Source organism: Nocardiopsis quinghaiensis (assembly GCF_008638365.1).
Lineage (GTDB): Bacteria > Actinomycetota > Actinomycetes > Streptosporangiales > Streptosporangiaceae > Nocardiopsis > Nocardiopsis quinghaiensis.
This window is the reverse complement of sequence record NZ_VWVU01000029.1, coordinates 1-91,359: the sequence shown is the minus strand read 5'-3', so window position 1 is coordinate 91,359 and position 91,359 is coordinate 1. Positions and strand designations below refer to the sequence as shown.

The 91,359-nt window shown below is 71.3% G+C and carries 83 protein-coding genes, 1 tRNA gene, 1 rRNA gene, 2 pseudogenes, 1 CRISPR repeat array and 1 riboswitch; of the genes and pseudogenes, 47 read left to right on the top strand and 40 right to left on the bottom strand.

Annotated features, from left to right (window positions below; genetic code table 11):
* The first annotated feature begins 143 nt into the window (after positions 1-143).
* The 3 genes from rrf (at position 144) to FYX01_RS22620 (ending at position 4,546) form a co-directional block, all read left to right on the top strand.
* A 5S ribosomal RNA gene (gene rrf / locus FYX01_RS22630) occupies positions 144-259 on the top strand.
* Between the two features lie 154 nt (positions 260-413).
* Positions 414-1,046, top strand: coding sequence for a class I SAM-dependent methyltransferase (locus tag FYX01_RS22625; RefSeq protein ID WP_150244634.1), 633 nt, complete (start codon positions 414-416; stop codon positions 1,044-1,046).
* 245 nt (positions 1,047-1,291) lie between these two features.
* On the top strand, positions 1,292-4,546 hold the full coding sequence (locus FYX01_RS22620) for a transglycosylase domain-containing protein (RefSeq protein WP_150244630.1): 3,255 nt from the start codon (positions 1,292-1,294) through the stop codon (positions 4,544-4,546).
* Positions 4,547-4,649: 103 nt separating this feature from the next.
* Here the strand turns inward: FYX01_RS22620 and FYX01_RS22615 are convergent, their stop codons facing one another.
* The 4 genes from FYX01_RS22615 to FYX01_RS22600 form a co-directional block, all read right to left on the bottom strand.
* Positions 4,650-5,738: a glucosidase family protein gene (locus FYX01_RS22615; RefSeq protein ID WP_150244627.1), complete on the bottom strand. Its 1,089-nt coding sequence runs from the start codon at positions 5,736-5,738 to the stop codon at positions 4,650-4,652.
* Complete coding sequence (locus FYX01_RS22610; RefSeq protein ID WP_150244624.1) at positions 5,738-6,457, bottom strand: class I SAM-dependent methyltransferase; 720 nt, start codon at positions 6,455-6,457, stop codon at positions 5,738-5,740. Before FYX01_RS22610 ends, FYX01_RS22615 begins: the two co-directional genes overlap by 1 nt.
* 60 nt (positions 6,458-6,517) lie before the next feature.
* Positions 6,518-7,864, bottom strand: coding sequence for a glycosyltransferase family 4 protein (locus FYX01_RS22605; protein WP_150244622.1), 1,347 nt, complete (start codon positions 7,862-7,864; stop codon positions 6,518-6,520).
* A gap of 87 nt (positions 7,865-7,951) precedes the next feature.
* A complete protein-coding gene (locus FYX01_RS22600; RefSeq protein ID WP_150244619.1) occupies positions 7,952-9,037 on the bottom strand; it encodes an MBL fold metallo-hydrolase in 1,086 nt (361 codons plus the stop codon).
* A gap of 355 nt (positions 9,038-9,392) precedes the next feature.
* Between FYX01_RS22600 and FYX01_RS22595 the strand changes: the two genes are divergently transcribed.
* Positions 9,393-10,004: a TetR family transcriptional regulator gene (locus tag FYX01_RS22595; protein ID WP_150244616.1), complete on the top strand. Its 612-nt coding sequence runs from the start codon at positions 9,393-9,395 to the stop codon at positions 10,002-10,004.
* 17 nt (positions 10,005-10,021) lie between these two features.
* On the opposite strand, the gene FYX01_RS22590 is transcribed toward FYX01_RS22595, so the two are convergent.
* Both FYX01_RS22590 and nadA read right to left on the bottom strand, forming a co-directional pair.
* On the bottom strand, positions 10,022-11,440 hold the full coding sequence (locus FYX01_RS22590) for a sigma-70 family RNA polymerase sigma factor (protein ID WP_150244612.1): 1,419 nt from the start codon (positions 11,438-11,440) through the stop codon (positions 10,022-10,024).
* 136 nt (positions 11,441-11,576) lie between these two features.
* On the bottom strand, positions 11,577-12,575 hold the full coding sequence (nadA, locus tag FYX01_RS22585) for a quinolinate synthase NadA (RefSeq protein ID WP_150244609.1): 999 nt from the start codon (positions 12,573-12,575) through the stop codon (positions 11,577-11,579).
* 136 nt (positions 12,576-12,711) lie between these two features.
* Between nadA and FYX01_RS22580 the strand changes: the two genes are divergently transcribed.
* The 6 genes from FYX01_RS22580 (at position 12,712) to FYX01_RS22555 (ending at position 17,952) form a co-directional block, all read left to right on the top strand.
* Positions 12,712-13,446 (top strand): NUDIX hydrolase, encoded by a 735-nt coding sequence (locus FYX01_RS22580; protein ID WP_150244675.1) that lies wholly within the window; start codon positions 12,712-12,714, stop codon positions 13,444-13,446.
* 97 nt (positions 13,447-13,543) lie between these two features.
* A complete protein-coding gene (locus FYX01_RS22575) occupies positions 13,544-14,215 on the top strand; it encodes an HAD family hydrolase (protein ID WP_223830599.1) in 672 nt (223 codons plus the stop codon).
* Positions 14,216-14,351: 136 nt separating this feature from the next.
* On the top strand, positions 14,352-15,461 hold the full coding sequence (locus FYX01_RS22570; protein WP_150244606.1) for an ABC transporter ATP-binding protein: 1,110 nt from the start codon (positions 14,352-14,354) through the stop codon (positions 15,459-15,461).
* Positions 15,443-16,327 carry an ABC transporter permease gene (locus FYX01_RS22565; protein WP_394350500.1) on the top strand — a complete coding sequence of 295 codons (885 nt, stop codon included), beginning with the start codon at positions 15,443-15,445 and terminating at the stop codon, positions 16,325-16,327. Before FYX01_RS22570 ends, FYX01_RS22565 begins: the two co-directional genes overlap by 19 nt.
* Positions 16,315-16,995 (top strand): ABC transporter permease, encoded by a 681-nt coding sequence (locus tag FYX01_RS22560; protein WP_150244601.1) that lies wholly within the window; start codon positions 16,315-16,317, stop codon positions 16,993-16,995. The genes FYX01_RS22565 and FYX01_RS22560 overlap by 13 nt, the downstream gene beginning before the upstream one ends.
* A 51-nt stretch (positions 16,996-17,046) precedes the next feature.
* Positions 17,047-17,952, top strand: coding sequence for an ABC transporter substrate-binding protein (locus FYX01_RS22555; RefSeq protein ID WP_150244598.1), 906 nt, complete (start codon positions 17,047-17,049; stop codon positions 17,950-17,952).
* A gap of 112 nt (positions 17,953-18,064) precedes the next feature.
* Here FYX01_RS22555 and FYX01_RS22550 read toward each other — a convergent pair whose 3' ends face one another.
* Positions 18,065-18,523, bottom strand: a complete 459-nt coding sequence (locus FYX01_RS22550) for a flavin reductase family protein (RefSeq protein WP_150244668.1) — start codon at positions 18,521-18,523, stop codon at positions 18,065-18,067.
* 20 nt (positions 18,524-18,543) lie between these two features.
* Positions 18,544-20,289, bottom strand: a complete 1,746-nt coding sequence (sppA, locus tag FYX01_RS22545) for a signal peptide peptidase SppA (protein WP_150244594.1) — start codon at positions 20,287-20,289, stop codon at positions 18,544-18,546.
* 212 nt (positions 20,290-20,501) lie between these two features.
* On the opposite strand from sppA, the gene FYX01_RS22540 reads away from it, so the two are divergent.
* From FYX01_RS22540 to FYX01_RS22525, 4 genes are all read left to right on the top strand, one after another.
* The gene (locus FYX01_RS22540; RefSeq protein ID WP_150244591.1) at positions 20,502-21,179 is read left to right on the top strand and encodes a hypothetical protein; all 678 of its coding nucleotides are present in this window, start codon (positions 20,502-20,504) and stop codon (positions 21,177-21,179) included.
* A gap of 170 nt (positions 21,180-21,349) precedes the next feature.
* Positions 21,350-22,690, top strand: a complete 1,341-nt coding sequence (locus FYX01_RS22535) for a M16 family metallopeptidase (RefSeq protein ID WP_150244588.1) — start codon at positions 21,350-21,352, stop codon at positions 22,688-22,690.
* A gap of 56 nt (positions 22,691-22,746) precedes the next feature.
* Positions 22,747-24,093 (top strand): M16 family metallopeptidase, encoded by a 1,347-nt coding sequence (locus tag FYX01_RS22530; protein ID WP_150244585.1) that lies wholly within the window; start codon positions 22,747-22,749, stop codon positions 24,091-24,093.
* Between the two features lie 251 nt (positions 24,094-24,344).
* Positions 24,345-25,604, top strand: a complete 1,260-nt coding sequence (locus FYX01_RS22525) for a serine/threonine-protein kinase (RefSeq protein WP_394350499.1) — start codon at positions 24,345-24,347, stop codon at positions 25,602-25,604.
* Positions 25,605-25,661: 57 nt separating this feature from the next.
* On the opposite strand, the gene FYX01_RS22520 is transcribed toward FYX01_RS22525, so the two are convergent.
* Both FYX01_RS22520 and bcp read right to left on the bottom strand, forming a co-directional pair.
* Positions 25,662-25,736: transfer RNA gene (locus FYX01_RS22520), tRNA-Leu, on the bottom strand.
* Between the two features lie 78 nt (positions 25,737-25,814).
* Entirely contained in the window at positions 25,815-26,297 is a 483-nt protein-coding gene (gene bcp, locus FYX01_RS22515) for a thioredoxin-dependent thiol peroxidase (protein ID WP_150244578.1), read from the bottom strand.
* A gap of 311 nt (positions 26,298-26,608) precedes the next feature.
* On the opposite strand from bcp, the gene FYX01_RS22510 reads away from it, so the two are divergent.
* Complete coding sequence (locus FYX01_RS22510; RefSeq protein WP_150244573.1) at positions 26,609-27,730, top strand: CDP-alcohol phosphatidyltransferase family protein; 1,122 nt, start codon at positions 26,609-26,611, stop codon at positions 27,728-27,730.
* A 16-nt stretch (positions 27,731-27,746) separates the two neighbouring features.
* Positions 27,747-28,142, top strand: a complete 396-nt coding sequence (locus FYX01_RS22505; protein WP_150244571.1) for a DUF3618 domain-containing protein — start codon at positions 27,747-27,749, stop codon at positions 28,140-28,142.
* Positions 28,143-28,226: 84 nt separating this feature from the next.
* Here the strand turns inward: FYX01_RS22505 and FYX01_RS22500 are convergent, their stop codons facing one another.
* On the bottom strand, positions 28,227-29,453 hold the full coding sequence (locus tag FYX01_RS22500) for an alanine racemase (RefSeq protein WP_150244568.1): 1,227 nt from the start codon (positions 29,451-29,453) through the stop codon (positions 28,227-28,229).
* A gap of 168 nt (positions 29,454-29,621) precedes the next feature.
* Here FYX01_RS22500 and purU point away from each other — a divergent pair, with 168 nt between their 5' ends.
* The 7 genes from purU to amaP all read left to right on the top strand — a co-directional run bounded on the left by purU (position 29,622) and on the right by amaP (position 33,473).
* The gene (gene purU / locus FYX01_RS22495; protein WP_150244565.1) at positions 29,622-30,503 is read left to right on the top strand and encodes a formyltetrahydrofolate deformylase; all 882 of its coding nucleotides are present in this window, start codon (positions 29,622-29,624) and stop codon (positions 30,501-30,503) included.
* Between the two features lie 383 nt (positions 30,504-30,886).
* On the top strand, positions 30,887-31,357 hold the full coding sequence (locus FYX01_RS22490; protein WP_150244663.1) for an Asp23/Gls24 family envelope stress response protein: 471 nt from the start codon (positions 30,887-30,889) through the stop codon (positions 31,355-31,357).
* A gap of 2 nt (positions 31,358-31,359) precedes the next feature.
* Positions 31,360-31,677 carry a hypothetical protein gene (locus tag FYX01_RS22485; RefSeq protein WP_150244562.1) on the top strand — a complete coding sequence of 106 codons (318 nt, stop codon included), beginning with the start codon at positions 31,360-31,362 and terminating at the stop codon, positions 31,675-31,677.
* 37 nt (positions 31,678-31,714) lie between these two features.
* Positions 31,715-31,888, top strand: a complete 174-nt coding sequence (locus FYX01_RS26335; protein ID WP_190394443.1) for a hypothetical protein — start codon at positions 31,715-31,717, stop codon at positions 31,886-31,888.
* Positions 31,889-31,904: 16 nt separating this feature from the next.
* Complete coding sequence (locus FYX01_RS22480; protein ID WP_150244559.1) at positions 31,905-32,273, top strand: Asp23/Gls24 family envelope stress response protein; 369 nt, start codon at positions 31,905-31,907, stop codon at positions 32,271-32,273.
* Between the two features lies 1 nt (position 32,274).
* Positions 32,275-32,880: a DUF6286 domain-containing protein gene (locus FYX01_RS22475; protein ID WP_150244556.1), complete on the top strand. Its 606-nt coding sequence runs from the start codon at positions 32,275-32,277 to the stop codon at positions 32,878-32,880.
* 2 nt (positions 32,881-32,882) lie between these two features.
* Positions 32,883-33,473 (top strand): alkaline shock response membrane anchor protein AmaP, encoded by a 591-nt coding sequence (gene amaP, locus FYX01_RS22470; protein WP_150244553.1) that lies wholly within the window; start codon positions 32,883-32,885, stop codon positions 33,471-33,473.
* A 609-nt stretch (positions 33,474-34,082) separates the two neighbouring features.
* Here the strand turns inward: amaP and FYX01_RS27315 are convergent.
* Positions 34,083-34,193: pseudogene (locus FYX01_RS27315) on the bottom strand (L-serine ammonia-lyase, iron-sulfur-dependent, subunit alpha); the annotation flags it as partial.
* A 76-nt stretch (positions 34,194-34,269) separates the two neighbouring features.
* Between FYX01_RS27315 and FYX01_RS22460 the strand changes: the two are divergent.
* Together FYX01_RS22460 and FYX01_RS22455 are read left to right on the top strand one after the other, a co-directional pair.
* Positions 34,270-34,473, top strand: coding sequence for a hypothetical protein (locus tag FYX01_RS22460; protein ID WP_150244550.1), 204 nt, complete (start codon positions 34,270-34,272; stop codon positions 34,471-34,473).
* Positions 34,474-34,878, top strand: coding sequence for a type II toxin-antitoxin system death-on-curing family toxin (locus FYX01_RS22455; protein WP_394350498.1), 405 nt, complete (start codon positions 34,474-34,476; stop codon positions 34,876-34,878).
* A gap of 6 nt (positions 34,879-34,884) precedes the next feature.
* Here the strand turns inward: FYX01_RS22455 and FYX01_RS22450 are convergent, their stop codons facing one another.
* The 4 genes from FYX01_RS22450 to gcvT all read right to left on the bottom strand — a co-directional run bounded on the left by FYX01_RS22450 (position 34,885) and on the right by gcvT (position 39,290).
* On the bottom strand, positions 34,885-36,297 hold the full coding sequence (locus tag FYX01_RS22450; RefSeq protein WP_150244544.1) for an L-serine ammonia-lyase: 1,413 nt from the start codon (positions 36,295-36,297) through the stop codon (positions 34,885-34,887).
* 70 nt (positions 36,298-36,367) lie between these two features.
* Positions 36,368-37,636 (bottom strand): serine hydroxymethyltransferase, encoded by a 1,269-nt coding sequence (locus tag FYX01_RS22445; protein ID WP_150244541.1) that lies wholly within the window; start codon positions 37,634-37,636, stop codon positions 36,368-36,370.
* A gap of 7 nt (positions 37,637-37,643) precedes the next feature.
* Positions 37,644-38,024: a glycine cleavage system protein GcvH gene (gene gcvH, locus FYX01_RS22440; protein WP_150244538.1), complete on the bottom strand. Its 381-nt coding sequence runs from the start codon at positions 38,022-38,024 to the stop codon at positions 37,644-37,646.
* Positions 38,025-38,177: 153 nt separating this feature from the next.
* Positions 38,178-39,290, bottom strand: coding sequence for a glycine cleavage system aminomethyltransferase GcvT (gene gcvT, locus FYX01_RS22435; protein WP_150244535.1), 1,113 nt, complete (start codon positions 39,288-39,290; stop codon positions 38,178-38,180).
* Between the two features lie 145 nt (positions 39,291-39,435).
* Positions 39,436-39,538, bottom strand: a riboswitch (glycine riboswitch).
* A gap of 428 nt (positions 39,539-39,966) precedes the next feature.
* Here gcvT and blaOXA point away from each other — a divergent pair.
* A complete protein-coding gene (blaOXA, locus tag FYX01_RS22430) occupies positions 39,967-40,734 on the top strand; it encodes a class D beta-lactamase (RefSeq protein WP_394350501.1) in 768 nt (255 codons plus the stop codon).
* Between the two features lie 63 nt (positions 40,735-40,797).
* On the opposite strand, the gene FYX01_RS22425 is transcribed toward blaOXA, so the two are convergent.
* Complete coding sequence (locus FYX01_RS22425) at positions 40,798-41,859, bottom strand: 3-deoxy-7-phosphoheptulonate synthase (RefSeq protein WP_150244529.1); 1,062 nt, start codon at positions 41,857-41,859, stop codon at positions 40,798-40,800.
* 255 nt (positions 41,860-42,114) lie between these two features.
* A complete protein-coding gene (locus FYX01_RS22420; protein ID WP_150244526.1) occupies positions 42,115-43,833 on the bottom strand; it encodes an AMP-binding protein in 1,719 nt (572 codons plus the stop codon).
* A 217-nt stretch (positions 43,834-44,050) separates the two neighbouring features.
* Between FYX01_RS22420 and FYX01_RS22415 the strand changes: the two genes are divergently transcribed.
* Both FYX01_RS22415 and pip read left to right on the top strand, forming a co-directional pair.
* A complete protein-coding gene (locus tag FYX01_RS22415) occupies positions 44,051-44,938 on the top strand; it encodes a DUF4429 domain-containing protein (protein ID WP_150244523.1) in 888 nt (295 codons plus the stop codon).
* Positions 44,939-45,192: 254 nt separating this feature from the next.
* Positions 45,193-46,149, top strand: a complete 957-nt coding sequence (pip, locus tag FYX01_RS22410; protein ID WP_150244520.1) for a prolyl aminopeptidase — start codon at positions 45,193-45,195, stop codon at positions 46,147-46,149.
* Positions 46,150-46,252: 103 nt separating this feature from the next.
* On the opposite strand, the gene FYX01_RS22405 is transcribed toward pip, so the two are convergent.
* The 3 genes from FYX01_RS22405 to FYX01_RS22395 all read right to left on the bottom strand — a co-directional run bounded on the left by FYX01_RS22405 (position 46,253) and on the right by FYX01_RS22395 (position 50,600).
* The gene (locus FYX01_RS22405) at positions 46,253-48,178 is read right to left on the bottom strand and encodes a DUF4153 domain-containing protein (protein WP_223830596.1); all 1,926 of its coding nucleotides are present in this window, start codon (positions 48,176-48,178) and stop codon (positions 46,253-46,255) included.
* Positions 48,179-48,324: 146 nt separating this feature from the next.
* On the bottom strand, positions 48,325-49,593 hold the full coding sequence (locus FYX01_RS22400) for an NAD(P)/FAD-dependent oxidoreductase (protein WP_150244517.1): 1,269 nt from the start codon (positions 49,591-49,593) through the stop codon (positions 48,325-48,327).
* Positions 49,594-49,637: 44 nt separating this feature from the next.
* On the bottom strand, positions 49,638-50,600 hold the full coding sequence (locus FYX01_RS22395) for an asparaginase (RefSeq protein WP_150244514.1): 963 nt from the start codon (positions 50,598-50,600) through the stop codon (positions 49,638-49,640).
* Positions 50,601-50,869: 269 nt separating this feature from the next.
* On the opposite strand from FYX01_RS22395, the gene FYX01_RS22390 reads away from it, so the two are divergent.
* Positions 50,870-51,778, top strand: a complete 909-nt coding sequence (locus tag FYX01_RS22390) for a 3'-5' exonuclease (protein WP_150244511.1) — start codon at positions 50,870-50,872, stop codon at positions 51,776-51,778.
* Between the two features lie 15 nt (positions 51,779-51,793).
* On the opposite strand, the gene FYX01_RS22385 is transcribed toward FYX01_RS22390, so the two are convergent.
* The 3 genes from FYX01_RS22385 to FYX01_RS22375 form a co-directional block, all read right to left on the bottom strand.
* Complete coding sequence (locus FYX01_RS22385) at positions 51,794-52,054, bottom strand: hypothetical protein (protein ID WP_150244508.1); 261 nt, start codon at positions 52,052-52,054, stop codon at positions 51,794-51,796.
* A 150-nt stretch (positions 52,055-52,204) separates the two neighbouring features.
* A complete protein-coding gene (locus tag FYX01_RS22380; RefSeq protein ID WP_150244505.1) occupies positions 52,205-52,864 on the bottom strand; it encodes a TetR/AcrR family transcriptional regulator in 660 nt (219 codons plus the stop codon).
* A gap of 71 nt (positions 52,865-52,935) precedes the next feature.
* Positions 52,936-53,625, bottom strand: a complete 690-nt coding sequence (locus tag FYX01_RS22375) for a biliverdin-producing heme oxygenase (protein ID WP_150244502.1) — start codon at positions 53,623-53,625, stop codon at positions 52,936-52,938.
* Positions 53,626-54,147: 522 nt separating this feature from the next.
* Between FYX01_RS22375 and FYX01_RS22370 the strand changes: the two genes are divergently transcribed.
* From FYX01_RS22370 to FYX01_RS22350, 5 genes are all read left to right on the top strand, one after another.
* Positions 54,148-55,413: a PP2C family protein-serine/threonine phosphatase gene (locus tag FYX01_RS22370; protein ID WP_150244657.1), complete on the top strand. Its 1,266-nt coding sequence runs from the start codon at positions 54,148-54,150 to the stop codon at positions 55,411-55,413.
* A 23-nt stretch (positions 55,414-55,436) separates the two neighbouring features.
* Entirely contained in the window at positions 55,437-57,368 is a 1,932-nt protein-coding gene (locus FYX01_RS22365; protein WP_150244654.1) for an ATP-binding protein, read from the top strand.
* A gap of 29 nt (positions 57,369-57,397) precedes the next feature.
* On the top strand, positions 57,398-57,832 hold the full coding sequence (locus FYX01_RS22360; RefSeq protein WP_150244652.1) for a response regulator: 435 nt from the start codon (positions 57,398-57,400) through the stop codon (positions 57,830-57,832).
* A gap of 100 nt (positions 57,833-57,932) precedes the next feature.
* Positions 57,933-58,460, top strand: a complete 528-nt coding sequence (locus tag FYX01_RS22355; protein ID WP_150244499.1) for a low molecular weight protein-tyrosine-phosphatase — start codon at positions 57,933-57,935, stop codon at positions 58,458-58,460.
* A gap of 23 nt (positions 58,461-58,483) precedes the next feature.
* Complete coding sequence (locus FYX01_RS22350) at positions 58,484-59,413, top strand: fructosamine kinase family protein (RefSeq protein ID WP_150244495.1); 930 nt, start codon at positions 58,484-58,486, stop codon at positions 59,411-59,413.
* 13 nt (positions 59,414-59,426) lie between these two features.
* Here the strand turns inward: FYX01_RS22350 and FYX01_RS22345 are convergent, their stop codons facing one another.
* The 3 genes from FYX01_RS22345 to FYX01_RS22335 form a co-directional block, all read right to left on the bottom strand.
* Positions 59,427-60,401, bottom strand: a complete 975-nt coding sequence (locus FYX01_RS22345) for a carbohydrate ABC transporter permease (protein WP_150244492.1) — start codon at positions 60,399-60,401, stop codon at positions 59,427-59,429.
* Positions 60,398-61,375: a carbohydrate ABC transporter permease gene (locus FYX01_RS22340; protein WP_150244489.1), complete on the bottom strand. Its 978-nt coding sequence runs from the start codon at positions 61,373-61,375 to the stop codon at positions 60,398-60,400. The genes FYX01_RS22345 and FYX01_RS22340 overlap by 4 nt, the downstream gene beginning before the upstream one ends.
* Positions 61,376-61,492: 117 nt before the next feature.
* Positions 61,493-62,854, bottom strand: coding sequence for an ABC transporter substrate-binding protein (locus FYX01_RS22335; RefSeq protein ID WP_150244486.1), 1,362 nt, complete (start codon positions 62,852-62,854; stop codon positions 61,493-61,495).
* A 457-nt stretch (positions 62,855-63,311) separates the two neighbouring features.
* On the opposite strand from FYX01_RS22335, the gene FYX01_RS22330 reads away from it, so the two are divergent.
* Complete coding sequence (locus FYX01_RS22330; protein ID WP_150244482.1) at positions 63,312-64,403, top strand: Gfo/Idh/MocA family oxidoreductase; 1,092 nt, start codon at positions 63,312-63,314, stop codon at positions 64,401-64,403.
* Positions 64,404-64,544: 141 nt separating this feature from the next.
* On the top strand, positions 64,545-65,906 hold the full coding sequence (locus tag FYX01_RS22325; RefSeq protein ID WP_150244479.1) for a four-carbon acid sugar kinase family protein: 1,362 nt from the start codon (positions 64,545-64,547) through the stop codon (positions 65,904-65,906).
* Positions 65,907-66,039: 133 nt separating this feature from the next.
* Here FYX01_RS22325 and FYX01_RS22320 read toward each other — a convergent pair whose 3' ends face one another.
* From FYX01_RS22320 to FYX01_RS22305, 4 genes are all read right to left on the bottom strand, one after another.
* Positions 66,040-66,258, bottom strand: coding sequence for a hypothetical protein (locus tag FYX01_RS22320; RefSeq protein WP_150244474.1), 219 nt, complete (start codon positions 66,256-66,258; stop codon positions 66,040-66,042).
* An 86-nt stretch (positions 66,259-66,344) separates the two neighbouring features.
* Positions 66,345-66,614, bottom strand: coding sequence for an AbrB/MazE/SpoVT family DNA-binding domain-containing protein (locus FYX01_RS22315; protein WP_073702825.1), 270 nt, complete (start codon positions 66,612-66,614; stop codon positions 66,345-66,347).
* 423 nt (positions 66,615-67,037) lie between these two features.
* The gene (locus FYX01_RS22310) at positions 67,038-67,280 is read right to left on the bottom strand and encodes a DUF397 domain-containing protein (RefSeq protein WP_150244648.1); all 243 of its coding nucleotides are present in this window, start codon (positions 67,278-67,280) and stop codon (positions 67,038-67,040) included.
* Between the two features lie 5 nt (positions 67,281-67,285).
* Complete coding sequence (locus FYX01_RS22305; RefSeq protein WP_150244471.1) at positions 67,286-68,137, bottom strand: helix-turn-helix domain-containing protein; 852 nt, start codon at positions 68,135-68,137, stop codon at positions 67,286-67,288.
* 226 nt (positions 68,138-68,363) lie between these two features.
* Between FYX01_RS22305 and FYX01_RS22300 the strand changes: the two genes are divergently transcribed.
* Both FYX01_RS22300 and FYX01_RS22295 read left to right on the top strand, forming a co-directional pair.
* Complete coding sequence (locus tag FYX01_RS22300; protein WP_150244468.1) at positions 68,364-68,936, top strand: ATP-binding protein; 573 nt, start codon at positions 68,364-68,366, stop codon at positions 68,934-68,936.
* Positions 68,937-69,041: 105 nt separating this feature from the next.
* On the top strand, positions 69,042-69,389 hold the full coding sequence (locus FYX01_RS22295; protein ID WP_150244465.1) for a hypothetical protein: 348 nt from the start codon (positions 69,042-69,044) through the stop codon (positions 69,387-69,389).
* A gap of 147 nt (positions 69,390-69,536) precedes the next feature.
* Positions 69,537-70,907: a CRISPR direct-repeat array (repeat unit 29 nt; unit sequence GTGCTCCCCGCGCACGCGGGGATGGTCCC).
* A 20-nt stretch (positions 70,908-70,927) separates the two neighbouring features.
* Here FYX01_RS22295 and FYX01_RS22290 read toward each other — a convergent pair.
* Positions 70,928-71,770: a helix-turn-helix transcriptional regulator gene (locus FYX01_RS22290; protein ID WP_150244463.1), complete on the bottom strand. Its 843-nt coding sequence runs from the start codon at positions 71,768-71,770 to the stop codon at positions 70,928-70,930.
* A 136-nt stretch (positions 71,771-71,906) separates the two neighbouring features.
* Between FYX01_RS22290 and FYX01_RS22285 the strand changes: the two genes are divergently transcribed.
* On the top strand, positions 71,907-72,626 hold the full coding sequence (locus FYX01_RS22285; RefSeq protein WP_150244461.1) for an Atu4866 domain-containing protein: 720 nt from the start codon (positions 71,907-71,909) through the stop codon (positions 72,624-72,626).
* Between the two features lie 48 nt (positions 72,627-72,674).
* Positions 72,675-74,021 (top strand): amidohydrolase family protein, encoded by a 1,347-nt coding sequence (locus FYX01_RS22280; protein ID WP_150244459.1) that lies wholly within the window; start codon positions 72,675-72,677, stop codon positions 74,019-74,021.
* Positions 74,022-74,126: 105 nt separating this feature from the next.
* On the opposite strand, the gene FYX01_RS22275 is transcribed toward FYX01_RS22280, so the two are convergent.
* The 5 genes from FYX01_RS22275 to FYX01_RS22255 all read right to left on the bottom strand — a co-directional run bounded on the left by FYX01_RS22275 (position 74,127) and on the right by FYX01_RS22255 (position 79,056).
* On the bottom strand, positions 74,127-75,026 hold the full coding sequence (locus FYX01_RS22275; RefSeq protein ID WP_190394442.1) for an alpha/beta fold hydrolase: 900 nt from the start codon (positions 75,024-75,026) through the stop codon (positions 74,127-74,129).
* Between the two features lie 88 nt (positions 75,027-75,114).
* Positions 75,115-75,453 carry a DUF4873 domain-containing protein gene (locus tag FYX01_RS22270; protein WP_150244457.1) on the bottom strand — a complete coding sequence of 113 codons (339 nt, stop codon included), beginning with the start codon at positions 75,451-75,453 and terminating at the stop codon, positions 75,115-75,117.
* Positions 75,450-76,991 carry a flavin-containing monooxygenase gene (locus FYX01_RS22265; protein WP_190394441.1) on the bottom strand — a complete coding sequence of 514 codons (1,542 nt, stop codon included), beginning with the start codon at positions 76,989-76,991 and terminating at the stop codon, positions 75,450-75,452. The genes FYX01_RS22270 and FYX01_RS22265 overlap by 4 nt, the downstream gene beginning before the upstream one ends.
* A gap of 282 nt (positions 76,992-77,273) precedes the next feature.
* Positions 77,274-78,185, bottom strand: a complete 912-nt coding sequence (locus tag FYX01_RS22260; RefSeq protein ID WP_150244454.1) for an AurF N-oxygenase family protein — start codon at positions 78,183-78,185, stop codon at positions 77,274-77,276.
* A 16-nt stretch (positions 78,186-78,201) separates the two neighbouring features.
* Positions 78,202-79,056, bottom strand: coding sequence for an SDR family NAD(P)-dependent oxidoreductase (locus tag FYX01_RS22255; RefSeq protein ID WP_150244451.1), 855 nt, complete (start codon positions 79,054-79,056; stop codon positions 78,202-78,204).
* Between the two features lie 116 nt (positions 79,057-79,172).
* Between FYX01_RS22255 and FYX01_RS22250 the strand changes: the two genes are divergently transcribed.
* A complete protein-coding gene (locus FYX01_RS22250) occupies positions 79,173-79,973 on the top strand; it encodes a MerR family transcriptional regulator (protein WP_150244447.1) in 801 nt (266 codons plus the stop codon).
* Positions 79,974-80,019: 46 nt separating this feature from the next.
* Here FYX01_RS22250 and FYX01_RS22245 read toward each other — a convergent pair whose 3' ends face one another.
* Complete coding sequence (locus FYX01_RS22245) at positions 80,020-81,939, bottom strand: GMC oxidoreductase (protein WP_150244444.1); 1,920 nt, start codon at positions 81,937-81,939, stop codon at positions 80,020-80,022.
* Positions 81,940-82,151: 212 nt separating this feature from the next.
* Between FYX01_RS22245 and FYX01_RS22240 the strand changes: the two genes are divergently transcribed.
* Both FYX01_RS22240 and FYX01_RS22235 read left to right on the top strand, forming a co-directional pair.
* The gene (locus tag FYX01_RS22240; protein WP_150244441.1) at positions 82,152-82,799 is read left to right on the top strand and encodes a DUF6230 family protein; all 648 of its coding nucleotides are present in this window, start codon (positions 82,152-82,154) and stop codon (positions 82,797-82,799) included.
* Between the two features lie 4 nt (positions 82,800-82,803).
* Positions 82,804-84,354, top strand: coding sequence for a DUF6114 domain-containing protein (locus FYX01_RS22235; RefSeq protein WP_150244438.1), 1,551 nt, complete (start codon positions 82,804-82,806; stop codon positions 84,352-84,354).
* Positions 84,355-84,433: 79 nt separating this feature from the next.
* Here FYX01_RS22235 and FYX01_RS22230 read toward each other — a convergent pair whose 3' ends face one another.
* Positions 84,434-86,260, bottom strand: coding sequence for a UvrD-helicase domain-containing protein (locus FYX01_RS22230; RefSeq protein ID WP_150244435.1), 1,827 nt, complete (start codon positions 86,258-86,260; stop codon positions 84,434-84,436).
* Between the two features lie 824 nt (positions 86,261-87,084).
* Here FYX01_RS22230 and FYX01_RS22225 point away from each other — a divergent pair.
* From FYX01_RS22225 to FYX01_RS22210, 4 genes are all read left to right on the top strand, one after another.
* The gene (locus FYX01_RS22225; RefSeq protein WP_190394444.1) at positions 87,085-87,693 is read left to right on the top strand and encodes a DUF1707 SHOCT-like domain-containing protein; all 609 of its coding nucleotides are present in this window, start codon (positions 87,085-87,087) and stop codon (positions 87,691-87,693) included.
* 185 nt (positions 87,694-87,878) lie between these two features.
* Positions 87,879-88,484 carry a SanA/YdcF family protein gene (locus FYX01_RS22220; RefSeq protein WP_150244433.1) on the top strand — a complete coding sequence of 202 codons (606 nt, stop codon included), beginning with the start codon at positions 87,879-87,881 and terminating at the stop codon, positions 88,482-88,484.
* Between the two features lie 136 nt (positions 88,485-88,620).
* Positions 88,621-90,051, top strand: coding sequence for a hypothetical protein (locus FYX01_RS22215; protein ID WP_150244428.1), 1,431 nt, complete (start codon positions 88,621-88,623; stop codon positions 90,049-90,051).
* Between the two features lie 169 nt (positions 90,052-90,220).
* A complete protein-coding gene (locus FYX01_RS22210; RefSeq protein WP_150244425.1) occupies positions 90,221-91,183 on the top strand; it encodes a hypothetical protein in 963 nt (320 codons plus the stop codon).
* Between the two features lie 57 nt (positions 91,184-91,240).
* Here the strand turns inward: FYX01_RS22210 and FYX01_RS27370 are convergent.
* Positions 91,241-91,359: pseudogene (locus FYX01_RS27370) on the bottom strand (IS30 family transposase); the annotation flags it as partial.

Sequence of the window (91,359 nt, the reverse complement as noted above, 5' to 3'; positions counted from 1 at the left end):
TGACTGGTACTAATAGGCCGAGGGCTTGTCCGCTGCAGATAACTGGATGTTCGCGCACATGTGTTCACGGAGCTTGGCTCGCTGTGATTCGCCCCTCCGCCTTGTGGTGGTGTGGGGTTGGAGTCTGGTGGGTTGTGGGTTTCCGTGGTGGTTATTGCTGGAGGGTCACACCCGGTCTCTTTCCGAACCCGGTCGTTAAGTCTCTTTGCGCTGATGGTACTGCCCTGTGGTGGGGTGGGAGAGTAGGTTGCTGCCACGGTTTTTTTTGGGGGGGTTGCCTTGCGGGGTGGCCCCCCTTTTGTGTGTGTGGTGGGTGGTGTGGGTGTGTGGGGTGTTTGTTCGCCCGGGTTTGTGAACGTGTGAACAAAGGGTGGGGTGCTCCGCCGTATTCTTCCTGGTGGGACAATTTCCGCATGACGAAGACAATCCCCGCCGAACTCCTTGCCGCGGCCGAGACGGCCAAGGGCTTCATGCCCACGGACGAGGGCACCGCCCTCTTCGAGGCCGCGATCGCCTACGCGCACATCGGCCCGATCGTGGAGATCGGTACCTACTGCGGCAAGTCCACCATCTTTCTCGGAGCGGCCGCCCGCGTGGCCGGTGCCAAGGTCCTCACCGTGGACCACCACCGGGGCTCGGAGGAGCACCAGGAGGGCTGGGAGTACCACGACAGGGCCCTTGTCGACGAGGCCACCGGCAGGTTCGACACCCTCCCGCACTTTCGCCGCACGATCACCGAGGCGGGCCTGGACGGTGAGGTCATCGCGATCGTCGGTGCCTCCGCCGGGGTCGCCGGTGTCTGGGGAACCCCGCTCGGCATGGTCTTCATCGACGGCGGCCACAGCGAGGAGGCCGCCCAGAACGACTACGCGGGCTGGAGCCCCCATGTGGCCCCGGGTGGGGCCCTCGTGATCCACGACGTGTTCCCCGACCCCGAGGACGGCGGCCGTCCGCCCTACGACATCTACCGCAGGGCCCTCGACTCCGGGCGGTTCGCAGAGGTGCGCGCTCTCGGTTCGCTGCGCGTCCTCGAACGCGTCTCCTGACCACCAGGGCCTCGCTCCGGGAAAGTGACCGGGTCAACATATACGGCCCGATACACACCCGACGCGGGTAAGTCCTGGACAAGAAGTGACAGCGCGGTTATCGGTCTGCCCTTGACATGGTTACGTGCGGGTATCGTGATGTCGAGGGCGGAGCGATGGTGGCGTTATTCCCTGAGATACCGCTTCGATCCTGACTCGAGATGAACGATCAGGGGCACTCGCGCGTCAAACATCAGGACGGCACGGTGCCGGACGTGATTTGCCATGGGGGCGGGGAGCTGAGCGAGAGCACACACGGCGAGAGCGGGGCGGACGGACAGCGTCCCGCGACTGACGAGCCGGAGACCAGGAAAACCTCTGCCGAAGAGCTGTCCGACAGGCCCACTTCTGAGGGTGGTGTACCCACCACCGACGGAGATCATTCCACTCATGACGCTTCTGGAGGGGAACAGGAAGTAGGAGACCAGCCGGAGCCGGAGTTCATCGGTCCGGTCAGCTTCAAGACCAGCGGGACCTTCTTCCGTGACAGGGTGGCCCGGAACCTCGCGGAACAGGGGTTCGGCCCCGACGGGGTGGGCGCCGGGGGCCAGGAGTCCTCCTCCGACGACGTTCACGCTGACACCCCGCCCTCGTCCCCGTCCTCCGCGTCCGATGCCTCCGAGGAGGACGCCGACGCCCCCTCGGCCGACGACTCCACCCACTCCCCGAGCACGGCGGAGAGGGAGAGGAGCGAGGCGCGCCCGGGGGACGCCCGTGAGGACGGGCGCTCCAGCGGCACCGAGGAGATGCCGGTGAACGAGACGGCCGGTACCGGCGAGCCCTCATCACCGGCGCCCGCCTCGACCGAGCCCATCTCGCTCGACGCCGTCCGGGCCGAGGCCGACACGGCCGGGTCCGACCGTTCGCCGGCACCGGACTCCGTCGCTCCGGCCGGGGCCGGCACCGAAACGCTCGACGAGTCCACGACGGCTGAGACCGCCTCCCTGTGGCCCGCTCCGCGCCGCTTCTCGGACCACGTGTCCGAGCAGTCCCACGCCGATGGGCCCTCCAGCGCCGACACGCCGCCCAAGGCGGGCCAGCGTTCCGAGGGCACCGGTTCCGACGGCCCCCGTGCCGCCGGTGCGGCGGCAGGCGCGGCCGGGGGAGCCGCCGCTGCCGCGTACTCCGGAGCCTCCGGCGGTCCGGGGGAGACCGGGCCCGCCTTCGGCGGCCCCGGTGCGCCCGGGGCGCACCACGGTTTCCCGGACGCCTCCCAGCGCGGACCCACGGGCCCCAGTGGCCCGGGCGGGCCCCAGGGGCCGGCCGGACCGGGGGGCACCGGCCCGGGCGGGCCGAAGGGCCCGGGCGACCCCACCGCTAAGAAGGGGAAGAAGAGGAAGAAGCCCCTGTGGTGGAGGATGCTCCGGGTCTTTCTCATCATCGCCGGTGTGTTCGTCATCATCGGCTGCGCCACGTTCGCCTTCTTCTACAACACCGTCGAGGTCCCGGACGCGGCGAAGGCCGACGCGCTCGAACAGGGCTCGACCTTCTACTACGCCGACGGCGAGGCCGAGTTCGCCTACCGGGGCACCGATCGCGAGGTCGTCTCCTACGACGAGATGACCGAGGGCGGCGACCACGTCGTCGAGGCGGTCATCTCCGCGGAGGACCGCGGGTTCTGGACCGAGCCCGGCGTGTCCGTGAGCGGCACCGCGCGCGCGGTGTGGTCCACCGTCAGCGGCGAGCAGGTGCAGGGCGGTTCCACCGTCACCCAGCAGATGGTCCGCAACTACTACAAGGGCATCTCCAACGACGTGACGATCACCCGCAAGGTCAGGGAGATCATCATCGCCATCAAGGTCGACCAGACCGAGAGCAAAGAATGGGTGATGGAGCAGTACCTCAACACCATCTACTTCGGCCGCAACGCCTACGGAGTCCAGGCCGCGTCGCAGGCGTACTACCACAAGGACGTCTCCGAGCTCACTCCCGAGGAGGCCGCCTTCCTGGCCGCCGCGATCCAGCAGCCGACCAAGTTCGGCTTCGCGGACGCGGAGACCACGCCGGAGATGGAGCAGCGCTGGAAGTACGTGGTCAACGGCATGGTCACCACCGGTGCCATCAACCAGGCCGAGGCCGACAAGATGGAGTTCCCCACGCCCGAGCCGGAGCGGCCCTCCGGCAGCAGCCTCAGCGGCTACGAGGGCTACATGTACGAGGCCGCGATGCGGGAGCTGGAGGACCTCGGCTACACCGAGGACGACATCAACCGCCGGGGCTTCAAGATCGTCACCACGTTCGACCATGCCCTGATGGAGAAGATGTACGAGGCGGTCGAGGGAACGATCGACCCGGAGGTGGTGCCCGAGGGGGTCAGCGTCGGGGCGAGCACCGTCGACCCGGCCACCGGTGAGGTCGTGGCCTTCTACGGCGGCCACGATTACCAGGAGAACCAGTTCGACACCTCCTTCCTGGGGGGAGGCCAGGCCGGATCGGCGTTCAAGCCCTACGTGCTGGCCACCGCCCTGAAGCAGGGGTACAGCCTGAACAGCGTGGTGGACGGCAGCGGCCCCCAGACCATCAACGGAAACTCCATCCAGAACTCCGGGAACGCCCCCGGAGGCCCGATGAGCCTGATCGAGGCCACCCGGGTCTCCAACAACCTCGGCTACATCCAACTGGGCATGGAGGTCGGGCACGAGAACGTCCGCCAGACCGCCTACGACCTGGGCCTGCCCGAGGGCAGCATCCCCGACAACCAGTTGGTCCCGGTCATGCCGCTGGGCGCGACGAGCGTCAGCCCGGTGGACCAGGCCAGCGGCTACGCCAGCTTCGCCAACGGCGGTGTGCACGTCGAGACGCACGTGGTCAAGGAGATCGTCAACACCGAGGGTGATGACGAGCGCCCGGAGGTGGGGAGCGACCGTGCGGTCAGCGAGGACGTCGCCGCCGACGTCACCCACGCGCTCACGGTGGTGGCCAACTCCGGGACGGGGCGCAACGCCAACATCTGGACGCATCCGGTGGCGGGCAAGACCGGTACCGCCAACGACAGCGTGGCGGCCTGGTTCGTCGGCTACACCCCGCAGCTGTCCACGGCCGTGGGCGTCTACAGCGATGACAACAAGCCCTTCACGCTCCCGGGCTACGGCGAGCTGTCGAGTACAGGGCTGCCCTCCACCATCTGGAACAAGTACATGACCCAGGCGATGGAGGGGTACGAGCGGGAGGAGTTCCCGCCCCGTGCCAACGTCGGTTCCACCGAGTACTGGGCGCCGGACCCGTCCACCCAGGAGCCCGTGGAGCCGCCGCAGGGCGACCAGACGCCGGAAGACCCGTCCACCCAGGAGCCCGTGGAGCCGCCGCAGGACGACCAGACGCCGGAGCCGGAGACCCCGGTCGAGCCCGAGACCCCGGTCGATCCGGGGACCGGGGACCCGGGAACGGACCCCACATCGGGGGAGGGGGACGGTGACGGAGGGTTCAGCTCGCCCCCGGCGCGAAGCGAGGAGACCTGGTGACCACCGGTCCGGTGGCAGGTGAACGGGGAGAGGGCCCTGGCGGACGAGCGTCCGCCGGGGCCCTCTCCCCGTCGGCGGTCGGCCCGGTCGGCCCGGTCCCCGTCTAGCCGACGGGGAGATCGTCCCAGGTGTGCAGGAACACCCGGGAGCCCGGAGTGGTCCCGGTGAGCGCGTCCACGGCCAGGATCACGGCGGCCGAGGTCCACGTGCTGCGCTCCACCGGCCAGCGCAGCTGTTCGGCGAACTGGTAGCCCGTCCAGTACACGCCGTCGTCGGCGTCGCGCAGGTGCTGTACGTCCCGCAGGACGCGTACGCCCGTCTCGACGTCGCCCATGGCGGCCAGGGCCAGCACCAGTTCCGCGGACTCCGCCGCGGTCACCCACGGCTGGTCGCTCACACAGCGCACACCCAGCCCCCGGACCACGAACCGGTCCCAGCGCGCCTCGATCCGCTCCTTGGCGGCGGCGCCGCTCACGGCACCGCCCAGGACGGGATAGAACCAGTCCATCGAGAAGCGGCCGCGGTCGGAGAACAGGTCCTCGCGCTCGTTGATGAGTACCGCGAGCCGGTCGGCGGCGGCCGTCCACTCCGGACGCTCACGACCCAGGCGGGCGGCCAGGGCCGCGCCGCAGCGCAGGGCGTGGTGCACGCTCGCGCACACCGTCAGCAGCGCGTGGTCGCCCGGGGAGCCGTCCTCCGAGCGCGCCCACAGGATCTCGCCGTGTTCACCGCGCAGGGCCAGGGCGAACCCCAGGCCCTCCTCGATCACCGGCCACATGTGCTCGGCGAAGGCCGCGTCGCCCGTGACGAGCAGGTGGTGGAGCACCCCCACCGCCGGGTAGGCGGCGTGGTTGGCCTCGCGCAGCCGTGTGACGGGGGCGCCCTGACGGAACTTGGCGGGCCACCCGCCGTCGGGCGCGCGGCTCTCGGCCAGCCACAGGTAGGCGCGCCGGGCCGCCTCCGCGTGCTCGGGCACGCTCCGACCGGTCAGGGTCAGGGCCATGGCGCACTCGACGTGGTCCCACACGTCGGTGTGCCCGCCGGGAAACCACGGGATCGCTCCGCCGGCCTCCTGGCTGTGCACCAGGTAGGAGGCGGAGCGGTGCAGCTGTTCGGCGCTGAGCAGCCCGGGCAGGTGCAGTGCCCTGGCGCCGTGTGAAACGACCGGTGCGGGGGCGGGAGCGACGGCCATCAGGCGGAGTGCGGTTTGCGCACGTACACGACCACGCTCTTGCCGATGACCGGGTTGAGCAGGCGCTCGGCGACCCGGGTCAGCCTGGGGGCCTTGAGCATGTCCCACACCAGCATCTCGTGGTAGGCCCTGGCGAGCGGGTGGTCGTCGTTGCCGGTACCCACCGCGCACTTGATCCACCAGTACGGCGCGTGCAGGGCGTGCGCGTGGTGGTGCGGGCCGACCTCGAAGCCGGTGGCCTTGAGCTTGGCCTCCAGTTCGGCGCGCGTGTAGATGCGGATGTGCCCGCCCTCGTTGGTGTGGTACTCCTCGGACAGGGCCCAGCACAGGCGTTCGGGCAGGAAGCTCGGCACGGTGATCGCGGCGACGCCGCCCGGCCGCAGCACCCGGAACAGCTCCGCCATCGCGGCGATGTCGTGCGGGACGTGCTCGAAGATCTCGGCCGCGACCACCCGGTCGAAGCTGCCGTCGTCGAAGGGCATGTCCAGGGCGTCGCCCTTGACGGTCTCGGCCCGGGCCTCCTCGGGGGCCTCGCCCTCCTGGCGCATCGCGGCGAACATGGTCTCGACCTCGGCGAGGTCGGCGACGTTCTGGTCGAAGGCGGTGATGTCGGCGCCGCGGCGGTAGACCTCGAAGGCATGGCGGCCGCCACCGCAGCCCAGGTCGAGGACGCGGTCGCCGGGGCCGACGGGGAACAGGTTGAAGTCGACGGTGATCAGTGGAGGCTCCCTAGGGATCTGCGGGACGCGGAGTGGTCGGTCAGCGCTCGGACCGCCGGGTCAGGCGCCGTTCGCGCGGGCCCGCACGGGCGCGGGGCGCGTGTCACCGTCGGCGGGGCGTGCTCCCCTGACGGCGTCGATGGTGGTGGCGTAGCGCTGCGCGGTCAGATCGGCGACGGCCCTCCAGGTGAAGCGCTCCTGGACCCTTCGCCAGGCGGCGGCGCCCATGCGCTCGCGCTCGGCGTCGTCGTCGAGCAGGGCGGCGAGCGCACTGGCCAGGGCCTCGGAGTCGCCCGGGGGGACCAGGCGTCCGGCGTCGCCGTCGGTGCCCACGACCTCGGGCAGCGCTCCGGCGCGGCTGGCCACCAGGGGGGTTCCGCAGGCCATGGCCTCCACGGCGGGCAGGGAGAACCCCTCGTAGAAGGACGGGACGACCGCGACCTGGGCGCCGGCGACGAGTTCGGCCAGGGCGGTGTCGTCGATACCGCTGACGAACTCCACGCGGTCGCGCAGGTTCAGCTCGTCCACCAGTTGGTCGGTGGGGCCGCCGGGCTTGGGGCGGCTGACGACGGTCAGGGTGATGTCGCGTTCGGTGGCGAGCTTGGCGGTGGCGCGCAGCAGGACGGCCACGCCCTTGAGGGGGCTGTCGGCGCTGGCGGTGCACACGATGCGGCCGGGGACACGCTCCAGTCCGGGGCGCGGGTGGAAGTAGCGGGTGTCCACGCCCAGCGGGGTGACCTCCATGGCGGCGGGGTCGACGCCGAACTCGCGGGCGATGTCGTCGGCGGAGGACCGGGAGGGGACCAGGATCGGGCCGAGTCTGCGCGCGACCCTGGCCTGCATGCCCACGAACCCGTACCAGCGGCGCTTGGTGAGCTTCTGCAGACCGCGTGCCTCGGCCAGCTCGATCCTGCGGTCCACGCTGATGGGGTGGTGGATGGTGGTGACCAGCGGCAGCCCCGCGGCGCGGACGCCGAGCAGGCCCCAGCCCAGGGTCTGGTTGTCGTGGACGACGTCGAAGTCGGCCAGGCGCCTGCGCAGTTCGCGGTTGGCGCGCAGGGAGAAGGTGAGGGGTTCGGGGAACCCGGCGGTCCACATGGTGGCGACCTCCAGCACGTCGATCCAGTCGCGCCACTCGCGCAGGGGAGGGGTGACGAAGGGGGCGGCGTCGTTGTAGAGGTCCAGGGAGGGGAGCTTCTCCAGGGTCACGCCCTCGTCCAGGACGGGGTAGGGCTGGCCGGACAGGACCGTGACCTCGTGCCCCAGGGCCGCCAGCTCTCGCGACAGGTGGCGGACGTACACGCCCTGTCCGCCGACGTGCTGTTTGCTGCGGTAGGACAGCAGGGCGACGCGCAGGGGGCGCTCGGCGGGGGGCCGTGGGCTCGATGTGGTGCCCGACTGGGTCAAGAGTCCACCTCTTCGTTGGATCGCGGGCCCGGTCGCCGTCGGTGTGGACGCGGGTGTTCGCCGGTGACAGGCGTGCGCGTCCATATGTTACTCGGCAGTTGGGTTCAGGTCGGCGTCGGGCTGGTTGGTAAGGGATCCTACGTCGGGCGGTGCGTTCCGCTGATGAGGGATGAGGGACCAGCGGGGTATGTCGCCGCGCACGGTGCGGCGGACGAGGCCCCGTTCCTCCAGGAGGCGCAGGTGGGCGGCGATCTCGGAGGCCGCCATGTGGCGGGCCTGGATGCGCATGTGCGCCCAGGGGCGCTTCCAGCCCAGGCCGGAGGTGACCTCCCACAGGGTGGCGGGTCCGTCGGCGAGCAGGGCGGTCATCTCGGTGAGCCGCTCCTCGTGGTGGGCCGTGATCTCCCGCGCGCGGGCGGCGAGTCCGGTGAAGCGCGCCTCGTGTGAGGGAAGGCACGCCAGGCGGTCGGCGTCGGGCAGGCGGCTGATGCCGGCCTGGGAGGCGAGGAAGGAGCCCAGGGGGTCGCCGTCGGTGGACAGCAGCGGGAACTGGCCCACGTGCGGGGTGATGCGGGGCAGGACGTGGTCGCCGGTGAAGACCCTTCCACCGTCGGCCAGGTGCAGGCACATGTGGCCGGGGGTGTGGCCGGGTGTCCACACGGCGCGCAGATCGCGGCCGGGCAGGTCGACGGCCCCGCCGTCGGACAGGGGCAGGTCGGGGACGGCGGGCGGACTGATCAGGTTCGGGGCGTCCAGCAGGGCCCGGACGTCCTCCTCGGGGAAGCCGGAGCGGCGCAGCTGGCCGGCGATCTCGTCGAGGCGGTCCCGCGGGGGTGTGGCGTTCAGGCGTTCGGTGATCGCGATGTCGGCCGGATGCATGGCTATCCAGGCGTCGGAGGACCCGCGCAGGCGTCCGGCCAGGCCGGAGTGGTCGGGGTGGAAGTGGGTGAGGACGGCGCCGCGGACCTCCTCGACGGTGTGCCCTGTCCGCTTGAGGCCGCGGGTGAGCGCCTCCCAGGACTCGTCGTGGTCCCAGCCGGTGTCGATGAGGACGGGGCCCTCGGAGCTGGAGAGGACGTAGACGTAGGTGAAGCCGAGGGGGTTGCCGGGGATGGGTACCGGCAGGCTCCAGACTCCGTCGCCGAGGTCCTCGACGGGGGGTGCGTCGGGCATGCGGGGGGCGACCTCTCACTAGAAACCGAATCCGGTTCGATTCTAGGAGGTGGCCGGTTCCCGGGAGGCGGGCGGGGAGGTGTTCGAAGCGGACGAGTCGCCCTGATTGCGCGAATAGAACATATTCTACAAAGTTGTTCGGGTTATCCGAAAACAGGGGTTCTCTTTTCGTATTGCTACTGCCACGTCGGGCGATGAGGCGATAGTCATGTGTGGGGAGAGCCGTGTTGAGGGGAAAACCTTGGATAACGTGTTCTCATAGCGGTCGTTGCCCCGGTGGGTGTCGGCCACCACAACGGGCTCCGGCGCCGCGGCGGGTGAACGGCGCGCGGGCTGACGACGAAGGGGAGATCCCGTGGCGGTGCAGGCGTCGAGCGGAACGATGTCGCGAAGTCAGACCCAGCGCCGCAAGCGCATCGTGCAGACGGCGGCCGCGCTGGCCGTGCGCGGCGGCGTCGAGGCCATGCAGATGCGTTCGGTCGCCGAGCGAGCCGGGGTGGCCCTCGGCACGCTCTACCGCTACTTCCCCTCCAAGATGGACCTGGTCGTGGCCGTGGTCACCGAGGAGTTGGACCTGCTGGAGGGCGGTATCGTCCGGCGTCCGCCCACCGCCGACACCGCCGCCGGACGCGCCGTCGACGTCCTGCTGCGCGCCACGCGCGGCCTCATGCGCGAGCCCGAGCTGGCCGACGCGCTGGTGCGCTCGCTGATCATGGCCGAGGTCAAGATCGAGCTCGACGTGCGCATCTCCGACCTGGTGTGGCGGGTGGCCACCGGAAACCTGGAGGGTGCGGCCGGGGAGGACGGCGCCGACGTGGACCGCGGCAGCACCGGCTACGTCCTGGCGGGTTCGCTCACCAGCGTGTGGATCTTCGAGCTGGTGGAGGTCCTCAAGGGCCGCCGCGACGTGGACGAGGTGGAGTGGCGGCTGCACGCCACCGCCGAACGGCTGCTCGCCTCCTTCTGAAGGCTGTTCCCCGGGCGTCAGCCATCACCGAAGAGCAGTCCCAACAGCCCTTCGAGCAGGTCCGGGTCGTCCCCGTCGTCGGAGTCGCCCTCCTCGGGTGTCTCGCTGGGGGCGCCCCCGTCCGCGGAGTCCCCGCCTCCGGCGCCCTCGGCGCCGGGGGCCTCGGAAGCGTCGCCGGACCCGCCGGTGCCGGCGGGCGGGGTGGGCTCGGCCCCGTCCGGCGCCGGGGCCTCCCGCCCCGTGGACTCCTCCGGTTCCGGCTCGGCGGAGGCCTCCACGCCCGGCTGCTCCGATGCCACGGCGGTGGGAACGGTGGTCGGCCCGGCCTCCGGCTTGGCGTCGGAGGAGGTCGCGACCGCCTCCATCTCCGAGACCAGCGGATTGCGCTCGGTCTCCTCGGGGCCGATGCCGATGACGATGGAGGGCCCGCCCATCGCACTCGCCCACGACCACAGCCCGACCGCCACCACGACCGTGGCCAGGCCGGAGACGGCGGGCAGCGGCCAGCGGCGCCGGGAGGTCCGGTCGTCGTCTCCGGGCCCGGTGCCGGGCCCGGCCAGTCTGGCGACCGCCTCCTCGCGCACGGGGTGGTCGCGGGTGGTCAGCCGGTCGCCGGGCAGAGCGCGGGGTGGCGGTTCGGGTTCGGAGACGGCGGTCTCGGCCGCCTCCTCGGGCTCCCCGGAGACACGGGCGCGATGCAGCGGGTACCCCTCGCTGGTGAGCGGGTGCATCTGCGCGGCGACGCGCTCACGGGTCGCGGCCAGTTCGGGGTCCAGGCAGGTCCGCACGACCCTCTCACGCAGGCCCGGCGGCGGTCCGGGCGGGCGAAGCAGGGACAGGGCGTGTGAGACGCGGTCGAGTTCGCGGGCCCTCCGGCGCGTCGGGCCGAGGGGCCCGGCGCCCTCCGGGGGCCCGGCGCCCGGACCGTCGGTGCTCCCCGGCGCGTGGAAACGGCCCTCCGCTTCGTCGGCGGCCTCCTCCAGGTTCTCCGCGGCGCGGCGGAGCGCCGAGCGCGACAGCTCGACACAGAGCTGGGGGTCCAGGCCCAGTACGCGTGCGGCGGCCGACGGGGGCAGCGCGTGCCGCAGGTTCAGCTCGACCAGCTCGCGGTGGCTGGCGGGAAGCCGGGAGAACATGCGGGCCACCGGTTCCTCGGCGGGCACCGTGGCCAGTCCGGTGTAGGGGCTCACGTGCGCCAGGCCGCGCCGCTGGCAGGCCGAGCGGACCAGGGCGTACAGCCAGGGGCCGCGGTCGGCCGGGTCGGCGCGCCGGGCGTCGAGGGCCACCCCGGCGACCAGACCGTCGTGCACGGCCTCGGCCACCTGTTCGTCCCCGTCGCCCAGCAGCGACCAGGCATACCGGTACAGGGGCGGCGCGAAGGCGTCGTAGAGCGCCTCGATCGCTGCCGCTTCGTCTCCTTCGGTCCTTATGGTCACGGTTCTCCCCCCGCCTTTCCCGTGACGGTAGCGAGGGGAGTCCTGTCGCGTGGGCGAAACGGAGACCTGTGTCCTGAAGGTAAGACTTCTGTAACCCTTAGTTCGGCGGGTGCGAGTTCTCGCCGTCCGGGTAGGGCTACTCTCCGCCCCGTGAGGGCGAGCCGATGGCGACCATGCGCTCGACGGAGCGGCGGGCGCGCTCGGCGGTGTCGGCGCCGACCGTGATCTCGGTCGTGCCGAACCGCAGCGAGTTCAGCAGCTTGTCGGCGTTGATCATCTTCATGTAGTGGCACTCGGCACGCGAGTTGACCGCCTCGAAGGTGGTGGTGGAGTTGGCGTTGCGCAGCTGGTGCAGCATGCCGGTCTCGGTCGCGATGAGCACCTTGTCGGCGGTGGTGTTCTCCGCGGCGGTGAGCATGCCGCCGGTGGAGAGGACCTTCACGCGCTCCTGCGGGACGGCGCCACTGCCCACGAGGTAGAGGGCGGAGGTGGCGCAGCCGCACTCGGGGTGGACGTAGACCTCGGCGTCGGGCTCGGAGGCCACCCGCTCGCGCAGGGTGTGGCCGTCGATCCCGGCGTGCACGTGGCACTCGCCCATCCACACGTGGATGTTCTCGCGTCCGGTGACCCGCTTGACGTGGGCGCCGAGGAACTGGTCGGGGAGGAAGAGGATCTCCCGGTCCTCGGGGATGGAGCGGATGACGTCCGCGGCGTTGGAGGAGGTGCAGCAGATGTCGGTCTCGGCCTTGACCGCGGCCGAGGTGTTGACGTAGGCGACCACGACCGCGCCGGGGTGTTCCGCCTTCCAGGCGCGCACGTCCTCGGCGGTGATGGTGTCGGCCAGCGAGCACCCGGCGTTGGGGTCGGGCAGCAGGATGGTCTTCTCCGGGGCGAGGATCTTGGCGGTCTCGGCCATGAAGTGCACGCCGCAGAAGACGATGGTGCTCGCGTCGACGCTGGCGGCCAGGCGGGACAGCGCCAGGGAGTCGCCGGTGTGGTGTGCGACGTCCTGGATTTCGGGGCGCTGGTAGTTGTGCGCGAGGATGACAGCATCGCGCTCCTTCGCCAGGCGGCGGACCTCGTCGGCCCATTCCTGCCTGGTCATGGTGTCCGCCGTCGCGGTGACCGGTGCCATGTCCAACTACTTCCTTGAGGCTGTGGGCACGTCGTACGGGCGCCGTGCCGGGGAGGGTTGGTGCGGGTGGACAAGTTTTTGTCTGTCAGGCACAAACCTCTTGCAGCTTAACATGACGGGGAAGGGAAGGGACGAGTTGGACACCCCTCAAGAAAACGGACAGGTTGCGGCGCCCGCCTGCACCGCGTCGGGCCACGCGGAGCTCTCGGCGCACGAGGCGCTCGCGGTCGTGCTCCAGATCCGTGGCGGAGAACTGTGCGTACTGCTGTGGCGCAGGGCCCTTCCGCCCTGCGAGGGGGCGTGGGCGCTGCCCGGCGGCAGGCTCGGCCGCGGCGAGAACCTGGGAGCCTCCATCCGGCGCCAGCTCGCCCAGAAGGTGGATGTGAGGGATCTGTCACACCTGGAGCAGCTGGAGACCCGCGGCGACCCGAACCGCGTCCCCGGGCGCCGCCGCACCCTGGCCACCGCCTACCTGGGCCTGGTCCCCGCGGACGTCGACCCGGTCGTGCCCGGCGACACAGGCTGGCACCCGGCCGCGCAGCTGCCGTCCATGGCCTTCGACCACGCCTCCATCGTCCGCTCCGGACGCCGGCGGCTGCGCGCCAAGCTCAGCTACACCAACGTGGGGTTCGCCCTCGCGCCGCCGGAGTTCACGATGTCGGAGCTGTCCGGCTACTACCGGGCGGCCCTGGGCCACGACGTGGCCGCCACCAACCTGCGCCGCGTCCTGCTGCGCCGGGGACAGATCGAGGAGACCGGCCGCTCGGTGCCCTCCGGCCGCTCCGGGGGCCGGCCCGCCGCCCTCTTCCGCTTCCGCGACCGCAGTCTGGAGATCACCGACGCCTTCGCCGTGCTGCGTCCGCCCAGCTGAGGCTCGCCCCGTGGGAGCCCGCCCGCCGCCCTCGACGGTCGGCCTCCGGACGCGGCCCCTTAGGGAACTGGTACGAACGGCTGTAAACTCCCTGATCGTGGCAATTCGTACTGTGGTGTTCGACGTGGGCGAGACCCTCGTCGACGAGACGCGGATCTTCGCGCGCTGGGCCGACCGCTTCGGCATCCCGCACATGGCGTTCTTCGGCACCATCGGCGCCGTGCTCGGCTCCGGCGGGACCCTCACCGACGGTTTCCGGCTGCTCGTGCCCGGGTTCGACCTCGCGGCCGAGAGCGCCCGCTGGAGCGCCGAGGACCCCGGCGGCGAGCGCGAGCACTTCGGTGAAGGCGACCTCTACCCCGACGTGCGTCCCGCCTTCGCGGCCATGCGCGGGTCCGGGCTGTCCCTGGTCATCGCGGGCAACCAGCCGCCCGAGGCCGGACCCACCCTGACCGCCATGGAACTGGGCGTCGACGGCATCGGCATCTCCGACGACTGGGGTGTCAAGAAACCCGAGCCCGAGTTCTTCGACCGCGTCCTGTCCCTGGCACGGGACACCCGCCCCGGCGTCACGCCCGGGGAGGTCCTCTACGTCGGCGACCGCGTCGACAACGACGTCCTGCCCGCCCTCCGCGCCGGGATGCGCGCCGTCCTGCTGCGCCGGGGCATCTACGGGTACCGCCACGCCGCCACCGAGGACGCGGCACGGGCCGACGCCGTCCTGGACGACCTGCACCAGCTCGCCGACTGGATCGCCCGCCAGAACTGAACGGAGGCCCGTCCCGGAGCCGACACGGTCACGGCGACACCACACGGTCCGACCGGCGGGCGCACGGGCGACGTGCGAACGGCCTGTCCCTCGCCACACCCCACTTCCCGGTCCCCGAACGGAGACGACCCGGCCGATGATCACATTCGAGGGCGCAGCCAAGCTCTACCCGGACGGCACGGTGGCCGTCGACGACCTGCACCTCACCGTCGAGACCGGCCAGACCACGGTCTTCGTGGGTCCCTCCGGCAGCGGCAAGACCACGTCGCTGCGGATGATCAACCGCATGGTCGAGCCCACCGGCGGCAGCGTCCTCATCGACGGCCAGGACGTGCGCCGGCGCGATCCGGCCGCGCTGCGCCGCTCCATCGGCTACGTCATCCAGCAGGCGGGGCTCTTTCCGCACCGCACCGTGCGCGACAACATCGCCACCGTGCCCCTGCTGCTGGGCTGGGGACGGGCCGGGGCCAGGGCGCGCGCCACCGAGCTCATGGAGCTGGTCGGTCTCGAACCCTCCCAGGCACGGCGCTACCCCCACCAGCTCTCCGGAGGCCAGCAGCAGCGGGTCGGAGTCGCCCGCGCCCTGGCCGCCGACCCGCCCATCCTGCTCATGGACGAGCCCTTCAGCGCCGTGGACCCCGTCGTACGCGCCAGCCTCCAGGACGAGCTCCTGCGCCTGCAGGAGGATCTGCACAAGACCATCGTCTTCGTCACCCACGACATCGACGAGGCCGTCCGCCTCGGCGACCGCATCGCCGTCTTCCGCCCCGGCGGTCGGCTCGCCCAGTACGACAGCCCCGAGCGCCTCCTGGCCGCGCCCCGCGACGCCTTCGTGGAGTCCTTCGTCGGCTACGACCGGGGCGTGCGGCGCCTGTCGTTCTTCCCCGCCCGGGAGCTGTCGCTGCGCGAGGACGTCGTCTTCGGCGACGGCACCGCCGCGGGCACCGCGGCCGCCTCCATGCGCGGCGAACCGTGGGCGCTGGTGGTCACCGACGACCGGGTGCCCCTGGGATGGGTCGGCGCCGGGCAGCTGGCCCGCGTGCCCGCGGACACCGCCCTGGGCTCACTCGGCCTCGCCCCCTACGGCCACACCTTCGCCGTCGGGACCGACTCCCTGCGCGCCGCCCTCGACGCGGCGGTGCTCTCGCCCGCCGGGCGCGCGGTCGGCGTCGACGCGGCCGGGCGTGTGGTCGGCGTGGTCTCCCAGGACGACCTGGGCACGGCACTGTGGTCGGTGACCGAGTGATCGCCGAGGCCTGGGACTGGGCCGCGCGCGTCACCGAGTGGGGCGTGGCGAACTGGAGCCACCCCGGCGAGTCCGACCGCGGCGTCCTGCCCCGTCTGACCGAGCACATGCGGCTGGCCTACCTGTCCATCCTCATCGGGCTGGTGCTGGCCCTGCCCCTGGGGCTGGCGTGCGCGCGCTGGAGGCCGCTGTACCCGCCGGTGCTGACGGGCGTGAACGTGCTCTACTCGGTGCCCTCGATCGCCTTGTTCTTCCTCATGCTGCCCTACACCGGGTTCAGCGACTGGACGGCCGTCGTGCCGCTGGCCCTGTACACCCTGGTGGTCCTGCTGCCCAACGTGGTGGACGGGCTGCGCCAGGTCCCCGACCACGTCCGCCAGGCCGCCGTCGCGATGGGCTTCGGCCCGCTGCGCCGCCTGGTGTACGTGGAGACGCCGGTGGCCGTGCCGGTGATCATCGCCGGGTTGCGCGTGGCCTCGGTCGCCACCATCAGCATGGTCAGCGTCGCCTCCCTGGTGGGTCTGGGCGGTCTGGGCCAGCTCATCCTCAGCGACGGGTTCCGCCGCCAGTTCGACGCGCCCATCGTCGTGGGCATCGTGCTCACCGTCCTGCTGGCGTTCGTCACCGACGCCGTGCTCGTGCTCGCCCAGCGCCTGCTCACCCCCTGGACGCGCGGGGACGGCGGTGGGGCCGCCCGCCCGCGCCGACGGCGCCGTGCGGCCGTGCCCACCGGGGCCGACGCCGCGTCGGCCTCTGCGGGCACGGTGGGCCCCGAGGCCGCGGACGCCGCACGGGCGCGGTACCCCGTCCGGACCGGACGAGGTCCCGGGTACACGGCGGAGGAGGGGCGGTCATGGACATCCTGACCGACCTGCTCGCGTGGTTCGCCGACCCGGCCCAGTGGACCGGTGGCACGGGCATCCCCGCGCGTACGGGCGAGCACGTCTACTACTCCCTGCTCGGACTGTCGCTGTCCGCCGCCGTCGCCGTCCCCCTGGGACTGGTCACCGGACACACCGGGGTGGGCGGCTTCCTCACCACCAGCCTCGCCAACTTCGCGCGCGCCCTGCCCACCATCGGAGTCCTGTTCCTCATCGTGCTGGCGGCCGGGATCGGGCTCGTCCCGGTCCTGTGCGCGCTGGTGGCGCTGGCCGTCCCGCCGATCCTCGTCAACACCCACGAGGGCGTGCGCGGGGTCGAACCCAGGCTCCGGGACGCCGCGTTCGGCATGGGCATGCGCGGCCACCAGGTGCTGCTGCGGCTCGAACTGCCCGTGGCCGTCCCGCTCATCCTCATCGGGATGCGCACCGCCGCCGTCCAGGTCGTCGCCACCGCGACGATCGCCGCCTACGTGGGAGTGGGCGGCCTCGGACGCTACATCGTCGACGGCCAGGCCCGCCAGGACCTGACGATGATGCTGGGCGGGTCGACGCTGGTGGTGCTGCTCGCGGTGCTCACCACACTCCTGTTCGCCGGGCTGCGGCGCCTCCTCGCCGCACCCGGACCGCGCACCGGCGCCGAGGCGGCACGTTAGGGCGCTCCCCCTCACCCGTCCACGAAGTACTCAGAGAGAAGGTTGGCGAACATGCACAAGAGACTCGCCCTCATCGGGCTCCCCCTGACGGCGGTGCTCCTGACCGCGTGCGGTGGCAGCGACCCCTACGAGGAGGAGGGAGGCGGCGACGCCTCCGGCTCCGGCGAGGTCGTCATCGGCTCCGCGGACTTCCCCGAGAGCACCCTGCTCGCCGAGATCTACGGCCGGGCGATGGAGGCCGAGGGGGTGGACGTCGCCTACCAGCTCAACATCGGCAGCCGCGAGGTCTACTACTCCCAGATCGAGTCCGGGAACCTGTCGGTCTTCCCCGAGTACAACGGCGCGATCCTGGCCCACCTCGACGAGGGGGCGCCCACCGGCGGCGGCGAGGAGACCAACCAGCGGGTGGCGGAGGCGCTGCCCGAGGGCCTGGAGATCCTGGACTCCTCCAGCGCCGAGAACAAGGACTCGGTCACCGTCACCAGCGAGGTCGCCGAGGAGCACGGCCTCGACAGCATCGACGACCTGGCCGACGTCGCGGACGAGATGACCCTGGGCGGCCCGCCTGAGTTCGAGACCCGCCAGCAGGGCGTGGTGGGCCTGGCGGAGGTCTACGGCGTCGAGTTCGGCGAGTTCCGCTCCCTGGACGTGGCGCTGCTGACCCAGGCGCTCCTGGACGGCGACATCCAGGCCGCGAACCTGTTCACCACCGACCCGCAGATCGCGGTGGAGGACTTCGTGGTCCTGGAGGACCCCGAGAACCTGTTCGGCGCCCAGAACATCACCCCGCTGGTCAACGCCGAGCAGGTGGACGACACCGCCCGCGCCGCACTGAACGCGGTGTCGGCCGCGCTCACCACCGACACCCTCACGCAGCTCAACGAGCGCGTGGTCGTCCAGAACGAGAACGCCGCCGACGTGGCCCAGGAATGGCTGGAGCAGGAGGGCCTGGCCTAGGAGGGGCCGGCCCAGGCACCTTCACCGGATGATCCTGCCCCTGGTGGCACTCTCGACCGCCGACGGTGTCACCGGGAGCAGGACCATCGCTGGCGGGCGCCCGGCCGGCGCGTCAGCCCAGCGAGTGGTAGCGGCCCGACCAGCGGACCAGCGCCGCGCCCGTGCCCGTGACCTTGGGCAGCTCCACCACGTCGGCGAAGAAGACCACGTGATCGCCCACCCGGACGCTCTGGCGCACGGAGCACTCCAGCGCCGACAGGGCGTCGTCCAGCACGATCGCGCGGGTCCGCTCGCCCCGGTGGTGGGGCTGGCCGGCCACCAGCAGGCGGGCGCTGGGACGCCCCTCGGCGGCGAAGCGGCCCGCCAGCGCGCGCTGTCCGACGCCCAGCACGTTCACGGCGAAGGCCCCGACCTCCTCGATCACCTCGGCCATGTAGCCCTCGGCGTTCACCCCCACCGACACCACGGGCGGGTCGGCCGACACCGATCCGAACGCGCTGACGGTCGCTCCCACGTCGTCGCGTTCGTCGGCGACGGTCACCACCGCGACCCCGGTGGGCAGCAGCGCCATCGCGTCCAGGTACGGGCCGGTCAACGGACCTCCCAGCTCTCCGGCATCATCAGCGGTCCCCCGGCAGGCAGCCCCATCGCCATGGCCGCGTGCCGCAGGGGACCCCACGCGCCGAGCACGGTCTGCGGTCCCGAGGCGCCCAGGTCCTCGCTCGACTCGTGCGGGCGGATCCGGTCCAGCGGGTGCGCGCGCGGGAAGGCGCGCACCGGCAGCGGTCCCGCGCCGGCCCTCTCCCGGGCCAGCCGCACGGCCGTCTCCAGGCCGCCCAGCTCGTCCACCAGGCCGCGCTCGTGCGCGTCCTGGCCGGTCCACACCCGGCCCCGGGCCACCTCGTCCACCTGCTCGCGGGTCATCCTCCGCGCCTGGGCGACCCGGTCGGTGAAGTCCGCGTAGATCTGGTCCAGCAGCGCGTTGACCCGCTCCCACTCGGACTCGGTGAACGGCCGCTCGGTGTCGAACATGCCCGCGTGCTCACCGGTGCTCACCGAGTCGCTGGTGACCCCGTACCGCTCCAGCAGCCGGCCCAGGACCGGTTTGCCGGTGAGCACCCCGATGGAGCCGGTGAGGGTGCCCGGCTGGGCGACCACCGCGTCGGAGCCCAGGGTCACGTAGTAGCCGCCCGATCCGGCGATGTCGCCCATCGCCGACACCACGGGGATGCCCGCCTGGCTGGTCAGCTCGGTCTCGCGGCGGATGGCGTCGGAGGCGGAGGGCGAACCGCCCCGACTGTCCACGCGGAACACGACCGCCTTGACCTGCGGGTCCTTGCGCGCTGCCCGGAAGGCCGCGGCCACGGTGTCCGAACCCATGACGGTGCCGCCGCCCAGCGGCGAGCGCCGGGTCCGGCCCAGGCTGATCGTCCCGGTCGCCGAGACCAGCGCGATGTATCCGGACCCGCCCCTGACCTGGGGCAGCGGGGGCGGGGTGTGCTTGCGGTGGTAGCGGGTGACGAACTGCAGCTCCGGCTCCACCGACCGGCCGCCGCCCGCGCCGTCCTCGCCGCGCTCCTTCTCCCGCACCTGCTCGAACAGCTCCGAGTAGACTTCGTCCCGGTAGGCCAGCCGGTCGACCAGCCCCTCCTCGACGGCCTCCCCGGCCAGGAACGGGCCGCGCGAGACCAGTGCGCGTACCTCGTCCGCCGTCAGCCCGCGGGCCTCGGCGACCGCCTCGGCCAGCTGGTCGCCCAGCGAGGTGACGATCCGGTCGCTGGCCTCGCGCTGGGCGTCGGTGTACCCGGTCTCGGTGACGCTGTTCAGCGCGTTCTTGTACTCGTGGCGCGCGCCCACCTCGTAGGTGACGTCCAGCCTGTCCAGGGCTCCCTTGACGAAGGTCGTGCGCATGAGCAGGCCGGTCAGGCCGAGCACGCCGGTGGGCGCCATGACCACACGCGAGAACGCGCAGGCCAGGTAGTAGGGCAGGTTCCCCGCGCCGGTCTCACCGAAGGAGTCGGCCCAGGCCACGGCGGGCTTTCCCGTCGCGCGGAAGTCGGCGACGGTGTGGCGCAGCTCCTGGACCTTGGCGAATCCCATCGACCGGGCGTCCACCCGGACCAGCAGTGCCGCCACCCGCGGGTCGCGCGCGCCCCGGCGGATGCCCTCCAGGACGTCGAGGTAGTGCTGTCTGCGCCGGTTCATGATCTGGCTGATCGGGTCTCCGGGGGCCTCGTCGGCGACCCCCTCCGTCAGGTCCAGCTCCAGGACCAGCGGCCCCTGGGGGCGCTGCCGGACGAGGGACAAGGGCTCCGTGATCTTCGCGAGGTCCACCATGGGCCCAGGGTAGTGGCCGCCGGGCCCCGCCGTCGGACACTTCCTCCTCCGTGGCGCCCGGATCCGTCCCGTGCCGTCCCCTTCCCCTCCCGCGAGGGCCGGGGAGTCCGGAACATGTGGGATCGGACGGTGCGCGCCTTGTGTCGGCAAGCGCTAAGGTCAACGGTGTTCTGACCACGGGACGCACGACGGGACGCACGAGAGGACGACGCATGGCGGGCATCCACGGGCGACGGCGACGGGCACGCGGAGCGCGCGCCGCCACGGGAACGGCCGCGGCGGCCGCGGCACTGCTGCTCCTGGCCGCCTGTTCCGGCGGCGGAGGCGGCGAGGTCGAGCTGGAACGCGGTGAGAGCGGTCTCCTTCCCGCGGCGGAGCCCCCGGCGCCGGAGGAGTTCGCCGCCGAGACCATCGAGGGCGTGTCCATCAAGGTCCCCGACGGGTGGCAGACCCGGAACGAGGACGGCGCGCTGTGCCTGAACCCGCCCGGGCAGGCGGCCTGCGGATACGGTTCGGTGCAGCTGACCCCGCACGCGGCCGAGCGGCACCCCCAGAACTGGCCGGCCAAGGACGAGGCCTTCAAGAAGGACGACGGCTGGGCGGCCGGCGACGGAAGCTGCCGCAGCCTCAACACCGCCGCCTCCGGGGGCATCGGGGTGAAGAGCGCGAAGCTGGCGGCCAATCCCGACTTCACCGAGCACGCCGACGGCCTCAAGTCGCACCACACGGTGTGGAAGGTGACGTGCGACAACGACGACACCTTCGAGGTGCGCATGTGGTTCCTGCCCATCAGCGACGTCCTGCTGTACGTGTGGTCCGCCGACTCCCAGTACTCCTCGGTCTACGACGAGATCGCCCTGTCCATGGACACCACCGACTACCAGAGCTGATTCCCCCTCGCACCGGCACCGGTACCGGTCCCTCCGATTGCCGGTTCGGGTGTCCTGGAGGTCCTGCGAGGCCGTAGGGTCGTAGTCGTCACAACAAGGGCCGTTCGCGCGGGAGCCGCCGTGCGGACGTCGGCAGTTCAGACGACGGCGTGAATCGGGGTGCAGCACTGGTGACCACCATCGGAGCGGCGGGACGGGTCGGTCAGTACACGCTCGACAACGGATTGCGTCTGGTGACCGCTTCGGCCTCCACCGGCCAGGTCGCCTCCGTGAACCTGTGGTACGGCGTGGGCTCACGGCACGAGGTCCCCGGGCGCACGGGGTTCGCACACCTCTTCGAGCACCTGATGTTCCAGGGCAGCGGCAACGTCACCAAGGGCGAGCACTTCGAGGAGATCGAGCGGCTCGGCGGCGACATCAACGCCTCCACCTCCAGCGACCGCACGAACTACTTCGAGACGGTCCCCGAGCACGCCCTGGACCGTGCCCTGTGGCTGGAGGCCGACCGCCTGGCGACCCTGCGCGAGGGCATGACCCAGGAGGTCCTGGACAACCAGCGCGACGTCGTCAAGAACGAGCGCCGCCAGCGCTACGACAACCAGCCCTACGGCACCGCGCTGGAGCGCATCCTGCGCCTGGCCTATCCCGAGGGCCACCCCTACCACCACCCGACCATCGGCTCCATGGCCGACCTGGACGCCGCCGACCTCGACTACGTCAAGTCCTTCCACAAGGCCCACTACGGCCCGGACAACTGCGTGCTCACCGTGGTCAGCAACCTCGACCCCGAGGACGTCCTGGCCCGCGTGGAGAAGTTCTTCGGCCCCGTCCCCGCCCGCGACACCGTCCCCGAGGTCCCCGATCCCTCGCTGGACGCCCCGCTGGGCGGCCCGGTCCGCGACTCGGTCACCGAGACCGTGCCCGCCGCCGGGGTGTTCGTCGGCTTCCGCGTCGCCCCCTACGGCGAGCGCGGGTTCGACGTCATGCACCTGGCCTCGGCCGTCCTGGGACAGGGGCAGGGCAGCCGCCTGTACCGGTCCCTGGTGGTGGACCGCCCCATCGCCGCCGACGACGGCGGGGCCGCCGCCGACATCCTGCCGTTCCGCTACACCGACAGCCTCATGCTGGTGAACATGCTCGCCCGCGAGGGTGTCAGCGGCGACGTGCTGGAGACGGCCATGCGCGAGGAGATCGGCAAGCTCGCCGCCGGCGTCACCGAGGAGGAGATGGACCGGGCGCGCGCCGTCCTGGAGCGCGACCACCTGCAGTCCATCGCCAGCCCCTCCGGGCTGGCCGACAGCATCAGCAGCTGCACCCAGCTGTTCGACGACCCCGAGCTGGCCTACACCTGGCCCCGGCGCTGGGACGACATCACAGCCGAGGAGGTGCGGGCCGCGGCCGAGCGCCTGCTGGTCGACGACAACATGCTCGTCGTCCGCTTCGACCCCGAGGAGCCCCAGGCCGCCGAGGCCGCCGGGGCCGACACCGTGGCGGACGCCTCCGACGCCTGACGCGCCCGTCCACCCCCTGGTCCTGTTCCCGCAAGCCTCAGAAAGAGCCGCAGAGCATGCCGCAGACCCGCCCGGACCTCGGTGCCGCAGCGTCCTACACCTTTCCCAAGCCCCGCCGCGTCACCGTCGGCGGCGGCACGGTCGTCGCCGTCGACGTGCCCGGCCAACAGCTCGTCTCCCTCCGACTGGTCCACCCCCACGGCGCCGCCGCCGAGCCGCTCGACGCCATGGGCGTCAGCATGCTCACCAGCGAGGTCCTGGAGGACGGCCCCGACGGCAACAGCTCCCTGGCGCCGGCCCTGGAGCGCTACGGCGCCGAGTGGGTCTCCCGCGTCAACTGGGACGGTTTCGTCACCGGCCTGGACGCTCCCGCCAGCCGCTTGGGTGAGGCGGTCCGCCTGTTCGCCGACGCGGTGCGCCGGCCCGCGCTCGCCCCCGACGACATCGTCCGCCGCCGTGACCAGCTGCTGGAGCGGTTCTGGCTGGAGGCCGCCTCGGCCAGCACCCTGGCGATGCGCAGCCTGGGCGGACAGCTGTTCACCGGCCGCTACGCCACGCCGCTCGCGGGCGGTCCGGTGAAGCTGGCCGACGTCACCCCCGAGACCGTGGCGGCCTTCCACGCCGGCTCCGTCGCCTCCGTCGCCGGGACCCTCGTGGTCGTCGGCGACCTCACCGGGGTCGACCTGGAGGAGCTGGGCAAGACCGTGTTCGGCGACGCCCCGGCCGTGTCGGCGGGGGAGCCCGCCACGCCCGCGCCGCCGCCCGGCGAACTGCCCCGCCTCCTGATCGTGGACCGTCCCGGTTCCGTCCAGTCGGCCCTGGTCATCGCGCACCGCGCCCCCTCCCGCTCGCAGGTGGACCTGCCGCGGGCCGAGGGCATCAGCGAGGTCCTGGGCGGAATGTTCACCTCCCGGCTCAACATGGAGCTGCGCGAGCGCCTCGGCTACACCTACGGCGCCGGAACCCGGTTCGACCTGCGCCGCGACAGCGGGGTGTTCTTCATGAGCACCCAGGTGGAGGCGGACACCACCGCCCACTCGGTCACCTCCTCGCTGGAGCAGATCAACAAGCTCCGCGAGTCCGGTGTCACCGAGGAGGAGCTGTCCGCCGTGCGCGACTCCAACACCGTGGGCCTTCCGGTCAGCTACGCGACGGCGCGCGCCATGGCGGGCGCCCTGGTCGACATGGTCGTGCACGACCTGCCCGAGGACCACGTGGACCGTGTCCGGGCCGGGTACGAGAGGCTCACCAAGGAGTCCCTGGACAGCGCCGCCACCGAGTACCTGCACCCCGAGGAGTCGGTCGTGGTGGTCGTCGGCGACGCGGAGCGCCTCCGCCAGCCGCTCACCGACACCGGGGTCGGCCCGGTCGAGGTGCGCACCCCCGAATCCCTCTGGTCCTGAAGCCCCGCGGGTGCGCGGGTACCGTTCCCGCGCACCCGTTCCCGCCTCCCACCAGGGACGGGAGCACTCGGATGAGAGCTACGTCACTGCATGCGCGGGTTTTCGCTGGACATAACGAAAGCGAACCTATGTGTCCGTGATATGGCAACCACCAGCATGCAACCGGCATCCTGCTGGTATAACGAGTGATCCGTGCACCTACATGGTGACAGCGACCGCAATGCTCCGCAGGAGGCCACCATGGCCCGTGAATGGACCCGTGGATAACCGTGTCCTCCCTAGACAACCCCCACGCACAGCGACCCGAGGCGTCGCGGTCCTCGGCGCGCCCGGAGACGACCGACGTGGCCGACTCCGGACCTGAGGGACGCCTGCTCAAGGGGCGCTACCAACTGGTGTCGGAGATCGCCCGGGGCGGTGTCGGCACCGTCTGGCGCGCCACCGACCTGGTCATCGACCGCGAGGTGGCCGTCAAGGAGTTGCGCCTGCCCGCGGACCTGAGCCGCTCCGAGCGCGAGTCGCTCCTGCAGCGCACCACCCGTGAGGCCCGCGTCGCCGGGCGCCTGACCCACCCCAGCCTCGTCACCGTCCTGGACGTCGTGGACGAGGACGACCGCCCCTGGATCATCATGGAGCTGGTGGAGGCCTCCACCCTGGAGGAGCTCATCCAGGTGGGCGGCCCGCTGCCCTACCAGCGCGTGGCCGAGATCGGCCTGCAGCTCATCGACGCCCTCAAGGTCGCGCACGCCGAGGGCATCGTGCACCGCGACGTCAAGCCCGACAACGTGATGATCAGCCATACCGGACGGGTGGTGCTGACCGACTTCGGGCTGGCCGCCTGGAACGGCGAGTCGGCGCTGAGCGCCTCGGGCCGCATCATCGGTTCCCCGGCCTACATCCCGCCGGAGCGGGCCAAGGCGGGCCCGGTCGGTCCGGAGTCGGACCTGTGGTCCCTGGGCGCCACCCTGTACGCGGCGGTGGAGGGGTACCCGCCCTACGACCGCAAGGGCTACATCAAGATCCTGCGCCAGGAGCAGCTGGACGAGCCCGCCGAGGCGGCCAACGCGGGCCCGCTGGCCCCGGTACTGGCCGGGTTGCTCAGGGTCGAGCCGTCGGAGCGCCTGACCGCCGAGAACGCCACCAAGATGCTGCGGATCGCGGCGCTGGCCCCGTGGGCGCCCGAGACGAGCCCGGAGACGGCCGCCAAGGGCACCGCCAAACCCGCCGAGCCCCGTCCCGAGGGCGAGGAGGAGGACCGGGAGTCGGCCCGCGAGCACTTCCGTGCGGGCGCGCACGTACTGGCCGAGTCCATCAACGAGCGGCTGCGCAACAGCCCCGAGGCGATGAACTCGATCATGACGTCCATCCGCGACTCCACGGACACGCTGGGGCTGACCAGCTCGGGCAGGCACGCCGAGAAGAGCCGGATGCCGGTGGTCGCCGTCGCCGCGGTCGCCCTCGGCGTGGTGCTGCTGCTGGCCGTCATGCTGTGGGCGCTGCTGGGCCGCTAGGGGAAGCACGAAGGCCCGTGGCCGGGGCGTGAATCCCCGGACAGCGGGCCTGCTCGGTAGGGCCGGCGGGATTCGAACCCGCACTGTACAGCACCTAAAGCTGCCGTCTCCTGCCGGTTGGACTACGGCCCCGTGGAGACAACTGTACCGGTGTCCGGACCGGACCCGGCCGCCAGGGCTCGTCCGGCCGGGTCGGGCCCGGTGCGTGTGTCAGACGCCCAGTTCCCTCTTGACACGGTCGACGTGGCCGGTGGCCTTCACGTTGTGGAAGGCCTTCTCCACCCTGCCGTCGGTGCCCACGACGACCGTGGAGCGGATGACGCCCTGGACGACGCGGCCGTAGTTCTTCTTCTCCCCGTACGCGCCGTAGGCACGCAGTGTGTCCTTGTCCGGGTCGCCGAGCAGGGTGAAGGTCAGCCCCTCCTTGTCCCGGAACGCGGCGAGCTTGTCGCTGCCGTCCGGGGAGACGCCCAGCACGGTGAACCCGGCGGAGTCGAACTCGCGCAGGTTGTCGCGGAAGTCGCAGGCCTCCGTGGTGCACCCGGGGGTCATGGCCGCGGGGTAGAAGTACAGGACGACGCGCTTGCCGGTGGAGGCCAGTACCTCGCTCAGGGTGACGGGCTTGCCGTCGGCGTCGTCGAGGGTGAAGTCGGGCGCCTGGTCGCCGGGCTCCAGACGGATCGGGTCGCTCACGTGGTGTTCCCCTCTGCTCACGGGCGGGGCGGATGCGGCCCCGCCGACTCTCGTCCCCAACCCTAGCGTCCCGTGGATTGACGCTTCGTGGGTTGTGCCAGGCTGGGGGGACGGTCTTCGGTTGCGATTCCGGTTCGGTTCGTCCGCATCGGGAGTGACCAGCGGTGTGATCACCTATTGTTGACGCACCTGGCCTTTCGGCCGGCCCCCGGCGGCGCCTGCCGCGCGCACCGGGACTCCGCGCCGTTGGCGGTGCCCGGAGCTCGCCGGACCGGAACATATCCGCTTCGCTGTGGGGAGTATTGGCGACGATGCCCGCATTCACACTCGACGAGGTCAGGGCACGGACCTTCAAGGAGCGCGACTCCTGGTGGACGGTCTACCTCGTGGACCCGGTCGCGGTCCGGCTCGTTCGCCTCCTGGCCAACCGGACCTCGGTCACACCCAACCAACTGACGGTGGTCGCGCTGTTCCTGGGACTCGGGGCGGCCGTCTGCTTCTCCCTGGGTTACCGCCAGTTCCTCGCCCTGGGCGCGCTGCTGTACTTCCTGTGCTTCCTCGTGGACTGCGTGGACGGCAAGCTGGCCCGGCTCACCGGCTCCGAGTCGCTGTTCGGGGCGTGGATGGACTACGTCTCCGACCGGTTCCGGGTGCTGGTGTGCGTGGTCGCCCTCATGGGCGGACAGTACGTGGTGGCCGCGGACGCCTCCGACGACGGCGGGCCGGTGTGGTTCGTGTGGCTGGCCCTGGCCGTGGTGTTCCTGGACATGCTGCGCTACCTCAACGCGCTCCAGGTCTACAAGGTGCGCCGGGAGATGCGCTCGCACCTGGCCGCCGCCCTGGAGCGCGCCCGCGCGACCCTGTCGATGCTGGAGCCGGAGGAGGACGACACCGGCTCCGCCACCGGGGCGGGCGGACGCACGATGAGCGACGGCGGCGAACAGGCGGTGCTGCGGCACGGCATCGGCGTGTTGGAGCAGATCCTGCACAGCCAGAACGAGCGTGAGGCGCGCAACCAGCGCACGGCGGGCAAGCAGCCCGACCTCACCCTGCCCAAGGTGGACCTGCACCAGGAGTTCCGGGACCGCTTCCCCTGGTACCAGCGGTTCTGGGCGGCGCTCAACATTCGGCGTGTGCGCACCCACCTGGTCGGCGGCATCGAGTTCCAGATGGCGGTGTTCGTCATCTCTCCGCTGGCGGTCGCGGTCTTCGCGGTGCCGTCCCTGATTGGATGGATTACCGCCGTGGCGGGCGTTTTGCTCCTCGCTTTCGAGATCGCCATCATCTATAAACTGTGGTTGTCCACGCGGGACTTCTTCCGTGTGGTCGACGGAATCGACAGCGCGCTGAGGTTCTCCGGCCCGTCCGACGGCGCGGAGGAGGAGAGTCGGGACACCGACTCGGGCACGGGATCTCAGACGAGCCTGCGCTAGTGGAGAGAGGCACCCTATGACGGGACGCGACACCGAACCGCGCCAGACCCCTGCGGACGTCGAGGCGGAGATCAACCGTGAGCAGCGGCGGCTCGCCGAGACCCTGGACCGGCTGAGCGTGCGGGCCCGGCCCGCCAACATCGCCCGGAGGCAGATGGGAAGGGCCCGCGAGCGCGGTGCCCGGATCGTCGACGAGGCGCGTGCCCTGGTGGTCGGCGGTGGAGCGGTGCGGGTGGAGAGCCGTCCCGTGGAGCCCGTGGAGGGGAGCATCGTCGTCAAGGGTGACAACGAGGTCCTCACCACCTACCAGTCGCGGGGGCAGCTCCCCCCGGAGGCCGTGATCCTCGCGGTCGGCGTCGGCGCGGTCCTCGCCGCCGGCGTGGTGGCCTGGGCGGTGCGCCGCGGGAGGTAAGGCCCACGGCGGACGGAGAGGAGGGGCCCGCGCGATGTGCGCGGTCCCCTCCTCCGGTGTGTGGGCCCCGGGCCACGCCACGCCCTAGAGGAAGGTCCGCCCCTCGCCCCGGTAGGTGGGAACGGCGCCCGCGTACTCGCCGGTGTCGGAGTCGACCAGGTGCAGGGTGTCGAAGCGCTCGCACAGCTCTCCCGCCTTGGCGTGGCGCATCCACACCCGGTCGCCGACCGACAGGCCGTCGGCCGCGGCTCCGAGCAGGGGCGTCTGCACCTCGCCCGCGCCCTCGGTGGAGCTGTAGGACAGCCCGGCGGGCAGGTGGGGGAGCGGGGCGCGGTGGGCGTTCACCGGTCCGGAGGCCGGGTAGCCGCCGCCGAGGGCGGTGGCCACACCCGGAGCCGGGCGTCGGACCACCGGCAGCGCGAACAGGGCGGCGGGGCGGCCGTCGAAGGACCGGTAGTGGTCGAACAGGTGCGGGTGGTAGAGCCCCGAACCCGCCGCCAGCTCGGTCACGGCCCTCTCCCTGCCGGTGGTGTGCAGGCTGCCGGTACCGCCGCCGTTGACGAAGCGCAGGTCGGCGACGGCGCGGACGGCGCGCACGATCGCGGCCCTGCGCCGGGCCAGTTCCAGGGCGGACCGGCGCTGGACGGCGCGCAGGAGGCGTCCGTAGAGGGGCCTGCCGGGCGGGGCGTCGCCCAACCCGGCGATCTGGCCCTCGTAGGCCATGATCCCGTCCAGCTCCAGCTCGGGCCGGGCCACGACGGCGCGGGCGAGTGCGGCGGCCTGTGCGGGGGTGCGCACGGGGGAGCGGTAGGCGCCCACGCGTGCGCGCGGTCCCAGCGGCTGCCAGCTGGTGTCGATGTCCAGGCACACCCGGATCGGCGGCGCGTCGGGGCCGCGGGAGCCGGAGGCTTCGGCGACGGCGGCGCTGACCAGGTCCAGGTGGGCGGTGTCGTCCACCATCAGGGTGATGGAGCGGGCGGCGCCGGGGTCGAGGACGAGCCGGGCCAGGGCCCGCCGGTCGACCGTGGGGTAGGCCACGAGGACGTCGTCGCCCACCGGGCGGTCCCCGGTGGCCAGCCACAGTGCCTCGGGCAGCGTGAAGGCCATGATCCCCGCGTAGCCGGGCAGGGAGAGGACGGTGCGCAGCAGTTCGCGGCTGCGCACGGACTTGCTGGCGACCCGGACGGGTTTGCCGTGGGCGCGGCGGGTCAGCGCGGTCGCGTTGGCGCGGAAGGCGGCCAGGTCGACCATGGCGAAGGGGGCGTCGAGCCCGTGGGTTGCGGCCTCGTACGTCTCGCGCAGGCTTGTCATGTCCTGAGAATGCCAGAACATGAATACTTTTCATATTCCCCGAGTGGATGACCGCCCTCCCGCGCGCCCGCCGGGCGGCACGGGGCGGGCTCCCCGCGGCTGCGCGGGGGCCGATATCCTGGGGCGTCACGGCTGATCAGCCGTCCGACCCCGGGAGTGGTTCTTTCCATGAGTGAGCGTGAGTACGTCCTGACCCTTTCGTGCCCCGACAGCCGGGGCATCGTCGCCGCTGTGGCCAACCTGCTGTCCGACCACGGTTGCAACATCACCGAGAGTCAGCAGTACGGCGACCACTACACGGCACGCTTCTTCCTGCGGATGCAGTTCGTGGCCGAGCGGGGACCCGGCGGCGTGGTGGGGGAGGACGTCCTGCGCGGAGCCTTCGCGGCGCTGGCGGGCGGTTTCGGCGGCGGCGACTCGTTCGTGGAGTGGACCCTCGCGCCCCGCGACGTGCGCCCGCGCGTGATCGTGATGGTGTCCAGGTTCGGCCACTGCCTCAACGACCTGCTCTACCGCCAGCGCAGCGGCCTGCTGGACGTGGACATCGCCGCCGTGATCTCCAACCATCCGGACCTGGAGTTCCTCGCCGACTCCTACGGCGTGGACTTCCACCACCTGCCGGTCAGCGCCGGGACCAAGCAAGAGCAGGAGGCGCGGCTGCTGGAGCTGGTCGACTCCTACGACGTGGACCTGGTCGTCCTGGCCCGCTACATGCAGGTGCTCTCCGAGCAGCTGTGCGCCAAGATGTCCGGCCGGATCATCAACATCCACCACTCCTTCCTGCCCAGCTTCAAGGGCGCCCGCCCCTACCACCAGGCCCACGCGCGCGGTGTGAAGCTGATCGGCGCGACCGCCCACTACGTCACGGCCGACCTCGACGAGGGCCCGATCATCGAGCAGGAGGTGTCCCGGGTGGACCACACGCACAGCCCGGAACAGCTCACGGCGATCGGCCGGGACCTGGAGTCGGTGGCGCTGGCGCGCGCGGTCAACTGGCACGCGCAGCGCCGTGTCCTGCTCAACGGGGACAAGACGGTCATCTTCGGCTGACCGCGGCTGCGGGGCCGCCCGCGGAAAGTGGGTTTCGGACAGAGAGGGGCGCCTTCGGGCGCCCCTTGCGTTTTCTTGCTCCGGAAGGTTCCCGGCACTTCTTTGGGGCAGGAATGAGGGTGCCGGTGCCTACTCTGACCAGCGAAACATTGCTTTAGGTTTCTTGTCGGCTACTCACTGTGCGTATATGGTGTGATCAGTGAGAAACCTTCCAGCTGTTCGGGCGGCTGAATGTGGGGGTTTCGGTCCGACACCTGGGGGCGTGCCTTCCAGGTGAGGGGCACGGACATGGGCGGAGAGCGCGCCGACGGGGGCGGTGACGCCTTCGAAAGCCGGGGCCGCGACCGCGGACCGCACACTGCGTAGGGGGACCAGTGACGGAGATGAAGGCCGAAACCAAGGTGCCGGGAGCCCGTGAGGCGGGCCGGACGGGTCGGGGCGACTCCTCGCGCGAGGAGGGCGGCCACACACAGATCGCGGACGGAGTGGTCGCCAAGATCGCCGGAATGGCCGCGCGCGAGATCGGCGGCGTCCACGCCATGGGCGGCGGGACCGCGCGTGCCGTCGGCGTCGTCAGGGACGCCGTGACCAGGGGAGGCGACAGCGGGTCGGTGGCACGGGGGGTCTCGGTCGAGGTGGGCGAGCGCCAGGCCGCCGTCGACATCGACCTGGTCGTCGAGTACGGCGCCGCCATCCAGGACCTGGCCACGGCCGTGCGGCGCAACGTCACCACGGCGGTGGAGCGCATGACCGGCCTGGAGGTCGCCGAGATCAACATCAGGGTGGACGACATCCACCTGCCCGACGAGGACGGCGAAGACGAGGGCGGCGGCTCCGCGCCCCGGGTCCAGTGACCGTGGGCACCGGCGAGGATCCGGGCGAGGTGGCCCGGCGACTGGTCCGGGAGGCCGAGGGCCTCCCGGACGTGGTGGGGCTGTCGTCCGGCGGGTTCGGGACGCTGACCACTCCCGTCCCCGGCGGGCGGGTCCGCGGGGTGGCGGTGCGCGCCGACAGTGTCGAGGTCGGCCTCGTGGTCCGCTTCGGGAGGCCCCTGCCGGAGGTCGCCGCCGAGGTACGCCGGGCCCTGGTCCCGTTCGCCGGAGGCCGCACCGTCCACATCTCCGTGGAGGACGTGGTCGCGGGCCTGGGAGAGGACATCCGCGCGGGCGGTTGAGGAAGAAGCACCAGAGGCTGGACAAGAGGGGGAAGCCATGTGGCCCATCGTTGGGCTGTCCTACGGGACGGTGCTGGGGCTCGCCGCCGCGTTCGGCGGGTTCACGGCCTTCGCGCTGGTCCTGATCCTGGGCCTGGCGGGGTACGTCGCCGGCCGGGCGGTGGCGGGCGAGATCGACCTCACCGCGGTATTCGCGCGGCGCTCCGCCTGAGATGCGCGGCGCGGACGTGGCCGGGACAGGGACCGACACGGTCCCCCGGCAGAGGAGGTATCCGGACGGCGCGCCGGGCGGCGCCCACGGCGTGGGCGGACGCGACCCGGGCGGCCGTACCGTCATCGAGCACGACGTGGTCGAGAAGGCCGCCGCGCAGGCGGTCCGGGAGGTCCCCGGAGCGCTGCTGGCCCGGTCGCGCGGGACACGCGCCAGAATCAGCGGCGAGATCATCCTGCTGCGGCTGAGGGTGGGCGTCCACTACCCGCACTCCGCCCGCGAGGTCGCCGCGCGGGTGCGCGGACACGTCAGGCAGAGGGTCGAGCGGATCACCGGTAAGCGGATCCGCCACATCGACATCGAGATCGCGGAGTTGGTGCGCTGACATGACCACTGTGGAAGAGGTGCTCGGACGCCCCGACCAGGGCGTCGACCGCCGGGCCAGGCGGGTGGCCGTCCACACGTTCCGTCCGCGGCGGTCCTGGCCGGCGGTGATCACGGGCGTCGTGATCCTCGTCGTGGCCGTCGTGGCCGCCGCCGAGGTGATCTCGGCGCTGGCGGGCAGCCCGCTGCGGCTGATCCCGGTCGACGCCGCCACCGGGTACGCCTCTACCGCGACCTGGTCGACGCCTTCGGTGCAGATCGCCTCGGCCGTCCTGGCGCTGATCGGACTGGCCCTGATCGTGGCCGCGCTGGCCCCCGGACGGGGCCGCTGGACGGCGCTGCGCACCGACGACCCCGCCCTGGTGGTGGGGTTGACCCGGCCCGCGCTGCGCCGCGCTGTGAGCGCCGCCGCCCGGGACGTCAGCGGGGTCGACGACGCGCACGTGACGGTGCGCGGCAACAGGATCCGGGTGCACGTGCGCACCGGGATGCGCGAGTCGGCGGAACTGCCCGCCGAGGTGACCGCGGCCGTGGAGCGGCGGTTGGAGGAGTTGGCGCCGCTGCGCAGCATGCGGATCGCCACCCACGTGCGGTACGCGGAAGGGTGACCATGACTGGGGACAGGGCGCGCAGGTCGGCACGGGGGAACCGGTGGGGGCTGGCGGTCGTGGGCACGGTGCTGCTCGCCGTCGGACTGGCGTCGCTGGCCGTCGGAGTCGGCCTGTTCGGCCCGGGCCTGGCCGATAGCGCGCTGCTCAGCCCCCCGGTCCGGGAGGCGCTCGGTCAGCAGTGGGTGCCCTACGTGGCGGTCGCGGCGGCCCTCGTCGCGGCTTTCCTGGCACTGCGCTGGCTGATGGCACAGGGGTTCAACGACACGGTGGGACGTCTGGTCCTGGAGCGCGGAGACGAGGGCCGGGTGGAGATGTCCGAGAGCGTGGCGCGCGGCGCCCTGGAGGAGGAGGTCGCCGACTACCCGGGGGTGCGCCGCGTCCGCGCGCGGCTGACCGAGTCCACCGACGCACCGCACCTGCGGTTGGCGCTGACCCTGGACGAGGACGCGGACGTGGCCGGCGTGTGGCGGCGGGTGCGCTCGGAGGCACTGGCGAACCTGCGGCGGGCGCTCGACCTGGAACAGGTGCCCGCGGTCGTGCGGATGTCGATGACGGCACCGGCCAAGAACCCCCGTCGCAGCCTGGCCTGACCGTTCGGGGAGCCGGACCGGTCAGCGGTTCAGCGGACCGGCCCGGGTTCCCCGGCGCGCGCACCGGCCTGGGACCGCGGGTCCGACTCCGACAGCACCAGCGGCTCGGTCTCCCGTCTTCGGAATACCTGTTCGCGGGACACACCGAAATCTCCATCGGCCGTAGTAGACATGTGTTTCCAGTGCTGCTAGATTTCTTCTCGTAGCCACAGAGATCCACGAGTGGACCACCGGATACGCCGGTGGGGAGCGGTACCGGTGTCCCGCCCGCACGGGGGACACGGCAGTACGAGGAAACGCACGCAGTGAGGTCGAGAGGAGCAGTCGCCATCAGGATCGCCCGGGTGTGGGGATGTTCCGCTCGGGTACCGCAGGCCCCGGTTCGGAAGTAGGTGGTCCACGGTCACACAACCGCGATCCCCGCGATCCCGTCCCAGCTTGACCTCGGGAAGCGGAAGACCGGCAGCGACCGGTAGGTGGTACTGAACTCTCGGGCCCCGGCGCCGCACGGCGCTGGGGCCCTCGACGTGCGCTCAGGCTCAGGAAAGAGAGGGAAGCGGCCGTCGGCGGTCGTCACCACCGCGGGGCCACCCGGCCTCGGCTCGTCCCTCAGCACTCGATGACGTTGACGGCCAGGCCGCCGCGCGAGGTCTCCTTGTACTTGTCCATCATGTCGCGGCCGGTGTCGCGCATGGTCCGGATGACCTTGTCCAGCGATACGGGTCTACGACGTCTCCCGGCGTTTCGGCGTCCTCGGGTATTCTGGTGGCAGATCGTGCCTTGAAAGGGGGCGAGCATGTCGGTACTCGGTATCGAGTTCACGGAGGTGGAGGCGGAGCAGATCCGTCAGACCGCCGCCGCTGAGAAGCGGCCACCGCAGGAACTGGTCCAGGAGATGCGGGAGAGTATGCTCGCCGAGGTCCGCCGCCGTCGTTTCCTGGCTGCGGCACGGCGCGTCACCACCCTCTCCGCCGAGCTCAACGAGAGGCTCGCCGAGTAAGTGGAGGATGTCTTCTACCTGGACTCGGCGATGGTCATCGACATCACCACCATGGCTCTGGCCCAGGAGGAGCAGGGTGCTGCCGTGGTTCGTGACCATGGGCTCCTCGAGAGCGCCGTCCATCGTCCGAAGGGGTCTTCGTTCGGGAGCGATCACTACCCGGACATTTTCGAGAAGGCCGCCGCATTGATGCACTCCTTGGCCAGGAACCATGTGTTCCTCGACGGCAACAAGCGAGCCGCGTGGAACTCCACGGCCGTTTTCCTCGAAGTGAACGGGAGGCCCCTGGCGGATCCCGTCGACGTGGACCGCGCCGAGCGCTTCGTTCTGGGCGTCGCCACGGGAAGGCTCGGTGGCATCGAGGACATCGCGGCGGCCCTGCGCACGTTCCACGTGGCGCGCTGATCTCCCTCAGCACTCGATGACGTTGACGGCCAGGCCGCCGCGCGAGGTCTCCTTGTACTTGTCCATCATGTCGCGGCCGGTGTCGCGCATGGTCCGGATGACCTTGTCCAGGGACACGAAGTGGCTGCCGTCGCCGCGCAGCGCGATGCGCGCGGCGCTGATCGCCTTGACCGAGGCCAGCGCGTTGCGCTCGATGCACGGCACCTGCACCAGACCGCCGATCGGGTCGCAGGTCAGCCCCAGGTTGTGCTCCATGGCGATCTCCGCGGCGTTCTCCACCTGGGCGGGGGTGCCGCCCAGCACCTCGGCCAGACCGGCGGCGGCCATCGAGGAGGCCGAGCCCACCTCGCCCTGGCAGCCCACCTCGGCACCCGAGATCGACGCGTTCTGCTTGAACAGGATGCCGACCGCACCGGCGGTCAGCAGGAAGCGGACCACGCCCTCGTCGTCCGCGCCCGGACTGAAGTGCATGTAGTAGTGCAGCACCGCGGGCACGATGCCCGCCGCCCCGTTGGTCGGCGCGGTCACCACCCGGCCGCCCGCGGCGTTCTCCTCGTTCACCGCCAGCGCGTACAGGGTGATCCAGTCACTGCCGCGCATGGGGTCGGAGTCCACGGTCGTCGGCGCCAGCAGGCCCGAATCGTCGCAGTTGCCGCCCAGCTGCCGGTACAGGCGGTGCGCCCTGCGGGGCACCTTCAGCCCACCGGGCAGACTGCCCTCGGTGCCCACGCCGCGGCGCACACACTGGCGCATCGCCTCCCAGACGGTGAGCAGTTCGGCGCGGATCTCCTCCGGGGCGCGCCCGAACGCCCGCTCGTTGGCGAGCATCACGGCGCTGATCGACATCCCCGTCTCGGCGCAGATCCCCAGCAGCTCCCCGGCGCTGTCGAAGGGGTGCGGCAGCACGGTGTCGTCCGGCTTGATCCGGTCCGCGCCCGCGGCCCGCTCGTCCACGACGAACCCGCCGCCCACCGAGTAGTACACCCTCGCGGCCAGTTCGCTCCCGTAGGGATCCACCGCCACGAACCGCATCCCGTTCGGGTGGTCGGGCAGGCTCTCCTTGCGCCGGAAGTCCACGTCCACGGCCGGATCGAAGGCCACGGGAGGCCCGTCGGGCCCGCCCAGGTACAGGGTCCGCTCCTCACGCACCCGCCCGACCAGGTCGGGCACCGAGTCCACGTCCACGTGCTCGGGGGTGTGTCCCATCAGCCCCAGGATCACGGCCTTGTCGCTTCCGTGCCCCTTGCCGGTGAGCGCCAGGGATCCGTACAGCTCGGCCCGCACCCGGGCCGCACCGTCGAGCAGGCCGTCCTCGCGCAGTCCGTCCACGAACGTGCGCGCGGCCTTCATCGGCCCGACCGTGTGCGAGCTGGAGGGGCCGATACCGATTTTGAACAGGTCGAACACGCTGATGGCCATGGCTGTCCTCCTCGTTGAGTACAGGGCCGGGCGACGCCGTGCGGGGCACCGGGCCCCGCACGGCGGGGCTCTACAGGTTCGGGTAGAGCGGGTACTTCGCGGTCAGCGCCTGCACGCGGCCGCGCAGCGCGGCGGCGTCGAACTCCGGCTTGAGCGCCTCGGCGATGACGTCCGCGACCTCGGCGAAGTCCTCGTCGCCGAAACCGCGGGTGGCCAGTGCCGGGGTGCCGATCCGCAGACCGGAGGTGACCATCGGCGGGCGCGGGTCGTTGGGCACCGCGTTGCGGTTGACCGTGATCCCGACCGAGTGCAGGCGATCCTCGGCCTCCTGGCCGTTGAGCTCGGAGTTCACCAGGTCCACCAGGACCAGGTGCACGTCCGTCCCCCCGGTGAGCACCTTCACGCCGACCTCGGCCGTGTCCGGACGGGTCAGGCGCTCGGCGAGCAGCCTGGCACCGGAGACGGTGCGACGCTGGCGGTCGGCGAACTCCTCGCCCGCCGCGACCTTGAGCGAGACCGCCTTGGCCGCGATCACGTGCTCCAGCGGTCCACCCTGCATACCGGGGAACACCGCGGAGTTGATTTTCTTCCCGTACTCCGCCTTGGCCAGGATCAGGCCGCCGCGCGGACCGCCCAGGGTCTTGTGCGTGGTGGTGGTGACCACGTCGGCGTGCGGTACCGGGTTGGGGTGCAGTCCCGCCGCGACCAGGCCGGCGAAGTGCGCCATGTCCACCATCAGCAGCGCGCCGACCGAGTCGGCGATCTTGCGGAAGCGGGCGAAGTCCAGCTGGCGCGGGTAGGCCGACCACCCGGCGACGATCATCTTCGGCCGGTGCTCCTCGGCGAGCGCCTCGACCTCGTCGTAGTCGACGGTGCCGTCCTCGTCCCGCACGTGGTAGGCCACCGCGTTGAGGATCTTGCCGGAGTAGTTGATCTTCATGCCGTGGGTCAGGTGGCCGCCGTGGGCCAGGTCCAGGCCCAGGATGGTGTCGCCCGGCTTGAGCAGCGCGAAGTACACGGCCGTGTTGGCCTGCGCGCCCGAGTGCGGCTGCACGTTCGCGTGCTCGGCGCCGAACAGCGCCTTGGCGCGGTCGATCGCGAGCTGTTCGACGACGTCGACGTGCTCGCACCCGCCGTAGTAGCGGCGGCCGGGGTAGCCCTCCGCGTACTTGTTGGTCAGGACGGTGCCCTGCGCCTCGATGACCGCCTGGGGAGCGAAGTTCTCCGAGGCGATCATCTCCAGGGTGTCGCGCTGGCGGGCCAGCTCCGCGTCGACCGCGGCCGACACCTCGGGGTCCAGTTCGCCCAGCGTCTTGTTGAGCGTGTTGTCAGTAGCCATCGGGGGCCTACTCCTCGCCTTCGGTCAGCTTGGTGTACTCCTCGGCGGAGAGCAGATCGGAGGGCTCCTCGGACACACGGACCCTGAACAGCCACCCGGCTCCGAAGGGCTCGGAGTTGACCGACTCGGGCTCGTCCTCGAGGGCCTCGTTGACCTCGACGACCTCGCCGTTCACCGGTGAGTAGATGTCGCTGACGGACTTGGTGGACTCCACCTCGCCGCACGGCTCGCCCGCGGACACCTCACTGCCGGCCTCGGGCGTCTCGACGTAGACGATGTCGCCCAGGGCCTCGGCGGCGAACGAGGTGATCCCGACGGTGGCGATCCCGTCCTCGATCACGACCCACTCGTGTTTGGCGGTGTAACCCAGCTCCGTGGGAACGCTCACTTCAACTCTCCTTGGAGGTGTTCCATTTTCCTGCCGCGCGCCCGTAGGGCTGCCCGGCCCGGCCTACGCCCGGTCACGTCCCGTGTGCGCGGGTCCCTGTGGGGATCCCGCCGCGCGGGGCGTACGGGCCTTCGAGGTGTGAAGGCCCCTGCTCTACGGCTGCCGCTTGTAGAACGGCAGTTCGACCACGTCGACGTCCTCGGCCCGTCCGCGCACGTCCACGGTGAACGTGCCGGTCGAGGTGTCGAGGTCGCCGTCCACGTAGGCCATGGCGATGGGGCGGCCCAGGGTGGGTGAGGGCGCGCCGCTGGTGGTGGTTCCGACGACCGCGTCGTCGCGCAGCACGTCCTGGCCCCCGCGCAGCGGGCGGCGCCCGCGCGCGAGGAGGCCGATGAGGCGGCGGGGACGGGAGGTGCGCGAGGCCTCCTCCAGGGCGGCCCGGCCCACGAAGTCACCCTTGTCGAACTTGACCACCCGGCCCAGGCCGGCGTCGAAGGGGGTGAGTTCGGCGGTGAGCTCCTGCCCGTACAGCGGCATCCCGGCCTCCATGCGCAGGGTGTCGCGGGCCGAGAGCCCGGCGGGCACGAGGCCGTGCCTCTCCCCCTCGGCCATGAGGGCTTCCCACACCTTCGGGGCCTTCGTCGCGGGGTTGAGGAAGATCTCGAAGCCGTCCTCGCCGGTGTAGCCGGTGCGGGCGAGCAGGACGGGCTCACCGGCGACGGTGTGCTCGTATCCGGCGTAGTAGCGGATGTCGTCCAGGTTCGCGTCGGTCAGCGGCGCCAGGACGTCCACGGCGCGCGGGCCCTGGAGGGCGATCAGGGCGTGGTCGGCGGACTCGTCGGCGACCTCGGTGTCGAAGCCGGAGGCCCGCTCGGCCAGGGCGGAGGCCACGACCGGCACGTTGGCGGCGTTGGCCACGACGAGGTACTCCTCCTCGCCCAGCCGGTAGACGATGAGGTCGTCCAGGACCCCGCCGTCCTCGTCGGTGATCATGGTGTACCGGGCCCGGCCGACCTTGACCCGGGACAGGTACCCCACCAGCGCGTGGTCCAGGGCGTCGGCGGCCTGTGGCCCGGTCAGCCGGATCTCGCCCATGTGGGAGAGGTCGAACAGGCCTGCGGCCTCGCGTACCGCCTTGTGCTCGGCGGTCTCACTTCCGTAGCGCAGCGGCATGAGCCATCCGGCGAAGTCGACGAGGGTGGCGCCGGCCTTCTCGTGGACCTCGCGCAGCGTTGTGGAGCGCGGCGCGGATGCGGGCTCTGACATGGGCACTCCCGAGAGGATGGGCGTCGTGACATGAGTGGCGTTGCCATCCTCCCCCTCTGTCATCGGTGCCTGAGAGCTTCGCCATGCGCTCGGCGTGGCTTGCACCTTCGGCGAGGGACGGCCCGTCCCTGCTTTCCAGAGTGGTCTCGCCCGTACGGTCCACTGTGCCTGAGAGGTTGTCTTCGGGGAGGAATTGCTCCTTCGGCGGCCGCGCGCTGGATACGCGGGCACTCTCCCGTACGGGGTCAGCAACACGTTCAGCCTAGCAGCGGCCGCACACGGCCCCAAGAGCGCCCGGGGAGCCCGGAGGCCCGGAGGCGCGCCGCGGCGGGTCCGCGGTGGGCCGTGCCTCGCACCCGTAGGCCGTGTCCGGCGCTCCGCGGAAGTCCGTGCGACACTCGCCCAACCCGTTCCTCGGAGAGGAGCGGGAGGTTAGCGTGTGCCGAGGACGGGCTTTCGGCGCGTGGAGGGATGGCGAGTGCGGACCGACATCGAGCACAGGGCCGGGAAGAGGCGCGCGGCGGCGTTCGGGGTGCCCGCGCTGGCTGCCGGATGCGTCCTCATCCTGGCCGTGGGGACCGGGTGCGCCGGGGACGGACGGGGCGGCGGGCCCCGGGACCCGGGGGAGGCCGCCGGGACCGCCGCGGACGGGGCGGGGAACGGGGACCGGCCCCGGATCCGGGGTGACGTGGCCACCGAGGAGCGCGAGGACCTGGAGGCGGTGTTCTCCGAGGAGGGGGTCGAGGGCACCTTCGTGCTCTACGACGTGCGGGAGCGGACGGCGGCCGTGGTCAGGCCGGAGGAGGCCCGCGAACGCGCGGTGCCCGCGTCCACCTTCAAGCTCGCCAACACCCTGATCGGACTCCAGACGGGTGCGGTCGGGGACGTGGACGAGGTGCTGCCCTACGGCGGCGGGTCGCAGCCGGTTCCCGCCTGGGAGCAGGACGTGTCCCTGCGCGAGGCCCTCCCCGCCTCGAACGTGCCCGTCTACCAGGAGCTGGCCCGCAGGGTGGGGCACGAGCGGATGGCGACGTGGGTGGACCGGCTCGACTACGGCAACCGGTCGGTGGGCGGCGCGGACGCGGTGGACCGGTTCTGGCTGGAGGGTCCGCTGGAGATCTCCGCCATGGAGCAGACCTCCTTCCTGGCCGGCCTGGCCCTCGCCGACCTGCCCGTGGACTCCGGGCACCAGCACGCGCTCCACGAGATCGCCACCGTGGAGGAGGGCGACGGCTACACCCTGTACGCCAAGAGCGGCTGGGCCCGGGACGTCGACCCCGCTCCCGGCTGGTGGGTGGGCTGGGTGGAGCGCGGCGAGGACGTGTACACGTTCGCGCTGCGCGTCGAGGTGGAGGAGGACGGGGACGCCGGACTGCGGGAGCCGCTGGCCCGGGAGATGCTCGTGGAGCTGGAGGCCCTGCCCCCGGAGGCCGCCGGGGAGTGAGCCCGCGGGAGTACGGGGCCGTCCGGACGGGCGGGGCTCCGCCGCGGACGGTCCCGACCCGTGTCAGCCCGCGTTCTTGCGGCGCTGGCGCACGGCCTCGGCCAGCTGGGAGAGCACCTCGCCGGTGGTCTCCCACCCCATGCACTTGTCGGTGATCGACTGGCCGTAGGTCAGGTCGGCCGGGTTGCCCAGCTTCTGGGCGCCCTCGACGATGAAGCTCTCCAGCATGACGCCGACGACGCCCTTCTGGCCCTCGGCGACCTGGGCGGCGACCGACGCCGCCACACCCGGCTGACGGGTGTGGTCCTTGCCGCTGTTGGCGTGGCTGGCGTCGATCATCAGGCGGCGGGGCAGCCCGGAGCCCTCGATGACGTCCAGGGCCGCGTTGACCGGCTCGGCGCCGAAGTTGGGGCCGCTGCGTCCGCCGCGCAGGATGACGTGGCAGTCGGGGTTGCCCTCGGTCTCGACCACGGAACCGGCCCCGGCGGGGTCGATTCCGAAGAAGGTGTGTGATGCGGCGGCGGCGCCGACGGCGTCCACGGCCACCTGCACGTCGCCGTCCGTACCGTTCTTGAAGCCCACGGGCGTGCTCAGGCCGCTGCTCAGCTGGCGGTGCACCTGGCTCTCCGTGGTGCGCGCCCCGATGGCGCCCCAGGAGACGACGTCGGCGATGTACTGGGGGGTGATGGGGTCGAGGAACTCGGTCCCGGCGGGCAGCCCCAGCGAGTTGATGTCCAGCAGGAGCTTGCGCGCGGTGCGCAGGCCGCGGTGCACGTCGTAGGTGTCGTCCAGGCCGGGATCGTTGATCAGGCCCTTCCACCCCACGGTGGTGCGCGGCTTCTCGAAGTACACGCGCATCACGACGCACAGCTCGTCGCGCAGGGAGGGCACCAGCTCGGCCAGGCGACGGGCGTAGTCCATGGCGGACTCGGGGTCGTGCACCGAGCAGGGGCCCACGACGACCAGGAGCCGGTCGTCGTCGCCGTCCAGTACCCGCTTGACCTCGGCGCGCGAGTCCTCCACGAGGGAGCTGCGCTCGGGCCCCAGCGGAAGCTCGGCCAGCAGGTCCCGGGGGGCGATGAGCGGCTTGTAACTGGCCACCCGCGTGTCGTTCGTGCTCGGCATGGTGTTCCCCTCGGGTCCCGTCTGTCCTTATTTCGCTGTCGTCACTAAAGCTGTCGCCGTGAAAACAGTAGCGCGGCCGGACACGGGCGGCGCGGCCGCACCGGGTATTTCGGCACGGACCGCGTGATGGGAAGGACCACACTGGTTCGGCGAGCGAAAAAGCGTCTCATTTCGTGAGACGTCATTTCTGTGAACCCCGGACAATTTCCGTCCGGGGCGGTCGCCGCGGTGGAGAGGGGTGCGTCTCCGACCCGGTCAGTCCTTCAGTCCCGGGAGGTCCTCCTCCCAGTACTCGTGCGGGTTGCGCGTGCCGTCGGTGACCGCGCCGCGCTCGGCCTCGGCCCGGCGCAGCTGTACCCGACGAATCTTACCGGAGACGGTCTTGGGCAGCTCGGCGAACTCCAGACGGCGCACCCTCTTGTACGGCGACAGGCGCTCGCGCGCATGCGCGAGGACCGCCCGCGCGGTCTCGGCGTCGGGCGCCACCCCCTGGGCCGGGGCCACGTACGCCTTGGCCACCGCGAGCCGCAGCGGGTCGGGCGAGGGGACGACGGCGGCCTCCGCCACGTATTCGTGCTCGACCAGAACGCTTTCGAGTTCAAATGGTGAGATTCGGTAATCTGAGGCCTTGAACACATCGTCGGACCGGCCGATATAGGTAATGTAGCCGTTCGAATCCCGACTGGCGATGTCACCGGTGCGGTAGAGGTCGCCGCGGGTTACCGACCGGGTGAGGTCGGAGTCGTCGACGTAGCCCTTCATCAGGCCCACGGGCACCTCGGTCAGATTCACGCAGATCTGTCCGGTGTCGGACGGCTCGTCGGTGGCCTGGTCCGTCAGGAGCACGTCGTACCCGGGCAGTTCCCTCCCCATCGATCCGGGCACCACCTCCTGGCCGGGGCCGTTGCCGAGCAGCATGGTCGTCTCGGTCTGCCCGAATCCGTCGCGTACGGTCAGACCCCACGCATCGCGTGCCCGCGCCACCACCTCGGCGTTGAGCGGCTCGCCGCTGGCGACCGCCTCACGCAGTCCCACGTCCCACGAGGCCGTGTCGGTCCGGAGGAGCATCCGCCACACCGTGGGCGGCGCGCACAGGACGTCCACTCCGCAGCGCACCACCTCGTCCAGCAGCCGTCCGGCGTCGAACCGCTCCTGGTTGACCACCAGTACCGTCGCCTCGGCGTTCCACGGCGCGAACACGCTGCTGTAGGCGTGCTTGGCCCAGCCGGGCGCGGACACGTTCAGGTGGACGTCGCCCGGCTGCACTCCCAGCCAGTACATGGTCGACAGGTGCCCCACCGGGTACGAGCACTGGGTGTGGGTGACCAGTTTCGGCCAGGAGGCGGTCCCGGAGGTGAAGTACTGCAGCAGGGAGTCGTCGGGGTGGGTGGGGTGCGGCGGGCGGAAGTCCAGGCCGGCGTGCTCGGAGTCGGCGTAGCTCAGCCACCCCTCCACGTAGCCCACGCAGATCCGCGTCCAGTGCCCCCGCAGCGACGCGAACTTCTCCGTCTCCGTCGCCGCGCAGACCACGTGCGCGATGTAGCCGCGCTCCAGCCGGTCCAGCAGGTCGTTCTCGGACAGGGCGGTGGCGGTCGGGGCGACCACGGCGCCGAGCTTGATCGCGGCGAGCAGGGTCTCCCACAGCTCCACCTGGTTGCCGAGCATCAGCATGATCCGGTCGCCCGCGCGCACACCCTGGTTGCTCAGCCAGTTCGCCACCTGGCTGGAGCGCTCCGACATCTGCTGGTAGGTGTACCTGGCCTGGCTGCCGTCGTCCTCCACGATCCACAGCGCGGTCCGGTCCGGGCGCCGCTCGGCCACCTCGTCGAAGTAGTCCAGCGCCCAGTTGAACTGGGCCGGTCGGGGCCAGGTGAACTCCCGGTGCGCCCTCTCCTGGTCCTCGCGGTGCGTCAGGAGCAGGTCCCGTGCGGCACGGAACTCCGCCGCACCCGCGGCGGCCTTCTCTCTCGACATCTCTGGCGACCTCCGGTTCAGGGACAGGGTGCCGACCGCACTGCCCGTCGGCTCCGCCCGGGAAGGGGCGGCGGGACGGGCGTGCCCCGCTGGTCCTACCCGGGATGCGTGGACGTGACGCCTCACGGGACGGCCTCCGGCCTCGCGGCCGGCGGTCCCCGGAGCGCCGTTCGACGGGTCTCCCGCACCGGCCCGCATCGCCCTAGGATTGGTGCACATGGAGGAACTACGCGGGCACCACGGAACCTGGCGGATCGACGGCGAGACGGTGCGTATCCGTTTCGACTCCGGCCGCAAGGTGCCCACCCTGCTCAAGTCCCTGGGCAGCTGCTCGGTTCCGATGGCCGCCGTCCGCGAGGTCGTCTTCGACCGCGGCGGCCGTAAGCACGGGTGGCGGCTGCGGCTGCGGCTGGCGGAGGGCACAGACCCCTACGCGGCCCTGGGCGTCCCCGGTCATGACGGGCTCACCCCGCTGCTGATCACCGGGCCGCACGAGGGCGAGCTCCTCGCCGAGTACTTCTCCGACCAGATCGCCGCCTCGGCCCGCCTCACCCGGGAGACCCTCACCGAGGAGCTCGACCCGCGCGAGGTGGCCAGAGGGCTGGTGGCCCGTCCTCCGCTCCAGGTGCGCACCGCCGAGGGGTCGGCGTCCTTCGACGGGACCCGGGTACGCCTGCAGTGGGACGGCTGGCTCGCCAGCACGGTCAAGGAGAAGGAGAAGTCCCGCGACTACCAGTTGTCCGAGATCGAGTCCGTCCAGTGGTACCCGCCGGTCGACATCACCGAGGGGTACCTGCGGATCGTGCTGCGCGGCGTGACCATCCCCGAGGCCACCGCGCTGGACAACGACCTCTTCACCCTGGCCTCGCACGGCTCCAAGGGCAGCGAGGAGACCCTGCTGATGGCGGCCACCGTCAACACCCACGTCGCTCCGGCGGAGGAGACGGGGGCGGGCACCGCCGCGCTCGGAACGGGAGCGGTGACAGACGACGGCGGCGAGGCGATCTTCTCCAAGATCCGCGAGCTGGGGCGCCTGCACGCCGAGGGACTGCTCACCGACGAGGAGTTCGGCGCCAAGAAGGCGCAGCTCCTCGACCGGCTCTGACGGTGTTCTCCGCGTGCTCGCGATCCCGCCCGTCGCCCTCCACCACCCTCACCGGCCGGCCTTCGGCCGTGGTCCCCCGCGAAGGGCCCAGGGCGCGGAGAACCGGGATCCCCCGTCTCGTCGCCTTCGCCCGTCGTTCGTTCCTCACCCGCGGCTCGGCTCCTCACGCGGAACCCGGTACGCCCCCCGCACCTGCTTCCTTCGCCTCCACCGGGGACCGCCCGGGGAGCACACGTTCACGAAAGGCCCACGTTTTGCGCACCCTGTACCCGCCCATCGAGCCGTACGACTCGGGGATGCTCGACGTCGGCGAAGGACACCGCGTCTACTGGGAGCTGTGCGGCAACCCCGCGGGCAAGCCGGTGGTGTTCCTGCACGGCGGACCCGGCGGCGGCTGCAACCCCGACCAGCGCAGGCTCTTCGACCCCGAGCGGTACCGGATCCTGCTGTTCGACCAGCGCAACTGCGGCCGGTCCACCCCGCACGCCAGCCGGATGGACACCGACCTGTCCACCAACACCACGTGGACACTGGTGGAGGACATGGAGCGGCTGCGCGAGATGGTCGGTGCCGAGACCTGGCAGGTCTTCGGCGGCTCCTGGGGCAGCTGCCTGGCGCTGGCCTACGCCCAGCTCCACCCCGACCGGGTCAGCGAACTCGTCCTGCGCGGTATCTTCACCCTGCGCGACGAGGAGATCGCCTGGTTCTACCAGCACGGCGCCTCCATGCTCTTCCCGGACCTGTGGGAGGAGTACCTGGCGCCGATCCCGGAGGAGGAGCGCGGCGATCTGGTCGACGCCTACGCCCGCCGCCTCGCCTCGCCCGACCGCGACGTGCGCCTGGAGGCGGCCCGCGCGTGGAGCGTGTGGGAGGGGTCCACGGTCACCCTGCTGCCCGATCTGGCGCTGCGCGAGCACCACGCGGGCGAGGACTACGCGCTGGCCTTCGCGCGCATCGAGAACCACTACTTCCACCACCGCGGTTTCCTCACCCCGGACCAGCTCATCGACGGGGCGGAGAGGATCCGGCACATCCCCGGCGTGATCGTGCAGGGCCGCTACGACGTGTGCACCCCGGCCCACACCGCCTACCAGCTGCACAAGGCGTGGCCGGAAGCGGAGTTCCACCTCGTGGACGACGCGGGGCACGCGTTCAGCGAGCCCGGCATCCTGCACCACCTGATCGAGGCGACCGACCGCTTCGCGCGGTAGGCGGTGGGTGGTCCGGTCCCCGAAGGCGCGCCGCGCTGCCTCCCGGGACCGGACCGCCCGCGCCGCGGGGGAGTCCCGTCTCCCGTGTCCGCCGACCGATGTCCTAGTCGTACTGATCCGGCAGGTCGGACACGCGGTCGAAGGAGCAGTCCAGGCCCGCCTGGCCGCCGATGTCGAACAGGCCCAGCTCGTCCAGCTGCTGGTGTCCCTGGTGGCGGGACAGGTTCCACGACGCGAAATCCATGTCGCCGAGATCCTCCATACGGTCCTGGAACCCCACCAGCGCGCAGTCGCGGTCCTCGCCCTCCAGTCCCATCAGCCCGGGGACCGCGTCGGTGGACAGGTCGCGCAGGTACCAGGTGTCGACCACGGCCAGGTCCAGGTCGTGGTGGCTCTCGGCGATGCGCAGGTCGGGGTTGCCGTAGGCGAACACGGCCAGGGCGACGCCGGAGAGGGCGACCGTGACCCTGGGCAGCCAGGCCGCCGGCCGGCCCAGGGTGTTGAGCACGCCCGCCGCGATCACCAGGCCGAACACCCCGGCGCTCCACAGGATCCACGTCTCGGCGCTGATCCGCAGCCGGGTCAGGCCGAAGGTGTCGATGTACAGCTGCAGGCGCATCATCGCCGAGGCGAGGATGACCAGGGTGAGCACGCACAGCAGCCCGAGCAGGACGTTGCGCAGGGTGCGGGTGGCGGCCGGACGGGACGGCAGGACGCGCACGGCCACCGCGGTGACGCACAGGACCAGCACGCTGACCACGACCAGCTGGAAGAAGCCCTGGCGGGCGTACTCGGCGTAGGTGACCCCGGCGACGCGCTGGACGTGGTCCTCGCCGCCGAACATGGCGACGGCCTGCACCGCGAGGAAGGCGGTGAACAGCAGGACCAGGGCGCCGAGCGGGATCGTCCACACCCACACCGGAAGGGGCGTCCGGTCGGAGCCGGCGGCCGCGGGGCCGGGGTGGGGGACGGGCTTGGGCGCGTGGCGGCGGCGGGCGGTCAGGACCGCGGCGCCGGTGAAGAGGACGGCCACCACCGCGGCGAACAGGTCGCCGAGCGGGTTGAACGCGTGGGGCCCCGAGAACAGCCCCGAGAAGATCCGGTACAGATAGCCGGCGAACACCGCGTCGGCGAACGCGAACAGCAGGCCGAAGACGAGCAGCAGGACGACCGTGGACAGCACGGTGAGCACGACCGGCCCGACCAGGTCGCGGGATCGCGCACCGCGCAGCGGCGCGGTCAGGAAACGGGGCGTGGAGGGCAGGTTGCGGAACAGGGCCAGGGATCCGGTGAGGACGCCGACCGCGCCCTGGCGCGAGGCCGGGTTGCGCGCGGCGAAGGCCATCGAGGCGAAGAGGAAGGACGCGGCCAGCGTCCAGAGGAGCACCCAGACCGCGTCGCGGAACACCGCCGTGAACAGCAGGGCGGCGGCGAGCACGCCGTAGACGGCCGACCAGGTGTGGGAGTAGCGGTCGGGCCCGGGGGCTGTGTCAGTGCTCCACAGGGGCGGCGCCCCTGTGGAGTCGCCGGCGTCGGACTCCACCGCCTCGGCGGTGTCGGCGGTGCCCTCAGGTGGCGGTGCCCCGTCTTCCGCCCTCTCGGCGGGGCCGCTCCCCGTGGTCGCGGAGAGGGGGCGACCGCCTCCGGTCCCGGAGTCCTCGGACCTTCCCTCCTCCCCTTCCTCCACGCCGCTCTCGGGGATGGAGGGGCGCACCATGAGGGCGGCGAGCGCGGTCAGACCGGCGACCACGCCGGTGATGACCAGGCCGATCCCCGGCCGGTCGAGTGTGGCCAGCAGAGCGGCCACCACGCCGACGCCGAGCACGGCGACCGGCAGCCACGCGGGCGCCCGGGGCAGCGGGACCCGGGGTCTGGGCGGCCGGTGGTACATCTGCTGGTACTGCTGCGCGTAGGAGGGGGGCCCGAACGGAGGGCCGTGCTGGCGCGTCCCCGGGGGAGGGCCCGGGGGGCCGGGCGGTCCCGCCGGCGACGAGTCCTCGGAACTCATGGCGGTCTCGTTCTCGCTCACTTCACGCACCTTTCTCAACGGCACCGTAGGGGCTCGGTGCCGTCGGGAGTGTGACAGTGCTCGATCGCCGACGGTTCACGTGATGTCTGGTTTCGTCACCGGCGAGCGCGTCCGCCGGGCCGGGCGCGTGTGCCCCGGGCGGGCCGTCACCGTACGGGAGTGAACCCGGCGGCCTCCAAGGCCTCGTCCCACGTCGTCGGCTTCTCCAACAGCCCCCGGTAGCGCATCGTCCGCGGTGTGGAGCGCAGCCCCAGCACACCGGTGAGCATCCCGTCCCGGCCGAGGAAGGCCACGAACTTTCGGTCCTCCGGGGAACCGTGCACGAAGGTGACCCGATCGGCCGGGGCGCCCTGCCCCAGCAGCTGGACCTTCATCTTGTATTGGTCCGACCAGAAGTAGGGGACCGGGGTGAAGGGCGTGCGCCCTTTCTCGCCCGCGAGCAGGTTGTGCGCGGCGGCCTCGCCCTGCTCTCCCGCGTTGGTCCAGTGCTCCAGCCGGATCCGCCCGCCGTAGCGCGGGTGCGGCCAGTTCGCCAGGTCGCCGACCGCGTACACGTTCGGCACCGACGTCGCGGAGTACTCGTCGCACGCCACCGAGCCGTCGGCCATCAGCTCCACCCCGGACCCGCGCAGCCACTCGGTGTTCAGGTGCACGCCGATCCCGGCGACCACCAGGGAGGTCTCCACGGCGGAGCCGTCGGCCAGGCGGACGCGTTCCACCCGGTCCCGGCCCTCGAAGCCGGCCACGCCCACGCCCAGGCGCACGTCCACGCCGTTCTCCCGGTGCAGCTCGGTCAGGACCTCGCCGATCCGCGGGTCCACCACCCGGGTCAGCGGTGTGGGAGCCGCCTCCACCAGCGTCACGTCCATGCCCACCGCGCGGGCGCTGGCCGCCACCTCGGCGCCGACGAACCCGGCTCCGACCACCACCAGGCGGCCGCCGGAGTCGAACTCCGCCCGCACCGCCTCGGCGTCGTCCAGCGTGCGCAGGACGTGCACGCCCGCCAGGCCGGTGTCGGGGCGCCGCGCCCGCGCACCCGTGGCGATCACCAGGCCGTCGTAGCGCACCGTCCCGGTGCCGCCGGGACCGGACACGCGCACCTCGCGGGTGTCGGTGTCCAGCCCCACGGCCCGGCTGCTCGGACGGAAGTCCAGGTCGAGTTCGTCCACGGCCTCCTCGCCGCGCAGCCGCAGCGCCCGGTGGCCCACCAGCCAGCCGGGACCGCCCCCGGAGGGGTCCATGCCCATGCCGGTCAGGACCTCCTTGGACAGCGGCGGCCGCGAGTAGGGGCGGTGCGCCTCCTCGCCGACGAGTGTCAGCCGCCCCTCGAACCCGCGTTCGCGCAGCGCCTCGGCGGTGTGCAGCCCCGCCATCCCGGCGCCGACGATGACGATGTCGTTCAGGGTGTCCCGCACGGTGGTGTCCCTTTCGGTGGTGTGGTCCCTCACGGGAGGGTTCGTCAGAGTGGGCGGACCTCGCCGACGGGGGCGCCACCTCCGTGGACGTCGACGCGCAACCGGTCCTGGACGGAGGACACGTCCACACCGAGGGTCCGCAGCGCGTCGAGTGCGACCAGGGTACGCGCGCGCTGCTCGGCGTCCCCGTCGCTGATCTTGACGGCGGCGGTCTCGCCGGTGGCGGCGCCGAGCAGCAGGACGCCGTCGGCGCCGCCCTTGGCGACCAGCCCGGGCATCCGCGTCATGAGGTCGGTGTCGATACGGCCGGTGCCCGCCACGTACAGCGGGTGGGAGCTCATCGCGTCGACCACCGCGCGCTCCTGGGAGCCCCCGGGGGCGGTGCGCATACGCCACAGGCCCCGGGCCAGCCCGGTCAGGGTGACGGCGAGCTGGGGCGCCCCGCAGCCGTCCACGGCGGTGTGCGCGACGGGCTCCTCGCACAGGTCCTCGATGGTCTCGCGCACGAGCACCTGGAAGGGGTGTCCGGGGTCGAGGTAGTCGCCGGTGCTCCACCCCTGGGCGACGCAGGCGGAGAGCATGCCCGCGTGCTTGCCCGAGCAGTTCATCAGCACGCGCTCAGGCCCCCGGCCGGCGCGGACGAACTCCTCGCGGGCCTCCCTGCCGCCGGGGGCGTCGGGCGGGCAGCGCAGGTCGTCGGCGGTGAGTCCGGCCGCGGCGAGGACGCGCTCGGCCTCGGCGACGTGGAGGTCCTCGCCGCTGTGGCTGCCCGCGGCGACGGCCAGGGAGGAGCCCTCCAGGGGCGCGCCCGCGCGCAGCATCGCCAGCGCCTGGAAGGGCTTGGCGGAGGAGCGCGGGAACATGGGCTGGTGCACGGGGCCGCGCGCGTAGGCGGTCCGGCCGTCCGGGGACAGCCCGACGACCGCGCCGTAGTGGACGCTCTCGAGCATCCCGGACCGGACGACCTCCGCCAGGGGGACGTACTCGGGCAGCGGTTTCTGGGGCATGCGGGCTCTCCTCGCCGTTGAGGTCGGGGCAGGGTGTGCGTGGAGTGTCCTCGCCTGGGTGGACACGCCTAAGAACGTTACATAATCCACCTTTCTTCCGGTCGCCCGGCGGACGCGGACCGCGCGGACCACGGGGAACGGCGGTGGGGTCTCCGGGGCGGTGGGGTGCGCGCGGGAAGCGTTGTCGGACACGGGGAGTAGGGTCGTTGCCGGTACACACCAGGAGGAACGACCGGCCGACAAGGTGGGACGAGGGAGTGGGGCACACGATGGGAACGCTGCGGGCGGGCGCGCTGACCCGGCGCCGGGTCGGCATGCGGGCGGCGGACCTGGAGTACGCGGTGCTCGACATGGAGACCACCGGCCTCGACCCGCGCGAGGGCGCGCGCATCGTGGAGATCGCCGTGGTGCGTGTGCGGGGCGACGGCAAACTGGTCGAGGAGTTCAGCACCCTGGTCGACCCGCGCGCGCCGGTGGGCGGACGGGAGTTCCACGGCATCACCGAGAGCGACACCGTCGGTGCCCCGACCATCGCCCAGGTGGCGCCCAGGCTGGCCGGGCTGCTGTCCGGCGCGGTCGTGGTCAGCCACAACCTCGACTTCGAACAGCGCTTCCTCGACTCGGAGCTGGCTTTCGCGGGTCTGCCGACGGGACAGTCCGGACTGTGCACGCTGCGCGCGCTGCGTTCGCAGGTGGACCTGGAGCGGTACTCGCTGCCCAAGGCCTCCTTCCAGCTCAGCGGTGACTGGCCGACCGGGCAGCACACGGCGCTGGGTGACGCCCGTGCCTGCGCCAAGCTGCTCGCGGAGATGCTCACCAACGCCCCGGGCGAGCTGCGCTACGTCGGGCCCTCCCCGAAGCGCTTCGCGGCGACGGGTCCGGCTCCCGGAACGGCGGACACGCCGGTCCGGTGGAAGCCGCGTACGGCGTCGGTGCCCGGCGGGTTGCAGCCGCTGAGCCGCTGGCGTGCGCGGTGGCGGCCCCACGAACTGGACCCGGTGCTGTGCGGCGGGTCCTTCGGCGCCACGGACCGGGCGACGGCCGAGGCGGTCGCGCACCGCGACACCCGTGTCCGGGAGCGGCTGGCCACGGTCGCCGCCGTGACGGGCGGGATCGCGGCCACGGCCGCGGGCGGACTGCTGGTGAGACTGGTGGGCGGCCACGTCGGCGGGGCCTGAACGGCCGGGCCGCGCTCAGAAACCGAACAGGGTGAGGAAGAGCGCCAAGATCAGGGTGCTGCCGCCGACCGCGGTGAGCAGTGCCCGGCCCTGCTCGGTGAGCCGGGCCGGGATCAGGCGCACGCGCGGGGGCGCCCCGGGGCGCCCCGCGGTGGTCACGGAGCCGCCGCGGCCGGAACGGGGAGCCGAGGACCGTCCGGGCACGTAGCGGGGCACCTTGTTGAACAGGGCGACCGACACCAGGGCGGCGCCGAGGATGATCAGTACGAGGGACACGTCGGAGAGGTCCTCACACTCGGTCGAAGGGGTAACCGTCCGGGGCGGACGGGGCACCGATTCTTGCCGATGGGGCCGTGCCGTCGCGACCTGGGAGCGCCCGGCCGACGTTGTGACGGGAGTTAGGCCCCAACCCTTATGACCTGGTGTTTATACCCTCCCACCCTGGGTTGTGGTGCCTGTGGGTTTGAGGAGGATGGTGTCGACGGTTTCGGTCACCACTCCGAGGGCGCGGAGCACGAACCGGGTGACCAGCGCGTGGGTCTCGTCCAGGTCGATCTCGCCGCTGACGAGCGGCAGGCGCTGGGAGCCGACCATCGACAGGGTGAGCCGGGCCGTGTGCTCGGCGGGCAGGGAGTCGAACTCGCCCGCGAGGGTGCCCTCCTCCAGGATCTCGGTCAGCAGGCGCTGCATGGGCGCCACGTGGGCGGCGAGCGCCTGGTAGGCGTCGGGGCCGAGGCTGGCCCCGAGCTCGGCGGCGGGCGGGTGCGGATGCGCCATGATGCCTTCCAACTGGAGGCGGACGAACGCCGAGAGCCGTCGTGCCGCCGACACTCCCGAGGGCAGTTCGCGCCGGTACCGCTCGACGAAGGCGATGTTGACCTGCTCGGTGAACGCCAGGAGCAGGGCGGGCTTGTCGGGGAAGTAGTTGTACAGCGCGGTGCGGGTCAGACCCGCGGAGTTGGCCACGTCGGTCATGGAGACACGGTCGATCCCCTGGGTCCGGATCAGCTCGTCGACGGCCTCCATGATGCGCTCCCGCGTACGGGCGCGGTGGGCGGCGATGGTGGGAGCCGTGATCTTGGGCATCCTCCTATGGTGTCACGGCACGGGGACGCCGTGGCGTGTTCCGGCGGCGTCGTGGAGCGGCCTCGGGCGCCTCAGGCCGCGCCGGGCACGTACGTCCGGCCCAGGTCGGCGAACACCTCGGTGTTGAGCTGGTAGGCCAGCCGGGTCTCGGCCACCAGGCGGGCCGCGGCGGTCTCGTCCAGGTCCAGGGAGTCGAGCCGTTCCCGGTACCCGGCGCGGAACCGGGGGAGGCTGCCCAGCCCGTCGAAGACGTAGAAGGCGGTACCGGCCCCGTCGGTGAACCCGTAGGCCCGGGCCGCCACGCGGCGGATGAACTGGCCCCCGGACACGTCGCCCATGTAGCGGGTGTAGTGGTGGGCGACGAACCCCTCGGGGTGGTCCGCCATCTGTTCGATGCGCGCCGCGTAGGTGCGGGTGGCCGGGCTGGGGGAGATCCGCTCGCGCCAGTCGGCGCCGAGCAGGTGCTCCAGGTCGCGGACCAGGGCGGGGACCCGTTCCAGTTCCGGCCGGTGGAACCCTCCGGCGACGGGATCGTCCGCCAGCAGCCTGCCGGTCTCCTCCAGCGCGACGTAGGCGAAGTAGTGCTGGGCGACCATCCCGGTGTACCCGGCCAGGGAGAGCGTGCCGTCCAGGAGGGCCCGGGCGAACCCGTGGTCCTCCGCGGCCTGGTGATCGCCCCAGGTCGCGGCCCTGAGCCGTTCGGAGAACGACTCGGGCGAATCGGGGACGGCCGTCGTGGGGGCCTCGGCCGCTGTGCTCATCGGTACTGTCCGCCTTCCGTGCCACATGTTTTATGACATCATGTCATTTAGATGTCCGGCACTGTCAAGGCGGATGCGACACCCTGTCACGAAAAACCGTTCCCGGCCTCCTCCGGTCGAACCCCGGAACACGTTCGAGTGGATCCGGGAGAGTCGAACACGATCTCGGGTAGGCTCCGCTTGGTTCCAGGCGTGTCCCCCGTCACATCCCGTACGTGCTTCTGCATGCGAATATGCCCGTTCCATCCAGGTGCGGGGAGCCCCTCCGTGAACCCGTCCCGGGCGGGAACGGGTCCTTCCACGGGTGGAACGGCGCAACGGTTCCGTCCGTCGGCGTCGGATGTGTCTCGTCACGGCCGCTGGTCAACAGGTCGCCGGGGCGATTATCGTTTGGATGCCGTGCGGTCCGAGCCGTTGGGAAGAGCCCCGGATGCCTCCGGGGCCATGCGGCGCGAAGAAGCACCCCACGGACCGGCAGACCAAGGGCGATGAGTGGATACCAGGAGAACAGAGCACGATCCCGTGACGGTGATCGGCGAGGAGGCGGCACGGGCCGCTTCCGCCAACAGTGCTGCCTCGCATGACAGCGCCTTCCTGGACGACGACACCGTTGCGAGCGAGCACGGGGAGGCCAACGTCGAATCGGTCGACGTCCTACTGATCGAAGACGACCCCGGTGACGCCTTCCTCGCCGAGGAGCTCCTCGACGAGACGGCCCTGACCACGCGCATCACCTGGGTCCCGACCCTCGGTGAGGCGCGCGGGCACCTTGAGGGGTTCCGCGGTTGCGTGCTGCTCGACCTCAACCTCCCCGACGCCCATGGCCTGGACCTGCTCCGCGAGGTCCTGGAGAGCGCGCCCGGAGCGGCCGTCGTCGTCCTCACCGGGCTCGACGACGAACACGAGGGCGTCGCCGCCGTGGCCGCGGGCGCCCAGGACTATCTCGTCAAGGGCCAGGTCGACGGCTCCCTGCTCGGGCGCAGCCTGCGCTACTCCCTCGAACGGCGCCGCGCCGACGAGAACGCCCACCAGCTTCGTGAGGCCCGCCTGCGCGCCCGCGAGAACATGCGCCTCGAACGCGGGCTGCTGCCCCAGGTCCTCCTCCAGCGCTCGCCGCTGGAGCACCGCGCCTACTACCGCCCCGGCCGCAAGCGCGCCCTGGTCGGCGGGGACTTCTACGACGCGGTCGAGAAGGACGGCACCACCCACGTCATCATCGGCGACGTCAGCGGGCACGGCCCCGACGAGGCCGCCCTCGGCGTCAGCCTGCGCATCGCCTGGCGCGCCCTCATCATGGGCGGCGTCGACGAGGAACGGGTCCTGCCCAACCTGGAGGACATCCTGGTCAGTGAACGCGCACAGGAGGAGCTGTACGCGACGCTGTGCATGGCGAGCCTGGACACCGGCGACGACCGGTTCAGGCTCCGCGTCCTGGGACACCCGCCGCCCATGATCCTGCGCGACGGCGCGGTCGAGGAGACCCGGGTCACCCCCCAGCCCCCTCTGGGCATCTTCCCGGTCGAGCAGACCGACATCGACGAGGTCGTGCTTCCCGTCGGGTCGACCATGCTCTTCTACACAGACGGCCTCGTGGACGCCTACGACGGCGCTCCGCCCGCGCGCCTGGAGGTCGCGGGCCTGCGCCGCATGGTCACCGGCGTGCTGGCACAGGACACCTCCCTGCCGCAGTTGCCCGAACACCTGGTGGACGAGGCCGAGCGCAGCAACGGAGGACCGCTCCAGGACGACGTGGCGATGCTGCTCATCACCCACGGAGAGCCCGGGTGAGAGAGCTCGGAGAGGGGACGGCCATGGAGACCGAGGGATCCGGGTCGGCCCCGGGCACCGGCGTGCGCGGTGGCGCTTCCACCGGCGGCACGCACTTCGTCAACGGCACGGGCCGCGAGCGCGGACGCCCTCCCCGCGAGTCGTGGAGCCTGCGGCGGCGCGTCACCAGCCTGCTGACCGTGGTCGCCATCGTCCTGGTCGTGGCGGTGTCGGTCATCACCCTGGCCGCGTTGGAGGCCCGCGAGTCCCTCAGCCTGCAGGTCGACTCCCTGACTCCCGCCGTGAGCGCCGTCGAGCAGACCAGCGGGGCCTACCTCACCCAGGACCACGCCCTGCGCGGCTACATCCTCACCGAGGACCGGGAGTTCCTCCAGCCCTACGTCGAGAGCCAGCTGACCCTGGCGGAGCACAGGGCCTCCCTGATCCAGCTGGCCGAGGACAACCCCGAGGTGGCCACCAACGTCGACGACATGCTCACCGCGGGCCGGGTGTGGACCGAGGAGTTCGCCGAGCCCGCCCTGGAGCAGGTCAGCAACGGCCAGGAGATCTCCCAGGAGGACCTGCGGCGCGGCCGGATCCTGTTCCTGGAGCTCACCCGGGTCAGCGACACCACCGCCCAGCAGCTGAGGGCCGAGATCAACGAGGCCCGCGACGGTCTGGCCCTGGCCACCCAGCAGGTCGTCGCCCTGCTGGTCCTGGTCGGCCTGGTCGTGGTGTTCCTGTCGGTGTTCCTGTGGGTGATGCTCCAGCAGTGGGTGCTGCGCCCCCTGGACGAACTGGCGGGTCACATGCGCCAGGTGTCGGAGGGCTACTACGCGCACAGGATCTCCCTGAACGGTCCGCCGGAGATCGTCCGGCTCGGCCGGGACGTGGACGCCATGCGCGAGCGCATCGTGCACGACCTGGAGGAGGTCGGCTCCGCCCGGCGCAAGCTCCAGGAGCAGTCCACCCTCCTGGAGAGCCAGACCGAGGAGCTGCGCCGCTCCAACCTGGAGCTGGAGCAGTTCGCCTACGTCGCCTCCCACGACCTCCAGGAGCCGCTGCGCAAGGTGGCGAGCTTCTGCCAGCTCCTCCAGCGCCGCTACCACGGTCAGCTGGACGAGCGCGCCGACTCCTACATCGACTTCGCGGTCGAGGGCGCCAAGCGTATGCAGACCCTCATCAACGACCTGCTGGCCTTCTCCCGGGTCGGCCGGACCAGGAACTTCGCCCCGGTGCCCCTGGACGGCGCCCTGGACGACGCGCTGAGCAGCCTGTCCACCCGGCTGGAGGAGGTGGACGCGGAGGTCACCCGGGACCCGTTGCCGACCGTGCAGGGCGACCGCACCCTGCTCACCCAGGTGTTCTTCAACCTGGTGGGCAACGCCGTGAAGTTCCGCGGCGAGGAGACCCCCCGTGTCCACATCAGCGCCGAGCGGCGCGAGGACGAGTGGGTGTTCTGCTGCGCGGACAACGGGATCGGGATCGAACCGCAGTACGCCGAGCGCATCTTCGTGATCTTCCAGCGGTTGCACACCAGGGACAAGTACACGGGAACGGGCATCGGCCTGGCGATGTGCAAGAAGATCGTGGAGTTCCACGGGGGGCGGATCTGGCTGGACACCGACCCGCGCGGCTCCGAGGTGCCCGAAACCTCAGAGGAAGAGAACTCCGGCCAGACCGGAACCCGCATATGCTGGTCCTTGCCCGTCGGCTCCGGGGAGGAGGGGAATGCGGTTTCCGAGGAGGGAACCGCTGGAACCGCTCCCAGCGATAACGGAGTCGAGGGCACCGAGGATGCCGAGCCCACCACCCCCGGGGACTCGGATCCGACGGCCGCACGACAGTCCGCGGGTACGGGTTCCCCGGAGGAGGACGACGGCGCCGAGCCGGACGACGGGTCCGACGGCGCCCGGTCCGCTCCACCCGGTACCAGCGGCGGTACGGTTCCCCCCGACCACGGGGCGGGGCCCTGAGGCAGGGGTCTGGAAGCTTGAGCGAGGTCATGTTGGTGCATCCCATCGAGGTGCTGCTGGTCGAGGACGATCCCGGTGACGTCCTGATGACCAAGGAGGCGTTCGAGGAACACAAGTTGGGCAACCGCCTGCACGTGGTCTCCGACGGCGTCGAGGCGCTCCGTTTCCTACGTCGCGAGGGAGAGTTCGCCGACGTCCCCCGGCCCCATCTGATCCTGCTCGACCTCAACCTGCCCCGTAAGGACGGTCGTGAGGTGCTGGAGGAGGTCAAGAACGACGACGACCTCGCGCACATCCCCGTCGTGGTGCTCACCACCTCCGAGGCGGAGGAGGACGTGCTGCGCAGCTACCGCCTGCACGCCAACGCCTACGTGCCCAAACCGGTGGACTTCGAGCAGTTCATACGGGTGGTCCGGCAGATCGACGACTTCTTCGTCAGTGTGGTCCGCCTTCCCAAGAGCTGAACAGGCGTTCACCGTACGGGATCCCCGTCCTGGCGGGTCGTGCGAACGCGCGGGGGGCGGGACCGCGTGGGCGCGTCGGTTTTTCGTTACGGTGAGAGGCATGAGCTTGCCGGAACCGCGTGATCCCGCTGGTCCCTACCGCATCAGTGTGGTGTGCCTGGGCAACATCTGCCGGTCTCCCATGGCCGCGAAGATCCTCACCGCCGACCTCGAACGGGCCGGGCTGAGCGAACTCGTGGAAGTGGACAGCTCCGGCACGGGTGACTGGCACGTGGGCGGCGGCATGGACCCGCGCGCGGCCTCCACCCTGCGCGTGCACGGATACCTGACCGACCACACCGCCCGCCAGTTCGACCCCGCGGACCTCGCCACCCGCGACCTCGTCCTGGCCATGGACCTGGACAACGTCGACGAGGTGCGGCGCGCCGTCGACGAGCACGGCGACGAGTACGGGTTCGACATGTCGCGTCTGCGCCTCTTCCGCTCCTTCGCGCCCGGCGGCGGCCCCAACCCGGAGGTCCCCGACCCCTACTACGGCGGCGACGACGGGTTCACCGCCGTCCTGAACATGGTGGAGGCCGCAGCCAAGGGGCTCACCAGCGAGCTCGTCGTCCGGTTGAGGCGGTAGTGCCGGGGGAGAGGGGATCGATCGTGCGGGCGTTCGGAGGCGGGGACGACGGCGACGGATCCGGGGAGAGACGCCGCAGGGACCCGGTCAGCGGCACCATGGCCGAGCGACTGACCGCCCTGCTCGGCCGCGACGTCGGCCGTGCCGCCCGCGCAGGGAGCAGCCACGACTGGGACATCTCCTACGCCGAGCTCACCGACGGCACCCGACTGTTCGTCAAGGCCCTGCCCCGGGGCGCTCCGCCGAGCGGGGTGCTCACCGCCGAGGCGCGGGGGCTGGAGTGGCTGGGCCGTACCTTCGGGTCACCCGCCATCGACGTCCTGGCCTGGGACGACCGCATCCTCGTCCTGCCGTGGTCGGAGGAGCGCGAACCCACCGCCCAGGCCGCCGAACGGCTCGGACGCCAGCTCGCCGGGATGCACATGACCGGCGCCGACCGCTTCGGCGCCGACTGGCCCGGCTACATCGGACCGCTGCCCATGGACAACACCCCCTCCGACGACTGGCCGCGCTTCTACGCCGAGCAGCGTCTGCGTCCCTACCTGAGCCGGGCCCTGGACCGGGGTGCGCTCACCCCCTCCGACGCCCGTGTGGTGGAGAAGGTCGTCGACTCGGTGGCCGACCTGGCGGGGGACCCCGAGCCGCCCGCACGCGTACACGGGGACCTGTGGAGCGGCAACGTGCTCTGGCGGGAGCAGGACGCGGTGCTGGTCGACCCGGCCGCGCACGGCGGCCACAGGGAGGCCGACCTGGCCATGCTGGCCCTGTTCGGCCTCCCCCACCTGGAACGGGTCCGCGACGCCTACAACGAGGTGGCGCCGCTGGCCTCCGGCTGGCGGTCGCGGGTCGCCCTGCACCAGCTGCACCCGCTGCTGGTGCACGTGTGCCTGTTCGGCGCCGCCTACCGGACCACGGCCCTGGAGGCGGCCCGTACCGCCCTGCGCGGCGGCTGACCTCCTCCCGGGCTCAGCCCTTGACGCTGCCCGCCAGCAGACCGCGCACGAAGTAGCGCTGCAGCAGGAAGAACACGACCAGCGGCACGATCATCGACACGAAGGCCCCCGCGGTGAGCCGGTGCCAGGACTCGCCGCGTGTTCCGGCCATCTCGGCGAGACGGACGGTCAGCGGCGCGGTGGCGCTGTCGCCCCCGGTGAAGATCAGCGCCACCAGCAGGTCGTTCCACACCCACAGGAACTGGAAGATCCCCAGAGACACCAGCGCCGGGGCGATCAGCGGCAGCACGATCCGCGTGAAGACGCGCCCGTGCCCGGCGCCGTCCACCCGGGCCGCCTCGAACAGCGACTTCGGCAGCTGCGAGACGAAGTTGTGCAGCAGGAAGATGCCCAGCGGCAGACCGAAGATCGTGTGCGCCACCCACACGTTGGTGAAGGCCATGGCCCCGGTCAGCTCCCACGCGGGCAGGATCTGCGCCCCACCGACCGACACCCCCTGGGAGAAGAACCGCAGCAGCGGGACCAGCGACATCTGCAGCGGGACGATCTGCAGCGCGAAGATCCCCAGGAAGAGCCAGTCCCGGCCGCGGAAGTCGATCCAGGCCAGCGCGTACGCCGCGAGCGCCCCCACACCCAGCACGAACACCGTGGAGGGAAGCGTGATCACGAGGGAGTTGACGAAGTAGGTGATCAGCTGTCCGTCGCTCCCGCTGCCGAACAGCACGTCCCGGTAGTTGGCCAGGGTCACCTCGGGCGAGGCCAGGAACGTCCACCAGCCGGTGGTGCGGATCTCCTCGGCGGGCCGGAACGAGGAGATGAGCAGCCCCGCGGTCGGCACCGTCCACAGCACGGCGATCACGAGCGCCGCGATGCCGGCCGCCGAACCGCTCAACCGGCGGCGCACCCGTCCGGCCGCGCTCCCTTCCGCTCTGCGGGAGGGCCTACCGGGCGCCTCGGCGACGACGGGGGGCGTCGGAGTGGTCGTCATACCAGTTCCCTTGCCTTGCGGTTGCGGCGGATCTGTACGACCACCAGCGGGATGACCAGGACGAACAGGAACACCGCCAGGGCGGACCCCTGGCCGAGCTGTCCCTGTTGGAAGGCCTGGCTGTACATCTCGTTGGCGATCACGCTGGTCCCGTAGTTGCCCCCGGTCATGGTGCGGACGATGTCGAAGACCTTCAGGGTCTGCACCGTGATGGTGATGAGCACGACCAGCAGCGTCGGCCACACCGAGGGCAGGGTGATCCGGGTGAACAGCTGCCAGGGGCCCGCCCCGTCGATGCGGGCGGCCTCGACCATCTCCGCCGGGATCGCCTTGATCGACGCGGACAGCACGACCATCGCGAAACCGGCCTGTACCCAGATCAGCACCAGGATCAGCAGGAAGGTGTTGAGCGGCTGTTCGAGCAGCCACAGCCGCGGTTCCCCGCCCAGCCAGACCACGATCTGGTTGAACAGCCCGTACTGTTCCTGGTCGGCGGGCCGGTAGGCGAACACGAACCGCCAGATGATGCTGGCGCCGACGAACGAGATCGCCATCGGCATGAACACCAGCGACTTGGCGACCGACTCGAACCGGGAGCGGTCGATGAGGACGGCGTAGAGCAGCCCGATGGCGGTGGCCAGGGCGGGGGCGAACACCACCCACAGCAGGGTGTTGCGCAGGACCAGCAGGATCTCCGGCCGCTGGAACATCCAGACGTAGTTGGCGAGTCCGACGAACTCGTCGCCGGAGCGGTCGTAGAGGGACAGCATGGTCGTGCGCAGCACCGGATAGACGAGCCCGCCGAGCAGGAGGAGCAGGGCCGGTGCGAGGAAGAGGGACGCCTGCCAGCGGTCGCGCCGGGTGCGCGGCACGTCGACCAGGACGAGCATCAGGCCGATGACGCCCAGGAAGGCGGCGATCCCGATGAGCATCCACACGATCTTGGGAAGCTCGTACAGGAACGAATACTCCATGGAGACCCCTTGTCGGTCTGCAGGGGCGACGGGGCCCGGCCGGTCGGGCCGGGCCCCGTGCGGTCAGGGGGGAAGCCGGTCAGGGGATCCGTCGAGGGATCCGGTCGGGGGACCCGCTTAGGGCCAGGCCGACTCGATGGTCTCCAGCACGTCGTCGGTGGAGCTGCCGGTGACCCAGTCGACCATGCCGGTCCAGAAGACGTCGGTCCCCACGGAGGAGGGCATCGAGTCGCTGGCGTCGAAGTGGAAGACGGTGTCGGGCGCGAGCAGGACCTCGGCCGCGAACTGGGACGCGGGGTCCTCGATGACGGAGATGTCCATGTTCTGGTTGGCCGAGACCCAGGCGCCCTGGGAGGCGCGGCTTTCGGCGTACTCCGGGGTGGACAGGTACTCGTGCACCGCCGCCACCTCGGGCCGGTCGGCGAAGGGGACGGCGAACTCGCCGCCGCCCATGACCGGGACCTCGGCGCCGGCCTCCAGCGGGGGCAGCACGAAGCCGTAGACGTCTCCGTCCTCGGCCACCACGACGTCCTCCTCGAACTGCGCCGAGTAGAACGAGCCCATCATGTACATCGCGCAGCCGCCGTCGAGCAGGGGCAGGCCCGCCTCCTGGAAGGAGGTGACGGCGATGCTCTCCACGTCGCCGAAGGTGCCGTTGACGTAGTCGGAATTGCGGACGATGCCGTCGGTCAGGTCGAAGGCGTCGGCGACCTGCGGGTCGTCGAAGGGGATGTCGTGGGAGATCCAGTCGTTGTAGGCGTCGGTGCCCGAGGTGCGCAGCAGCGCGTTCTCGATCCAGTCCGTTCCGGGCCAGCCGGTGGCGTCACCGGACTCGAAGCCGACGCACCAGGGCTTGGTGCCGGAGTCGGCGATCTCGTCGCTGATGGCCACCATGTCGTCCCAGGTCTCGGGGACCTCGTAGCCGTTGTCCGCGAAGAAGGTCGGCGAGTACCACACCATCGACTTCATGTTGGCGCCGTAGGGGGAGCCGTACAGCTCGCCGTCGAAGGTGGCGTAGCCGCGCCAGTCCTCGCCCCAGCCCTCCTCGACGTTGGCCCTGACCCCGTCGGCCACGGGCAGGGCGTGGCCGTCCTCGACGACCCGCTCCAGCAGGCCGGGCTGCGGGACCAGCGCCAGGTCGGGAGCGTTGCCGCCCTCCAGGCGGATGGGCAGCTGCGCCTCGAACTCGCCGCTGCCCTCGTGCTTGATGTCGATGCCGGTGCACGCCTCGAAGTCGGCCCAGGAGCGGTCCATGCGCTCGGCCTCCTCGTCGCGGATGGACGAGTAGACGTCGACCGTGCCCTCGACGTCGCTCCACTGCTCGAAGGGGGCGCAGTCGACGTCGGAGGCGTCGGGGGTGCCGCTTCCGCCTCCCTCCCCGCTGAGGAAGCCGCAGCCCGAGATCGTGAGGAGGACGCTTCCGGCGGTCGCCGCCACCGCCAGGTGTCGGTGACGCACTTTGCGTTCTGGTCGCAGCATGGGGCTTCTCCCTCGTGTCCGGATGGTCGACGGGCACCAGGAGGTGCCGCCGTCGGGTCGGTGTGACCCAGGGCATGCGGAACACGATGGAATCCGCTCCAGGTGAAAATGTCTACAGCTATTGCAATAGCTTTCGTAACGATGGCAAAACGACCTGCTCAGCGTGGCGAAGAACTTTCTCAGGAAGGAAAGGTGCCGGTCCGGGCCTCGGCGCCCCGGACCGGCACGGGCTCGCCGCCCGCCCGGCGCGCTGTCCGGGAGCATCGCGGGTGTGACGTGCGAGGTTCCCTCACCGGATGGTCCCGCCCGTACCGGCACTCTCGACCGCCGACAGCGCCAGTACGGGCGAGACCACCGCGGACGGGCGCGCTGCGCACCGATACCGGGGCCCTCCCGTGTCCCGCCAGCTGGGACGAGCGTTACCGGTCCCCGGGGCCGGTGCCTCTAGATTGGTGGCATGGCTGACGCATCCGACGCACCGAGCACACCCGAGAACGGCGGACCCGAGCTGCACGTGGCACTCATCGGCTATGGCAAGGGAGGCGAGGTCTTCCACGCGCCACTGATCGACGCGGTGCCGGGACTGCGCCTGTCCGCGGTGGTCACGGGCAACCCTGAGCGCCGCCGGGCCGCCGAGGAGCGCTACCCCGGTGTCACCGTGTACCCCAACGTCGCCGAGCTGTGGGCGGACGCCGACCGCTACGAGGTCGCGGTCGTCACCACGCCCAACGACACCCACGCTCCGCTGGCCCAGGCCGCCATGGAGGCGGGCATGGCGGTGGTGGTGGACAAGCCGTTCGCTCTGAACGCCGTGCAGGCGCGGGAGCTCACCGACCTGGCGGGCAAGCTGGACCGGGTGCTCACCGTGTACCAGAACCGACGGTGGGACGCCGACTTCCTCACCCTGTGGAAGCTGATCGAGGAGGGCTCCCTGGGACGGGTGCACCGCTTCGAGTCGCGCTTCGAGCGCTGGCGCCCGCAGGCCAAGGGGACCTGGCGCGAGAAGGGCGGGGTCGAGGCCGGGGCCGGGCTGCTCTACGACCTGGGGCCGCACCTGATCGACCAGGCGATCAACCTGTTCGGCCCGGTCGCCTCCGTCTACGCCGAGATCGACGTCATGCGCGAGGGGGTCAACGCCGACGACGACGTCTTCCTGGCGCTCAACCACGCCCGGGGCACCCGTTCCCACCTGTGGATGAGCGCGCTCACCGCCCAGGGCGGGCCGCGCTTCCGGGTGCTGGGGAACGAGGGGGCGTTCACCGTCCACGGGATGGACGAGCAGGAGGCCAGGCTGGCGGCGGGGGAGCGGGCCGACGCCGCCGACTGGGGCGTGATCCCCGAGGAGGGCTGGGGCGTGCTCGGGGTGGACGGCGACACCCGCCGGGTGCCCAGTGAGCGCGGCGCGTACACCGAGTTCTACGCGGGGGTGCGCGACGCGGTCGGTGAGGGAGAGCCGCTTCCGGTGGACCTGCACGAGGTGATCCACGGGCTGGAGGTCATCGAGGCCGCCCGGCGCAGCGCACGCACGGGCACGGTGGTCAACCTCTGATCTCCGCTGGTCCGGGCCCCTGACGGCTCGGACGCCCCCGGCGCCTCCCCGTGGGCCTATGTTGGGGGGAGGCCCTCCCCCCGGGTTTCGTGCCGGATGCCGCCGAACCCCGACGCCGACGAACGCCGAAGGAGACGTGCCGTGGCTCAGGTCCTCGTGGTCGCAGACGATCTCACCGGTGCCAACGCCACCGGTGCCAGGTTCGCCCGCACCGGGATGCGTGTGGCCACGGTGACCCCCGAGCACGTGAGCCGGGTGGTCGGGGACTACGACGTGGTCGTGGCCAACCTGGACAGCCGCCATGTTTCCGCCGAACAGGCGGCCGACCTCGTCACGGACGTGGTCGAGGCCGTCTGGCCGGTGGGACTGGTGGTCAAGCGCACCGACTCCACGCTGCGCGGCAACATCGGTGCCGAGCTGGAGGCCGTCTACGACGCCGTGCGCGACCGGGTCCCCGCCGGAACGCGGGTGCGGGTGCTGTTCGCCCCGGCCTTCCCCGGGTCGGGACGCACCACCGAGGACGGGACGCAGCTGCTCAACGGGATGCCTCTGGAGCGCACGGAGCTCGCGGTGGACCCGCTGTGCCCGATGACCACCAGCGTCGTCGCCGACATCCTCGCCACCCAGACCGACCTGCCGGTGCGGCACGTGCCCGTCCGCCAGGTGACCCAGACGATGCTCACCGCCGAACTGCTCGCCGGCGACGAGCCGGTCGTGGTGTGCGACGCGAGTACCGAGCAGCACCTGACCGACATCGCCGAGGCCGCGGCGGCCGCGCACCGCACCGACGGAACCGTGTGGGTGGCGGCCGACCCGGGGCCCACGGGGGCGCTGCTGGCCTACGCGCTGCGCCTGCGCGGCCAGGCGGGCTCGCGCGGGCCGCTGCTGGGGGTGGTGGGCAGTGCCACCGAGCTGACCCGGCGGCAGCTGGCCACCGTGGCGCGCACCGGCGCGGTGCGGTTCGTGGACGTGGACGCGGTGGCGCTCACCGACCCGGACAGCGAACACGCGGACGAGGTCGCGGAGGAGTTGTCCGAGCAGCTGACCTCGTCGGAGTTCCCCGAACTGTGCGTGCTGCGGGTGGTGAACACCTCCGACCAGGTGCGCGGTCTGCCCGCCCAGGCCCGGGTGGAGCTGCCGGTCCGGATCGCGCGGCTGGTCGCGGACGTGGTCAACGGGGTGGCCGACACCACGGGGGCCCACGCGCTGCCCAGCGGCCTGTACCTGTGCGGCGGGGACCTGGTGGCGAGCCTGCTGGACGAGTTGGACGTGCACGCCTTCGACGTGGGCGGCGAGGTCGTGCCGCTGGCGGTGCACGGGCACCTCAGCGGAGGGCCCCTGGACGGGACGCCGGTCGTGGCCAAGGGCGGACTGGTGGGGGACGAGATCACCCTGGTCGAGTGCCTGACCAAGCTGCGCAGGGCGGTGCAGACGCGGTTGCACCAGGTGCACTCGGAGGTGTCCGAGCACGTGGTGCCGATGCCGTTGCGCGACACCGTCTGAGCCCGGGAGCAGGAGCCAGGGCGGTAGCGAGATGGTTCTGGCCTGGGGTTTTCCAGTGAACAGCGGGGCCCTGGTGACGGCCACTGCCGTCACCAGGGCCCCGTGGCTGTTCGTGGTGTTGCGACTGCCGCGATCAGGGCGGTCCGGGATTGAAGATGGAGTGGGTGCCCACCCGACGCCAGATCACGTGCGGTTTGCCTGGAAAGCGCTCATCGCCGTACTCCCAGGTGGCACGCCCGTCGGGTGCCCAGGTCATCTCGTAGACCCCTGGTGTGCCTTGCACGCCCTTGACCCGTAGCCCGGGGCGGAACTGCCCTTTCTCCACATCGGGCGCGAACTCGGTGGTGACCACCGCGCGGAAGCGCTCTGCCTGCTGCCGGGGCAGCTTCTTGAAGTCGGCCCTGAAACGGGGGGTGGTGGCGAACGTGGCCAGTGCTCTCAGCGCTCCTCGTCTTCCAGGGCGTCGAACATGGATTCCGCGTCCTCGAACTCCTCGGTCTGGCCTGCGGCGATCTGCTCACTAGCCTCGCGTTCGCCCTGCTGCCAGCCGCGGTCCCAGAACCACGCCTGGTCGGCAGGTACAGAAGTCATGCCCCTGAGCGTGACCTGACCGCTCTCCCCGATGTCGAACTCGACCTCGTCGCCTTCATGGATGTGAAGAGCTTCCGCGACCTCGCGAGGCAAGGTGACCTGGTTCTTGCGACGCATCACCGCGCGTCGACGTCTCGCTTTCGTCTCACTCATGGCGGTGGTGACCTCCTGGTGTTAGTACTCCGGGGCTTCCCTCCTCGAAGTACGACTCTAGGATGACTCCAACAGTTGGATAGTTCAACTTTCCGACTGGAACTTTGCCGTACCCCGGTGATGAGACGCCCCGGCTCAGATCTGGGAAGGCCCAGCTCGTGGGTGCTTCGGCTGCCGGTGTTTGGAAGATCGGGGGCCGGTTCGGGGGGAAGAGAGGATGCCAGCGGGTATCCGGCGTTGGCCGGTCGGGTTTCAGACATGCGGCGGGGCCCTGGTGACGGAAGTGGTCGTCATCAGGGCCCCGCTGTTGTGCGTGGTGTTGCCGATGCCGGTGTTGCCTCGGTGGGGGAGGGGCCGGAGGGGTTCGGGTGGTGGGCGGACGCGGGGTCAGTCGCGCGCGACGGCGAGGAAGGCGTCCCATTCGGCGGCGGGGAAGGGGAGGTGGCCCCTGGCCGGGTTCTTGGAGTCCCGGACGGCCGCGCCGCAGGGCAGGTCGGCGACCTCCACACAGTTCGGCTCCTGGCCGCTGTGGCTGCTCTTGCGGAAGCCCGTGGGGATGTGGGCGACCTCCACACAGTCACCGTTGACGCCGCTGTAACTGCTGGTCCGCCACACCAACTGGTCTGGCACTGCGCTCACTCTTCCATGGTTTTGAGGATGTCCTCGATGGATGTCAGGGATTGTGCTGGGGTCATAGAGCAGGCCTGCGCACCTCCGAACATGTCATTGAACATCCTAATTTGATGATCTTCTTCCAAGTACATGCTAGTAACAGGGGTTTCCAGGTAAGCGATGCTGGCGTCTCGCGGGTCAGCGAAGTCCATGACGACGAAACTGCCTTCCGTTGCCGGGTGGGCCCCAGCAGAGAACGGCAGCACGTAGATGCTGACGTTGTGACGGGTCGCCATGTGAGTCAGATAGCGAAGCTGTTCACGCATGATGTCTACTGACCCGACCGTGCGACGTAGGGCGGCCTCGTCGATGACGGCGAGGTAGGTCGGCGGCTCCACACGGTTCAAGATTCCTTGGCGAGTGACACGAGCAGCTACGCGTTGGGCGATCTCGTCATCATCGCGCACCTGGTTGGCACGAAAGACCGCATCTGCGTATTGCGGAGTCTGGAGCAGCCCAGGGATCACTTGTGCCTGGTAAGCCCGCAATGCGCATGCTTCAGCCTCAAAGTCAGCAAGCATCTGCGGCATGAGGTCCTTGTACTGGGACCACCAGCCCTTCTTCCCTGCGAGCTTCGATAGCTCATGCAGGACCGCACGGGTCTCAGCGTCGACTTCGTAGAGGTCCAGAAGTTTGTCCAAGGTCGCGGCTGGAACTGTCTTGGAATCCGCCTGTTCGATCTTGCTCAGGTTGGATTTGCCCATGCCAGCTTGCTTGGCGGCCTCGAAGAGGGTCATTCCAGACTCGCTGCGAAGTCGCCTGAGCTCTGCGGACAAGCGTCGACGGCGAACACTGGGGCTGTAGGGAGATGCCATGCCTTAAGCCTAACGGAATCTTTTGCTCACTAGTGGTATCCACTTGACAGTAGTGGATTCCACTCACATTATAGAGAGAGTAGTCAGTGATCAGCTTCTCACGCAGAGTCGCTGATGGTCAGACTGCGCCGTGCCCCTTCTCGCTGCGCGGGAAACGCGAAGGTCCCATGCCTGTGGGCACGTCGAACCCCCGTTCAACTCCCATACGCGAAGGAGTCTGTCCGCCATGCTTGCACTCGCCCCCGAGTCTCCGGTGCCATCGCTGCCCGAGGTGACCATGTCCCTCTCCGAGCTGGTTCCGCCCCGGTGTCGCCACTACTTCACCGGCCGTGTCGACCGAGCCCACTACCGCGTCCGTCGCTACGACTTCGTCGGCTCGGCCCAGTACATGCCGCTGGTGCGCGCGTTCCTGGACACCTGCGCCGCCGAACGCGACGACGACTACCGCTACCTGTTCACCCTGCTCGGATCCGAGTTGGCCAACAACGCTCTGCGGCACTCACGCTCGGGTCAGCCCTTCGGGGTCTACACCCTCACCTGCCAGCGCACCCGCTTCGGGCTCCGCCTCGCCTGCCGCGACCAGGGAGCGCGCGACAGCAGGCCGCTCGCCCTCGACCAGCGCTCCCACCTGCGGCCCTCGCCAGGCGGGCTGGACCTGGCCGCCGAGTCCGGACGCGGGCTGGCCATGATCGATGCCTTCGCCACCTCCTGGGGCGACAACGGCATCCCCGACTACCGCCAGGTCTGGTTCTTCCTGGCCTACGACCTGACCAACAGCCTCTGGAACACCCAGCCCTAAACATCACGCTGCTGCACGCAAAAGGGCCCAGGAAAGCGCGCCAACGCTCCCCGGGCCCCAAACAATCCCGAAATCCACACTGCGACATGTAAGAAAGCAGGATCAGTGACGCATCCTATCCCCGCCCCGCGACCCTCCAGTGACCCGCTGTACCGACCGCTCCCGCCGCTGCCCCGACGCCGCCCCCTGGTGGGCCCGTTCTGCCCGGCGTGCGAGCACCCCTCCTGCCGCCGGCGCCGCGCGGCACGCCTGCCCCGCCTGGGCGGCCAGCGCTCCGAGTTCGCCCGCGAACACACCCGCGCCGCCGCTCTCCAGCGGCACAACCCGCACCTGATCATCTGGTTCGGTGAGCAGACACTGTCCTACTGGGTGGCTTCATCTGCTGGTCTGACCGAGGCCCGGGAATCGGGCGACCTGTTGCTTCTCCTGAATCCGGCGCCCACCTACGCCTGACGGGTGCCGGCAGGGGTATGGCCAAGCCCCTGCCGGTACGCTGCTGCCATGGTTTTCCGAGGGTCACAGGTGCTGCCTGATTTGTCTGTTTTTCGAGAAGTTGGAAAAACGGCCGCTTGCCGCTGGTAAGTTTCCAGGTCAGTGACTGTGCTCCCCGCGCACGCGGGGATGGTCCCACCAGGTCCAGGTCTGCCCCGGCGGCGACGAGGTGCTCCCCGCGCACGCGGGGATGGTCCCTTCACCAGCGTGAAGGTGTCGGCCGCAGCCACGTGCTCCCCGCGCACGCGGGGATGGTCCCGACTTTTAGACCATGTGGACTACACACCCTGTGTGCTCCCCGCGCACGCGGGGATGGTCCCGCTGGGGAGGTCTGCCGGGACCCTGTCAGGTTGTGCTCCCCGCGCACGCGGGGATGGTCCCAGTCCCGCGTGCGTCGAGTACCACATCGCGCGGTGCTCCCCGCGCACGCGGGGATGGTCCCCCGAAGGTGATGGATGCCCAGCTTGGTCACCTGTGCTCCCCGCGCACGCGGGGATGGTCCCGATCCGCGCATACACCGACACCGCCAAGCTGTGTGCTCCCCGCGCACGCGGGGATGGTCCCTGGGAGGCGGAGACGGGCAGGACGCGGGTCTTGTGCTCCCCGCGCACGCGGGGATGGTCCCAGCGGGCCACGGGGTGCGGCCGTCGTTCTCCGGTGCTCCCCGCGCACGCGGGGATGGTCCCTTGGATGGGGTGCAGGCGGTGTGCGGCGGGTGGTGCTCCCCGCGCACGCGGGGATGGTCCCGATCCACGGTCCTGTACAAAAACATCCCTAGGGTGCTCCCCGCGCACGCGGGGATGGTCCCACCACCCCCGCCCCAGCAACCAGCGCAGCGGCGTGCTCCCCGCGCACGCGGGGATGGTCCCGCAGGCAAGTCCACGTCCCGGTAGGAGTCCTCGTGCTCCCCGCGCACGCGGGGATGGTCCCGATCCACGGTCCTGTACAAAAACATCCCTAGGGTGCTCCCCGCGCACGCGGGGATGGTCCCCTGCGCAACGACGACCTGACCGATGTGCGCCTGTGCTCCCCGCGCACGCGGGGATGGTCCCATCTGCGGTGTGATCGTGGTCCACCCCGGGTTGTGCTCCCCGCGCACGCGGGGATGGTCCCCTCATGGACGAGCAGGGCCTGACCGTGGAGCAGTGCTCCCCGCGCACGCGGGGATGGTCCCCGAGGCCAACTACAAGACCTGCATCGAGGGCCGTGCTCCCCGCGCACGCGGGGATGGTCCCGCTACCAGACAAAGGTGTGCTTGGCAATACATGTGCTCCCCGCGCACGCGGGGATGGTCCCAGGCCCAACGAGGCCATCACGATGTTCTTGAGGTGCTCCCCGCGTGCGCGGGGATGGTCCCAATGGGGCGGGACACCGCCCCCGACGGGCCCCGTGCTCCCCGCGCACGCGGGGATGGTCCCTGGCTGTTCGTTTCGTCCCACGGCCGCCCCGAGTGCTCCCCGCGCACGCGGGGATGGTTCCCGGAAGCAGCACTCAGCGGCTCAGCGCATACGGTGCAGCGGCCGGGCCGGATCGGCGGCCAGGGAGCCCAACAGCCGCAGCGCCCGGAAATCAGGGCTGTCCGGCTCGGCCCGGTACACGACCAGCTGGAGTCCGTCCTGCCCCCGCACGTCGAACACGTGTGAGGACAGGGTCAGCCCACCCACCGCGCTGTGCCGGAACTCCTTGCCCTCGTGGGACTTGCCGCGCACCTCGTGCTCCTCCCACAGCTCGCGGAACCGGGAACTGTCCCGGCCCGCCTCCTCCACGAGTTCCAGCACCCGGCGGTCGTGTGGATCATGCCCCAGCGCCAGGCGCAGGCCGGCCACACAAGCCCGTGCGGTTCGCGGCCAGTCGACGAAGAAGACCTCGCCCACCGGGTCCAGGAAGGCCATCCGCACCAGGTTGTCGGCCTCCGCGAAATCGGCGTACAGCGCGTCCGCCAGCGCGTTGGTCGCCAGGAGGTCCAGACGCCGGTCGATGACCATCGCCGGAGTGTCCGGCCAGGCGTCGAGCAGCATACGCAGGTGCGCGTCGACACGCGGTCGTGCGGGAGTCTGCAGGTGTTCGGGCGAGATCCCGGCCAGGCGGAACAGGTGGTCACGGGCGTCGGGTTCCAGACCGAGGGCCCGGGCGACGGCGTTGAGGACCGAGGCGGAGGGGTGGCGTTCCCTGCCCTGTTCCAACCGCGTGTAGTAGTCGGCACTCATCCCGGCCAGGACGGCGACCTCCTCGCGGCGCAGCCCGGCCACCCGGCGCGTACCGCTGGAGGCGAGACCGACGTCGTCCGGGCCGAGGCGGGCGCGGCGGGCGGTCAGGAAGGCTCCGAGTTCCGTGTGGGGCATGCCGCCAGCCTAAGGAGAAGGGGCCCCGCCAGCCAGGGTGGGCCGCACCCCGGTAGAGCCCGGCCTGGTCGCGGAGGCGCCCGGAGCCGAGGGTGGAGAGCGTCCCTGACACGCACACACCTTCGGGAAGTGGACCATGAGCACCACGCTGTTCGACGAGGACCTGCTGGAGACCATCGCCGCCGAGCCCGGGCGCCCGCTGATGTTCGCCAACGCCACCGTGTACACGCTCGACCCGGTGATCGGCGACCTGACCGGTGCCGACCTGCTGCTGGGCGGCGAGGAGGTCGTCGGTGTCGGTACCGGCCTGTACACGGCTGCCGAGGACGACGGCGCGGTCGTCGTGGACTGCACGGGCCTGACCGTCGTTCCGGGCGTTGTGGAGGACGGCACCGTCGCCGGGCTTCGCCGGCGTCCCTCCGACCGGGTCGGCACGCTGGCTCCCGGAAACCCGGCGACCTTCGCCGTGATCTCGGGGCGCCCCTCCGGGGCCCCGGCCCTGGAACGGGTGGTCTGGCGCCCGGAGCAGGCCGCCGCGATCGTCATCGACGGCGAGATCGCCCTGTTCAACGGCCGCCGCCTCACCGAACCCCGCAGTGAGCCGGGCACGAGGCGGAGCCCGGCCGACAGCCCGTACCTGGGCATGTGGGTCGACGAGACGGGCCTCATCCACCAGGAGCTGACCGCGGACGGCCGCTACGACGAGGCGCGCGGCGGGCGCCCCCACGCCTACCAGGGATCCTTCTGGATCGAGGGGGACCGCATCGTCTACCGGGACGACCTGGGGTTCTGGGCCTACGGCCGTTTCACCGACGACGTGCTCCACCACGCGGGCTACGTCTTCCACCGCCGCTGACGGCAGCCGACAGACACCGACCACCTCCGACAGAACACGAGGAGAACCATGAGCGGAACGCTGCTCACCGGCGGGGCCGTCGTCACGATGGACCCGCGGACCGGCGACCTGGAGCGCGGGGACGTCCTGGTCCGCGGAGACCGGATCGTCGCCGTCGGCGCGGACCTGACGACGCACCCGGACGCGGCCGACGCGGCCGTGGTCGACACGACCGGGCGCGTCGTCGCCCCCGGGTTCGTCGACACCCACCGCCACGCCTGGCAGGCGCAGATGCGCCGCAGCATCCCCGACGTGTCCGACCTGGGCGCGTACGTGGCGTCCACCCTCGGCGAGGTCGCGCCCCGGTACACGCCCCACGACATGTACGTGGGCACCCGGCTCGCGGCGCTCACCGCCCTGGACGCCGGGATCACCACGATGCTGGACTTCTCGCACAACTCGCGCACGGCCGCCCACTCCGACGCCGCGATCCGCGCGCTCGCCGACACCGGCATCCGGGGCGTCCACGCGTCCATGGGCCCGCACTTCGGCGACTGGGACCGCCAGTGGCCCGGGGACCTGGAACGCCTGTGCGCCGACCACCAGGGGGCGGGTGAGGGCCTGGTCACGATCCGTCTGGCGGCCCTGGCCACCGACGAGATCGCGGGCCCCTCCCTCGCCTACGGCAAGGAGCTGGCGGCGGTGGCGCGCGCCCTCGGCCTCGGGGTGAGCGTCGACGCGGTGTTCGGTGCCTCCTCCTCCGAGGCGATCCTGAGCTGGGCCGACACGGACCTGCTCGGCCCCGGCCTGTGCCTGATCCATGCCACCGGGCTTTCCCCGGACGCGTGGCGGGCCATGGGCGAGACCGGGACCACCGTCTCGCTGGCGCCCTCCTCGGACGCCCAGATCGGCTTGGAGAGCGCGGTTCCGGCGGTCGACGAGGCGCTCGCGGTCGGTATCCGCCCAGGTCTGAGTATCGACGTGGAGGTGGCGCTGTCCAGCGACATGTTCACGCAGATGCGGACGCTGCTCGCCATCCAGCGCATGCGCGCGGTGCGGGGAGTGTACGGGAGCGGTGAACCGGTGCCGGACCGGATCACCACCCGTGACGTGCTCGACTTCGCCACCCGTCAGGGCGCGCGAACCGCCGGGTTGGGCGAGTCGACCGGGACGCTCTCCCCCGGAAGGCAGGCGGACCTGATCGTGGTCGACGCCGGTGACGTCAACACCATGCCGCTGAACGACCCGGTGGGCACGCTCGTGCTCGGCGCCGACGCCCGCAACATCGAGACGGTCATGGTGGCCGGTCGGATCCGCAAGGCGCGCGGGCGCCTGGTCGGGGTGGACATTGACGGACTGCGCGAGGAGGTCACCGCCTCGCGGGACCGCATCGTCGCTTCTCTGGGGCAGAGGTGACGCGGGAGTATGGCGTGACGACCTGTACGGGGGCTGGGATGGCCCCGTACAGGCCCGTACGGTGGTCCGGTCGGGGCGTGTCCGTGTGCGGGCAGGGTCCCCGGGTCAGGCGGCCTCCGCGCGGGCCTCCAGGTGCTCGGCGGCGAGGTCTCCCAGCAGCTCGGACAGGGTCCTCGGGTACTCCAGCGGCCCCATGTGCCCGGCTCCGGGGATCTCCCGCACCTCGCGGCAGTCCTGCAACAGCGAGGCGATGTGGTGCGCGTGCCAGGGCGGGGTCAGCTTGTCGTCGGTCCCCACCAGCACGACGGTGGGCGCCGCGATCCGCCGGGTGGACTCCTCCACCTCCAGCGTGGTCATCACGCCTCCCCACGCACCCCGGGACACGGGGGCGCACGCGTGCACCATCCTCATGCACAGCCGCACCATGCGCGGGTCCGACCCCTTCCCCATGATCATGGGCTTCAGCACCGCGGTGGTGACGGGGTTGCTCGGGCCCAGGGGCAGGGGCGCCTTCAGGAAGACCCGCGCGCCGAGCGCGCCCAGCGGACCGGGCAGCGGGATCGCGGTCGAGCGCTTGGTCAGCTGCGTGCACCCGGTGTTGGTGAGCAGTACCGCGGCGGCCCTGTCCCGGAACACCGGGTGCGCACCGGCCGCCATGATGGTCATCCCGCCCATACTGTGCCCGGCCACCACGGCCTTCCGCCCCTCGGGGACGGTCGCCTCCAGGACCGCGCACAGGTCCTCGGCCAGCTTCTCCGCGCCGTACCCCGCGCGGGTGATCGGCCTCTGGGTGCGGCCGTGGCCGCGCTGGTCGTAGAGCACCACCCGCAGGGAGGGGTCGAGTTCGCGCACCACCGGCCCCCAGGAGGCCAGCGACGTCGCCCAGCAGTGGGCGAGGACCACGGTCGGCCCCTCCCCGGGGCCGCGCACCTCGACGTGCAGCAACGTGCCGTCGGCGGAGCGCACCTGGAGTTCTCGGACCTGACCCACGTGTCGGGTTGCCATCGGGGATACCTCTCGCTCGGGGGAACTGCCGGGGGTGCCCCCTCGGGTCGGCGCGTGCCCGAGGGGGTGTCTGGGGGAGCGGTCCGGCTCAGTCGTCGAGTTCGTCGATCTCGATGCTGGGGACCGCGAAGGGAGGGCTGCCGGCCCCGTTGACCGGGTGCCCGCCCCACAGGTTGGGCTCGTCCAGGACACCGGTGCCCTCGAACCCGTCGGGAGTCCGCACCACGACGGTCCGTATCCCCCTGCGGAAGGCCTCGGTCACCTCGGGGCTGGGGGACAGCCGCCCGCGCCAGCGGTAGTCGCCGGTCAGCGGGGAGAAGTGGCCCGCCATGTGGGCCCGCACCTCCACGGCGGTCCTCTCGTCGGTGTCCAGCACGACCGTCACCGTGCCCTTGTACTCCTCCTCGTCGTCACCGAAACCGCTCACCGCGCCTGCCTCCCGGTCAGCACGCGGCCGGACCGGCGGGGACCGAGCTTGCGGGCGCGGTCGATCCGCAGGTCGTAGTTGTGGGGGTCGAACCAGCGCGTGCGCAGGGCGAAGTTCCACGTGAAGGTCGGCCACAGCGTGGTGTTGCGGCCGTTCTCGTTCAGGTACCAGCTGTCGCATCCACCGGTCACCCACACGGTGCCCTCCATGGACCTGGCGAGCATCTCGTTGTAGGCCTCCTGGGCCTGCGGGCGCACGTCCATGCGGTCGAGCCCGTTCCTGCACAGGTACTTGAGCGCCTGCATGGTGTACCGGATCTGGGCCTCGATCATGAACACCTGCGAGGTGTGCCCCAGCCCGGTGTTCGGTCCGGCCAGCACGAACGCGTTCGGGAACCCGGCGACGGTGGTGCCGCGGAAGGCCTGCACCTCCTCGCCCCAGTGGTCGGACATCGACTGGCCCTCGGCGTTGAAGATCCGCCGGGCCACCGGCGGGTCGGTCACGTGGAAGCCGGTGCCGAGGATGATCGTGTCGACCTCGTGCTCGGTCTCCCGGCCCGACGCGTCGCGGGTGACCACGGCGTTCGGGCGGATCTCCACGATGCCGTCGGTGACCACGTCCGCGTTGGGCCGGGCCAGCGCCGGGTAGTAGTCGTTGGACATCAGGATGCGCTTGCACCCCGCCCGGAAGTTCGGGGTGAGCTTGGCCCGCAGCTTCGGATCCTTCACACTGCGGTTGATGTTGGCCCGGCCCAGGGCCTCCACGACCGAGAGGAGCTTGGGGTTCTTGGCGAAGCCGAGGACGTAGCTCTCCCGGCCCCAGTAGATGCTCTTGCGGGCGATCTGCTGGGCGAGCGGGACGTTCCGGTACAGCCAGTGCTCCAGCCTGGTGATGTCGCGGTCGTGCCGGAACATCACCCACGGCGCGGTCCGCTGGAACAGCGTCAGCTTCCCGGCCTCGGGCTGGATCCTGGGCACGAACTGGATCGCGGACGCCCCGGTGCCGATCACGGCGATCCTGCGGCCGGTCAGGTCGTGGTCGTGGTCCCAGTCCGCCGAGTGGAACATCGTTCCCTCGAACGTCTCCAGGCCCTTGATGTCGGGGTAGGAGGGGTCCGCGAGCGGTCCGGCCCCGCTGACCAGGAACTGGGCGGTGACGGTGCCCCGGTCGGTCTCGATCCGCCACCGGTTGCCCTCCGGCTCCCAGTGCGCGGACCTCACGTCGTGTCCGTGGCGGACGTGCCGGTCGACGCCGTGCTCCCCGGCGACCCGCTTCATGTAGTCGAGGATCTCGGGCTGCGGGGAGAAGCTGCGGCTCCAGTCCGGGTTGAGCGCGAACGAGAACGAGTACAGGTGCGAGGGGACGTCGCAGGCGGCGCCCGGGTAGGAGTTGTCACGCCAGGTGCCGCCCACCTCGTCGGCGCGCTCCAGAACCACGAAGTCCTTCAGACCGGCCTGCTTGAGGCGGACGGCCATCCCGATCCCGGCGAAGCCGGACCCGATGATGGCCACCCGGAAGTGGGGTGGTGCTTCGGTCACGTTCTGGTCCCTTCGTGCGAACCGGCCCGGAGCGGCGCCGCTCGGGTCGGGGAGTGTGTCCCCCGGGGGCGTGGCGCGTCGCGCCCCCGGGGGAGTTGCCGCCCCGGAAGGCGCGGCGCGTACGCCCTCCGGGGAGAGGGCTCCCGGGACCGTGGCGCGTTCCGGCCCCGGGAGGTGTGACCACCGCCGGAGGACGTGGCGCGTTTCGTCCTCCGGCGGCGGGGTCTGTGGGGGTGGTGCGGAGCGGGCACGGGGCGGTGCCGTGTCCCACCGGGCCAGGGGTCAGCCGAGCAGCCCGGCCTTCTTCCAGAAGTAGCGGCCCAGGCCGGAGATGGCACCGGCGGTGTCCAGGGTGTTCACGACCTTGCGGGCGGCCCAGGTCTTGGTGCCGATCCAGTGGGGGTTGCGCCGGGCGACCCGGTAGGCCTCGCGCGGGTCCAGTCCGACCTGCGCGTACACCTTGGGGTTGATCAGACGGGTGGCCGAGTAGTAGGTGACCAGGCCGAGGATGATCCGGCTGTAGGCCCTGTCGACCGGACCGCGCCTGACCCAGTCGCGCTGGAACTCCTCGCGGGCGTAGCGCATGTGCCGCGCCTCCTCCACCACGTGGATGCGCGAGACCGAGCGCACCAGGGGCAGGATCTGCTCGTCGGACACCGCCTCGCGCTGGAGCTGGTCGAGGACCTCCTCCACGAACAGTGCCCCGGCGAAGATCAGCGGGCCGTGCGCGATCGTCTTGAAGAGGTTGCCGAGGTGGAAGGCGGCGGGGTCGAGCTTGTGCGTCGTCCAGCCGAGCTTGCCCACCATCTTGGCGAACATCACCGTGTGGCGGCACTCGTCGGCGATCTCGGTGTAGGCGTACTGGACGTGGTTGCTGCTCGGATCGTTGTGGTAGGCGTGGCGGACCAGCATCTGCATGAGGATGGTCTCGAACCAGATGCCGATGGTCGCGATGCTGGCGATCTCCAGGCGGGAGAGCTCCTTGCGCTGCTCCTCGCTGAGCTGGTCCCACAGGTAGGTGCCGTACAGCGAGACGCGCTCGGGGCGGATCGCCCACATGTCCTTGTCGACGGGTGCGTCCCAGTCGATCTCGACGAGCGGGTCGAAGGAGGCCTTCGCCGAGCCGCGGAGCAGCCGCTTGGCGATGTCCTCGCGGTCGGTGAGTTTGGGCTTGGCGGTGATCTCTGCGGTCATCTTCTCTTCCTCCTCCTCAGGACGCGTTCGGCTGGACCGGGTGGCCGCCGTGTCGCGTGTGGAGTCCCCTGGCGATCTCCGCGTCGCCGAAGGCGCCGTCCGACAGGAGCAGGCCGATCTGGAGCGACACGATCTGTTCGGTGGCGCCGGGGAAGTGCCGGAACAGGTGCAGTCCGGCGGTGCCGATCGCGGTGGAGGCCACGTCGCGGCGGGCCCGCCCGGCACCGGCCGCGCGGACCACCGCCATGACGGTGTCGCGCTCGCCTTCGGCCGGGACGAGGCCGTCGAGGGCGACGCCCGTGGCGCGGGAGCTGTCGTGGATGGGGGTGTCGACGTAGCCGGGGTGGACGGTGGTGACCCCGACGTGTGTGCCGTACTCGGCGCGCAGGCAGTCGGCGTAGGCGGTGAGCGCCCGCTTGGACACCGTGTAGGCACCGGCGAAGGGCAGCTGCAGGTTCGACAGCAGCGAGGCGGTGATGACGACGCGGCCCCTGCTCCGGAGCAGGGCGGGCATCGCGGCGGCGGTGACACGCCAGGTGCCCAGCAGGTTGACCTCAAGCGCCTGGTGGACGTTCGCGTCGGGAGCCTGGCCGATGTCCACGGCCGGTCCGACGCCCGCGTAGTGGATCAGCAGGTCCAGGCGGCCGTCGAGCTGGCCGACGGCCTCCGCGACGCCCTGGCGGACCTGTTCGTCGTCGGTGATGTCGCAGCCGATGACGCCGGGGGCGGGCTTGCGGTCGATGCCGACGACGTTCACACCGAGGTGACGGAGGACGGCCACGGTGGCGCTGCCGAACGCCCCGGAGGCGCCGGTGACGATGGCGTTCTGGCCGGGCAGCCGGCGCAGGTGGCGCGGCAGGGGGGTCGTCATGTGATCTCCTCCACAGTCATTGCCGGAACGTTACAACGCTCATTGTCACAATGCAATGGGGCGACGCCAGAAATTTACTGACGAGTAGGGTGCGCGGGTGTCCCTAGGCTTGGCTCATGGCCGAATACCGCATTGACGAACTCGCCCGGCTCGCCGACACGACGGTGCGCAACGTCCGGGTGTACCAGGACCGGGGCCTGCTCGCCCCTCCCCGGAGAGAGGGGCGCGTGGGGATCTACTCCGAGGCGCATCTGGCACGTCTGCGGCTCATCGGCCAGCTGCTACGGCGCGGGTACACCTTCGCCAACATCGGCGAGATGTTCCGGGTCTGGGAGCGCGGCGGCGACCTGTCCGACATCCTCGGCTTCGAGTCGGCCATAGGGGACGCCTGGAGCGACGAGATCGCCGACTACCTCACCCTCGGGGACCTGCGGGAGCTCTTCGGGCTGGGGGTGACGCCGAGGACCGTCAAGCGAGCCCTGGACCTGAACGTGCTGGAACGCGACGGGTTGCGTTTCCGGGTGCCCAGTCCCAGGCTGCTGCACGCCGGTGTGGAGCTGGTCAGGCTGGGCATGAGCGTGGACTCGGTGCTCGACATAGCGGAGAACCTGCGGGACAAGGTGGGCGACGTCGCCGAGCACATGGTCCGCCTGGTCGCCGACCACATACTCGCCGAGTACGCCCCCGGCACGGTGGTCAGGAGCGAGGAGACCGCCGAGATGGCCGAGCTGATCCGCCGGGTGCGGCCCCTCGCGCAGCAGGCCGTGGACGCGGTCCTGGCGCAGGCGATGGCGGAGAACCTCACCAACGTCATGGGGGAGCACTTCGCCCTGGCGATGGAGTACCTGGAGAAGGAGGACCCGGACAAGGAACGGGACGGCCAGGGCACGGCCGAGGGCCTGACGGGACCGGCCTGAGGCCGGTCCCGGCCCGGGACGCGGTCACCCGGCCCGGGCCCGTCCCTCACGTCCTGGCGTCGTCTCCAGTGGTCGCCGTGGCCGCCGGGGACGACGCGGCCTCCTCGACCACCGTCTCGGCGCCCTCCGCCTCCACCGGGCCTCCGACCCCCTCGGAACGCGCCGCGGAGTCGGCCACCGACAGCGGCAGCGGGGCGGTGAACCGCAGTTCGGCGAAGGCGCCGGCCGGGACGGCCGGAGACACGGGGAACACCGGCCTGACCCGCCGGTACTCGGCGCCCTGCTCCGGCCTGGGGTCCTCCTCGCCCCTGTTCGGCCACATCGACATCGCGCGCTCCGCCTGGGCGGTGATGGTCAGCGACGGGTTCACGCCCAGGTTCGCGGTGACCGCCGAACCGTCCACCACGTGGATGCCCGGGTGTCCGTACAGCCGGTGGTACGGGTCGATGACACCGCTCTCGGCGCTGTCGCCGATCGGGCAGCCGCCCAGGAAGTGCGCGGTCAGCGGGATGTTGAACACGTCCCCCCACGTGCCGCCGGGGAAGCCGTCGATGCGCTCGGCCAGCCTGCCGGCCGCCTCCTGCCCCGCCGGGATCCATGTCGGGTTCGGCTCGCCGTGGCCCTGCCGGGAGGTCAGCCTTCCCCTCCCGCCGAACAGCCCCCTCCTGACCGACGTGGTCAGCGAGTTGTCCAGGGACTGCATCACCAGGCCGATGATGGTCCGCTCCGACCAGCGGCGGTTGGAGAAGCTGCGGGCGAACACGGCCGGGTGGCGCGCGGCCAGGCCGAGGAACCGCAGCCAGCGCGGGATCCTCCCGCCGCCGGGCACCTGTATGGCGGTGAGCAGCCCCATCGCGTTGGAGCCCTTGCCGTAGCGGACCGGCTCGATGTGGGTGTTCTCGTCCGGATGGATCGAGGACGTGATGGCCACACCCCGGGTCAGGTCCTCCGGCGGCGGGACCTGGCGGCTCATCGCGCCGACGAGCGCCTCGGAGTTGGTGCGGGTGAGCGTGCCGAGCTTCGCGGACAGGCGCGGCAGCGACCCGGAGCCGCGCATCCGGTGCAGCAGGGCCTGGGTGTTGTAGGTGCCGGCGGCCACCACGACCTGGCGGGCGGTGAACGTGCGGGCGTTCGACCGGCGCCGGGGCGCGCCGGTCCTGAGGGTGTCGGCGGCGAACCCGCCGCCGGGCAGCTCGCGCAGGCGCTCGACGGTGGTCAGGGGGTGCACCTCGGCGCCGTCGCGCTCGGCGAAGTACAGGTAGTTCTCGGTGAGGGTGTTCTTGGCGCCGTGGCGGCACCCGGTCATGCACTCGCCGCACTCCTGGCAGGCCCTGCGCTCGGGGCCCGCGCCGCCGAAGTAGGGGTCGCCCACCGGCTCACCCGGTGCGGCCCGGTTTCCCTCGCCGTCCTGCCCGTCGCCGAAGCACACGCCCACCGGGGTGAGACGGAAGGTGTGCCCGACGCCCATGTCCTCGGCGATCGCCTTCATGTGCGCGTCGGAGGGCGTGACGGTGGGGTTGGTGCGCACGCCGAGCATGCGTCGGCCCTGGTCGTAGAACGGCGCCAGCTCCGACTTCCAGTCGGTGATGTGCCGCCACTGCGGGTCCTCGAAGAACGGGTCCATCGGGTGGTACAGGGTGTTGGCGTAGTTGAGGGAGCCCCCGCCGACACCGGCGCCGGCCAGGATCATCACGTCGCGCAGCAGGTGGATGCGCTGGATGCCGTACATGCCGAGCTGCGGCGCCCAGAGGAAGTTCTTCACGTCCCAGGAGGAGGACGGCAGCGTCTCGGGTGTGAAACGGCGTCCCGCCTCCAGGACGCCGACGCGGTAGCCCTTCTCGGTGAGGCGCAGGGCGCTGACGGAACCGCCGAATCCGGAACCCACGACGAGGACGTCGTAGTCGAAGCGGTCGTCGGTCTGGCCGGGGGAGTCGGCGGTGGGGTCTTTCTTGCGCTCTGGGGGCACGGCTGGTCTCTCTCCAGGTCAGTCGCGGGTCCGTAATACGCCGGCTACGAGTCCGCAACGTTGAATGCGCCATCTAGAAATGTGACAACAGATATTGTAATGTTCGTCACTACCGCCGAGTAGGTTGTGTTCCATGTAACACGCGTGGCGCGCTTCGGCGCAAGTTTCGCCCCCCCTCGCCGCCCCCGGGCGACGGAATACAGGAGGTACTCATGCCCAAGGCTTCCGGTGAGGCGCCCGAGGCGCCCGAGGATGCGCCTGAGCAGCCCGAAGGCGGTGGCGGCACCCTGTGGCGCAGATTCGCCCTCGTGGCCGTCCCGGGTCTCGTGGCCGCCGCCGTCCTCGGCGGAATGACCACACAGGGTCTGCTCGCCGCCTCTTTCGCCGTGTCCGGTGACAGCTTCAAGATGTCCGCCGACGAACTCGTCGGCCACGGTTTCACGCAGTACGGCGCCACCGTCGAGTCCGTGGACGGCTCCTCCCGGGCGGTCGGCCTGTCGTCGATCAACACCGCCGAGCTGACCAACCTGTGCATGTCCTCGCTCTGGGACCTGCCCGTCGGCGAGGCCACCCTCGTCATCAGGGCCGGTGCCGACACCCCCGTCGAGGGCACCAACCTCGTCCTCGACATCGAGCAGCTCCGGGGTGACGCCGAGTTCAGCTCCATCGAGATCGGCCGCGACGCCAGCACCCTGGACAAGGCCGACGGCGGCCAGGGTCCCGCAGGCGGCTTCGGTCTGCAGGCCGACTCCATCACGGTGACCGACAAGCAGCTGGTCTCCTGGTCCGTGACATCCGGATCGCTGCGCCTGAGCGGCCTGAACCTGGCGATCAAGCCCGGCAACCACGAATGCTTCTGATCCCATGGCCCACGCACTGAGCCTGCTGCGCGCGGGACGGGGACACTTCCGGGGCTGGCGGCGCGGCCGACCGTTCTGGGGAGGCCTCCTCCTCGTCGCGGCCGGAATCGAGCTGCTGGTCGCGCCGGCCGCACAGAGCCTGATCCTGCCGATCGACCTGATCATCTACGCCGGTATCGCCGGTGTGTCCGGCGCCCTCATCGCGGTGCTGCTGATCACCCTGGGTGTGCTGAGCTGGCTGCAGCCCGCACAGCACATCTTCTTCGGGGTGGTCGGGCTCCTCCTCGCCCTGGTGTCCTTCGTGACCTCCAACTTCGGCGGGTTCGTCATCGGGATGCTGCTCGGTATCGTCGGCGGTTCGCTCGTGTTCGCGTGGGCGCCCATCGTCCGGCGGCGCCCGCGACGGCGCCGCCGGAAGGGGGCACACGAGGCGCCCCAGGACCGTGACGGCGACCGGGACGAGGATTCCGCGGCCGGAGACGGCGCCGACACCATCGCCGAAACCAGGACCGAAACTCGTGTGAACAGGGTGGGAACCGGCACCGACCCCGACACCGCTCCCACCCGGAGCGTTGTCGCCGGATCATTCGGCGTCCCCGCTCACACGGAGCCCGCCGGCGCCCCGGACGAAGGTGTCGGCGCCTCCGACGAGACCGTCTCCGACCCCGGGTCCGGGTTCCGGCCGCTGGCCGCACTCGCCCTGCCCCTGGCGGCGGCCATGATCCTGGCGAGTGCCCCCTCGTCCGCCCTCGACTGGCCCTGGGACGACTGGTTCTCCTCTCCGAGCGACGAGGAGGAACAACCCGCTGACGGGGCCTCTCCGTCCCCCTCCGAGGAACCTCCGCCGTCTCCCGGTACCGACCCCGGCACCGACCCCGGTGCTGATCCCACCGCCGGGCCCGCCGAGCCGGGCGGTGACGGGGAGGGCGGGGGCGGCGAGGAAACGCCGGAGGACCCGGAGGACGGGGAGCCAGAGGAGGATGAGGATGAGGAGTCCGAGGAGGGCACCCCGGAGGAGTGTGAGCTGCGCACCGACGAGTCCGCCCTGACCGAGTCCGAGGAGGAGTTCCTGGCGGCCGTCCGCGACTGTCAGGCGGCGCAGGACGAGGGGCGGCTCCCCGAGGTCTCGCCGGAGGAGGAGTACCCCTGCTTCCAGGGTGCGGTCAGTACGTCCGGCCTCACCTCCGGCCGGCTGACGATGAGCGGCGCGCGTTACGAGGGTGTGGTGGAGTGCCCCACCGTCAACGGCCCCCGGAGGTACATCCGGCTGACCATGAGCAGGGCCGACTTCAGCGGCGCCGAGCTGTGGTTCGAGGACGCCGGCACCCGGATGAGCCTCGGTCTGCCCACCATGACCATGGACGGGACCGTCGAGATGCACATCACCCGCATGCACGTGCGCATCCTGGGCATCCCGCTCACCTTCACCCCGGACTTCCCGCCCCCGCTGCTGCTGCCGTACATGGTCGTCACGGACGTGGAGGTGGACAACCCCATGGCCGGTACCGACCTCATGAACATCACGGACCTCAACGGGCGGTTCGCCGGGTCCTGATCCCCACCGGGTACGACGCCGGACACAGGGTCGGACACGACGACGGGGGCGCCGCCACAGCGGCGCCCCCGCTCCCGTCCTACCAGTGACCGGTGATCAGGCGGCTGGGCCGACCCACGTGCGACACGTACAGCGCGTCGCGCGCCCGGGTGCAGGCCACGAACAGCAGCGTCCGCTCCTGTTGGAAGGCGTGCTCCAGCGCCACCTGGTCGCCGTCGGCGGCCTCGACCGCGGCCTTGGGCGGCAGCAGGTGGTCACTGACCCCGACCAGCGCCACACAGCGGAACTCCTGGCCCTTGAGCCGGTGCATCGTCCCCACGCGCACCGCCTCGGCGCTGCCGCCGCCCTCCAGCCGGGCGGTCGGGACGCCCCGGGCCTCCAGTTCCTTGGCGATGCCGCGCACCACCCACTGGTTGCGCCCGGCCACCGCGATCTCCGCGGGGTTGACCCCCGCCTCCAGCCACACCCGCACCCGGTCGCCCAGCGCGGCGAGCTCCTCGGCGCGGTCGTCACAGCCGCGTACCACCGGCGCCGGGCCGCGCAGCAGCGAACGGTAACCGGCCAGGGTGTCGGCGTTGTCGTCCATGCCCAGGGCCGCCCGGCGGTCCAGGACCGGCGTGCTCCAGTCCAGGATCTCCTGCGTGACCCGGTAGCTCACCCGCAGCCGGTGGCCACGTCCGCGCACGTTGATGCCGAGCGAGGCCAGCGACACCCGGTTGTCGGACACCCGCTGGTGCGGGTCGCCCACGATGAACAGGTCGTCCGGGCCCTCGGAGACGGCGGCGCGCAGCATCCGCCACTGGGCCGGGTGCAGGTCCTGGGCCTCGTCGACCACCGCGTGCCGGAACAGGGGCTCGCCGCGGCCCAGGACCCGGGCGGCCTCGGCGGCCAGCTGCGGATAGGACCACAGCCCCTCCACCCGCATCGCGCCGACGTAGCGCCGCACGGTCTCCCACACCTGGCGCCGGTGCTCGGGCGCCAGGTGCTGCACCCGGCCGCTGCGCTCACAGCGGATGTACTGGGGCAGCAGCTCCAGCCCCTTGGCGAGGACGACCTGTTCCCACTCGTCCACCAGGAAGCGGCCGGAGAAGGGAAGGCCGTCGGCCAGGGCCACCGCGCGCCAGCGTCGGGCCAGCTCGTCCTTGCCGATCATGCGGGGCGCCATGCTGGTGTGGGCCTGCACGACCGAGCGGGCGATGCTGTCGATGGTGGCCACCCGCACCCGGGCGCGGACGCCGGGCTCGGGCAGGAGCTGGTCCAGCCGCTCGGCCAGGGACTGGGCCAGCGCGCGGTTGTAGGTGGTCAGGAGCACCGACTCGCGGGTGTCGTCGGGGCGGACGGCGGCATCGCGCCGGGCCAGGTGCGCGGCCCGGTGCAGCGCGATCACGGTCTTGCCGGTCCCCGGGCCGCCGGTGATCTGCGCGGATCCGTTGTAGCGGGTCTCGGTGATGCGGTGCTGGTCGGGGTGGAGGGTGAGCTGCCACTGGTCGAAGGGGGCTTGGAGCGCACCGGCGAGCTCGGGCGGTCCGGTGGGCGTGGGGTCGGCGCCGCCGGGGCCGGTCCCGGCCGGCGTGTCGGGGCGCAGGCCGCGTGCGAAGCGCAGGGCCTCGTCGCGCGGGCGCACGGTGACCAGGCGGTAGTGCGTGCCGTCCGAGTGGTCGTCGGGACGTTCGCCGCCGGGCTGCTCGTACTCGCCCGTGTCGGGTGCGGGGACGACGACGCCGGACCAGTCGGGGGCGATGTCGAGGACCCGGACGCGCGGGTCGGCGGCGTCCGCGACGGACTCCAGTTCGGGCCGGTCGCCCGCCTGGTAGGCGTGCATCACGGCCAGGGTGTTGAGCTGGACGTCGGGCGTGAGGCGGGTGAAGTCGCTGAGAAACGTCGGGGCGATCGCGAGGGCGGACACGTCGTGGTTTCCTCCGGTCTTCGACCAGGTGGTGTCTGTGTGCTCGGGGGCGGTCGGAGCGGACGGGTGTCGCGGAGCGGATGGTGCTGCGGAGCCGCTCGGAGCGGCGTCGCGCCTACTGAGAGGATGCTCGCCGCCGAATTTGGGCAAACGCCGCTCCGAAGGCGGTTCCCGTCAGGCTTCGGGTGCTCTGGGGACTATGTGTTGGTGCAGGTCAGAGGTGCCTTTGCGCAACTGCGTTCGAGTGTGTGGAGAGGGTTTTCCGGAGGAGCGAGGGAGAGCCTCGGTGACCTGGGGGTCTCCGACGAGATCTGATGTCCGTAAGCATGGTTATGCCTTGTCCGGAAATGAGGGACCAAGGGGGTTGCCGAAGGAGGGAACACCTGTTCCGAGTGGGGCTCGTGAGGAATGGGAGCCGGGCCGTTCGCGCCGAAGCGGAAGGACCGAAAACCGGGAGGCGAGGAAGGCCCGCGAAGCCCGGGCACGAGCCGTTCCACGGGGGGCTGTTCACCCGGTGGCCGGTTCCGGACACGCTCTGTGCAGAGCACGTCCCGTTGCGGGATCGTGTACCGCGGGGGGACCGCGTGTGGTTCAGGACCCTGCCGGGGTCCGTCCTACCCCGGCAGGGTCCTCAACCACCGCTAGAGAAGCGGTACCCAGTCCCCGACCTCCCCAAAGCGCGCCGGGACACCGAGCTTGGGGGTGTCGCGCGGCGGCGGGCCCCGCCGACTCCGTGTTCCTTCCATGCCATGTTCTACCGTGGGTGTGACAAGAGGGCGGAGAGGATCGGGGCGGGCACAGTGGTCTCCGAGGACATGAACCGAATGCGCGTCTCCGACGCGGAGAGGGACCAGGCGGCCGAGGTCCTGCGGGACGCGGCCGCGGAGGGGCGGATCACCTTCGACGAGCTCGACGAGCGGCTCGACGCGGCCTACGCCGCCAGAACCTACGCCGACCTCGAACCGGTCACCTCCGACCTGCCCACGGGTGCCAGGGCGCCCGCCGGCCAGACCCCCGCGACGGCGGGCGGCCGCCCCCCGGAGCGCGGCGACGGCGGTGACGCCCTCGTCGTCCACTCCCAGGGCAGCGTCATCGTCCGCAAGGGCCGGTGGCGGGTGCCGCACCGCGTCGAGGTGTACAACAAGCACGGCATCACCCGTCTGGACTTTCGCGGGGCCGCCCTCACCAGCGCCGTCGTCGAGGTCCACATCGACACCTCCTTCGGTATGGGAGACCTGGTCCTGCCCGAGGGCTCCACCGCCGAGGTGGACGTGGACTCCTCCTGGTTCGGCGCCCTGCGCTCCAAGGTGGACTCCCTTCGCGGGCCGTCCCACCCGCACTTCGTCATCACCGGTACCTGCCAGGGCGGTTCTCTCCAGGTCCGGCACAAGCGCCCCTTCTCCTGGACCGGCCCGGGAGGACTCGGCGGCTGAACCCGGTCTCCCGCTTCATTCGCGAGCCCGCGCCCGTACACCCACGCCCGTGCGCGCGGCGGTCTGCGCGCCTTCGTCCGGATACCACCACTTCCGACGGTGCGCCATGATGGGTGCGGCGCGCAGCCCCGCGCGCGACCGGCACGGCGGCGCGTACGCGTCGGACAACAGGAGAGGCGGCAGGGGTGGGCTTGTGGATCGCGGCGGTCGGAGCGGGCGCGTGCGCCCTGGCACTGGCCCCCTACGCCTGGACCTACGTGGCCAGCGCCGGACGCCGCAGGGGGGTCGGCAGCGTCCCGTACCGGCCCGTGGCCGTCGTCCTGGGCGCCGCCGCGTGGGAGGAGGGGCCCTCGCCGCTGCTCGCCCGCCGCCTGGACCTGGCCGTGCGCCTGTTCGAGGACGGCGGGGTCGAGCGGATCATCGTCTCCGGCGACAACCGCGAGGTGTCCCGCCGGGAGACCGACACCATGGCCGGGTACCTGGTCGAGCGGGGCGTACCCGCCGACAGGATCGACGCCGACCGCTACGGCTACCGCACCTGGGACACCTGCGTGCGGGTGCGTGACCTGTTCGGCGTACGCGCGGCCACCATGGTCACCCAGTCCTTCCACCTCCCCCGCACGGTCGCCCTCGCGCGGGCCGCCGGGATCGACGCCGTCGGGGTCGGGGACTCCAGCATGGGCGCGCGGCGCCGCTCCACGGTGATCGGTTACACCCGTGAGGTCGGCGCCGCCGTCAAGGCCCTGCGCGACGCACTCCTGCGCCCCGCCCCGGCCCGCACCGAGCTCTAGGACCGGGCCGTCGACCGATGAGAACGCGGCTAGAGGCGCGCTGGGGCGCCGCGTGGCAGGGTGTGTGCCCGCCGGACATGCTCTTCCGGGGGCCGGACGGTGCGGCCACGGCTTCCCAGCCGGGATAATCGGCAACATGAACGCGACCACGGACAACGACCCACACGGCGGCGCGGAGAACGTGGACTGGGCGGCACTGGCCCCCGAAGACGGCGCGCGCATTCCCGAACTGCTCGAACAGCTCGCCGGAAGCGACGTCGCACTCTCCGATCTCCACGACATCATCCACTTCCCCGCACCCGGACACCTCGCCGCACCCAAGGCGGTCGACTTCCTGGTCGACATCGCCTGTGCCGAGTCCACTCCGACCACCGACCGCTGGCGCCCCCTGAGCCTTCTGCTGGAACTGGTGGCCGGGCACGCCGAGGACCGCTTCCCCGAGCCCCTCGGCCTCGACCAGTGGCGCGACGAGATCGCCTGGGTGACATCCAACGACGCGGAGAAGGTCCGCGAGCAGTACCGGTCCTGGGCGGAGGAGGCCCCGGACGAGCAGCACCACCACCGCATGCGCAACCGGCTCGCCGTCATGGAGCAGCCGAACGGCGCCGAGCTCCTGCAGGCCGAGCTGGACACCCACGAGGCCGTCCGCGCCCGTGTCCCCGACCTGGTCACGCTGCTCAGGGGCGGCGCCAACCGGGGCGGCATGGACCGTGCGGGGGAGTGGGTGAGCTACCTGCTGGGCTTCCTGACCGCCGACGCCGAGCGGATCGCCGCCGAGATCACCGGCGCCTCCCAGCTCCTGCTCGCCAAGGACCTGCGCCCGACCCCGCAGACGCCCACGAACCTGAGCGACATGATGAACGGGATGGACAACGGTGAGCCGCTGCCCGCCGAGCTGTTCGCCCTGGGCCTGCTGGCCGGCCCCTCGGACATCGACACCTCCGTCGGCCTCACCCACCAGATGGCAGGCGGGAACCTGTACAACTCCTTCGCCGCCTCGGTGGCGATGGTGCTCGTCCACGGCGAGAACACCCCGCGCGAGGCGCTGCGCCGCATCGGCCGCGGCGGCGGCACCTCCATGGGTTACGAGGGGCTGTTCAACGAGTCCTGGCCGCACTGCGGCGGCCGCTCCCCGCAGGTCCTGGGCTTCCTGGCGCTGGGCCGCGCCGGTGACCGCGCCCGCCGGCTGCGCCTGGACATCCTCCCCGGCCTGATCAAGGGCGAGGACGAGTCGCGCGCCCTGGTGACCGGTGTGGGCCTGGAGATGGTGCTCGGTCCCCGCGGCAAGGGCTACACCGCCGAGGAGCACGCCGACGCCGACTACGACGAGGAGACCCTCAAGGTCCTGTGGGCGATCGCCGAGCTGCCCGCCCCGGCGTGGGAGGACGAGGAGTTCACCCGGACCCTGAACGCATGGGCGCTGCCGGACAACGTGGAGGAGTTCTGCGAACTGGTGGGCGTGGAACCCGAACCCGAGCCGCAGCAGGCACCGGAACCGCGGCCGCAGGCGCCCTCCGCGCCCCAGCCCGGCGGACTGCTCGGACGCCTCTTCGGCGGCGGCCGCTAGCGCGCTGGCGGGGAACGCCGAGGTCCCTTCCCCGATGATCTTGCCCGTACCGGCGGTGTCGACGGTCGAGCACGCCACTACGGGCAAGATCATCGGGGATCGGAGCCACTTGTCCACAGACGGGCACAACGGCCTGGCAGCTTCGGAGCTCCCAGCGCAGTGTTGAAGCATGCGCCAAGCGATCCCACCACCGTCCGACTCGGGCGACGCTGCCGTCAGTGCAGCGCTCGCCGTGGCCTCACGGCAGTACGGAATGGTCAGCTGGGCACAGGCACGCGGTGCCGGGCTCACCCATGACGACATACGACGGCTTCTGCGCGGTGGCTGGGGACGCCCCTACCCCCAGGTGTACTGGACACGCGCCCCGACCAACACCTCCGAACCCGCGGTCCGTCTGCGCGCCGCGGTCATGGCCGCCCAGCTGGCGTTGGGGCCGTACTCCTTCGCCGGAGGCGAGACCGCCGCGCGCCTGTGGGACATGCAGGGGCTCAAGCGCTGGGACGGCCGGGAGATGCACATGGTCATCCCCGCTCTCGGAGCCCAGCGCCACATCAGGGGCATCCACCTGCACAGCTGGGACACCGAGCCCGAGGAGGTCACCACGATCGGAGACGGCATCAGGGTGACCGATCCCGGCAGGTCCCTGCGGGACACCCTCCTGCGCGTGGACCGGGACACCGCCGTGTGCCTGATGGACTCCTGCCTGAACCAGGGCCTCATCACCGACGAGGACACAGAGCGACTGGAGAGGGCCAACCGGGGACGCAGGGGGTGTGTACGGGTGCGCGAGTGGTGGCCGCTGGCCGACGGCCGTGCGCAGAGCGCCCTGGAGACCCGCGTCCGCCTGGTGTGCACCGACGGAGGCCTTGCGCCCACCGAGCTTCAGCGCCGGTTCACCGACGGGCACGGAAGGCTCATCGGCATCGTCGACTTCTGGTGGGAGCACCTGGGGCTCATCGGCGAGGCCGACGGCATCGGTCCGCACAGCACCCCGCAGGCCCTGGCCCGGGACCGGGAACGCCAGAACGCCCTGCAGCTGTGGCACCCGCACGTCCGCGTGGTCCGGTTCACCTGGCAGGACCTCCAACGCCCCGAGTACATCCTGGCCACCGTCGCCCGTGCCGGCAGGTAGTCCCCTCCCGCTTTTCCCGATGATCTTGCCCGTAGTGGCGTGCTCGACCGCTTGGGGTCAAGTGGTTGTTGCAACGAGGAACTTGTCGAGGGCCTCGGCCGGGGTGGCCCAGCCCAGGGTCTGACGGGGACGGCCGTTGAGCTCGGCGGCCACCCCGTCCAACCCCTCCTGCGACC

What these genes read in the sequence shown, in the direction of transcription:
- amaP (WP_150244553.1), top strand. Translation starts at nt 32,883, where the DNA reads ATGACTGGGGACAGGGCGCGCAGGTCGGCACGGGGGAACCGGTGGGGG.
- FYX01_RS22290 (WP_150244463.1), bottom strand. Translation starts at nt 71,770, where the DNA reads ATGCCCCACACGGAACTCGGAGCCTTCCTGACCGCCCGCCGCGCCCGC.
- FYX01_RS22570 (WP_150244606.1), top strand. Translation starts at nt 14,352, where the DNA reads ATGATCACATTCGAGGGCGCAGCCAAGCTCTACCCGGACGGCACGGTG.
- FYX01_RS22315 (WP_073702825.1), bottom strand. Translation starts at nt 66,614, where the DNA reads ATGCGTCGCAAGAACCAGGTCACCTTGCCTCGCGAGGTCGCGGAAGCT.
- FYX01_RS22510 (WP_150244573.1), top strand. Translation starts at nt 26,609, where the DNA reads ATGCCCGCATTCACACTCGACGAGGTCAGGGCACGGACCTTCAAGGAG.
- FYX01_RS22360 (WP_150244652.1), top strand. Translation starts at nt 57,398, where the DNA reads ATGTTGGTGCATCCCATCGAGGTGCTGCTGGTCGAGGACGATCCCGGT.
- FYX01_RS22445 (WP_150244541.1), bottom strand. Translation starts at nt 37,636, where the DNA reads ATGGCTACTGACAACACGCTCAACAAGACGCTGGGCGAACTGGACCCC.
- FYX01_RS22560 (WP_150244601.1), top strand. Translation starts at nt 16,315, where the DNA reads ATGGACATCCTGACCGACCTGCTCGCGTGGTTCGCCGACCCGGCCCAG.
- FYX01_RS22500 (WP_150244568.1), bottom strand. Translation starts at nt 29,453, where the DNA reads ATGACAAGCCTGCGCGAGACGTACGAGGCCGCAACCCACGGGCTCGAC.
- FYX01_RS22300 (WP_150244468.1), top strand. Translation starts at nt 68,364, where the DNA reads ATGCTTGCACTCGCCCCCGAGTCTCCGGTGCCATCGCTGCCCGAGGTG.
- FYX01_RS22540 (WP_150244591.1), top strand. Translation starts at nt 20,502, where the DNA reads ATGGCGGGCATCCACGGGCGACGGCGACGGGCACGCGGAGCGCGCGCC.
- FYX01_RS22340 (WP_150244489.1), bottom strand. Translation starts at nt 61,375, where the DNA reads ATGGAGTATTCGTTCCTGTACGAGCTTCCCAAGATCGTGTGGATGCTC.
- FYX01_RS22210 (WP_150244425.1), top strand. Translation starts at nt 90,221, where the DNA reads ATGCGCCAAGCGATCCCACCACCGTCCGACTCGGGCGACGCTGCCGTC.
- FYX01_RS22600 (WP_150244619.1), bottom strand. Translation starts at nt 9,037, where the DNA reads ATGCCCGACGCACCCCCCGTCGAGGACCTCGGCGACGGAGTCTGGAGC.
- FYX01_RS22275 (WP_190394442.1), bottom strand. Translation starts at nt 75,026, where the DNA reads ATGGCAACCCGACACGTGGGTCAGGTCCGAGAACTCCAGGTGCGCTCC.
- FYX01_RS22215 (WP_150244428.1), top strand. Translation starts at nt 88,621, where the DNA reads ATGAACGCGACCACGGACAACGACCCACACGGCGGCGCGGAGAACGTG.
- FYX01_RS22375 (WP_150244502.1), bottom strand. Translation starts at nt 53,625, where the DNA reads ATGAGCACAGCGGCCGAGGCCCCCACGACGGCCGTCCCCGATTCGCCC.
- FYX01_RS22555 (WP_150244598.1), top strand. Translation starts at nt 17,047, where the DNA reads ATGCACAAGAGACTCGCCCTCATCGGGCTCCCCCTGACGGCGGTGCTC.
- FYX01_RS22225 (WP_190394444.1), top strand. Translation starts at nt 87,085, where the DNA reads ATGCGCGTCTCCGACGCGGAGAGGGACCAGGCGGCCGAGGTCCTGCGG.
- FYX01_RS22625 (WP_150244634.1), top strand. Translation starts at nt 414, where the DNA reads ATGACGAAGACAATCCCCGCCGAACTCCTTGCCGCGGCCGAGACGGCC.
- FYX01_RS22525 (WP_394350499.1), top strand. Translation starts at nt 24,345, where the DNA reads ATGGACCCGTGGATAACCGTGTCCTCCCTAGACAACCCCCACGCACAG.
- FYX01_RS22305 (WP_150244471.1), bottom strand. Translation starts at nt 68,137, where the DNA reads ATGGCATCTCCCTACAGCCCCAGTGTTCGCCGTCGACGCTTGTCCGCA.
- nadA (WP_150244609.1), bottom strand. Translation starts at nt 12,575, where the DNA reads ATGGCACCGGTCACCGCGACGGCGGACACCATGACCAGGCAGGAATGG.
- FYX01_RS22345 (WP_150244492.1), bottom strand. Translation starts at nt 60,401, where the DNA reads ATGACGACCACTCCGACGCCCCCCGTCGTCGCCGAGGCGCCCGGTAGG.
- FYX01_RS22460 (WP_150244550.1), top strand. Translation starts at nt 34,270, where the DNA reads ATGTCGGTACTCGGTATCGAGTTCACGGAGGTGGAGGCGGAGCAGATC.
- FYX01_RS22235 (WP_150244438.1), top strand. Translation starts at nt 82,804, where the DNA reads ATGGCCCACGCACTGAGCCTGCTGCGCGCGGGACGGGGACACTTCCGG.
- FYX01_RS22550 (WP_150244668.1), bottom strand. Translation starts at nt 18,523, where the DNA reads ATGGCGCTGCTGCCCACCGGGGTCGCGGTGGTGACCGTCGCCGACGAA.
- FYX01_RS22365 (WP_150244654.1), top strand. Translation starts at nt 55,437, where the DNA reads ATGGAGACCGAGGGATCCGGGTCGGCCCCGGGCACCGGCGTGCGCGGT.
- sppA (WP_150244594.1), bottom strand. Translation starts at nt 20,289, where the DNA reads ATGGTGGACCTCGCGAAGATCACGGAGCCCTTGTCCCTCGTCCGGCAG.
- FYX01_RS22425 (WP_150244529.1), bottom strand. Translation starts at nt 41,859, where the DNA reads ATGCCGAGCACGAACGACACGCGGGTGGCCAGTTACAAGCCGCTCATC.
- FYX01_RS22285 (WP_150244461.1), top strand. Translation starts at nt 71,907, where the DNA reads ATGAGCACCACGCTGTTCGACGAGGACCTGCTGGAGACCATCGCCGCC.
- FYX01_RS22380 (WP_150244505.1), bottom strand. Translation starts at nt 52,864, where the DNA reads ATGCCCAAGATCACGGCTCCCACCATCGCCGCCCACCGCGCCCGTACG.
- FYX01_RS22415 (WP_150244523.1), top strand. Translation starts at nt 44,051, where the DNA reads ATGGAGGAACTACGCGGGCACCACGGAACCTGGCGGATCGACGGCGAG.
- FYX01_RS22530 (WP_150244585.1), top strand. Translation starts at nt 22,747, where the DNA reads ATGCCGCAGACCCGCCCGGACCTCGGTGCCGCAGCGTCCTACACCTTT.
- FYX01_RS26335 (WP_190394443.1), top strand. Translation starts at nt 31,715, where the DNA reads ATGTGGCCCATCGTTGGGCTGTCCTACGGGACGGTGCTGGGGCTCGCC.
- gcvT (WP_150244535.1), bottom strand. Translation starts at nt 39,290, where the DNA reads ATGTCAGAGCCCGCATCCGCGCCGCGCTCCACAACGCTGCGCGAGGTC.
- FYX01_RS22240 (WP_150244441.1), top strand. Translation starts at nt 82,152, where the DNA reads ATGCCCAAGGCTTCCGGTGAGGCGCCCGAGGCGCCCGAGGATGCGCCT.
- FYX01_RS22280 (WP_150244459.1), top strand. Translation starts at nt 72,675, where the DNA reads ATGAGCGGAACGCTGCTCACCGGCGGGGCCGTCGTCACGATGGACCCG.
- FYX01_RS22260 (WP_150244454.1), bottom strand. Translation starts at nt 78,185, where the DNA reads ATGACCGCAGAGATCACCGCCAAGCCCAAACTCACCGACCGCGAGGAC.
- FYX01_RS22330 (WP_150244482.1), top strand. Translation starts at nt 63,312, where the DNA reads ATGGCTGACGCATCCGACGCACCGAGCACACCCGAGAACGGCGGACCC.
- FYX01_RS22615 (WP_150244627.1), bottom strand. Translation starts at nt 5,738, where the DNA reads ATGGCCGTCGCTCCCGCCCCCGCACCGGTCGTTTCACACGGCGCCAGG.
- FYX01_RS22390 (WP_150244511.1), top strand. Translation starts at nt 50,870, where the DNA reads ATGGGAACGCTGCGGGCGGGCGCGCTGACCCGGCGCCGGGTCGGCATG.
- FYX01_RS22335 (WP_150244486.1), bottom strand. Translation starts at nt 62,854, where the DNA reads ATGCTGCGACCAGAACGCAAAGTGCGTCACCGACACCTGGCGGTGGCG.
- FYX01_RS22420 (WP_150244526.1), bottom strand. Translation starts at nt 43,833, where the DNA reads ATGTCGAGAGAGAAGGCCGCCGCGGGTGCGGCGGAGTTCCGTGCCGCA.
- FYX01_RS22250 (WP_150244447.1), top strand. Translation starts at nt 79,173, where the DNA reads ATGGCCGAATACCGCATTGACGAACTCGCCCGGCTCGCCGACACGACG.
- FYX01_RS22505 (WP_150244571.1), top strand. Translation starts at nt 27,747, where the DNA reads ATGACGGGACGCGACACCGAACCGCGCCAGACCCCTGCGGACGTCGAG.
- FYX01_RS22395 (WP_150244514.1), bottom strand. Translation starts at nt 50,600, where the DNA reads ATGCCCCAGAAACCGCTGCCCGAGTACGTCCCCCTGGCGGAGGTCGTC.
- purU (WP_150244565.1), top strand. Translation starts at nt 29,622, where the DNA reads ATGAGTGAGCGTGAGTACGTCCTGACCCTTTCGTGCCCCGACAGCCGG.
- FYX01_RS22355 (WP_150244499.1), top strand. Translation starts at nt 57,933, where the DNA reads ATGAGCTTGCCGGAACCGCGTGATCCCGCTGGTCCCTACCGCATCAGT.
- FYX01_RS22450 (WP_150244544.1), bottom strand. Translation starts at nt 36,297, where the DNA reads ATGGCCATCAGCGTGTTCGACCTGTTCAAAATCGGTATCGGCCCCTCC.
- FYX01_RS22475 (WP_150244556.1), top strand. Translation starts at nt 32,275, where the DNA reads ATGACCACTGTGGAAGAGGTGCTCGGACGCCCCGACCAGGGCGTCGAC.
- FYX01_RS22255 (WP_150244451.1), bottom strand. Translation starts at nt 79,056, where the DNA reads ATGACGACCCCCCTGCCGCGCCACCTGCGCCGGCTGCCCGGCCAGAAC.
- FYX01_RS22490 (WP_150244663.1), top strand. Translation starts at nt 30,887, where the DNA reads ATGAAGGCCGAAACCAAGGTGCCGGGAGCCCGTGAGGCGGGCCGGACG.